Below are 115008 nucleotides of genomic sequence, written 5' to 3'. Positions count from 1 at the left end.
TGGACTACGTGCTCGACGGTGACCAGCACCTGCGCCGGGTACAGCGCGAGCTGGCCGCTGCCGAAGCGGGCCATGACGGCACCGCCATCGCCCGCCTGCACATCGAGCTGGACAGCGCCGATGGCTACACGGCGGACGCCCGCGCGCGAAAGCTGCTGGCCGGTCTCGGCTTCTCCCCGGAGCAGATGGACCGACGCGTCGGCGATTTCTCCGGTGGCTGGCGGATGCGCCTGAACCTCGCCCAGGCGCTGATGTGCCCCTCCGAGCTGCTGCTGCTCGACGAGCCCACCAACCACCTTGACCTCGATGCCATCCTCTGGCTCGAAGAGTGGCTCAAGGGCTACCCGGGCACCTTGCTGCTGATTTCCCACGACCGTGATTTCCTTGATGCGGTCGTCGACAACGTCGCGCATCTCGAACTGCAAAAGCTGACGCTTTACCGCGGCGGCTACTCGGCGTTCGAACGCACTCGCGCGGAACGCCTGGCGCAGCAGCAGCAGGCTTACGAGAAGCAGCAGGCGCAACGTGCGCACATGGAAAAGTACATCGCCCGCTTCAAGGCGCAGGCGACCAAGGCCCGCCAGGCACAGAGCCGGATCAAGGCGCTGGAGCGTCTGGAAGAACTGGCGCCGGCCCATGTGGACTCACCGTTCGACTTCAGCTTCCGCGAGGCCGACAAGATTTCCAGCCCGCTGCTGGACCTGTCCGAGGGTCGTCTCGGCTACGGCGACAAGGCGGTGCTCCAGCAGGTCAAGCTGCAGCTCGCACCGGGTGCGCGCATCGGTCTGCTGGGCCCCAATGGCGCGGGCAAGTCGACCCTGATCAAGACCCTGTCCGGCGATCTCGATCCCCTCGGCGGCCGCCTTGCCCGTGGCGAAAACCTCGCCATCGGCTACTTCGCCCAGCATCAGCTCGATGCGCTTGATGCCAAGGCCAGCCCACTGCTGCACCTGCAGCGCATCGCTCCTGCCGAACGTGAGCAGACCCTGCGCGACTTCCTCGGTGGTTTCGACTTCCGGGGCGACCGTTGCGACGAAGCGGTGGCCAACTTCTCCGGCGGTGAGAAGGCGCGTCTGGCCCTGGCGCTGATTGCCTGGCAGAAGCCCAACCTGCTGCTGCTGGACGAGCCGACCAACCACCTCGACCTGGAAATGCGCCTGGCCCTGACCATGGCCCTGCAGGATTTCGCCGGCGCCGTGCTGGTGGTGTCCCACGACCGTCACCTGCTCAAGAGCACCACCGACGAATTCCTGCTGGTAGCAGATGGCCGCGTGCAGAGCTTCGATGGCGACCTCGATGACTATGCCCGCTGGTTGGTGGATTTCCGTGCGCGCCAGGCGCCCGTGGCCAGCAGTCCGGTGAATCCGGACAAGACCGACAAGCGTGCCCAGCGCCAGGCCGCCGCAGCCCTGCGTCAGCAACTGGCTCCGCACAAGAAGGAAGCCGACAAGCTCGAAAAGGAGCTGGGCAAGGTGCAGGAGCAATTGGCCGGTGTCGAAGAACGCCTGGGCGACGCCGCGATCTACGACGCCGCGCGCAAGGACGAACTGCGTGACCTGCTGGCCGAGCAGGCGCGCCTGAAAGGTCGCGAGGCCGAACTGGAAGAAGCCTGGCTCCTCGCCCTGGAAACCCTGGAGGAGCTGCAGCGGCAACTGGAGGCCGCGGACTGATGGATGACCTGCAACTCCTGATGGCCTGGAGCGAGCCGCTGATCCGTACCGCCCAGGTGCTGCTGATCGTGCTGCTGGCCTGGCTGGTGCAGCGCATCGTCACCCGCGGCATCACCCGCCTCGGCGTGCGTTATCCACAGCTGCCTCCGGAGCTGATGCTGCCGCTACGCGGCCTCTTGCGCTGGATGATCCTCGGCAGCGCCTTCATGCTGGTGCTGGAGCGCTTCGGTGTGTCGGCCGAGGTGCTCTGGACTGCCCTGACCGGTTTCGCCGCCGTGGCCGCGGTGGCGTTCTTCGCCATCTGGAGCGTGCTCTCCAACATGTTCTGCGCGGTGCTGATCTTCTCCCTCGGCCCTTTCCGCATGGGCGACAAGGTCGAAGTGATCGAAAGCGCCGACAAGCCGGGCGTGAAGGGCAGGGTGATCGCCATCAACCTGTTCTACACCACCCTGGAAGACCTCAGCGAAGACAACGTCGGCGCCATGGTGCAGGTGCCCAACAGCCTGTTCTTCCAGAAGGCGGTGCGCCGCTGGCGCTGACGGTACTGTGCAGTGCCCGGGCGAAGGGGTAGGCTCTGCGGCCTGCCCCTTTTCGTTTCCGAGGTATCTGCCATGGCGCTCCAGACCTGGCTCGCTTTCCTGGTTGCCTGCTGGGTGATCAGCCTTTCACCGGGTGCCGGTGCCATCGCCTCCATGTCCTCCGGGCTGCAGTACGGTTTCCTGCGTGGCTACTGGAACGCGCTCGGTTTGCAGATCGGCCTTGCCCTGCAGATCGCCATCGTTGCCGCCGGCGTCGGCGCCATCCTCGCCACCTCCGCCCTGGCGTTCAGCCTGATCAAGTGGTTCGGTGTGGTCTACCTGGTCTACCTCGCGGTCAAGCAGTGGAAGGCGCTGCCCAGCGACATGGCCGACAATGCCGCCGAGCGTCCCATCGGCCGCCCGCTGACCCTGGTGTTGCGCGGTTTCCTGGTGAATTTCAGCAACCCCAAGGCGATCGTCTTCATGCTCGCCGTCCTGCCGCAGTTCATTGACCCCCATGCACCGCTGGTAGAGCAGTACCTGGTGATGGGTGTGACCATGATCACTGTCGACCTGATCGTGATGGCCGGCTACACCGGGCTCGCCGCCCGTGTCCTGCGCCTGCTGCGAACACCGCGCCAGCAACGGGTGATGAACCGCGGTTTTGCCGCCCTGTTCGTGGGTGCGGCAGCGCTGCTGGCCACCGTCCGCCGCGCACCGGTGTGACCCCGGAGCCGGCGCCGCCGGCTCTGTTCCGTCGGAAATCTTCTTCCTGCGGTCTGCTTCCAGCATTCAGCAGTTGAGCCGAAGGCCAGCACTCATGCGGCCTTCAGGGATCCCTTGCGACAAACCGCCGCAATCCGGGTGGGCATCCGGGGTTGAGCTGGATCGTTAGGACGGTAACAATTCGCTTCCCCATTCTCATTTGAGATTGACTCATGTTCCCCATTCCGAGATTGCTCAGCTGGCTCCTGATGCCGCTGATGCTGGTCTGCAGCTTCGGCCTGATGGCCGACCAGACCGAAGGCGCCGCCCAGGCCCTGCACTTGCTCAGCTACATCGGTGCCGACTACCCGGCCACCGTGGTCGATGGCAAGGTCATCGACGCCAGCGAATACCGCGAACAGATCGAATTCCTCGGCGCCCTGCAGGCGCTGATCGTTGCCCTGCCGGCCCGTGACGGCCAGAAGGAACTGGAGCAGGGCGTCGCCAGCCTGCACCAGGCCGTCGAAGGCAAGCAGGATGGCGCCAGCGTGGCCCGTCAGGCCCGCCAACTGGCCACCCGGCTGGCAGCGACCTACGAGGTCAGCCAGGCCCCGCTCATCACGCCCGACCCCGCCCGTGGCGCGCCGCTCTATGCCCAGCATTGCAGCGTCTGCCATGGCGACACCGGCGCCGGTGACGGCCCCGCGGGCATGGGCCTGGAGCCGCCGCCGGCCAATCTGCGCGACCAGGCGCGGATGGACCGGATGAGCCTCTACGACCTCTACAACACCCTCGGACTGGGCGTGGAAGGCACCGACATGCCGGCCTTCGCCGACCAGTTGGACGACCGTCAGCGCTGGGACCTGGCCAGCTACATCGCCGGCTTCAGCGCCGACCCGTCGGTGAAGGGCAAGGCCATCCCACTTGGAGAGCTGGCTGGCCGCACGCCGGAAGAAGTGGGCATCAGCCAGGGCGCCGCAGCCCAGGCGCTGTTCCGCGCCCAGCGCGCCCAGCCGCCGATCCAGCAGCGCGGGCCCAGCGAGTTGATCGCCCATACCCGTTCCACCCTGGAGCAGAGCCTCAAGGCCTATCGAGACGGCGACGCCGATCAGGCCTATGACCTCTCGGTGGCAGCCTACCTGGAAGGTTTCGAACTGGTGGAAAGCTCGCTCGACAACCTCGATGCCGTGCAGCGCAAGACCACCGAGCGCGCGTTGATGGCCTACCGGCAGGCCCTGCAGGATCGCCAGTCGGTCGGCCAGGTCGCGCAGTTGCTGGAACACGCCAAGGCGGAACTGGAAAAGTCCGCCGAACTCCTGGGCGGCGACGGCCTGAGCGGCTCGCTGAGCTTCATCTCCAGTCTGCTCATCCTGCTGCGTGAAGGCCTCGAAGCCATCCTCGTGTTGGCCGCGATTCTCGCCTTCCTGCGCAAGACCGGCCAGGAGAGTGCGGTGCGCAGCGTACACGTCGGCTGGGGCCTGGCCATCGTGGCCGGCTTCGCCACCTGGGCGGTGGCAGCGTTCCTGATCGACGTCGGCGGTGCCCAGCGCGAGCTGATGGAGGGTTTCACCGCGCTGTTCGCCTGCGTGATGGTGCTCTGGCTCGGTGTGTGGATGCACGACCGCCGCCACGCCGCCGCCTGGCAGAGCTACATCAAGGAACACCTGCTCGGCAGCAGTGGCCGTTTCGGCTTCGCGACCCTCGCGTTCTTCTCGGTGTACCGCGAGCTGTTCGAAGTGATCCTCTTCTACGAAACCCTGTGGCTGCAGGCCGGTCCGGCTGGCCATGGCATGGTCATCGCTGGCGCGGTGAGCGCACTGGTGCTGCTGGTGGGGCTGGCCTGGGTCATCCTGCGCGGTTCGGCGAAGCTGCCGCTGGGCACCTTCTTCACCGCCAACGCCATCCTGCTCTGCGCCTTGTCGGTGGTGTTCGCCGGCCATGGTGTGGCGGCACTGCAGGAAGCTGGCGTACTGGGCACTCGCCCCGTGCCGTTCTTCGAGTTCGACTGGCTGGGCATACATCCCGATGCCTACACCCTGTCGGCCCAGGGCCTCGCGCTGCTGGCCATCGCTGCGCTCTACGGCCGCAGCTGGTTGCGCGAGCGCGACGCGGTGCAAGCCTGAATGGAGGGCGAGGGGTGTAAACTCCTCGCCCTTTTTCCTATCTGCGGAAGCTATCCCATGCGCGTCTGGATCGATGCCGATGCCTGCCCCCGGGCGGCCAAGGACCTGGTGATCAAGTTCGCCTTGAAGCGCAAGTTCGAGGTGGTGCTGGTGGCCGGGCAGGGTCAGGTCAAGCCGGCCTTCGCCTGCGTGCGCCTGGTGGTGGTGCCCAGCGGCCCGGACGCGGCCGATGACTACCTGGTGGAGAACGCCGTGCCCGGCGAGCTGGTGATCTGCAGCGATGTACCGCTGGCCGATCGGCTGGTGAAGAAGGGCGTGGCGGCGCTCGACCCGCGCGGTCGCGAGTTCGACGAGCGCAACATGGGCGAGCGGCTGGCGGTGCGCAACCTGCTCACCGACCTGCGCGACCAGGGCCAGATGGGCGGTGGCCAGGCGGCCTATGGCGACCGGGAGCGGCAGGCCTTCTCCAATTCCCTGGACCGGCTGCTGACGAAGCTGAGCCGGGGCTAGCGCACAGGCTGCAGCTCGGCCGCTGGTGTCTGCTCGGGTCACCGCATGGGGCTGGGTGGTGGCGTTGATCTGGCCGGCGGTACCCAGCCGCAACGGGATGTCGGGCGGCCGTCTGTGCCCGGACGCTCAACCGCAGAGGTAAGTGCCGGTGCCCACCGCCACCAGGGTGCCGTCGTCGGCGTGCAGTTCCGAACGCACCACCGCGACCTTGTTGCCCGAACGCAGCAGCACGGCGGTGGCGGTGAAGTGCTGGCCCCGGCCGGGGCGCAGGTAGTCGATGCGCAGGTCGATGGTGCCGAGCTTGGACAGCCGTGCCATGCGTTCGGCTGTGGATAAGTGCTGGTGCCGTTCGAAGGCGCCGATCAGCGCCATGGCGCCGCCGACCACGTCGAGCAGGCTGGATATCACGCCGCCATGGAGGATGCCGTGGACGAAGTTGCCGATCAGTTCGTCCTTCATCGGCAGGTGCATCACCACCTTCTCGGTGGTCATCTCGCCGAGCTGGATGCCGAGCACGCGATTGAAGGGAATGCGTTCGAAGAACCCGGCAACGGCCTGTTGCAGTTCCGGGGTGAGGATGAAGTCGGTCTGGCTCATGGCGCCTCCTGCGAGCGTCGATGGCCCGACGCTGCCCCAGTTGCGGCAAAGGTGCCAAGGGGGAGGGCCGGAGAGGCGGGCGGATTGGCCGGATTGGCACGAAGCGGGCGGCCGGAGCCGCCCGCTCGGGGACATCAGTGGGCCAGTTCCAGCACCCGGTCCACCAGCTTGTAGATGCCGGCGGCGGCCTCGCTGATGGATTGCGCCAGCATGTAGGCCGGGGTGGTCACCAGCTTGCGCTTGTGGTCTTCGACGATTTCGGCGACCACGCAATCCACGTGCTGGGCGCCCATCTCGGCCAGGGCAGCGGCGGTGCCGGCATCGTTGCCGATGGTGCAGGTCACGCCTTCGCCGTAGATCTTCGCCGCCAGCGCCGGAGCGATGCAGATCAGCCCTACCGGCTTGCCGGCTTCGGCGAAGCCACGGGCCGCGGCCAGTACGTCGGGCTGCACGATGCAGTTGGCGCCGCTGATGGCGAAGTCGGAGAGGTTCTTCGCCGCGCCGAAGCCACCGGGAACGATCAGGGCGTCGAAGTCGGCGGCGGCCAGTTCACGAACATCCTTGATTTCGCCGCGGGCGATGCGCGCCGACTCCACCAGCACGTTGCGGCTTTCCGGCATCTCTTCGCCGGTGGTGTGGTTGATCACGTGGTGCTGCGCGATGTTCGGGGCGAAGCACTGGACCTTGGCGCCGCGCTGGTCCAGGCGCAGCAGGGTGATCACGCTCTCGTGGATCTCCGCGCCGTCGTAAACGCCACAGCCGGACAGGATCACGGCAACTTTCTTGGTCATGGACATCTCCAGGTCATTGGGCCGGTCCGAGGTTCTCGCGCAGGAACGCCAGGGCGCGTTGCTGGGCATCCTGGGCCGGTCCGGGTTGGTAGGTATTCAGGTCGCTGCGCTGGTCGAAGACGTGGTCGGCATTGCCGTACTGCACCAGTTCCAGGCGCTCGCCAGTGAGGTGGTCGAGGGCCGAAAGGCATTGCTGGTGGTCGGTGACGTGGTCCTTGCCGCCGAGGAACATCAGCACGGGAGCGTCGTGTCCGAGGCCGTCGCGCAGGTGGGCGGGGAAGCCGCAGTAAGGGTAATAGGTGATCACGCCGCGCACGCCGGCCAGCGCGCCCTTGCCGGTGGCCGGGAATCCGTGGCCGGCGCTGCCGTCGTAGGAGAGTGCGTCGAGGATGGTCCAGCCACCGTGGGAGTAACCGAGCAGCGCCAGCCTGCTGCTATCGATGGCCGGATTGTGCCGTGCCAGCGCCAGGGCGGCGTAGACGTCGATGGCGCGTTCATTGCCCCACAGGCGTTTGCCGTCGCACACCGGCCGCCAGTCCTCGATGCCGCGTGCGGCGTGGCTGTCGACGAAGATCACGGCGTAGCCGGCGGGCAGCAGCCAGCTTTTCACGTTGCGCATGAACAGCGCGCTCTGGCCGCTGCAGCCGTGGAATACCAGCACGGTGGGGAAGGGGCCGGTGCCGTCCGGGGTGAACAGACTGAGGTGAGGCGCCAGGCGCTGCTCTGCCGCTGGCAGGTCGGCGGTCTGCGGCAGCAGCGCAGCGCGATAGGGATAGAGTCCGAGCAAGGCCGCGCAGGCCAGGAGGAGCAGGGCGATCAGGGCGGGTTTCAGGAGTTTGCGCATGCTGTCGTCATATGCCGCTTGGGTTGGCACGCCATGCCGCGGGGGAAGGCCGGCTGCGAGAGTAGCATCCCGGGTACTGGACGAAGGCCACCAGCGCGGCGGCGTTCGGACAGACCCTGACGAGCAATCCTAGCAGGCCGGGGAATCGGGCCGCGAGCACCGCGCCACCTCCCTTCGGCGCCTGTGGGTCACCGGACAAGAACGACGACAAGGCTGCCCCATGAACTATGTCCTTTATGCCGTGCCTTTCTTCTTCCTGCTGATCGGCGTCGAACTGATCGCCGACCGCCTGCGCGGAACGAGCAGCTATCGCACCGCCGATACCCTGAACAGCCTGAGCGCCGGGGTGCTGTCGACCACCAGCGGCCTGCTGACCAAGGTGGTGGGGCTGCTGACTTACACCTTTGCCTGGCAGCACCTGGCGCTTTTCGGCATGTCCGCCAGCAGCCTTTGGGTGTGGCTGCTGGCCTTCGTGTTCTATGACTTCTGCTACTACTGGAACCACCGCCTGGGTCATGAGCGCAACGTGCTCTGGGCGGCCCATTCGGTGCATCACCAGAGTGAGGAGTACAACCTCTCCACCGCCCTGCGCCAGACCAGCACGGGCTTCCTGTTCGGCTGGATCTTCTACCTGCCGATGGCCATCGCCGGCGTGCCACCGCTGGTGTTCTTCACCGTCGGTGCGCTGAACCTGCTCTACCAGTTCTGGGTGCATACCCGTCATGTGCCCAAGCTCGGCTGGCTGGAGTGGATCTTCATCACCCCGTCCAACCATCGCGTCCATCATGCGCAGAACCCGGTGTACATGGATCGCAACTACGGTGGTGTGTTCATCCTCTGGGACCGCCTGTTCGGCACCTTTCAGGAGGAGCTGGACGAAGAACCGGTGATCTTCGGCGTGACCACGCCGCTGGCCAGCTGGAACCCGCTCTGGGCCAACCTGCAGTTCTACGTGCAGCTCTGGCGCGACGCGGTGCGCGCCGAAACCCGCTGGGACAAGCTGCGCATCTGGTTCATGCGCACCGGCTGGCGTCCGGCGGACGTGGCCGAGCGTTATCCACAGGCCAAGCCCGACCTGTCGCGCTTCATCAAGTTCGAGGTGCCCCTGGACCTTGCGCACAAGTGGTACGCCGGGCTGCAGTTCACCCTCTACGTGGTGGCCGGCACCTGGCTGCTGGGTACCGGCGACAAGGCGTCGCTCGCCGGGCTCTGGCTGGCCTGGGCGTGGATGGCCTTGGGCCTCTACGTGATCGGTACCTGGATGGAGAACCGCCCATGGACACGCTGGCTGGAGCTGGCGCGGCTGGCGCTGAACTGGCCGGCGCTCTGGGCGGGGGCGGCACTCGGGCTGCTGCCGATGGGGGCGATGGGGTGGGGACTGCTGGGGCTGTACAGCCTGGTCAGTCTGCTGGCGCTGTTCGGCCTGCCGCGCCGCGAGGCGGCGCTGGCCGTCTGATCAGGCTTTCCGACCGTTGTTGCGCAGGCGGCGCCTCAGCCAGAGGAGGCCGCCGATGGCCAGCAGGCCGCCGAGGACCATCAGCTCGTAGCGCTTGAGGTTGCCGAGCATGCCTTCGAGGACGGCGCCGAAGTGGAAGGCGGCGAAGCCCAGGGCCAGGGCCCAGATCAGGGCGCCGATGCCGTTGAGGATCAGGTAGCGCAGCGGCGGGTAGCCGGACAGGCCGATGGCCACCGGCATCACGGTGCGCAGGCCGTAGACGAAGCGGAAACTCAGGACCCAGATGTCCGGGTGGCGGCGGATGTGCGCCAGGGCGCGGTCGCCCATGGCCTGCCAGCGTGGTTTGCGGGACAGTATCTGCCGGCCCTTGTGGCGGCCCAGGTAGTACCAGAGCTGGTCGCCGGCATAGCTGCCGAAGAACGCCGTGGCCACCACGGCGTTGATGTCCATATAGCCCCGGAAGGCAAGAAAGCCGGCCAGGACCAGGATCGTCTCACCCTCGAAGAAGGTGCCGAGGAAGAGGGCGAAGTAGCCGAAATCCTGGAGAAATTGTTGCAGCATGGTTGGGGTGCGCAGCGAAATGAACGCGCAGCCTAACCGGGATGGCGCGCCGGGAAAAGCTCCGACCGGTGCCGAATGCCATCAGATTGACCGCGGACAATGTCCATCTCCCTCCCCAGCGGTCGACGCGACCTCGGGTCGCTGTCGCGGATTGTTGCCATTCGGTCATAATCGGCCCTTATATTTGTCACACTGCGTCCGTCCCGGGCCCTGGAGTCTGCTGTGAGCTTTACCCCTGCCAACCGCCTGTTCCCCGCAACCCGCCTGCGCCGCAACCGCCGTGACGACTTCTCCCGCCGGCTGGTGCGCGAAAACGTCCTGACCGTCGACGACCTGATCCTCCCGGTATTCGTACTGGACGGTGAGAACCGCCGCGAAACCGTGTCCTCGATGCCTGGCGTCGAGCGCCTGTCCATCGACCTGCTGCTCAAGGAAGCAGAGGCCTGGGTCGAGCTGGGCATTCCGGCGCTGGCGCTGTTCCCGGTGACCCCGCTGGAAAAGAAATCCCTCGACGGCGCCGAGGCGTGGAACCCCGACGGCATCGCCCAGCGTGCCATCCGCGCCCTGCGTGATCGTTTCCCGGAGCTGGGCGTGATCAGCGACGTGGCCCTGGACCCGTTCACCACCCACGGCCAGGATGGCATCCTCGACGAGAACGGCTACGTGCAGAACGACGTGACCGTCGATGCACTGGTCAAGCAGGCGCTGTCCCACGCCGAAGCCGGCGCCCAGGTGGTGGCCCCCTCGGACATGATGGACGGCCGCATCCAGGCCATTCGCGAAGCCCTGGAACTGGCGGATTTCCCCAACGTGCGCATCATGGCCTACTCGGCCAAGTACGCCAGCGCCTACTACGGTCCCTTCCGTGATGCGGTCGGCTCCGCCGCCAACCTCGGCAAGGGCAACAAGGCCAGCTACCAGATGGACCCTGCCAACACCGACGAGGCCCTGCACGAAGTCGCAGCCGACCTGGCCGAAGGCGCCGACATGGTGATGGTCAAGCCGGGCATGCCTTACCTCGACATCGTTCGTCGGGTGAAGGATGAATTCCGCGTGCCGACCTTTGTCTATCAGGTCAGTGGTGAGTACGCCATGCACATGGCGGCGATCCAGAACGGCTGGTTGAGCGACGCCGTCATCCTCGAATCCCTGGTGGCCTTCAAACGCGCCGGCGCCGATGGCATCCTCACCTATTTCGCCGTGCGCGCCGCAGAAATGCTCAAGACGGGAGCCTGATCTCCCCCCAGGAACTGCAGATGAACACTGAAGGACTCAATCCCAGCGCTTTGCTCGAACCCCTGAAGGAGGCCACCGAAATTCCGGTGGCTCCGCCGGCCCCCGAGGTCCCCGCCGTCGATGCGGTGCCTGCCGCCACGGCTCCTGTGCCGGCGCCGCTGATGGTGCCGAGCCTGGATGACAGCAGCCTGTACATCCACCGCGAACTGTCCCAGTTGCAGTTCAACATCCGCGTGCTGGAGCAGGCGCTGGATGAGTCCTATCCGCTGCTCGAACGTCTGAAGTTCCTGCTGATCTTTTCCAGCAACCTCGACGAGTTCTTCGAGATCCGTGTCGCAGGCCTGAAGAAGCAGATCACCTTCGCCCGTGAACAAGCCGGTGCCGACGGCCTGCTGCCGCATCAGGCCATGGCGCGCATCAGCGAAGTGGTGCACGAGCAGGTCCACCGCCAGTACAACATCCTCAACGACATCCTGTTGCCGGAACTGGCCAAGCACCAGGTCAACTTCATTCGCCGCCGCTACTGGACCGCCAAGCTGAAGGCCTGGGTGCGTCGTTACTTCCGTGACGAGATCGCGCCGATCATCACCCCCATCGGCCTGGATCCGACTCACCCCTTCCCGCTGCTGGTGAACAAGAGCCTGAACTTCATCGTCGAACTGGAAGGCGTCGACGCCTTCGGCCGCGATTCCGGCCTGGCGATCATCCCGGCACCGCGCCTGTTGCCGCGCGTCATCCGCGTGCCCGAGGACATCGGCGGTCCGGGGGACAACTTCGTCTTCCTGTCCTCGATGATCCATGCCCATGCCGACGACCTGTTCCCCGGCATGAAGGTGAAGGGTTGCTACCAGTTCCGCCTGACCCGCAACGCCGACCTCTCGGTGGACACCGAAGATGTCGACGACCTCGCCCGCGCGCTGCGCGGCGAACTGTTCTCGCGCCGCTACGGCGACGCGGTACGCCTGGAAGTGGCGGATACCTGCCCGAAGAACCTCTCTGACTACCTGCTCAAGCAGTTCAACCTGGGCGAGAGCGAGCTTTACCAGGTCAACGGCCCGGTGAACCTGACCCGCCTGTTCAGCATTACCGGCCTGGAAAGCCATCCGGAGCTGCAGCACCCGTCCTTCACCCCGGTGATCCCCAAGCTGCTGCAGAAGGCCGAGAACCTGTTCAGCGTGGTGGGCAAGCAGGACATCCTGCTGCTGCACCCCTTCGAATCCTTCACTCCTGTAGTGGACTTCCTGCGCCAGGCCGCCAAGGACCCGAACGTCCTGGCGATCAAGCAGACCCTCTACCGCGCCGGTGCCAACTCCGAGATCGTCGACTCCCTGGTGGAAGCAGCGCGTAACGGCAAGGAGGTCACCGCGGTGATCGAGCTGCGTGCGCGTTTCGACGAGGAATCCAACCTGCAGCTGGCGAGCCGCCTGCAGCAGGCAGGCGCCGTGGTGATCTACGGCGTGGTGGGCTTCAAGACCCACGCCAAGATGATGCTGATCCTGCGTCGCGAGAACGGCGAGCTGCGCCGCTATGCCCACCTGGGCACGGGTAACTACCACGCCGGCAACGCGCGCCTGTACACCGACTACAGCATGCTCACCGCCGACGATGCGCTCTGCGAGGACCTGCACAAGCTGTTCAACCAGCTGATCGGCATGGGCAAGACGCTGCGCATGAAGAAGCTGCTGCACGCGCCCTTCACCCTGAAGAAGACGCTGCTCGACATGATCGCCCGCGAGGCCCAGCACGCCAGCGAAGGAAAGCCGGCGCACATCATGGTCAAGGTCAACGCGCTGACCGATCCCAAGGTCATCCGTGCTTTGTACAAGGCCAGCCAGAGCGGCGTGCGCATCGACCTCGTGGTCCGTGGCATGTGCTGCCTGCGCCCGGGCATCCCCGGCGTGTCACACAACATCCAGGTGCGCTCGATCATCGGCCGCTTCCTCGAACACAGCCGGATCTACTACTTCCTCAATGGCGGCGACGAGAAGATGTACCTCTCCAGTGCCGACTGGATGGAGCGCAACCTCGACATGCGCGTCGAGACCTGCTTCCCGGTGGAAGGCAAGAAACTGCTGACCCGCGTGAAGAAAGAGCTCGAGGCCTACATCAGCGACAACACCCAGAGCTGGGTGCTGCAGCCGGACGGCCGCTACCTGCGCAACAGCCCGAGCGGCAACCAGAACTCGCGCAACGCCCAGGCTACCTTGCTGGACAAACTGACCAACCCGCCGATCAGCGCACGCTGAGCGCACCAACGAAAAACGGGGCCTGAGTGCCCCGTCTTCATTTGAACCTGAACTCTCTTGGGAGCGAATTCATTCGCGAAACGGTCCGAAGGACCGTCGTGGGACTGGAGCAACGGACAGCTGCGCTGTCCTTCGCGAATGAATTCGCTCCTACAGGTTTCAGCTCACCTTCAGCTCGAACTCGATGCGCTTAAGCCACCCGGCTTCCTGCTCGAAGTCGGCCTGGGTCAACGGGTTGGCTTCCAGCCAGCCTTCAGGGAACCGCACCTCGAGCGTATTGTTCGAGGCGCTCAACTTCACCCTGGGCATGGCGGACGTGCCACGGATGTGGTGGAAGAGGATGGCGAAGCGCAGCAGCACGCAAAGGCGCAGCAGCTTCACGCCTTCCTCGCCGAATTCGGCGAAGCGGTCCTTGGGGATGTTGCGGCGGTGGCCGCGCACCAGGAGGGCCAGCATCAGCTGGTCCTGACGGGAGAAACCGGCCAGGTCCGAGTGCTCGATCAGGTAGGCGCCGTGCTTGTGATAGTGGTAGTGGGCGATGTCCATGCCGATTTCATGCACGCGCGCCCCCCACAGCAGCAGGTCGCGGTGCCAGTCATCATCCAGCCCCCAACTGGTGGCGACCTGTTCCAGGGCGGCCAGTGCCTTGGCTTCGACCCGTGCGGCTTGCTCCAGGTCCACGTGGCAGCGCTCCATCAACGCACTCAGGGTGCGCTCGCGAACGTCCTCGTGGTGGTGGCGTCCCAGCAGGTCGTAGAGCACGCCTTCGCGCAGGGCGCCTTCGGAATGGGTCATTCGTGTGAGATCAAGGGCCTCGAAGATGGCTTCGGTAATCGCCAGGCCGGCCGGGAAAATCGGGCGGCGGTCCGGCTTGATGCCGTCCAGGTCGAGCTTTTCCACATCGCCGAGCTTGAACAGCTTGCGCTTGAGCCAGGCCAACCCCTCGGGGTTGATCTCGCCGTTGCCGAGCCCCGCGGCCTGGATTGCCAGGCCGACGGCGCGGATGGTGCCGGAGGCGCCGACGGCCTCCTGCCAGCCGAGGCGGCGCAGGCTGTACTCGATGCCCATCAGCTCCAGGCGCGCGGCAGTGTAGGCCTGCGCATAGCGCGCCGGGGTGACCTTGCCGTCGCGGAAGTAGCGCTGGGTGTAACTGACGCAGCCCATCTGCAGGCTTTCCCGCAGTTGCGATTCGAAACGCTGGCCGATGATGAATTCGGTACTGCCGCCACCGATGTCCGCCACCAGGCGACGGCCGGGTGTGTCCGGCAGGGTATGGGAGACGCCCAGATAGATCAGGCGCGCTTCCTCGCGGCCGGAGATGACTTCCACCGGATGCTCGAGGATTTCCTCGGCGCGGCGGATGAATTCGGCGCGGTTGTGCGCCTCGCGCAGGGCGTTGGTGCCGACGATGCGCACCGCGCCTTCCGGCAGGCCGGCGATCATCTGGGCAAAGCGGCGCAGGCATTCGAGGCCGCGCAGCATGGACTCTTCGCTGAGGTTGCGTTCTTCGTCCAGGCCGGCTGCCAACTGGACCTTGTCGCCGAGCCGTTCCAGGATGCGGATCTCACCATGGTCGACCTTGGCTACCACCATGTGGAAGCTGTTCGATCCTAGGTCGATGGCGGCGATCAGGGACGGGATTTCGGCAGGCTTTTGCGGCATGGTTTCGGGTCTCGAGGCTGAACCGCGCAATCCTGCCACGGTTGTCCGGTCGAGCCAATGCGAATAGAGGTACGTCCGTACCAATGTGGCGCGAGCCTGGAGCGGTGGGATGGATGCGCCTTTCTTTGGCGAATGACTGGCTGTCCACACTATAGGTGGGATATGACAGTCGCGCGTTGCCGGTTCCGAATGTCCGCCGGCCCGGCATCCTGATCGGTAGCCGGATTGACGCCGGCGGCTGCATCCATCAGTTTTGCCCGATGTCGCCATAGCAAAGCTCAATCACCACCGGCTTTCGGTCCCTGGAAAGCCGGGATATGATGGCTCCACTTTTTTGCTTCCGAACACGGAGAGATCCTTCCATGAGCGAATTCATCACCAACGTCTCTGATGCCAGCTTCGAGCAGGACGTGCTCAAGGCCGACGGCGCGGTGCTGGTCGACTACTGGGCCGAGTGGTGCGGTCCCTGCAAGATGATTGCTCCGGTCCTCGACGAAATCGCCAAGGACTACCAGGGCAAACTGAAAGTCTGCAAGCTGAACATCGACGAGAACCAGGACACTCCGCCGAAGTATGGCGTGCGTGGCATCCCGACCCTGATGCTGTTCAAGAACGGCAACGTCGAAGCCACCAAGGTAGGCGCCCTGTCCAAGTCCCAGCTGGCCGCCTTCCTCGACGCCAACATCTGATTCCGCGCGGCCTCCCGTGCCGCCGGAACAGCATCCGAAGCGTCCCGGAAAAGCCCCGCGAAATGCGGGGCTTTTTCATTGAACTGCACTAGACTCCCCGTTGCGCCGGTGTTACATTCGGACCGCTGCTCGTTCTTGCAGCCCTCCACGCCGTCGCCGACGCACTCCTAATTCGAATAAGCACAGCGATCCTGTCGCCTTCTTTGCGGCGCGGCCTAAAAAGCTCAACGCTTTCCCTTCTTCTTTTCTACCAACGTCATTCCTATGAATCTGACCGAACTCAAGCAAAAGCCGATTGGCGAACTTCTGGAAATGTCCGACGCCATGGGCCTGGAGAACATGGCCCGTTCGCGCAAGCAGGACATCATCTTCGCCCTGCTGAAGAAGCACGCGAAGAGCGGCGAGGAGATCTCCGGTGACGGCGTGCTGGAGATTCTCCAGGACGGCTTCGGCTTCCTGCGCTCCGCCGACTCTTCCTACCTGGCCGGCCCGGACGACATCTATGTCTCGCCCAGCCAGATCCGTCGCTTCAACCTGCGAACCGGCGACACCATAGTCGGCAAGATTCGTCCTCCGAAGGAAGGCGAGCGTTACTTCGCGTTGCTCAAGGTCGATTCCATCAACTTCGATCGTCCCGAGAACGCCAAGAACAAGATCCTGTTCGAAAACCTCACGCCCCTGTTCCCCAATGAGCGCCTGAAGATGGAAGCCGGCAACGGCTCCACTGAAGACCTCACCGGCCGCGTGATCGATCTCTGCGCGCCGATCGGCAAGGGACAGCGCGGCCTGATCGTCGCTCCGCCGAAAGCGGGCAAGACCATCATGCTGCAGAACATTGCGGCCAACATCACCCGCAACAACCCCGAGTGCCACTTGATCGTCCTCTTGATCGACGAGCGCCCGGAAGAAGTGACCGAGATGCAGCGCACCGTGCGCGGCGAAGTGGTCGCCTCCACCTTCGACGAACCGCCGACCCGCCACGTGCAGGTCGCCGAGATGGTGATCGAGAAGGCCAAGCGCCTGGTCGAGCACAAGAAGGACGTGGTCATCCTGCTGGACTCCATCACCCGTCTGGCCCGTGCCTACAACACCGTGATCCCGAGCTCCGGCAAGGTGCTCACCGGTGGTGTCGATGCCCATGCCCTGGAGAAGCCCAAGCGTTTCTTCGGCGCCGCTCGCAACATCGAGGAAGGCGGCTCGCTGACCATCCTCGCCACCGCGCTGGTCGAAACCGGCTCGAAGATGGACGAGGTGATCTACGAGGAGTTCAAGGGCACCGGCAACATGGAACTGCCGCTGGACCGCCGCATCGCCGAGAAGCGCGTGTTCCCCGCCATCAACATCAACAAGTCCGGCACCCGCCGCGAAGAGCTGCTGACTGCCGAAGACGAGCTGCAGCGCATGTGGATCCTGCGCAAGCTGCTGCACCCGATGGACGAGATCGCTGCCATCGAGTTCCTGCTCGACAAGTTGAAAGACACCAAGACCAACGATGAGTTCTTCATGTCGATGAAGCGCAAGTAAGTCTTGGATGTGCCGCAAAGGCCGGGGAAACCCGGCTTTTGCGTTTCTGCACTGGCCCTTTGTTCTTCTGAATAACCCAGTTCGGCGCTAAACTTTGCGCCCCGACCTGCACGCCCTGAGAGGCTCAAGCATGCAGTATCGCGATCTGCGCGAATTCATCAGTGGCCTGGAACAGCGTGGCGAGCTCAAGCGCATCGCCACTCCGGTTTCGCCTGTGCTGGAAATGACCGAAATCTGCGACCGCACCTTGCGCAAGCAGGGACCGGCGCTGCTTTTCGAAAAGCCCACCGGCTTCGATATCCCGGTGCTCGGCAACCTCTTCGGCACCCCCGGGCGCGTGGCCCTGGGAATGGGCGCCGAGGATGTCGGCGAGCTGCGCGAGATCGGCAAGCTGCTGGCCTTCCTCAAGGAGCCCGAGCCGCCCAAGGGCCTGAAGGACGCCTGGTCCAAGCTGCCCATCTTCAAGAAGGTCATCGCCATGGCGCCCAAGGTGCTCAAGGATGGCCCCTGCCAGGAAGTGGTGGAGGAGGGCGACGACGTCGACCTCACCAGGCTGCCGGTGCAGACCTGCTGGCCGGGCGATGTCGCCCCGCTGATCACCTGGGGCCTGACCGTCACCCGTGGCCCGAACAAGGAGCGGCAGAACCTCGGCATCTATCGCCAGCAGGTGATCGGCCGCAACAAGGTCATCATGCGTTGGCTGAGCCATCGGGGCGGCGCGCTGGACTACCGCGAGTGGTGCGCGAAGCACCCGGGCGAGCCTTTCCCCGTGGCGGTGGCCCTGGGGGCCGATCCGGCGACCATCCTCGGCGCCGTGACCCCGGTACCGGACACCCTGTCCGAGTACGCCTTCGCCGGCCTGCTGCGGGACAACCGCACCGAACTGGTGAAGTGCATCGGCAGCGACCTGCAGGTGCCAGCCAGTGCCGAAATCGTCCTCGAAGGGGTGATCCACCCTGGCGAAATGGCCGATGAAGGCCCTTACGGCGACCACACCGGCTACTACAACGAGGTGGACAGCTTCCCGGTGTTCACCGTGGAGCGCATCACCCGCCGGCAAAAGCCGATCTACCACAGCACCTATACCGGCCGGCCGCCGGATGAGCCGGCCATCCTCGGCGTGGCGCTGAACGAAGTCTTCGTGCCCATACTGCAGAAGCAGTTCCCCGAGATCGTCGACTTCTACCTGCCGCCGGAGGGCTGCTCCTACCGGATGGCGGTGGTGACCATGAAGAAGCAGTACCCGGGCCACGCCAAGCGCGTAATGCTGGGTGTCTGGTCGTTCCTGCGACAGTTCATGTACACCAAGTTCGTCATAGTCACCGACGACGACGTCAATGCGCGGGACTGGAACGATGTGATCTGGGCCATTACCACGCGCATGGACCCAAAGCGTGACACGGTGATGATCGACAACACGCCGATCGACTACCTGGACTTCGCTTCGCCCATCTCCGGCCTCGGTTCGAAGATGGGCCTGGACGCCACCCACAAGTGGCCGGGCGAGACCAACCGCGAATGGGGCCGGGTGATCGTCCAGGACGAAGCGGTCAAGCGCCGCGTCGATGAGCTCTGGTCTTCTCTGGGAATCGATTGATGCGTGTCACCCTGCAACCTTCCGGCGCGGTCATCCAGACGGCTCCCAACGAGCGCATCCTGGATGCGGCGCGCCGGCTCGGCTACGAGTGCCCGCAAAGCTGCCGCAACGGGAACTGCCATGTTTGCGCGGCCCTGCTGGTGGAGGGGCGGGTACGCCAGAACGGCGCCGAGCTGAGCCAGGGTGAGCTGTTCACCTGCCTGGCCGAGCCCCTGGAAGACTGCGTGCTGCACTGGGACGGCGTGCTGGCCCCGGGCGAGCTGCCGGTGCGCGACATGAGCTGCCAGGTCAGCGAATGCGTGGAAGTGGGCGGCGATGTCTGGCGCGTGCGCCTGCGCGCGCCAGCCGGCAAGCCGCCGCGCTATCACGCCGGGCAGTACCTGCTGATCGAGCGCGACGATGGCGAGTCTTCGGCCTTCTCCATTGCCTCGGCGCCGAGTGCCGGGCGCGAAATCGAACTGCACATCCTCGGCCGTGAAAACAGCGCCAGGGCACTGCTCGCGCAACTCCAGCGCACCGGCATCGCCAGGGTGAAGATGCCCTTCGGCGATACCCACCTGGCGGAGTTGCCGGACGGTCCGCTGGTGTTGATCGCCGCCGGTACCGGCATGGGACAGATGCACAGCCTGATCGAACACTGCCGCGCCACCGGCTTCAAACATCCGGTGCACTTGTATTGGGGCGTGCGCCAGCCGGACGACTTCTACGAGCTGCTCCATTGGAAAGACTGGCAGGGCCTGGAAAACCTGCTCCTGCACAAGGTCGTCAGCGACCCCTGTGATTGGCGGGGCCGTCGTGGCCTGCTGCATGAAGCGGTGTGTGAAGACTTCCCGGACCTCAAGCAGTTGCACGTCTACGCCAGCGGCTCACCGGCGATGGTGTACGCCACCCTGGATGCGCTGGTTGCGGCCGGGATGGATGCCCACCAGATGCGCGCCGACGTATTCGCCTACGCCCCGCGTGGCTGATTAAGCCGCCTGGGGGCGCTGGGGCACCTCGCCGCTTAGCCGGCTGAATGCGTTGGCGCTGCGAACTCCTCCTGCAGCGCCGCGCGGATCCAGCCTTCGAACCACTCCACATCGGCGCTCACCGGCCCCGGGGGCAGCAGCAGCTGGTAGCTCTCCAACTGGACCTCTTCCGCCAGCGGGCGCACCAGGGTGCCGGCGGCCAATTGGTGCTTCACCAGCACCGCATTGGCCAGGGCGATACCGTGGCCGGACTCGGCCATCGACAGCGCGTGGTCATTGCTGACGTAGAGCACGTCCGAACTCACCCGCAGCGAAAGGCCGACAGTGGACAGCCAGAGGTTCCACCATTCTCCATCGTCCACGTGGATCAGCTTGTGCCGTGCGAGCTCTTCCACACTGCTCAGCGTGCCGTGTTCGGCCAGGTAGGACGGCGAGCATACCGGGAACACCGTCGGACGGATCAGCGTGCTGTGGCACTGTGAGTAGATACCCGGCAGACCGTAGACGATGCCCAGGTCGGCGGTCTTGCCGTCCACTTCAGTGAAAGTCGGGTTGGGTTCCACCGCCACCTTCATCCCCGGTCGCTGCTGGCGCAGGGATTCCAGGCGCGGCATCAGCCAGCGCTTGGCGAAGGCGGGCACCACCATGATCTTCAGCCAGCGTGCAGTGCCGCCAGGAGCCAGCTCAAAGCCGGCGTCGGCGATTTGCTGCAAGGCCGTGGATATCTTCGCGTAGTAGCGCTGCCCGGCTGGCGTCAGGCTCACCCCGCGCGGCGTGCGCTCGAACAACTGCACGCCCAGCCAGTCCTCCAGCAGCTTCACGTGGCGGCCGATGGCTGGCTGGGTCACGTGCAGGGCCTTGGAGGCTGCGACATAACTGCCCAGCCGGGCGGCGGCCTCGAAAGCGCGGACGGCATTGAGCGGTGGAAGGCGCTGGATGGACATGGCCTGGGCCTCGGTGAGTGCTGTTAGTTTTTTTAATATCGAATGTAAGAAAATTGAGCTTTTCGCTCAATCACCTTTCTCCGAATATCCGCCTCAGCAGCACCACGACAATAGGAGCCGATAACACGGCCAGCGCTGCATCCGGCGTTTCTCTAGTCCTGCCAGAACAACTACAAGACCCCCCGCCCACCCGCGGGGAAGGAACCGGAGGTTTCACATGAGTGCCCTGCACAGCCTGCAGACGGCAGCGGTTTCGATCCGCTCCGTGCGCAAGGTTTACGGCGATCCGGCCAGTGGTCCCGTGGCGCTGAAATGCGTCGACCTGGACATCCGCGACAACGAATTCTTCACCCTGCTCGGCCCCTCCGGCTGTGGCAAGACCACCCTCCTGCGCATGATCGCCGGCTTCGAGTTCCCCACCAGCGGGGAAATCCGCCTGTACGGCGAGAACATCGCCGACCGACCGCCCTTCGAGCGCCCGGTTAATACGGTGTTCCAGCACTATGCGCTGTTCCCGCACATGAGCATTGCCGAAAACCTGGCCTTCGGCCTGGAATCCCACCCGATGGGCAAGCGCATGGGCAGGGCGGAGGTCGCTGAGCGCGTGCGTGAAATGCTCGCCCTGGTGCAGATGGAGCGCTTCGCCCAGCGCAAGCCGACGCAGCTCTCCGGCGGCCAGCAACAGCGCGTCGCCCTGGCCCGCGCCCTGGCGCCGCATCCCAAGGTGCTGCTGCTGGACGAGCCGCTCTCCGCGCTCGACCTCAAGCTGCGCCAGGCCATGCGTGAGGAGCTGAAGGCGATCCAGGCCAAGACCGGCATCACCTTCATCTTCGTCACCCACGACCAGGAAGAAGCGCTCACCATGTCCGACCGCATCGCCGTGCTCTCCGAGGGCGAGGTGCAGCAGGTCGGCCGTCCGGACGAAATCTACGAGCGTCCGCGTAACCGCTTCGTAGCCGACTTCATCGGTGAGACCAACTTCCTTCCCGCCCGCGTCGAGCACTTCATTGATGAGCGCGCGCACTACCGCATCGCCGGCGACCAGCTGATCGAGGCCGGCATCCGCGAGGGCCTGGAGGTCGGTGCTGAGGTCACCTTGTCGATCCGCCCCGAGCGCCTGCAACTGGTGGCCGAGGACACGCCGTCCGCCGTGCCATGCAGCATCGTCGCGCAGATCTACCTCGGCACCGACCTGCAATATCAGGTGGCGCTGCGTGACGGCGGCAAGCTGACTGTCCGTGCGCCCAACAGTGCCGGCCAGCGTCAGCGCCTGGTGGCCGGGCAGCGCGCCGGGCTGCTGTTCGAGAAGGGCAGCGCCAGCGTCCTGGTGGACTGAGCGGGGGTGAGCATGAACCAGTTATCCACAACCGCCGGCAATTCGCTGGAGCGGCGCAAGGCGCTGCACAGCTTCCTCGGCGTGTCGCCCGCGCTGCTCTCCATCGGGCTGTTCCTGATCGTGCCGATCTTCATCGTGGTCGGCTATTCGCTGATGCAGGCCAACCCCTACGGCGGCGTGAACCAGCACTTCAGCACCGAGGCCTACGTCTCACTGCTGTTCGAGCGCCAACTGGACGACAGCCTGGCTTTCGCCGACTCCTACCTGACGATCGCGTTGCGTTCCATCGGCATCGCCGCCGCGACCACGGCGATCACCCTGGCGGTGGGCTTCCCGGTGGCTGTGTGGCTGGCGATGCAGCCGGCGCATCGTCGCGGCCTGCTGATCTTCCTGATCACCGTGCCGTTCTGGGCCAACCTGCTGATCCGCACCTACGCCTGGATCCTGCTGCTGCGCGGCACCGGCGTCGTCAACGGCACGCTGATGAGCCTGGGCGTGATCCACCAGCCGTTGAACCTGCTGTACACAGACGGCGCCGTGCTGCTGGGCCTGGTCTACACCTACGCGCCCTTTGTGGTCCTGCCGATCTACGCAACCCTGGAGAAGATGGACATGCGCCTGCTCGAAGCCGCCCAGGACCTCTACGCCGGGCGCATCCGCACCCTGCGCAAGGTGGTGCTGCCCATCGCCCGGCCGGGGATTCTCGCCGGCGCCATCCTCACCTTCGTGCCTTGCCTCGGCGCGATGATCGCTCCCGAGCTGCTCGGCGGCGGCACCAAGATGATGCTCGGCAACCTGATCTTCCGGCAGTTCAGCGATGCGCGGAACTGGCCCTTCGGCGCGGCGCTGTCGCTGGTGCTGATGGCCGCGGTGATGCTGGTACTGATGTTCTACGCGATGCGCGCCGAGCGCCTGCGCATCGCCCGGGGAGGTGAATGATGCTGTCGCTGCTGAGCAAACGCCGTCTGGGCGTACAGGATTTCCGTGGTTTCGGCGCGCTGAGTTTCCTGTTCTACCTGTACCTCTACGCGCCCATCGTGGTGCTGGTGGTGCTCTCGTTCAACGCCAACCAGTCCGCCACCGTGTGGACCGGCTTCAGCCTCGACTGGTACCGCGCCGCGTTCGCCAACCAGGCGCTGCGCCAGGCCGCCGGCAACAGCCTGCTGATCGCCGTGTGCGCCAGCGTGGTCGCCACGGCGATCGCCACCCTGGCCGCGCTGGGCACCTCGCGCGGGGCCAGGTTCAAAGGCATGCGCCTGTCCATGGGGGCGATCATGCTGCCGCTGGTACTGCCCGAGATCGTGGTCGGCGTCGCCACCCTGGCGCTGTTCTCCACCCTCGGCCTGTCGCTGGGCTACGGCAACCTGATCATCGCCCATACGGTGTTCTGCATCCCGTTCGCCTACCTGCCGATCCGCGCACGGCTGAACGATATGGACCTGTCCCTGGAGCAGGCCGCCGCCGACCTCTACGCCGGCCCCTGGCGGACCTTCCGCAAGGTCACCCTGCCGCTGCTGACGCCGGGGATCGTCTCCGGGCTGATGCTGGCCTTCATCGTCTCGCTGGATAACTTCGTGATCTCGATGATGGTCTCCCAGGCCGGCACCACCACCTTGCCGATCTTCATCTTCGGCCTGCTGCGCATGGGTGTGACACCCGATGTGAACGCAGTCTCGACCCTGATCCTCGGCGTTTCCGTGCTGTTCGTAACCCTGTCGTACCTGCTTGGCAAGAAGAAAGCCTGAGAGCCCGTCCCATGCCTGTCCGAGCTTGCCCATACGTCGTTGGATGCCGTCTCGAAATGCTCATTTACAGTCGTAAACTGCGCTTTCTCAACTGCTTCCGCCTAGTCTGGGCTGCGCTCGATCAGACCTTGAACGGACTCTCCGCCCACATACCGGAGTAGAAGATGAGCAAACTGATCGCTGCTGTAGGGGCCACGCTGACGTTGGGCCTGGCCGTCACCAACGCGCACGCCGCCGAACAACTCAACGTGGTGAGCTGGAGCGGCTACTTCTCGCCGCCGATCCTGGAGAAGTTCGAGAAGGAAACCGGCATCAAGGTGACCGTGGATTCCTACGATTCCAACGAAACGCTGCTGGCCAAGCTCAAGCAGGGCGGCACTGGTTACGACGTGGCCATCCCCTCCCACCAGTTCGTGCCGATCCTGATCCAGGAGAAGCTGCTGGAGCGCTTCGATCCGGTCAACCAGCCGTACTACGCGAACATCGAAGACAACCTGAAGAAACCCACCTGGGACCCGGAAGGCGCCTATGCCGTGCCCTTCATCTGGGGCACCACCAGCGTCGTGCTCGACAGCGCCAGGTACAGCGGCCCGGCCGACAGCTACTCGGTGCTGTTCACTCCGCCCAAGGAGCTGCAGGGCAGGATCAACATGTTCGACTCCTCCAGCGAGGTGATCGACACCGCCAGCCTGTACCTTGGCATCCCGCTGTGCAGCGAGGATCCCAAGCAGATGCAACAGGTGCTGACCCTGCTGAAGAACCAGAAGGGCTTCGTGAAGACCTACAGCTCCAAGGCTGGTTCGATCCGCGAGAACCTGGCCTCGGGCGAAGTCGACATGTCGATGTTCTGGGGCGGCTCGTCGATGCGTGCGCGTGAGATGAAATCCAGCCTGAAGTACCTCTACCCGAAAGAGGGCGTGATGGCCTGGGTGGACAACCTGGTGATCCCCGCCGGTGCGAAGAACCCGGAGAACGCGAAGAAGTTCATCGCCTTCCTCAGCCAGCCGGAAAACGCGGCGATGACCCAGAACTTCCTCAAGCACCAGAGCCCGATCAGGGGCGTGGAACCCTTCCTCGATGCCAGCCTCAAGGATGCGCCGGAACTGCACATCCCCGAGGGCACCAAGGTGGTGTTCAGCAAGACCTGCGGCGAAGGCGCGATCCGCCTGGCCGACCGTATCTGGACCAACCTGATGCGCTGATTCCCTCGAGGGAACACGGCATGGCGATGCGCGCCTGCGCCGTCTCGGCGCAGCGGCATCGCTCGGCCTGAAGAACGCAACAAGCCCCGCCTGCGGGCGGGGTCGCTGAACCCGACTCAGGCTTGCCGCAAAGCGCAAGCCCCGATGAAAGAAGGCCGCGCTCCATGAGCCAGTACAAGCACAACAACGAACTCGTCCAGCTCCAGGCCCATGAACTGGCCGAACTCATCCGCCTGCGCCAGATCTCCTGCCGAGAAGTCATGCAGGCCCACCTGGCGCAGATCGAGCGCTACAACCCGAAGGTCAACGCCATCATCAGCCTGCAGCCTGAAGAGCAGCTGCTGGCCGAGGCCGACCAGCGAGACGCCGAACTGGCGCGCGGCGAGTATCGCGGCTGGATGCACGGCCTGCCGCACGCCATCAAGGACCTGTCTCTGACGAAGGGCATTCGCACCACCCTCGGCTCGCCGCTGTTCCGCGACTACGTGCCCGAGCGCGACGGCATCATGGTCGAGCGCATCAAGGCAGCCGGCGCCGTGCTGATCGGCAAGACCAACACCCCGGAATTCGGCCTGGGTTCGCACAGCTACAACCCGATCTTCGGCGCCACCGGCTGCGCCTACGCACCGGAGCGCACCGCCGGCGGTAGCAGTGGCGGCGCGGCTGCGGCGCTGGCGCTGCAGATGGTCCCGGTGGCCGACGGCAGCGACATGATGGGCTCGCTGCGCAACCCGGCGGCGTACAACAACATCGTCGGCTTCCGTCCGTCCCAGGGGCGCGTGCCCTTCGACGACAGCGCCGACCTGTTCATCGACCAGCTCGGCTACGAAGGCCCAATGGGCCGCAGCGTGCGCGACGTGGCGCTGTTGCTTTCAGTGCAGGCCGGTGGCGACGCCCGCGCGCCGCTGTCCATCGCCGAAAGCGGCGAACAGTTCGCCGGCAATCTTGCGCGCGACTTCAAGGGCGCGCGTCTGGGCTGGCTGGGCGACCTGGGCGGCCACCTGCCGATGGAGCGCGGCGTGCTGGAGCTGTGCCGCAAATCCTTCGCCGATTTCCAGGCCATTGGCTGCCGCGTCGAGGACACCGCGCTGGGCTTTTCCGCTGAGCGCCTGTGGGATACCTGGCGCACCCTGCGCCACTGGATGGTCGCCGGCTCCCTGGGCGCCGCCTACGCCGACCCGGCCAAGTGCGAGCTGCTCAAGCCCGAGGCCATCTGGGAAGTGGAGAACGGCCTGAAACTCTCGGCCATGGACGTGTTCCGCGCCTCCGCCGCGCGCAGCGACTGGTACCGCGCCATCAACACACTGTTCGAACGCTACGACTACCTGCTGCTGCCCAGCGCCCAGGTGTTCCCGTTCGACAAGACCTGGGATTGGCCGAAAGAGATCGCTGGAAAGTCGATGGACACCTACCACCGCTGGATGGAAGTGGTCATCCCGGCCACCCTGTCCGGTTGCCCGGTGGCCAACGTTCCGGTGGGCTTCAATGAACAGGGGCTGCCCATGGGCATCCAGATCATCGGCAAGCACCAGGCCGACATGGCCGTGCTGCAGCTGGCCCACGCCTATGAGCAGGCTTCGCACTGGTACCCGCGCTGCCCGCCGCCGCTGCTCGCTCGGGACTGAACATTCGCCAGAAGGGGTGACGCATGAACACCAGCTTCTTCCAGGGTCTTCTGCAAAGCATCACCGAGCGGGGCCGGCAATTGCTGGAGTCGCGCGAGCCGGCACCGGGCAATGCCCAGGCGCTGGCGCAGGCTTGCCACAAGCTGATTTCCAGCCATGGTGAAGCCTCGGGCGTAGCGTTGGCGCGGCAGGTGCTGTGTGCCTACCGCGACTGCCCGGAGGCTCAGCAGAAGGCCTTCTTCGACATCCTGCTCAAGGACTTCGCGCCGCCTCACGATGCGCTGGCCGAAGCCTGCCAGCGTTACCTCGACGACCCGTCGTCGGCCAATACCACGGCGCTGTTCCAGGCCAGCGAGCCGCCGCGCCAGGAGCTGTTCCGCCGCTTGAACCAGGCGCCCGGCGGCACCGCCGAGCTGATCGCCATGCGCCGTCTGTTGCTGCAGGAGCTGAAGGCCAGGCCTGAACTGACGGCGGTGGACCACGACCTGCAGCATTTGCTGGCGTCCTGGTTCAACCGCGGTTTCCTGGTGTTGCGGCGCATCGACTGGTCGACTCCGGCGTCGATCCTAGAAAAGATCATCAAGTATGAAGCCGTCCACGCCATCAAGGACTGGGACGACCTGCGCGGTCGCCTGCAGCCGGCGGATCGTCGCTGCTTCGCCTTTTTCCACCCGGCGCTGGCTGACGAGCCGCTGATCTTCGTCGAGGTGGCGCTTACCCGCGCCATGCCCGGCGCGATTGCAGACATTCTCGAGCCTGGCTCCGGGGCGCAACCTGCGGAAGAACCGGACACCGCGGTGTTCTACTCCATCAGCAACTGCCAGGACGGCCTGCGCGGCATTTCCTTCGGCAACTTCCTGATCAAGCAGGTGGTGGAAGAACTGGCGCGGGAAATTCCCGGCCTGCGCCATTACGTCACTCTGTCGCCGGTACCCGGCTTGCGTCGCTGGCTCGACGGCCTGGGTGATGACCCGCAACTGGGCGCGGCGGCGGCCGAGCTGCTCAAGGCCCTCAAGCCCGACGCACCGCCACCGCCGCGCACCGAGCAGCCGCTGCTGGCGCTGGCCGCCGAATACTTCCTGCACGCCAAGAACGGTGCCGGTTTGCCGCTGGACCCAGTGGCGCGCTTCCACCTGGGCAACGGCGCCCGCCTGGAACGCCTGAACTGGCGCGGCGACCTCTCCGTCAGCGGCCTGCGCCAGGCCGCCGGGCTGATGGTCAATTACCGCTACGAACTGCGCCAGATCGAAAAGAACCACGAAGCCTACGCCAACCAGGGCGCGGTTGCGGCCTCCCCGGAGGTGCGCAAGCTCGCGACCCTGTCAGCGAAAACAAAACGCTAGGACCTCCCCATGAACCAGAGCCTTTTCGCCGAAGTCGGCAAACACCTGCCCAGCGACCTTTCCAAACCCTTCATCCGCACGCCCGAGGGCGGCGGCTACAGCTATGCCGACATGCTGCGCAGCACCTCGCAGTTCGCCCACGCGCTGGTTGAGCTCGGCGTGCAGCCGGGCGACCGCGTTGCCGTGCAGGTCGACAAAAGCCCCGAGACGGTGATGCTCTACCTCGCCGTGCTGCGCGTCGGCGCGGTGTACCTGCCACTCAACAGCGGTTATACGGGCGAAGAGCTGCGCTACTTCCTCGACGATGCCGAGCCATCGCTGTTCGTCTGTGCGCCGGCCTTCGACGCGCAAGCCCGCGAGTTGGCCCAAGCCAGCGGCGTAGCCCGCGTGGCGACCCTGGGTGACGCCGGCGACGGGTCGCTGATGGATGCGGTGCATGGCAAGCCGGGCCGCTTCGTCGACGTGCCGCGTGCCTCGACCGACCTCGCCGCGATCCTCTACACCTCCGGTACCACCGGGCGCTCCAAGGGCGCGATGATCAGCCACGGCAACCTGGTCTCCAATGCCCTCGCGCTGGTGCAGTCCTGGCAGATCAGCCCCTCCGACTGGCTGCTCCACGCGCTGCCGATCTTCCACATCCACGGCCTGTTCGTGGCCATCAACAGCCTGCTGATGGCGGGCGGATCGATGCTGTTCCTCGCCAAGTTCGACGCCGCTGAAATCCTCCGCCTGCTGCCGCAGGTGAATCTGCTGATGGGCGTGCCGACCTTCTATACCCGCCTGCTCGACCAGAGCGGCCTGACCCGCGAGGCGGTGGCGCACATGCGCCTGTTCATCTCCGGCTCCGCGCCGCTTACCGCCGAGACCCACCGCGCCTTCTCCGAGCGCACCGGCATGGCGATCCTCGAGCGCTACGGCATGACCGAGACCGGCATGAACACCTCCAACCCGCTGGAGGGCGAGCGTATCGCCGGCACCGTCGGCTTCCCGTTGCCGGGCGTCGAGTTGCGCATCACCGATCCCGGCCAGTCTGAGCCCACTGTGCTGCCGCAGGGCGAGCCGGGGATGATCGAGGTACGCGGGCCGAACGTGTTCCAGGGTTACTGGCGCATGCCGGAGAAGACCGCCGAGGAGTTGCGCGCCGACGGCTATTTCATGACCGGCGACATCGGCTTCATCGACGACAAGGGCTACGTGCAGATCGTCGGCCGCAGCAAGGACATGATCATCAGCGGCGGCTACAACGTGTACCCGAAGGAGCTGGAGCAGATCCTCGATACCCTGCCGGGCGTGGCCGAATCGGCGGTGATCGGCGTGCCGCACCCGGACTTCGGCGAAGGCGTCACCGCCGTGCTGGTGGCCACCAGGGATCACGCGCCGAGCGAGGCGGAAATCCTCGCCGCCCTGGACGGCAAGCTGGCGCGCTTCAAGCAGCCCAAGCGGGTGATGGTGGTCGACGCGCTACCACGCAATGTAATGGGCAAGGTGCAGAAGAACGTGCTGCGCGAGCGGTTCAAGTCGCTGTACAACTGAGGCCTCGGGTTCGATTCCGCTCCCTCTCCCTGCCTGGAGAGGGAAACCGCGCAGCCGCTGCCCACAAAAAGCCCCGCCAGAGCGGGGCTTTTGAGTTTTGGCAGGAGCCAGCAATCAGCGGACTTCGACCACGACCTTGCCTACGGCCTGGCGCGTGGCCAGGGCATTGATGGCGTCGGCGGCGCGTTCCAGCGGGAAGGTCTGGGATACCAGCGGCTTGAGCTTGCCTTCGGCGTACCAGGCGAACAGCTGCTGGAAGTTGGCCAGGTTGTCCTGGGGCTGGCGCTGGGCGAAGGAGCCCCAGAATACGCCGACCACCGAAGCCCCCTTGAGCAGCGCGAGGTTCACCGGCAGCTCGGGGATGCGGCCGCTGGCGAAACCCACCACCAGCAGGCGGCCATTCCAGTTGATCGAGCGCATGGCGGCATCGAACAGGTCGCCGCCGACCGGGTCGTAGATCACGTCGGCGCCCTGGCCGCCGGTGAGTTCCTTGACGCGATCCTTGAGGTTCTCCTCGCTGTAGTTGATCAGCGCATCGGCGCCGGCGGCCTTCGCCACTTCAAGCTTCTCCGCGCTGCTGGCGGCGGCGATCACCCGGGCGCCCATGGCCTTGCCGATTTCCACTGCCGCGAGGCCCACGCCACCGGAAGCGCCGAGCACCAGCAGGGTTTCGCCGGGCTGCAGGTTGGCGCGCTGTTTCAGGGCGTGCATCGAGGTGCCGTAGGTCATGCCGAAGGCGGCGGCGGAGTTGAAGTCGATGCCCTTGGGAATCGGCATCACGTTATAGGACGGCACCGCCACCTGCTCGGCGAAGCTCCCCCAGCCAGTCAGCGCCATCACCCGGTCGCCGGGCTTGAGGTGGCTGACCTTCTCGCCCACTGCCGCCACGACGCCAGCCGCCTCGCCGCCCGGGGAGAAGGGGAAGGGGGGCTTGAACTGGTACTTGCCTTCGATGATCAGGGTGTCGGGGAAGTTGACCGCGGCGGCATGCACATCGATCAGGATTTCATTCTTCTTGGGTTCGGGGCTGGCGACTTCCTCCAGCACCAGGGTGTCGGCGGGACCGAAGGCTTTGCACAGGACGGCTTTCATCGCGGAGCTCCTTGGCTTGGGGCGCTGGCCCCGGGCATGTGGCCTTGCAGTGTAGGTGGGGGGCACCGGGGGTCAATCAGCATGGCCGGGCCTGATGGAGCTGCATAAACGGAGGTCTTGGGGGCGGCCGCGCCTGTGGCTATGCTAGGCGCCATTCGTGCTGAGGATGATCCCGGTGAAAAGACTGACTGCAATGCTGCTGGCCCTGACCCTCCCTCTGCTGGTGATGGCCGAAGAGGAGGCCAAGGAAGGCGAGGCGCCCAAGGTCGCCTATATCGACCTGGTGCCGTCCCTGGTAGGCAACTATGGACCGGGTCCGCGCCTGAAGTACTACAAGGCCGACATCTCCCTGCGGGTCACCGGGCCTGAGGCGGAGGAAAAGGTCACGCGCCATGAGCCGCTGATCCGCAACCAGCTGGTGATGCTCTTCTCCCAGCAGACTGACGAGACCCTGAACTCGTCCGATTCCAAGGAAAAGCTGCGCCAGGAAGCCCTCAAGCAGGTGCAGCAGGTCTTGCACGGCGAGGAAGGCGCCCCCCTGGTGGACGACCTGCTGTTCAACAACCTGATCATTCAGCCCTGAGCCTTCTCCCACAGGCAGGTTCGATTGCGTCCTTCGCGTTTCGCCCGGTAGAGCGCGGCGTCACTGCGTGATACCAGGCTGTCGGGCTGGTCCTCGCGGGCCGGGTCTGAGATTGCGATGCCGATGCTCAGGGTCAGCCGCCCCTCCGGGCTGGCGGGATGTTCGATGTCCAGCTCCGCCACCTGCGCCATCACCCGCTCCGCCACATGCCGCGCGCCGTCTTCGGCGGTATTGGCGAGGATGATGGCGAACTCCTCGCCGCCATAACGGCAGGCCACATCGCCTTCGCGTTGCAGGCTCTGCTGCAGGGCCTGGGCGACCCGTCTCAGGGCGTCGTCACCGGCCTGGTGGCCAAGCCGGTCGTTGAATGCCTTGAAGTGATCCACATCCAGCATCAGCAGCGCCAGTGGCGCGCCGAGGCGGCGCAGGCGGCGCCATTCGCCATTCAGCTGGCGGTCGAAGTAGCGGCGGTTGTACAGGCCGGTCAGGCCATCCTGTTGGGACAGCCGCTGCAGGCGCGCTTCCAGTTCCAGGCGTTCGCGATTGTCGCGGGAGACGCCGATCAGGTAGTCACGGCCGTTCAGGCTCACCAGCTGGGCGCTGATTTCCGCTGCCTGGAGGCTGTCGTCGGCGCGGCGCATCTCGCGCTGGAAGATGCCCGAGTCGCCATCCCGACGGGCCTGGCGTACCAGTTCCAGCCAGCTGTGGAAGCCGGGCAGCAGTTGCTCCGGGTCCTCCTTCAGCAAGTGGCGGAAGGCTTCGGCGCTGTAGCCGAGGCTGGCGTGGGTGGCCCGGTTCATGTGCAGGATCTCGCGGCTGGCGAGGTCGAAGATGAACAGGCCATCCTGGCTGAAGTCAGTCAGGTCGAGGACCAGTTGCAAGCGCTCGCGGCTTTCGTTCAGGTCCTGCTCGGCATGTTCGCGCTGGCTGACTTCATCATTCAGGCGCCGATAACCCTCCTGCAGGGCGCTGGCGCGGCGGGCATTCTCAAGAGCCAGGGCGAGGGCGGCGACCAGCAGCAGGCTGGTGAGCAGGCTGGCACCGAGCAGCACCTGGGGCAGGGGCGAGCTGAGCTGTTCCACCAGTTTGCGGGTGGGTGAGAGCTGCAGGGCGAAGTTGCTGTTGTTGAGCAGGTGCAGGGGTACGCGCTGGCTGAGCGGGGTCAGGCTTTCCGGCTGATCCTGCTGGTAGATGGATTGGCCGGATTCCAGTAGCTGCACGCTGAAGTCGCGGTTGTCGAGGCTGGCGAGGAGTGCGTCCATCAGCGGCTCGACGCGAAACACGCCCTGGAGGAAGCCGTCGAAGGTGTGGTCGCTCTGTTCATCCTTGATGTACAGGGGGGTGTAGAGCACGAAACCGCGGCCGCCCTGGACCAGGGGGAAGCTGTTGGACAGCTGCGCCTCGCCACTGGCCTTGGCCTGCATGGCGAGGTTGAAGTTGGGGTGGTTGCGGGTCAGGCGGAAGCCGATCGCCGCCTCGTTGCCCTTCTCGGGCAGTACCCAGCGCATGCGCAGGTCGGCGCCCATCCACTGGATGGACTGGTAGCCGGGAAAGTGCTCGAGGGCGAAGTTGGCTTCCAGGGTCCATTGGTCACGCGGAATCCGGTCCTGATGGTTCCACAGCAGGGCCATGCGGCGCAGGCCCTCGACTTCATCCACCAGGTTGTTTTCCAGTTCGGCGGCCAGAGCGCGAGCCTGGTAGCCGACGCGGTCGCGGATGCGCTCCTGCTGGGCATTTTCCATCTGTTTCCAGAGCAGCAGGCTGGTGCCGCACAGCGCCAGGAAGAGCAGGGCGAGTGTCGTTCGGACCAGCCAGGCGGGATGAGAATGCGACATGGGGACGCTCTGGGGAATTCCCCTTCGTCATAGCACAGGGCCATGTCCGACTCAACGCAGGGCGAGTACCCCGGCCCATTCTTCTTCGGTTACCGGCATTACCGACAGGCGGCTGCCTTTCTGCACCAGCGGCATGCCGGACAACACCGCCTGCTGGCGTAGCTCGCCAAGAGGGATGATCTGCGGAAATGCTTCGACGAACTCCACGTCCAGGGCGCTCCAGGGATTCTTCTCCGGACTGGCCTTGGGGTCGTGGTAGTGGCTCTGCGGATCCAGCGCGGTGGGGTCCGGATAGACCTCTCCGGCGATCCGCGCGATGCCGGCGATGCCCGGTTCCGGGCAGCTCGAGTGATAGAAGAAGAACAGTTCGCCCGGGCGCATGGCGCGCATGAAGTTGCGCGCCTGGTAGTTGCGCACGCCGTCCCAGCGCGCCTTGCCCAGGCGCTGCAGGTCGTGGATGGAAAGTTCGTCGGGTTCGGATTTCATCAGCCAGAAAGGCATGAACTTTGCTCCTGTACGTTCGTCCTTAATTGGGGCTTCCAAGCTTGGAGTCTGGCCGACAGCCGGTTGGCGTCATAAATTGCGTGTTAGCTCACGTTGCCGGAAAATGCCGCGCTTTAAGCTGCTGCCGCCGTACGGTCAAAACCAGAACAACAATTCGCCATCGGTCATCGCGCGAAGTTTGCCTGCAAGGGGGAGGCAATCGATGAAACGCAAGCCAGACATCCTCTGGGTATTGGTCATCATTTTTGGCCTGGGTGTGGTTACCACCGGTTACACGCAGAGCCTGTGGGAACGCCAGAGCAGCGCGCCCGTCAATCTGACCCAACAACCCTGATCCTATCCCGACCGGCACCGCAAGGATCGCGGTGCCGCTGTCAGCCTGCTCAATACCAGCCTCTGTCCGTCACGGTCGCCTGCAGGGCCACGTCCCAGCTGGCCAGTTCCAGCCTGTCCACTTTCTGGCATTCGTGCGCGAGGCCCAGCAGGGTCGGTTTACGCCATTGGCGGCGGCGTGCCAGGTAAGCCAGGCTGCGGTCGTAGAAACCGCCGCCCATCCCCAGTCGTCCGCCGAACTCATCGAAGCCCACCAGGGGCATCATGACCAGGTCCAGTGCCCAGACCTTGCGTTGCTGCGCCTGGTTGGCGCGCGGCTCGAGGATGCGGAAGCGGTTCTTCTGCAGCCGTTCCCCCGGCAGCAGGCGCTGGAACACCATCTTTTCCCGTGGCCAGGCGTTGAGCACCGGCAGGTAGGCACGCTTGCCCCGGCGCTGGGCTTCGCGCAGCAGCGGGCGCGGATCGATCTCGCCGTTGGTGGGCAGGTAGAGGGCGACATGCCGCGCGCGGCGGAATAGTGGATCCTGCGCGAGCTGGCGGTACAGGGCCTTGGCGGCCTGTTTCTGCTGGAGGGGGGTGAGTGCGCGACGGGCCTGGCGGAGCAGGCGGCGCAGGCTCTGGCGGGAGTGGGATCCGGCGCAGATCATGAAGAAATTAGACTCCCCGGTCGTGCCGCTGTCGGGTTAGCCCTTGAACCCGAAAGTTCAAGGTGGAGGCTGCAGGAGGCGTTAAGGCTTTCCGTCAGGCGGACATGCACACCGGCCTCAACTTGCAACCCCCGTGGTTGCATTTATCGGCTCAGGGACATCACCGACTGGCCAACACACCAGGGAGCTGGCGGCGAGTATACCCCAAGAACCGTTCAGGAAACTGCTGTGCGTCGGTCCGGCTGCGTCAAAAAACGCCAAGGAGTGTCACTCTGCCGCGGCCGGGCGATGCTCAGGCCTGCTGTGCGTCCGGATCGGCGGCCAGGGCGTGGTCGACGCGCTCGAGCAGGTCACGTACCCGCTCGCGGGTGGACGTGGCTTCCTGGTCCAGGCGCTGCTGCTTGTGCAGCAGGTCGTGGGTAATGTTCAGCGCAGCCATCACGGCGATGCGGTCGGCGCCGATGACTTTCCCGCTGGAACGGATCTCGCGCATCTTCCCGTCCAGGTAACGGGCGGCGCTTTCCAGGTTGGCGCGCTCGTCGGCGGGACAGGCGATGCAGTATTCCTTATCGAGGATTTGGACGGTGACGGTGTTGGACTGGGTCATGAATCCTGCTCCAGGGCTTTCAGGCGCGAAATCATCGCTTCGACCTTGAGCCGGGCCATTTCGTTCTTTTCGATCAGATGAGCGCGTTCTTCACGCCAGGCCTTCTCGCTGGCAAGCAGGAGCCGGTTCTGGGCCTTGAGCTGCTCGACGCGCTGGATCAGCAGTTCCAGCTTGGCTGTCAGTGCATGCAGTTCGGCGTCTTCCATGGGCTGTCTACTTGGTGAGGAGTGACCGGGACTATATAGGATCGACGCGAGGAAGGGTCAAACCCATAACTGCCGGTGCGAATTGTCGCAGGTACGCAGATAGGGCGTCGTGGCCGGGCGGCCAATGCTGCCTTCAGGGCGCCAGGCTGCTAGGATACGAGGCCGTCATTCTAGTGATTGCGCCTTCTGGCGCCTAGCCACCCTTATGTCCAGTTCGAATTCTCCCTACAACGCTTTCGCCGCGCTTCTGGCCACCTCCGGCCAGCCGGTTTCCCCCGCCGAACTGCATGGCATGCTGCTCGGCCGCAGCTGCGCCGGTGCCGGTTTCGAGCCAGAGCCCTGGCTGGTCGACGTCGAGGAACTGCTTGGCAGCGCCCCCCAGGACAGCCTGCGCCAGGCCCTGATCGGCCTGCAGGAAATGGTCAAGAGCGAGCTGACCGGCACCGAGATGGCCGTGGTCCTGCTGCTGCCCAGCGACGACGCGCCGCTGGCCGAGCGCGCCGCCGCCCTTGGCCAGTGGTGCCAGGGCTTCCTCGGTGGCTTCGGCCTGACCGCCCGTGAGGGCGCGCTGTCCGGCGAGGCCGTGGAAGTGCTCCAGGACCTCGCCTCGATCGCCCAGGTGCAGAGCGCCCTGGAAGACTCCGACGACGGCGAGAGCGACTATATGGAAGTGATGGAATACTTGCGCGTGGCGCCCCTGCTGCTCTTCGCCGAGTGCGCCAAGCCCGCCGCGCCAGCTGCCAAACCCTCGTTGCATTGACCCTTGTGGCGGGCACCTGCCCGCCCTGAAGGAGCGCGAATGACCCGTATCCCCAAGGCCGAATACGCCCGTCGCCGCAAGGCGCTGATGGCGCAGATGGAAGCCAACAGCATCGCCATCCTGCCCGCCGCGCCCGTGCATATCCGCAATCGCGACGTCGAGCACGTCTATCGCCAGGACAGCGACTTCCAGTACCTCAGCGGCTTCCCCGAGCCGGAAGCGGTGCTGGTGCTGATTCCCGGCCGCGAGCATGGCGAGTACGTGCTGTTCTGCCGCGAGCGCGATCCGGAGCGTGAACTCTGGGACGGCCTGCGCGCCGGCCAGGAAGGCGCCATCCGCGACTTCGGTGCCGACGACGCATTCCCCATCGGGGATATCGACGACATCCTCCCCGGCCTGATCGAAGGGCGCAGCCGCGTCTACTACTCCATCGGCACCAACACCGAGTTCGACCAGCACCTGATGGAGTGGGTCAACACCATCCGCTCCAAGGCCCGCCAGGGCGCCCAGCCGCCCAAGGAATTCGTCGCGCTCGATCACCTGCTGCACGACATGCGCCTGTACAAGTCGGCGGCGGAAGTGAAAGTCATGCGCGAGGCCGCCGAGGTGTCCGCACGTGCCCATGTGCGTGCCATGCAAGCCTCCCGCGCCGGGTTGTACGAATACCACCTGGAAGCCGAGCTGGAATATGAATTCCGCAAAGGCGGCGCGAAGATGCCGGCCTACGGCTCCATCGTCGCCGCCGGCAAGAACGCCTGCATCCTGCACTACCGCGAGAACGACGCGCCCCTGAAGGATGGCGACCTGGTGCTGATCGACGCCGCCTGCGAGCTCGACTGCTACGCCAGCGACATCACCCGTACCTTCCCGGTCAGCGGCCGCTTCAGCCCCGAGCAGAAGGCCATCTACGAGCTGGTGCTGAAATCCCAGGAAGCCGCCTTCCTCGAAATCGCCCCCGGCAAGCACTGGAACGAAGCCCATGAGGCCACCGTTCGAGTCATCACCGCCGGACTGGTGGAGCTTGGCCTGCTCAAGGGCGATGTCGATGAACTGATCGCTTCCGAAGCCTACAAGGCCTTCTATATGCACCGCGCCGGCCACTGGTTGGGGATGGACGTGCACGACGTCGGCGAATACAAGGTCGGCGGCGAGTGGCGCGTGCTGGAGCCCGGCATGGCGATGACCGTCGAGCCCGGCATCTATATCGGCGCCGACAACCAGGATGTGGCGAAGAAGTGGCGTGGTATCGGCGTGCGCATCGAGGACGATGTGGTGGTGACCAGGACCGGCTGCGAAATCCTCACCGGCGGCGTACCCAAGACCGTGGACGAAATCGAGGCGCTGATGGCCGCTGCGCGCAGCCAGGCCGCCTGACATGCATCACAGCCAAGTCGCAATCATCGGCGGCGGACTGGTCGGCGCCAGCCTCGCGCTGGCGCTGCAGGAAGGTGCCCGGGCGCGGGGTTGGAAGATCGTCCTGATCGAACCCTTCGCCCCCGGCAACAGCTTCCAGCCCAGCTACGATGCCCGTTCCTCCGCGCTGTCCTTCGGCAGCCGGCGGATCTACGAGCGCCACGGCCTCTGGCAGACCATCGCCCAGCGCGCCGAGCCCATCCTGCAGATCCACGTCTCCGATCGCGGACGCTTCGGCGCCGCCCGTCTCTCGGCCCTGGAAGAGGGTGTGCCTGCATTGGGCTACGTGGTGGAGAACGCCTGGCTCGGCCAGTGCCTCTGGCAGGCCCTGGACGAGGACGTGGTGACCTGGCACTGCCCGGCCGAAGTGGTCGGCATGCAGGCCCTGGAGGGTGGCTACCGCCTGACCCTGAACGACGAGACCCAGCTCGACTGCGACCTCGCCGTGCTCGCCGATGGCGGTCGCTCCGGCCTGCGCGAACAACTGGGCATCGGCGTGCGCCGCACTCCCTACCAGCAGACCGCGCTGATCGCCAACGTCAGCCCGCTGGAAGCCCATCGTGGCCAGGCCTTCGAACGCTTCACCGATGACGGCCCGATGGCCCTGCTGCCGCTGCCGGAGAATCGCTGTGCGCTGATCTGGAGCCGCCCTGGCGACGACGCCGAACGCCTGGCTCGACTGGACGAACGGCGATTCCTCGACGAACTCCAGGCAACCTTCGGTTATCGCCTGGGGGCTTTCCAGCAGGTCGGCGCGCGCCACCTCTATCCGCTGGAACTGGTGGAAGCCGAAGAACAGGTGCGCTCCAACCTTGTGGTGCTGGGCAACGCCGCCCACAGCCTGCACCCCATCGCCGGCCAGGGCTACAACCTGTCGCTGCGCGACGCCCAGGCCCTGGCCGAGGCGCTGCTGGCCAGCGACCGGTTGCCGGGCGACTTCGCCACCCTGCAGGGTTACCTGCAGCGCCAGCGCCTGGACCAGAACCTCACGGTGGGCTTCTCCGACCAGGTGACCCGCCTTTTCTCCAACGCCGAGCCTCTGCTGGCCGCCGGACGCAACCTGGGCCTGCTCGGCCTCGACCTGCTGCCGCCTGCCAAGCGCTGGTTCGCCCGCCAGGCCATGGGCCTGGGCACTCGTCCGGATTGACCGGGCGAGCCTCGAACGGACATACAGGGAGCCTCAAGGCCTGATATGGAATTGCGCGCGGATCTGATCATCGTGGGCGCCGGCATGGTCGGCAGTGCACTGGCCCTGGCGCTGAAGGACAGCGGCCTGGACATCCTGCTGATCGACGGCAGCCCGCTCAGCGTCAAGCCATTCGACCCGGCCGCGGCCTTCGAGCCGCGCGTCAGTGCCCTGTCCGCCGCCAGCCAGCGCATCCTCCTGCGCCTGGGCGCCTGGCCGGGTGTGCTCGCGCGGCGCAGCAGCCCCTATTCCGAAATGCGTGTCTGGGACGGCTCCGGTACCGGGCAGATCCATTTCTCCGCCTCCAGCGTGCATGCCGAGGTGCTCGGCCACATCGTCGAGAACCGTGTGGTCCAGGACGCGCTGATGGAGCCGCTGCACGACAGCGGTATCGGCCTGATGCCCGGTGCGCGCCTGGAACGCCTGCGCCGCTCCGGCGACGACTGGCTGCTGACCCTGGTGGACGGCCGCGAACTGCGCACGCCGCTGGTGGTCGCCGCCGACGGCGCCAACTCCGCGGTGCGCCGCCTGGCCGGTTGCGCCACCCGCGAGTGGGATTACCTGCACCACGCCATCGTCACCAGCGTGCGCTGTGCCGAACCGCACCAGAGCACCGCCTGGCAGCGTTTCACCGATGACGGCCCGCTGGCCTTCCTGCCCCTGGAGCGGGATGGCGAGCACTGGTGCTCCATTGTCTGGTCGGTGACCCCGGCCGAGGCCGAACGCCTGATGGCGCTGGACGATACCGCCTTCTGCAACGAACTCGGCCGGGCATTCGAATGGCGCCTGGGCGAGGTGCTCGGCGCCGATCCGCGCCTGTGCATCCCGCTGCGCCAGCGACACGCCAAGCGCTACGTGGAAGAAGGCCTGGCCCTGATCGGTGATGCCGCCCACACCATCCATCCGCTGGCGGGGCAGGGGGTCAATCTCGGCTTCCTCGATGCGGCGGTGCTGGCCGAAGTCCTGCTGCATGCCAATGCACGTGGCGAGCGTCTGGCCGACGAGCGCGTGCTGGGCCGCTTCGAGCGTCGGCGCATGCCCCACAACCTGGCGATGATGGCAGCGATGGAAGGTTTCGAGCGGCTGTTCCAGGCCGACCCACTGCCCCTGCGCTGGCTGCGCAACAGTGGCCTGAAATGGGTCGACGGCATGCCCGAGGCCAAGGCGCTTTTCGTGCGCCAGGCGCTGGGACTTTCCGGGGATCTACCGGACCTGGCGCGCGCCTGACGATTAGCTGCGCGTCGGAATAACTGCGTTGAAAAAGGCTTTGGAAGCCGCTTGCGGCTAACGCGCTTCAGCGCGGCCCGGAGGGCGAACAAAGTGAGTACTGCTCATTTACAATCGTAAACTCCGCGTCCTCGGCCATTTTCGCCTTGTTCTTCTCCAGCTCGCAGAATCGTGCACATAGTCCCCTAAATACATACCCCGACATATAAACCCTTAGAGTTCACAACTGAGGTTGACTATCATTCAGCCTTCGTCGACATCACAAGAGGCTCCTGCAATGCGGGTACGTAAGTCCCTTTTCGCGCTCCTGGCGCTGTCCGCCGCCGCTGTTTCGGCCCAGGCTGCCGATGAAGTGGTGGTCTACTCCTCGCGGATCGACGAGCTGATCAAGCCGGTCTTCGATGCCTACACCGCCAAGACCGGCGTGCAGATCAAGTTCATCACCGACAAGGAAGCTCCGCTGATGCAGCGGATCAAGGCCGAAGGGGAGAACGGCGTAGCCGACCTGCTGCTCACCGTCGACGCCGGCAACCTCTGGCAGGCCGAGCAGATGGGCATCCTGCAGCCCTTCACTTCGCCGTTGATCGACAGCAACATCCCGCCCCAGTACCGCGCCGGCAGCCACGCCTGGACCGGCCTGTCGCTGCGTGCGCGGACCATCGTCTACTCCACCGAGCGGGTGAAGCCGGAAGAGCTCTCCACCTACGAGGCGCTGGCCGACAAGAACTGGGAAGGCCGCCTCTGCCTGCGTACCGCGAAGAAGGTCTACAACCAGTCGCTGACCGCGACCCTGATCGAAACCCATGGCGCGGCCAAGACCGAGGAAATCCTCCAGGGCTGGGTGAACAACCTGGCCACCGACGTCTTCGCCGACGATAACGCCGTGATCCAGGCGGTGGATGCCGGCCAGTGCGACGTGGGCATCGTCAACACTTACTACTACGGCCGCCTGCACAAGGAAAACCCGGAGCTGCGGGTGAAGATCTTCTGGCCGAACCAGGCTGACCGCGGCGTGCACGTCAACCTGTCGGGCGTCGGCCTGACCAGGCACGCGCCGCATCCAGAGGCCGCCAAGGCCCTGGTGGAGTGGATGACCACCGACGAGGCGCAGAGCCTGTTCGCGGGCATCAACCAGGAATTCCCGGCCAACCCGAAGGTCAAGCCGTCGGATGAAGTCGCCGCCTGGGGCAGTTTCAAGGCCGACACCATCCCGGTGGAAGTGGCCGGCAAGCGCCAGGCCGAGGCCATCAAGATGATGGACCGCGTCGGCTGGAACTGATCCGCCGCTCTGCCGCTATACTCGACGCCCCGGCCAGTCCGGGGCGTCCTGTTTCGATCCCCGAGAGGTTTGCGTGGCCCATCCCGCCCAGCGCCGCTGGTATCCCATCAGCTTTGCCGTCGCCTTCCTGGTTCTGCTGCCCCTGAGCGTCCTGCTGCTGTCCTGGGGCGAAGTGGACGGGGAAATCTGGTCCCATCTCTGGGACACCCAGATGCCGCGCCTGCTGGGCAACACCCTGGTGCTGGTCACTGGCGTGTCGGTGGGCGTGACCGTGATCGGCGTCAGCCTGGCCTGGCTCACCAGCCTCTGCGAGTTCCCCGGCCGGCGCTGGCTGGACTGGGCGTTGATGTTGCCCTTTGCCGTACCGGCCTACGTGCTGGCCTTCGTCTTCATCGGCCTGTTCGATTTCTCCGGCCCGGTGCAGACCCTGCTCCGCGAGTGGTTCGGCAGCGGCTTGCGGTTGCCGCGGGTGCGCTCGACAGGCGGGGTGATCACGGTGCTGGTGCTGGTCTTCTATCCCTACGTCTACTTGCTGGCCCGCGCCGCGTTCCTGGCCCAGGGCAAGGGGCTGATGGAAGCCGCCCGGGTTCTCGGACAATCACCCTGGCAGGCGTTCTGGCGGGTCGCCCTGCCCATGGCGCGACCGGCCATCGGCGCCGGCCTGGCCCTGGCGGTCATGGAGACCCTGGCGGACTTCGGCGCCGTGGCGGTGTTCAACTTCGACACCTTCACCACCGCCATCTACAAGACCTGGTACGGCTTCTTCAGCCTCTCCAGCGCCGCCCAGCTGGCCAGCCTGCTGCTGCTCGGCGTCTGCCTGGTGCTCTATGGCGAGCGCCGCGCCCGTGGCGCCAGCCGCCCGGCCAGCGAGCGGCCCCGGGGCAAGGCGCTCTACCACCTGCACGGGATCAAGGCGCTGGCGGCGACCTTCTGGTGCTCCCTGGTATTCGCCTGTGCCTTCGTCATTCCGATCCTGCAACTGCTGGTGTGGTTCTGGCAGCGCGGCCGCTTCGACCTCGACGAGCGCTATGCCGGGTTGATCCTGCACACCCTCTACCTCGGCGGCATGGCTGCACTGCTCACCGTCTGTGTGGCGCTGCTGCTGGCCTTCTCCCGCCGCCTGGCGCCCGCCCGGCCGGTGCGCGCTGCAGTCGGCCTGGCCAACCTCGGCTATGCGCTGCCGGGCTCGGTGCTGGCGGTGTCCCTCATGCTCGCGTTCAGCTACCTCGACAAACACCTGGTAATCCCGCTGTCCAGCTGGCTCGGCGGTGCCGGCAAGCCGCTACTGCTGGGCAGCCTCGGCGCGCTGCTGCTGGCCTACCTGGTGCGCTTCATGGCGGTGGCCTACGGTCCGCTGGAGAACGGCCTGGCGCGCATCCGTCCGTCGCTGCCGGAGGCTTCCCGCAGCCTCGGCGTCGGTGGCCCGGCGCTGTTCTTCCGCGTCTACCTGCCGCTGCTGGTGCCCGGCACCTTGAGCGCCGCGCTGCTGGTGTTCGTCGATGTCCTCAAGGAAATGCCCGCCACCCTGCTGATGCGCCCCTTCGGCTGGGACACCCTGGCTGTGCGCATCTTCGAAATGACCAGTGAAGGGGAATGGGCCCGCGCCGCATTGCCGGCCCTGACGCTGGTGCTGGTCGGCCTGCTGCCGGTGATCGGCCTGATACGCCGTTCGGCACGACGGATCGGCCACTGAACGCGGTGGGAGAAGGGGCGGCGAGCCCGGAGTGGGCAGGGCGCGATGGCAATTTGCTAATGCGCGACCACACTTTTCGCTGACTGCCAGCCGGAGTGTCCAGTGCCCGACCTTGCGGCTACAATGCGCGCCATTCGTTGCGGCCTACCCTGCTGCGGCAGCGGATGATCCCGCGCCCAAGGCCCGCCGCATCCTCGCCAAGCCCGGAAGGAGAAACCCATGGGACAGCGCACTCCATTGCACGACCAGCACCTGGCGCTGGGAGCCAAGATGGTCGATTTCGGCGGCTGGGACATGCCGCTGCACTACGGCTCCCAGGTCGAGGAACACCATCAGGTGCGCCGCGACTGCGGCGTCTTCGATGTCTCCCACATGACCGTGGTGGACGTGTCCGGTGCCCAGGCCAAGGCCTGGCTCCAGTATCTGCTGGCCAACGATGTCGAGCGCCTGCAAACCCCGGGCAAGGCCCTGTACAGCGCCATGCTCAATGAGCAGGGCGGGGTGATCGACGACCTGATCGTCTACCTCACCGGCTCCGGCTATCGCCTGGTGGTCAATGCCGCCACCCGCGACAAGGACCTGGCCTGGATGCAGGCCCACAGCCAGGGCTTCGAGGTCCGGCTCGACGAACGTGCCGACCTGGCCGTGCTGGCCATCCAGGGCCCCAGCGCACGCAGCAAGGTGGCCGAGCTGGTGAGCACTGAGCGAGCGGCGCTGATCCACGAACTGAAACCCTTCCAGGGCCTGCCTGACGGCGACTGGTTCGTCGCCCGCACTGGCTACACCGGCGAAGACGGCCTGGAGATCATGCTCCCCGCCGATCAGGCCGCCGGCTTCTTCAACGAACTGGTGGGCGCCGGCATCGCCCCCATCGGCCTGGGCGCCCGCGACACCCTGCGCCTGGAGGCCGGCATGAACCTCTATGGCCAGGACATGAGCGAAGAGGCTTCTCCGTTGGTGTCCAACATGGCCTGGACCGTCGCCTGGGAACCCGAAACCCGTGACTTCATCGGCCGTCAGGCCCTCGAAGCAGAACGCGCCGCCGGCGTGGCCAGCAAACTGGTCGGCCTGGTGCTGGAAGAGCGCGGTGTGCTGCGCGCCCACCAGGTGGTGCGGGTGGAGGGCGTGGGCGAGGGCGAGATCACCAGTGGCAGTTTCTCCCCGACCCTGAACAAATCCATCGCCATGGCGCGGCTGCCGATGGCCGCCGGCGAGCGTGCCGAAGTGGAAATCCGCGGCAAGTGGTTCCCGGTACGCATCGTGCGGCCGAACTTCGTGCGCAATGGCAAAGCCTTGATCTAAATTTGCAGGCGGGCCATCCGCCACAGTCTCTGAGGAATTCGACATGAGCAACATCCCCGCTGAACTGCGTTACGCCCCCAGCCACGAGTGGGCCCGTCTGGAAGCCGATGGCACCGTTACCGTGGGCATCACCGACCATGCCCAGGAAGCCCTGGGCGACGTGGTCTTCGTCGAACTGCCGGAAGTCGGCAAGACCCTGGCCGCTGGTCAGGAAGCCGGCGTGGTGGAATCGGTGAAGGCCGCTTCCGACATCTACGCGCCGATCGGCGGTGAAGTGATTGCCGTGAACGAAGGCGTCAGCGATGCCCCCGAGAGCGTCAACAGCGATCCGTACGGTTCCTGGTTCTTCAAGCTCAAGCCGAGCGACGTTGCCGAGCTGGACAAACTGCTCGATGCCGCCGCCTACAAGGCAGCTGCCGACGCCGATAGCTGATTCACCCGCTATCCTTCAAAAAGCCTCGCTAGTCGAGGCTTTTTGTTTTTCGATGCGGCCAAACGAGGTTCTGCCCATGTCCCAGATGCCCTCGCTGTCCCAGCTCCAACAGCCCGATGCCTTCCTCCGCCGCCATCTGGGGCCGGACGAAGCGGAGCAGCGGGCCATGCTTGAGGCCATGGGCCTCGACAGCCTCGATGAGCTGATCGTGCAGACGGTACCGCCGGCGATCCGCCTCAATCGCCCTCTTGAGCTGCCGGCGGCGCTGGACGAACAGCAGGCCCTGGCCAAGCTGCGCGGCTACGCCGACCAGAACCAGCTGTGGACCAGCCTGATCGGCATGGGCTACTACGGCACCATCACGCCCACGGTGATCCTGCGCAACGTGCTGGAAAATCCCGGTTGGTACACCGCCTACACACCCTACCAGCCGGAGATCGCCCAGGGGCGGCTGGAAGCGCTGCTGAACTTCCAGCAACTGACCATCGACCTCACCGGTCTCGACCTCGCCAGTGCGTCCCTGCTCGATGAAGCCACCGCCGCCGCCGAAGCCATGGCGCTCGCCAAGCGCGTGGCGAAGTCCAAGAGCAACCTGTTCTTCGTCGACGAGGATTGCCACCCGCAGACCATTTCCGTGGTGCAGACCCGGGCCCAGGCCTTTGGCTTCGACCTGGTGTTGGACCATGTGGATAACCTGGCGCAGCACCAGGTATTCGGCGCGCTGCTGCAGTACCCGGATACCCACGGCGAGATCCGCGACCTGCGCCCGCTCATCCAGCACCTGCATGGCCAGCAGGCGCTCGCCTGCGTCGGCGCCGACCTGCTCAGCCTGCTGGTGCTCACCCCACCCGGCGAGCTGGGGGCGGACGTGGTGTTCGGCTCGGCCCAGCGCTTCGGCGTGCCCATGGGCTACGGCGGCCCTCACGCGGCCTTCTTCGCTACCCGTGACGACTTCAAGCGCGCCATGCCCGGGCGGATCATCGGCGTTTCCAAGGACGCCCGCGGCAACGTCGCCCTGCGCATGGCCTTGCAGACCCGCGAGCAGCATATCCGCCGCGAGAAGGCCAACTCCAACATCTGCACGGCCCAGGTGCTGCTGGCCAACATCGCCAGCTGCTACGCCGTCTACCACGGCCCCGAGGGGCTGAGACGCATCGCCCAGCGGGTCCACCGGCTCACCGCGATCCTTGCCGAAGGCCTGGCGCGCCGGGGCGTCCAGCGTGACAACCAGTACTACTTCGATACCCTGACCCTGGATGTCGGCGGCAGCCAGACGGCGATCATCGAGTCGGCCAAGGCGGCGCGCGTCAACCTGCGCATCCTCGGTCGCGGCAAGCTGGGGGTCAGCCTCGACGAAACCTGCACGGCGGAAACAGTGAATCAGCTGTTCAGCATCTTCCTCGGCGCCGACCACGGCCTGTCCGTCGCCGAACTGGACCAAGCCGTGCTGGTCCCCGGTATCCCGCCCGAGCTTTCCCGCAGCAGCGGTTATCTCGACCACCCGGTGTTCAACGCCCACCACAGCGAAACCGAGATGCTGCGTTACCTCAAGCAGCTGGAGAACAAGGACCTGGCACTGAACCAGGCGATGATCCCGCTGGGCTCCTGCACCATGAAGCTCAACGCCACCAGCGAGATGATCCCCATCACCTGGCCGGAGTTCGCCAACCTGCACCCCTTCGCGCCCCGCACGCAGGCCCTCGGCTACAAGCTGATGATCGACGAACTGGAGTCCTGGTTATGTGCCATCACCGGATTTGACGCCATCTGCATGCAGCCCAACTCCGGCGCCCAGGGCGAATACGCCGGGCTGCTCGCCATCCGCCGCTACCACGAGAGCCGCGGCGAGGGGCATCGCAACATCTGCCTGATTCCCGCCTCGGCCCACGGCACCAATCCGGCTTCGGCGCAGATGGCGAGCATGCGGGTGGTCATCGTCGAGTGCGACCAGGAAGGGAACGTCGACCTGGAAGACCTCAAGCGCAAGGCCGAGGACGCCGGTGGCCAACTGTCCTGCCTGATGGCCACCTACCCCTCGACCCATGGTGTGTACGAAGAGGGCATCCGCGAAATCTGCGAGGTCATCCACAGCCACGGCGGCCAGGTGTACATGGATGGCGCCAACCTAAACGCCCAGGTGGGCCTGGCGCGTCCGGCGGACATCGGCGCCGACGTCTCGCACATGAACCTGCACAAGACCTTCTGCATTCCCCACGGTGGTGGCGGGCCGGGCATGGGGCCGATCGGCGTGCGTGCGCACCTGGCCCCCTTCGTCGCCAACCACCCGGTGATCGAGCTGAAGGGACCGAACCCGGAGAACGGCGCGGTCAGCGCGGCGCCCTGGGGGAGCGCGAGCATCCTGCCGATCAGCTGGATGTATATCGCCATGATGGGGCCGGAGCTGGCCGATGCCACCGAAGTGGCGATCCTCAGCGCGAACTACCTGGCCCGGCAGCTTGGCGACGCCTACCCGGTGCTCTACAGCGGGCGCAACGGGCGGGTGGCCCATGAATGCATCCTCGACCTGCGGCCGCTCAAGGCGGAAACCGGGATTACCGAGGAGGACGTGGCCAAGCGCCTGATGGACTACGGCTTCCATGCGCCGACCATGAGCTTCCCGGTACCGGGCACGCTGATGGTCGAGCCCACGGAAAGCGAAAACAAACACGAGCTGGACCGCTTCATCGAGGCGATGCTGAGCATTCGCGCGGAGATCGCCAAGGTTCAGGCGGGCGACTGGCCGGCCGAAGACAACCCACTCAAGCGTGCGCCCCACACCCTGGCTGATGTCATCGGTCACTGGGAACGGCCTTACGGCATCGAGGAAGCCGTCACCCCGACCGCGCATACCCGCGCCCACAAGTACTGGCCGACGGTGAACCGGGTGGACAACGTCTACGGCGACCGCAACCTGTTCTGCGCTTGCGTGCCGATCGAGGACTATCGGGAGTAGGTCTGAAGTCAGGACCGTAGGAGCGAGCCCTGCTCGCGAAGGGTTAGGTGCACGTGGGCTGGGTCGAGGATCGCGCTACCGGCGCCGGATCGCGAATGAATTCGCTCCCACAAGGTTCGGCCCTGTGGGAGCGAAGGGCATTACTTCATTCTTCGGTTGCCAGGATCGCACCGGCCAGTTCGGCGTCGCTGGCCTTGAGGTCGGGGTGTTCGCTGCGAATGCGCTGCAATGCGGCTTCCAGGTAGGGGCCGCGGATTTCCCCGCCGCTGGCGACGAAGCTGCTGGCATCGTCGCGTGCCGCGACTATCAGCTTGTCGTCCTTGAAGGTGAGGTAGGTGGATGCGGTCGTGGCACCGGACGAAATGATGTCTCGCCAGAAATCGCTGTCTGCCATGGCCGAGCCGAAAGGTACGGCGATCAGGGCGAAAGCGGCTGTATAGAGGCGGGTGCGCATAGGCTGTTACTCCGTTCACGGGTGGGCCTAGAACATCAGATTCAGCCGCCATCGACGTAGTTCAACCTCGCCGCCCACCGGTCACGGGTACGGGTCGGGTACGCCGCGCGCACCAGCGTCTGGCGGCGCAAGGATCGTTCCCAGGGACGAGCTCCGACTACTCCCGCCTCAGCGCCGGGTCGTCCGGGTTCTGCTGCTCCAGTTCCGCCAGCAGCGCCTGGACCTTCTGCATCTGCCCGGCTTCGCGCCAGTAGCTGATCAGTGCCAGGCGTGCTTCGCGGTTGGCGGCGTCGCGCTCGAGCAATTCTTCCAGTCGATGGCAAGCCGTCTCCAGCTGGCCGCTATCGTGCAGGGCCACGGCGTAGACGTAGTCGTACTGGCTGTTCTGTGGCTCCAGGCGGACGGCTTCGGCAAAGGCCTCGAGCGCCGCCGGCAGATCGCCCTTGCGCACCAGCATCAGCCCGTTGGCGTGCTGTAGCAGGGCGGACTGGGGATGTTCCTTGAGGCCCCGGTCGAGCAGGGCACGGCCTTCCTCCCAGCGGAAGTTGCCATCCAGCCACTGCACCAGGGCGACCAGGGCCGGCAGGAATTCCGGATCGCGCTGCAGTGCGGTGCGCAGGCGCGACTCCACGGCGTCGCCGCGCCCGTTGGCTTGATAGAGCAGTGCCAGGTTGAGGTTGGCCTCGGCGCGTTCCTGCAGCTTGAGTTGCACGGCCTCGTATTCCGCGATGGCCTTGTCCCAGGTTTTCTCGTAATTGCCCAGCCCTGTGGCGCGCAGCCCCAGCAGCTCATGGGCGGCGGTGATGCGTACGCCGCGCACCGGGTCGGTGAGCAAGGGCGCCAGCAGATTGCGCCGCTGCTCAGGCGGCACCAGGGCCGCGACTGCACGAATCGCCGCCAGGCGCACCTGCGGTGCGGGGTGGGTCAGGTCCCGTGCGGCGGCCTTGAGCGCCCGTTCGCTGGGATAGGCCGGCAGTTCCGCCAGCAAGGTAGCGCGGCGAATGGCCGGCAGCTCGCGGATTTCCAGTTGCTGGTAGAGCGCCCGCGAGGCGCCCGGACGGCCATTGCGAATCAGCCACAGGCTTTCGTCGTAGCGGGGCGCGTCGGCCTTGGCCTCGCCGTACCAGAGGCGAAACTGCTCGGCGACCCTGTCGCCCGACTGGTCGCGGTGGCAGCCGAGGCAGGCATCCGAGGTGCCCAGGCGCAGGGCGCGGGCCGGGTTGGGCAGGGTGAAGCCGTGGTCGTGGCGATAGTCGTTGACCATGAAGGACTTGCCCGGCATGTGGCAATCCACGCATTGCGAGCCGGCCTGCCCCTGGGGGTGATGGTGATGCTCGGGGTTGTCGTAGTCCTTCGCTTTCAGTCCCTTGCCGTCGATCCCGGAGATGCCGGTCTTGCCCGACGGGTTGTGGCACTGCAGGCAGAGGCCGTTGCCCGGCACCTCGAGTGCCGTGCTGTGAGGGTTGTGGCAAGTGCTGCAACGCAGGCCCTTGGCGAACATCCGGCTCTGGGCGAAGGAGCCGTACTCGAACACCTCGTCCTTGATCTTGCCGTCCAGTTCGTAGAGCTCACGGGTCAGCGCGCTGGGCAGGTAGTCGTCCATCAGGCGGTTTTCCTGGTGGTGGCCGTCGTCCAGCGGTGCGCGCCGGGAGTGGCAGCGGGCGCAGGTTTCCACGGCCCTGATCCTGTTGGTGCCGCTGAGGTCGATGGCGAAGCCGGCGTTCGCTGCATCGAGCTTCTTCGCCGCCCAGTCGAGATGGCCGGAGGCCGGGCCGTGACAGGCCTGGCAGCCGACGCCGAGGCTGTTCCACTGGCTGGAGAAGCGATCGGCGGCGGGGTCGTAGTTACGCTTGAAGCCCGTGGTGTGGCATTCCACGCACATGAAGTTGGCGTTCTGCTGCGGGCGGCTCCAGTGCAGGGGATTTCGGAAGTCCACGCCCTGCCCGGGGTAGAGATGGAACCAGGCGCGCTTGTCCACGTCCCAGGCCACGCCCAGGGCCTGCAGGCGTCCGCCCGGAATCTCGATCAGGTACTGCTGCAGCGGCGCGACGCCGAAGGCGTAGGCAACGCGGAAATCGGCCGGCTTGCCGTTGGCGCCGGGGGTGTTGACCCAGAAGCCGCCCTCCTTGCGGAAGAAACGGGTGGTCTCGCCTTCACCCTGGAAGGTGACGTCGTTGAAATCGCCCAGCACGCTGGCGTCGGTGGCTTCCTGCATCGCCAGCTGGTGGTGGCTGCCCCGCCAGTCGTTCGCCTGCCGGGCATGGCAACCGGCGCACTGGCCTTCGTCCACCATGCTCGCGGTCTGGTTACCGGCCTGGGACGGGAGTTTGTCCGGCTGGGTACCGCTGCCGCCCTTGAGGTACAGCCAGACGCCCAGTCCGATCAACAGCAGCAGGGCTGCCAGGACCGGGTAGACAGGGCGCCGAACAGGCTTGGGCGGGGCGATCTTGTGGTGCTTCGACATGCAGACATCCGCTGTACAGGCAAGCGTGCTTCACGGGCGTGCAGGTTCGATGAATGCCCCGCAGGCCGTCAAGGCTGCATGTCGATCCCGCTCGGCGATAGCGGTTGATGATGCCTTTCAGCTTGCACCCTTCGATGGTCTCCACGTCCCGCGCCCGCCGCGAGCAGCGGACGCAGGCGCTGGGTGACCGATATTCCGATACTCCCTTCGCAATCACCAGGTCCGGCCCTGCAAGCCCGGCTGGCGATCCGCGGCGCGGGATGATCAGACGGGTTCGACCTTCAGTAGCACGCCATCCTGGCCGACGACGCGCACCTGGCTGCCGGCCGGCAGGTCCGGCCCGGACACCAGCCAGACGGAATCGCCGGCGCGGATCTTGCCGCGACCGCCGCTGATGGCTTCATGCAGGGCGAATTCGCGGCCCACGAACTCCTGGCCGCGCCGGTTCAGGCCGGGCTGGTCGGAGACTTTCGCGGCGCTGCGCTGGCGACGCCACCAGAGCACGGCGGTGAGGATGGAGAGGACGCCGAACAGCAGGAACTGGATGGCCCAGTGCAGTTCAGGGGCGATGAAGGTGATCACCCCGACGCAGGCCGCGGCCACGCCTATCCACAGCAGGTAGCCGCCGGCGCCGAAGACTTCGAGGATCAGCAGGAGGGTGCCGAGTGCCAGCCAGTCCCAGTAGGTCAGGTGCTGGAGGTAGTTCCACATCGTTTCAGCCCTTCTTGCCGTCGAAGGTGGCACGGACGATTTCGCCGATGCCGCCCACCGCGCCGATCACCTGGCTGGCTTCCAGGGGCATCAGCACCACCTTGCTGTTGTTGGCGCTGGCCAGCTTGCCCAGCGCGTCCACGTATTTCTGCGCGACGAAGTAGTTCACCGCCTGCACGTTGCCGTGCGCGATGGCCTCGGACACCACGCGGGTCGCCTCGGCTTCGGCCTGGGCGGCGCGCTCACGGGCCTCGGCTTCCAGGAAGGCGGCGGTACGCTCGCCTTCGGCCTTGAGGATCTGCGCCTGCTTCTCGCCCTCGGCCGTGAGGATTTCCGCCTGGCGCCGGCCTTCGGCTTCGAGGACCTGGGCGCGCTTCAGACGCTCGGCTTTCATCTGGCTCGCCATGGCTTCCACCAGGTCGACCGGCGGGGTGATGTCCTTGATCTCGATACGGGTGACCTTGATGCCCCAGGGCGCGGTGGCTTCATCCACGGTGCGCAGCAGGCGTTCGTTGATCGCGTCGCGCTGGCTGAGCATGGCGTCCAGCTCCATGGAACCGAGCACGGTGCGGATGTTGGTCATCACCAGGTTGCGGATGGCGTGTTCCAGGTCGTTGACCTCGTAGGCCGCCTGGGCGGTGTTGATCACCTGGAAGAAGCACACGGCGTCGATGGTGACGATGGCGTTGTCGGCGCTGATGGCTTCCTGCGGGGGAATGTCCAGCACGCTTTCCATGACGTTGATCTTGCGGCCGATGCGGTCCATCACCGGAACGATGATGTTCAGGCCCGGCTTGAGCGTGTTGGTGTAGCGGCCGAAGCGCTCTACCGTCCACTCGAAGCCTTGCGGCACGACCTTGAAGCCCATGAAGACGATGGCGATCGCCAGGGCGACGAAGAGGATGACGACACTGCCGATTTCCATGGGATGTGCTCCTTTTGCTGGCTGTATCTCGGTGACTGGAGCCCCTCCGCTCCAGCCGCCAAGCATTTCATTTCTGTTCGCTTTGTGGCGTGACCCGCAGCACTTCTTCGATGGTTGTCAGGCCCGAGGCGACCTTCTGCGCGCCGGACAGGCGCAGGCTGCGCATGCCTTCCTTGAAGGCTGCACGGCGCAGGGCGATGAGGTCGGTATCGGCGGTGATCAGCGGTTTGATGCCGTCGGACAGCAGCATGATCTCGTACACCCCTGCGCGGCCCCGGTAGCCGGTATCACGGCATTCCAGGCAGCCAACGGCGCGGTGGGCGCCGGTAGGCAGCGGCGCGCTCCAGGGTTTGGTCAGGCTGGCCCAGTCTTCCTCGCGCAGTTCCATCGGTGCCTTGCAGTGCGGACACAGGGTGCGCACTAGTCGCTGGGCCATGACCCCGAGCAGGGTGGCGCGCAGCAGGTAATAGGGCACGCCCAGTTCCAGCAGGCGGGTGATGGCGCTTGGGGCGTCGTTGGTGTGCAGGGTGGAGAGCACCAGGTGGCCGGTCAGCGCGGCCTGGATCGCCATCTCGGCGGTTTCCAGATCGCGAATCTCGCCGATCATGATGATGTCCGGGTCCTGGCGCATCAGCGCGCGCACGCCGCTGGCGAAGGTCAGGTCGATGTTGTGCTGCACCTGCATCTGGTTGAAGGCGCCCTCGATCATCTCGATGGGGTCTTCGATGGTGCAGACGTTCACCTCGCTCGTGGCCAGCTGCTTGAGCGTGGTGTAGAGCGTCGTGGTCTTGCCAGAGCCGGTGGGGCCGGTGACCAGGATGATGCCGTTGGGCTGGTTGGTCATGCTCTGCCAGCGGCGCAGGTCATCCTGGGAGAAACCGAGCTGGTCGAAGCTTTTCAGCAGCACTTCGGGGTCGAAGATCCGCATCACCATCTTTTCGCCGAAGGCGGTGGGCAACGTCGACAGGCGCAGTTCCACTTCGCCGCCGTCCGGGGTCTTGGTCTTGACCCGGCCGTCCTGGGGCTTGCGCTTTTCCGCCACGTTCATCCGCCCAAGGCTCTTCAGGCGGCTGACCACCGCCATGGTGACCTGCGGCGGGAATTGATAGACGGTGTGCAGTACGCCGTCGATGCGGAAACGCACGGTGCCCTGCTCGCGGCGCGGTTCGATGTGGATATCGCTGGCGCGCTGCTGGTAGGCGTACTGGAACAGCCAGTCGACGATGTTGACGATGTGCGCGTCGTTGGCGTCCGGCTCCTGCTCGCTGGAGCCGAGCTTGAGCAACTGCTCGAAGTTGCCGACGCCGCTGATCTTCTGGTCCACCGCGCTGGCGCCGCTGACCGACTTGGCCAGGCGGTAGAACTCCAGGGTGAACTTCTGGATGTCCACCGGGTTGGCGACCACGCGCTTGATCGGGCGCTTGAGCACGTGGGTGAGGTTGCTTTCCCAGCCCTGCACGAAGGGCTGGGCGCTGGCGATGGTCACCGCCTCGCTATTCACCTCCACGGCGAGGATCTTGTGGCGCTGGGCGAAGGCGTAGGACATCAACGGGGTGATGGCGGCGACGTCGATCTTCAGCGGGTCGATGCGCAGGTAGGGCTGGCCGGCATGTTCGGCCAGCCAGTGGCTGAGGGTTTCCAGGTCCAGCTTCTTGCCGGGACGCTTGAGATCGTCCACCTGCTGGCTGGCCAGGAACTCCAGGGGATGCTGTTGGTTGTTCACCGCGCTACGGCGAATGGCCAGGCAATGTTCGGCCTGGTCCTGGCTCAGGCGGCCCTGGGCCACCAGTTCGCGCATCAGGTCGTTGAGGTCCAGCCAACGATCCTGGGCGGGTGAGGCAAAGGCGGACATGCATGCTCCTCGGTCACGCTGTTCAGTCTCAAAGAGTAGTCAATCGCTCTTCTCGCGGGACGGCAAGCATGCCCGAATCGCAGGTTCTCGACTAAGTGCTGGATCAAGGAACGGCAGCCTGCTCCAGCTCCACCGAGAACACGCTGACCAGCGAGCGCATCTTCTGCGCGATGACTTCCGCACGGTGCGGCGTCAGCCCCGGCTGGCGCAATTGCACCAGCAGGTTGTCGCCGAGCCGGTTCACTTCCAGCCAGTGCGGTACCAGTTGCAGCTGGGAGAAGAAGGCGAGCAGGCGACCGAGGATGTCCGCTTCCGCCTCGGCGATGATGGCGAATTGCATCTCGCAGGCCTGGAGCTGGGTGGCGCGCGGGTGCCAGTGGTCTTCGCGGGTAGCGGGGGCGGTCTGCAGGCTGAGCATGGTGGATTCCTCGGTGGGGACGCCGATAGTTTTCCAGTCTGCAACGGGATTTTTCTGCCTGAATCACGTGGATAGGCAGATTCTTTGGATAGACTTTCCTGAAATTGATCAGAGTCGGGAATTTTTATGTCCGTCGCCCTGGATAGCTACGATAAGCGCATCCTTGAACTGCTGCAGGAGGACGCGAGCCTTTCCACCGCCGAAATCGCCGAGCGGGTGGGGCTGTCCCAGTCGCCCTGCTGGCGGCGTATCCAGCGCCTGAAGGAGGAAGGGGTGATCCGCCGCCAGGTCACCCTGCTGGACCGGCGCAAGGTGGGCCTTAATGCGCAGATCTTCGCCCAGGTGAAACTCAACGCCCACGGCCGTTCCAACCTCACCGAGTTCGCCGAGGCCATGCGCCGGTTTCCCGAGGTGCTGGAGTGCCATGTGCTGATGGGGGCGGTGGATTTCATGCTGCGCATCGTCACCCGGGACATCGAGGCCTATGAGCGCTTCTTCTTCGAGAAGCTGTCGCTGGTGCCGGGGATACAGGAAGTGAACTCCATCGTCGCGCTGTCGGAGATCAAGTCCACCACCAGTTTGCCGGTGGGGCAGGGGTAAGGCGGAGAGAGATGTGTGGGAGCGATTCAATTGCGAATGAATTCGCGCCCACAAAGTAGAGCGTCAGGAAGCCTTGCTGTCGTCGCCCAGGACGACCGGCTCCTTCGCCAACCTGCCCGCCTGGTGCGGCGGCGTGAGGCCCATGGACAGGTAGATGCTGGTCAGCCCTTCCACACCCATCTCCGCCGGTCGTACCCACTCCACCGGCACGTAGATCAGCCCGCCGCCCACCGGAATGGGCGCGGTGGGCACGAGGATGGCGCAGTAGGGGCGGCCGTCCAGTTCGAAGGTTTCCGGGTTCGGGCGCAGGGCCAGCACGGCCGCGCCGTTGCCGCCGAACAGGCACCAGACCGGGGTCATCGCGGCGATGTCGGCGTTCTGGCTGCGGTCCAGCAGGCCGACGAAGCGGTCCGCCAGGCCGTACAGGCTGCCGATCAGCGGTGCACGGCGCAGGGTCATGTCCAGTAGCCAGGCCAGCGGCCGGCGCAGGCCGAGCTGCACGGCCAGGCCCAGGGGGTACAGGCTGCCCAGCAACACCAGGGTGCCGACCAGATAGGCCAGCACCGGGTTGCTCGCAAAGGGCTGGCCGAGGGCGCCGAGGAGCTGGCCGATCACCGTGGAGGGTCCCACCAGCCGGTTCAGCAGGCTCACCAGCCAGGCCAGCAGGGCCAGGGTCAGCACCAGTGGCAAGAGGGCCAGCAGGCCGGTGAGCCAGGTGGTGACCACGGAGCGGAAGCTTTGCTTGAGCATGGTGGGTTCCCGGAACGTGCCTTATCTGGTCAGCGCCTTCCAGCTGCGCAGGCTGATCAGGGCCTGCGCCTGCTCGCTGCGGGCTGCCAGTACTTCCGCGTCAAGCGGCTGGGCGGCCAGTTCGGCGAACTTGGACAGTTCACCGTAGGCGCGGTCGACTTCCGGCACTTCCAGCACCTGGCGCGCCAGACGCAGCCAGACCAGCAGGCGCTCGATACGCGGAAGCTGCTCGGACAGGTCCTCGGGCTGGCGCTTGTAGCGATCCAGCTTGAGGGCTTGGCCTTCCTCGGCGATCAGGCGCGGCAGCCAGTTGCCCAGCACGGCCTGGCCCTGGCGATTGCCACGCTCATTGCGTTCGACGGTCCAGGCGCGGGTCAGCAGCCAGCGGGAAGCGTTGAGGGAGAACAGGCCCCAGCGGGTGCCGGCGAGTTCTTCGGCGAACTGCTGCGGCGCGGCGTGGCGCACGGCTTCATCCAGCTCGCCGGCCTGCACGCGCGGGCGCCAGTCGTTGAGCAGGGCGTCCAGGGCTTCGCGCAGGTCATGGCTGCTGGCGCGGGGAGCGGCCTGGCCGAGGCTGCCGATCAGGGCGCGCAGGTCGACCAGTTGCTGCAGCCAGTCCACCAGCAGCTTCCAGTGACCATTGAAGCGGTACTGCTCGGCCAGGCGCTGGCTGCTGCCCAGCAGGTGCCAGGCGAGGGCGGTGAAGGCGTCGTCCAGCGGCAATTCGGCCGACAGGGCCGGCGCCGGCAGGCTGAGGTGGTAGCTGTTGGCGTCATGGAGGCGATAGCCGCGTTCGGCCTTGCTGATGTCGCAGGGCATCAGCGGCAGATCGGCGGCGAGCTCGGCGGCCAGTTCCAGCAGCGCCTCGGGTTCGCCCTGGCGCAGCTCCAGTTCCAGTTCGCAGATGTCTTCTTCCAGCTTGCCGGCGATCACCTTGCCCTGGTCCAGGGCGGCCTCGATCACCACCTTGGCCTTGCCGCGGCCCCAGGCGATCTCGGCGCGGTCACGGTGGAAGTCGGTGGTGAAGATGGGCTTGAGCTGCTTCTTGTCCAGCTCGGCGAGGCTGGCGGGCCAGCAGTCGTCGGTGAGCTTCTTCGGGTCCAGCTTGGCCTTGTCCAGGTACCAGTCCCACTCATTGCGCTCGGACAGCCCGGCCACGCTCTGGCCACGGGTCTTGAGGGTCTGGATGAACTGCTCGCCGTCGCGGCGCAGGCGCAGGGCAACGCGGGCCTGGGCCAGGTCGCGGTCGGGCGTGTCGAAGTACTGGTTGAAGAGTTCGCGGCGTTCCCAGCCGGACTTGTTGCGCTTCTTCAGCAGCGGGTGGTCGCGCAGGGCTTCCAGGGTCTCGCGGCTGGCGCGAAGCTTGATTTCGGTCTCTTTGTTCATCGCCGGGGTCTTCGGACGCAGCCAGGGGGTGGCTGCCAAGGCGGTGAAGTTTACAGGACGGGCGGGCCACGTGCCGCAGCGGTTTCACCGCGCGCGGCCTTGGGCCTATGATTATCGCTCGTCCGTGGAGGTCCTCCGATGTCCGTTCCAGACCTGAAATCCCAGTTCGCCGCACTGATCGCCACCCCCTCGGTGAGCTGCACCCAACCCAGTTGGGACCAGTCGAACCAGGCGGTGATCGAATTGCTGGCCGGCTGGCTCGGTGACCTCGGTTTCCGCTGCGAGATCCAGCAGGTCTCGCCGGGCAAGGCCAACCTGCTGGCAACCTACGGCACGGGCCCCGGCGGCCTGGTGCTGGCCGGCCATAGCGACACCGTGCCCTTCGACGCCGCCCTGTGGAAAACCGACCCGCTGAAGCTCAGTGAAGCCGGCAATCGCTGGTATGGCCTGGGCAGCTGCGACATGAAGGGCTTCTTTCCCCTGGCCATCGAGGCCGTGCGCGGCCTGCTGGACCAGCGGTTCCAGCAGCCGCTGATCATCCTCGCCACCTGTGACGAGGAAAGCTCCATGGCCGGTGCCCGCGCGCTGGCGCAGGCCGGCAGGCCCCTGGGCCGCGCGGCGGTGATCGGCGAGCCGACGGGGCTCAAGCCCATCCGCCTGCACAAGGGGGTGATGATGGAGCGCATCGACATCCTCGGGCAGAGTGGCCATTCCTCCGACCCCAGCCTGGGCCACAGCGCCCTGGAAGCCATGCATGCGGTGATGAGCGACCTGATCGCCTTGCGTGGCGAGTGGCAGCAGGAGTTTCGCAATCCGCAGTTCAGCGTGCCCCAGCCCACGCTGAATCTCGGCTGCATCCACGGTGGCGACAACCCCAACCGTATCTGCGGCCAGTGCAGCCTGGAGTTCGACCTGCGCCCACTGCCGGGAATGAATCCGGACACCCTGCGCGCGGTGATTCGCCAGCGCCTGCGTCCGGTGGCCGAGCACTACCAGGTGATGATCGACTTCAAGCCGCTGTTCCCGGCAGTGCCGCCGTTTGAGCAGTCGCCGGAAAGTGATCTGGTGCGCCTGGCCGAACGTCTTACCGGCCATACCGCGCAGTCGGTGGCCTTCGGCACCGAAGCACCGTATCTTCAGCAGCTCGGTTGCGAGGCCCTGGTGCTCGGCCCCGGCGACATCGCCTGCGCCCACCAGCCGGACGAGCATCTCGAACTGTCACGGATCGAGCCTACCGTTGCGCTATTGCGCCAGCTCATCCAGCATTACTGCCTGCAATCCGCCACCAAGTCCTGACCAGGAGGGTTTCCGTTGATGCTCATGCGACGACGATAACGCGCCGCCTCACTTTCATTCCCGGACAAGCCGGGGATCGCACTCGTCAATTCGCTCTACGACAGGCTCACGGAACCATGCTCGACTACGTCAACTGGCTGCGCCACGCTACCCCTTACATCAACTCCCACCGGGACTGCACCTTCGTGGTGATGCTGCCCGGCGAGGGGGTCGCTCATCCGAACTTCGGCAATATCGTCCACGACCTGGTGCTGCTGCACAGCATGGGCGTGCGCCTGGTGCTGGTGCACGGCTCACGCCCGCAGATCGAGGCGCGCCTGGCTGCGCGCGGCCTGACCCCGCACTTCCACCGCGACCTGCGGATCACCGACGGCCCCACGCTGGAATGCGTGATCGATGCCGTGGGCCAGCTGCGCATTGCCATCGAGGCACGCCTGTCCATGGATATCGCCGCCTCGCCGATGCAGGGCTCGCGGCTGCGGGTGAGCACCGGCAACTTCGTCACCGCGCGCCCGATCGGCGTCGTTGACGGCGTCGACTACCACCACACCGGCGAAGTGCGCCGCGTGGACCGCAAGGGCATCGGCCGCCTGCTGGACGAGCGCGCCATCGTGCTGCTGTCGCCGCTCGGCTACTCGCCCACCGGGGAAATCTTCAACCTCGCCTGCGAGGACGTGGCCACCCGCGTCGCCATCGACCTGGGGGCGGACAAGCTGATCCTGTTCGGCGCCGAGCGCGGCCTGATCGACGAATCCGGCAAACTGGTGCGCGAGCTGCGTCCGCAGCAGGTGCCGCCGCATCTGGTTCGCCTGGGCAACAACTACCAGGCCGAGCTGCTCGACGCCGCGGCCCAGGCCTGCCGCGCCGGGGTCAAGCGCAGCCACATGGTCAGCTATGCCGAGGATGGCTCGCTGCTCACTGAGCTGTTCACCCGCGATGGCGGCGGCACCCTGGTGGACCAGGAGCAGTTCGAATCCCTGCGCGAAGCCACCATCGACGACGTCGGCGGCCTGATCGATCTGATCACCCCGCTGGAGGACCAGGGCATCCTGGTGCGCCGTTCGCGGGAAGTGCTGGAGCGGGAGATCGAGCAGTTCACCATCGTCGAGCGCGATGGCCTGATCATCGCCTGCGCGGCGCTCTATCCCATCGCCGACTCCGACGCCGGCGAGCTGGCCTGCCTGGCGGTGAATCCGGAATACCGCCACGGCGGCCGAGGCGACGAACTGCTGGAGCGTATCGAGGAGCGGGCCCGCGCCCTGGGCCTGAAGACCCTCTACGTCCTCACCACCCGCACCGCCCACTGGTTCCGCGAGCGCGGCTTCCAGCCCAGCGGCGTCGAGCGCCTGCCGGTGGCGCGGGCGTCGCTGTACAACTTCCAGCGCAATTCACAGGTGTTCGAGAAGGCACTGTAGGGGCTGTTTCTTTGTGGGAGCGAATTCATTCGCGAATGAATTCGCTCCCACAGAACAAGAAAGTGCCAGGCGATTCGCCGATCAGTTGCTGATCAAGCCGAGGATGCTCGCCTGGTAGGCGGCGACGAAGGTGTCGAAGTCGACTTCCGGCTCGGCTTCCAGGCGCGCCTGTTCGTCCAGGGACTGGCGGGCCATGGCCTCGAAGCGGTCATGGTCCTCGGTATCGAGCGGCCGGCTGCGGAAGTAGTCGGCATGCTGGCGGCTCTGGCGCAGGGCGAACTGGCTGAAGCTTTCGCCACGCTCGCGCATTTCGGCCAGTACCCGTGCCGACGGGGTCAGCTCCGGGTTGGCGACCTTGGCACGCTGGGCGGCCAGGGCCTCGGCGTGTTCCTGGCCACCCTGGGCGGCGTCCAGCACTTCGGCGGTGCGGGCGATGCGGTCGAGCAACTCATTGGCCCATTCGGTCAGGCTGGTGGTATGGCCGTGGCGCTGCAGTTGCAGGCCGGGACGGCGACCTTCCTTGACCACGCGCTGGAAGTTGTCGGTGGCGCTGCGGCATTCCTCGCCGGCCATCGGCGGGCTGTCCTGCAGGGCGCAGAACAACAGGAAGGCATCGAGGAAGCGCGCTTCGGTGAGGTCGATGCCCAGCGGCAGGAAGGGGTTGATGTCGAGGCAGCGCACTTCCACGTACTGCACGCCTCGGGCCATCAGTGCCTGGATCGGGCGTTCGCCGGTGTAGGTGACGCGTTTGGGGCGGATGCTCGAGTAGTACTCGTTCTCGATCTGGATGACGTTGGTGTTCAGTTGCACCCACTCGCCGTCCTGCTTGGTGCCGATCTCGGCATAGGGCGGGTAGGGCGTGGACACCGCCTGGCGCAGGCTCCCGAGATAGCTGTCGAGGCTGTTGTAGCAGGGGGTGAGGCCCGCCTGGGCGTTGTTCTGGTAGCCCAGGTCGCTCATCCGCAGGCTGGTGGCCCAGGGCAGGTAAAGGGTGTCGGCGTCCAGGCTGTCGAGGTCGTGCGGACGGCCGCGCAGGAAGCTCTTGTCCAGCGCCGGGGCGGCACCGAACAGGTACATCAGCAGCCAGCTGTAGCGGCGGAAGTTGCGGATCATCGCGATGTAGCGCGCCGACTGGTACTCGCGGTCGCTCTGCGGATCGCCTTCGGCCTGCTTGAGCAGCGGCCAGAGTGCCTCGGGCAGGGAATAGTTGTAGTGGATGCCGGCAATGCACTGCATGGTCTTGCCGTAACGCACGGCCAGGCCCTTGCGGTAGACGTACTTCAGACGGCCGATGGGCGAGGTGCCGTAGCGGGCGATGGGGATGTCTTCCTCCGCCGGCAGGCGGCAGGGCATGGACGGGCTCCAGAGCAGTTCGTCGCCGAGCTTGTCCAGGGTGAAGCGATGGATCTTCTCCAGGTCCGCCAGGGTCTGCGCCGGATCGGCCTCGGCCGGAGTGATGAACTCCAGCAGCGACTCGGAATAGTCCGTGGTGATCTGTGCATGGGTCAGGGCCGAGCCCAGGGCGGGGGAGTGTGGCGTCAGCGCCAGTTGGCCATTGCCGTCGACCCGCAGGCATTCACGCTCGATGCCGTGCAGGCACCGGGTGAGCAGGGGCAGGTTGGCGCGCTCGCCGAGCAAGGCCAGGCGGCGGGAAAGAAGATCGCTCAATTTGGAATCCTTCACGCGTCGGTCGCCCCAATATGGGGGTGGACCAAGCTGTCTACAAGAGGCGGACTTGGCCGCCGGCAGAAATACTTGTCCCGCCGGCGGTTCGCGTTGTCGCTTCGTCCAGAATAGAGCCTTGCCACCACCCCGCGATTACAGCTGAGCGAAGGTGCCTTGTCCCTTGGCGACCAGCTTGTCGCCCTGCAGTACGTCGGCTTCCACTACCAGCGTGCGTTTGCCGGCATGCAGCACCCGCGCCCTGCAGATCACCTCGCCCTCGGCCACCGGGCGGATGTAGTTGATCTTGCATTCCAGGGTGGCGCTGCGCCGGTCGAAGCCGTGGCTGCTGGAACAGGCCAGCCCCATGGCGATGTCCAGCAGGGAGAAGATCGCCCCGCCGTGCATCACCTGGCCACGGTTACGCAGGTGTTCGGCCATGGGCAGGCGTGCCTCGGCGACGCCCTCGCCCAGGCTCACAGCCTCGATGCCCAGCAACTGGCTGTAGTTGCTGCCTGTCTGCAGGTCGGCCAGGTCCATGGTCACTTCTTCTTGATCTGCTTGGCATTGGCGAACAGCGACGCCATGGCGCCGGTCGCCGGCGGAGCGCTGTTGCGCGGTGCGCTCTGCTGCTGACGGGACTGGCCGCCCTGGCGGGCACCGCCGCGCGGACCATCGACCTTCTCGCCGGGGGTGTCGCTCATGCGCATGGACAGACCCACGCGGTTACGCGGGATGTCGACTTCCATGACCTTCACGCGGACGATGTCGCCGGCCTTGACCACTTCGTACGGGTCCTTGACGAACTTCTCCGACAGCGCGGAGATGTGCACCAGGCCGTCCTGGTGGACGCCGATGTCGACGAAGGCGCCGAAGTTGGTGACGTTGGTCACCACGCCTTCCAGCGTCATGCCGGGCTTGAGGTCCTTGAGGCTTTCCACGCCTTCCTGGAACTCGGCGGTCTTGAACTCGGGACGCGGGTCGCGGCCGGGCTTGTCCAGCTCCTTGATGATGTCGGTGACAGTGGGCAGGCCGAAGGTCTCGTCGGTGAACTTGGCCGGGTCCAGGCGCTTGAGGAAGCCGGAATCGCCGATCAGCGAGCGGATGTCGCGGCCGGTGCCTTCCGCAATGCGCTGCACCAGCGGATAGGTTTCCGGGTGCACGGCGGAGGCGTCCAGCGGGTTGTCGCCGTTCATCACGCGAAGGAAGCCGGCGGCCTGCTCGAAGGTCTTCTCGCCCAGGCGGCTGACTTTCTTCAGTTCGTCGCGGGTCTTGAAGGCGCCATTGGCGTCGCGGTAGCTGACGATGTTCTGCGCCAGGGTGGCGTTGAGGCCGGAGATGCGCGCCAGCAGGGCTGCGGAGGCGGTGTTCACGTCCACGCCCACGGCGTTCACGCAGTCCTCGACCACGGCATCCAGGCTGCGCGCAAGCTGCACCTGGGACACGTCGTGCTGGTACTGGCCGACGCCGATGGATTTCGGGTCGATCTTCACCAGCTCGGCCAGCGGGTCCTGCAGGCGGCGGGCGATGGACACGGCGCCGCGCAGGGAGACGTCCAGGTCCGGGAATTCCCTGGCCGCCAGCTCGGAGGCGGAGTACACCGATGCGCCGGCCTCGCTGACCATGATCTTGGTCATTTTCAGGGCCGGGTATTTCTTGATCAGCTCGATGGCGAGCTTGTCGGTCTCACGGCTGGCGGTGCCGTTGCCGATGGCGATCAGGTCGACGCTGTGCCTGGCGCAGAGCTTGCCGAGGATGGCCAGGGTCTCGTCCCACTTGTTGTGCGGTACGTGGGGGTAGACGGTGGCGGTGTCCAGCAGTTTGCCAGTGGCATCGACCACGGCGACCTTGCAGCCGGTGCGCAGGCCCGGGTCCAGGCCCAGGGTGGCGCGCGGGCCGGCCGGCGCGGCCAGCAGCAGGTCGTGCAGGTTGCGGGCGAAGACGTTGATGGCTTCGCTTTCGGCGGCTTCGCGCAGCTCGCCCAGCAGGTCGGTTTCCAGATGGGTGTAGAGCTTGACCTTCCAGGTCCAGCGCACCACTTCGGACAGCCACTTGTCGCCGGCACGGCCCTGGTTGGCGATGCCGAAGCGCTCGCCGATCATCAGCTCGCAGGGATGCAGGGTGCCCGGCAGCTCTTCGCCGACCTTCAGGGCGATGCTCAGCACGCCTTCGTTGCGGCCACGGAAAATCGCCAGGGCGCGGTGCGAAGGCACGCCCTTGAGGTGTTCGTCGTGCTCGAAGTAGTCGCTGAACTTGGCGCCTTCCTGCTCCTTGCCGGCCACCAGGCGGGCACTGAGGGTGGCACTGTCCTTGAGGAAGCTGCGCAGGCTGGCGAGCAGGGTGGCATCTTCGGCGAAGCGCTCCATGAGGATGTACTTGGCGCCTTCGAGCACGGCCTTGACGTCGGCGAAGCCCTTTTCGGCGTCGATGAAACGCTCGGCTTCGGTTTCCGGGGCCAGGGACGGGTCGTTGAACAGCGCGTCGGCCAGTTCGCCGAGGCCGGCTTCCAGGGCGATCTGGCCCTTGGTGCGGCGCTTCTGCTTATAGGGCAGGTAAAGGTCTTCGAGGCGGGTCTTGGTGTCGGCGAGCTTGATCTCGCGTTCCAGCTCCGGAGTCAGTTTGCCTTGCTCGGTGATGCTGGCGAGGATCGCGCCGCGGCGATCTTCCATTTCGCGCAGGTAGCGCAGGCGTTCTTCCAGGGTACGCAGCTGGGTATCGTCGAGGCTGCCGGTGACTTCTTTCCGGTAACGGGCGATGAAGGGGACGGTAGAACCCTCGTCCAGCAGTTCCACGGCGGCGGCGACCTGTTGCGGGCGCACGCCCAGTTCTTCAGCGATGCGGTTGTTGATATCCATTGAAAACACCTGCATGGGCGGCAGCCCGGGTCGGGTCACGGCGGCTACCGCGGAAAAACAGACCGGCGAGCCAGGGCTCGCCGGTGATGAAAGGCGCCGCATTATAAACACCGAGTTTCCAAGGGTAGGGAACCGTTCGGGGAAAAATCTGCTAACAATGGGCAAGCCGCTGCGCGCTGCCGTCAGGCGATAATGCGCGGCTTGCACAACAGGAGAAAACATGAGCAGCAACCCGACCGCTGAAGGCGAAAAGATCCTCATAGTCGACGACGACGCCCGTCTGCGGCGCCTTCTTGAGCGCTTCCTCGACGAGCAGGGCTTCCGCGTGCGCGCCGTGGAGAACGTCGAGCAGATGGATCGCCTGCTGGCTCGCGAACTCTTCAACCTGGTGGTGCTGGACCTGATGCTCCCCGGCGAGGACGGCCTGTCGGCCTGCCGCCGCCTGCGCGCGTCCAACAACCAGGTGCCGATCATCATGCTCACCGCCAAGGGCGACGAGACGAGCCGCATTCAGGGCCTGGAACTGGGCGCCGACGACTACCTGGCCAAGCCGTTCAATCCCCGCGAACTGCTGGCGCGGATCAAGGCCGTGCTGCGTCGCCAGGCGCCGCAGGTGCCGGGCGCCCCGGCCAGCGAGGACGAAAGTGTCAGCTTCGGTGAGTACGAGTTGTCCCTGGCGACCCGCGAGCTGAAGAAAGGCGACGATGTGCAGATGCTCACCACCGGTGAGTTCGCCGTCCTCAAGGCGCTGGTCCAGCATGCCCGCGAGCCGCTGACCCGCGACAAACTGATGAACCTGGCCCGTGGCCGAGAGTGGGACGCCCTGGAGCGTTCCATCGACGTGCAGATTTCCCGTCTGCGCCGGCTGATCGAACCGGACCCTTCCAAGCCGCGCTATATCCAGACCGTCTGGGGCGTGGGCTACGTGTTCGTACCCGATGGCAACAAGTGAACGTGCGGCGGGTGTTCCCGCCGCCGGGCAACCCAGGGTGGTGATGCGCACCCCCTACTGGTTCCCGCAGAGCTTCTTCTCCCGCACCCTCTGGCTGGTGCTCATCGTCGTCCTGTTTTCCAAGGCGCTGACCCTGGTCTACCTGATGATGAACGAGGACGTGCTGGTGGACCGCCAGTACAGCCACGGTGCGGCGCTTACCCTGCGCGCCTACTGGGCGGCGAGCGAAGAAGAGCGTCACGACCTGGCCAAGGCAGCCGGGCTCAAGCGTGTCACCCGCGATGCCGTGCCTGCCAGCGAGCAGCACTGGCCCTACAGCGAAATCTTCCAGCGCCAGATGCAGGCCGAGCTCGGCCCTGGCACCGAGGTGCGTCTGCGCGCCCAGAGCCCGCCGGCGCTCTGGGTCCATGCCCCGGAGCTGGGCCCGGATTGGGTGCGCATCCCGCTTTATCCACATCCCCTGCGCGGCCAGCGTATCTGGAGCGTGCTCGGCTGGTTCCTCGGCATCGGCCTGCTCTCCACCGCCGCCGCCTGGATCTTCGTGCGCCAGCTCAACGCCCCGCTCAAGCGCCTCGTCTTCGCCGCCCGCCAGGTCGGCCAGGGCCGCAGCGTGCGCCTGCCGGTGAGCGACACACCGAGCGAGATGGCCGAGGTGTACCGTGCCTTCAACCAGATGGCCGAGGACGTCGAGCGCGGCGCCCGCGAGCGCGAGCTGATGCTGGCCGGCGTTTCCCATGACCTGCGCACACCGCTGACGCGCCTGCGCCTGTCCCTGGAGTTGATGTGCAACGACTCCGAGCTGACCGAAGACATGGTCCGCGACATCGAGGACATGGATGCCATCCTCGACCAGTTCCTCGCCTTCATCCGTGATGGCCGTGATGAGCGGGTGGAAGAACTGGACCTGGGCGAACTGGTGCACGAAGTGGTCGCTCCCTACAACCAGAAAGACGAACAGGTGCGCCTGTGCCTGGAACCGCTGCCGCCGTTCCCGTTGCGGCGGGTGTCGATCAAGCGCCTGCTGGCGAACCTGATCGAGAACGCGCTGCGATATGGCGGCAATGGCGTCGAGGTAGCGGCCTTCCTCGCGGGCGACAACGCCGCTCCCTACGTGGTGCTGAGCGTGCTGGACCGGGGCCAGGGCATCGACCCATCCGAGCTGCAGGACATCTTCAACCCCTTCATCCGTGGTGACCGCGCCCGTGGCGGCAAGGGCACCGGCCTGGGGCTTGCCATCGTGAAACGCATCGCCGCGCAGCACGGCGGCAGCGTCGAACTGCGCAACCGCTCCGGCGGCGGCCTGGAAGCCAGGGTCTGCCTGCCGTTGGGATTGTTGCTTCCCCGCGACGCTGTGTAGTGCTCGTGATAGCGCGCCGGACCATCGTCCGGCGCGCTTTCGTACAGAGCGGGATATCTCCGGCGCACCACTCGGGCGCCCTTTCCTGCGACTCCTTTGGTCACTGATTCGGACCTGCCATCGGTAGTGCTGTCAGGACGCCAGTCGTTCGGCGTACGCTAGCCCGGCGCTGGGCTATCCTCAGCTTGCGCACCGACATGAGGTCAGTATGCCAGCTGCTTCTTTCCGACTACCCCAATGGACCTGGTGGTTGCCTCTGCCGCTGCTGCATCTGGCCACCTGGATTTCCCTAGGTACCCAGGCTTCCAGTGGATTGGCCGTCTGGTACCTGCCCTTTGCCCTCGGCCTGGTGTTCTGCCTGTGGTGGGGCGCGCGGGTATTGCCCGCCATCTATTTCAACGCGCTGCTCAGCGTGCCCCTGTGGGACCTCAACTGGTACTGGGCGCCACTCTACGCCGTGCCGGAAACACTCAGCGTCGCCCTGGGCTGGTGGGCGCTCAGGCGTGCCGGCTGCCACGCTGACCTGCGCGACTTCCCCGAATTGCTGCGTTTCATGCTCTACGGCGTGCTGTTGCCGGTGAGTCTCTTGGTCTACGGCGAGCAGGCGGCGCTGACGCTGAGCCACAGCGCGGCGCGCGCGAGCTGGGGCAACTCCGCCCTGCTGGTCTGGCCCGGGGCGTGCCTGACCACCCTGGCCGTCAGCCTGCCACTGCTGACTTACCTCACGCCGCTGTTCAGCCGCCGTGGCTGGGTGCCGGAGCCGGTGGAGGCGCTGCCCGAGACCCTGCACCGACTGCCGCCCTGGCCATTGCTGCTGGTGCTGGCGCTGCTGATACCCTGGCTGCTGACCGTCGTGCCGCTGATCCTCACCTTGCCACCCATCGGCCTGATGATGCTCGGCCTGGGGCTGGTCTGGGGCTTTCCCGGTGCCCTCTGCGGTGCCGGCCTGACCGCCCTGACCGTGCTCGCCCTGCCGGCACTGCGCCAGTTCGATGGCGGCGCGCGCCTGGCCGAGCCGCAGTCGGGCGTCGAGCTCTATTTCAGCGTGCTGCTGCTGATGATGTCCGCCCTGCTGGTCGGACGCAGCCTGAGCGACCTGCGCCTGGCGCTGGCTCGCCGCGACGAGATGCAGAAGGAACTGGCCATGAGCAACCTGGCGCTGCAGGCCAGCCCCCTGGGGGTGACCATCATCGATGCGCGCCAGGCCGACCAGCCGTTGATCTACTGCAACCCGGCCTTCGAACAGATGAGCGGCTATTCGCGGGACGAGGCCCTGGGCAATCACTGGCGTTTCCTGCTCCATCACGACCGCAACCAGTCCGAGCTGCCGCGCCTGCAGGATGCATTGCAGCGTGGCGAACAGTGCCAGCTGGTGCTGCGTAACTATCGCAAGGACGGCAGCCTGTTCTGGAACGAGATCACCGTGGCGCCCATGCGTGACGCCCAGGGCATCAGCCATTTCGTCGCCCTGCAGCACGATGTCAGCGGCCGCGAGATGCTTTCCGAGGAACTGGACACCCGCCGCGACGAGTTGCTGCGCCAGACGCACCTGCTGAACCAGACAGAAGCCATCGCCGATATCGGCAGCTGGGTGCTGGAGATCGCCACACTGAAAATGGCCTGGAGCGAGGGCAGCTTCCGTATCTATGAACTGGACCCGGGCGCCGGCGCTCCCAGCCTCGGGCAGATGCTCAGCTACTTCGACCCGGCCAGCCGCTCGCTGCTGGAAGACACCCTGGAGCAGTGCCTGCGCAGCGCCGAGCCCTTCGACGTGGAGCTGCGCATCCAGGCCGCTCGCGGTACTCCGCGCTGGCTGCGGATCAAGGGCCTGGCCGAACACGATGGCGACCAGGTGATCCGCATCTACGGCGCCATGCTTGACCTGACCAGCCAGAAGCGCTCCGAGCGCCTGCAGCACGAGCGCGACAAGCACCTGCACCTGTTCTTCGAGGCGCCGTTGATCGGCATGGCCCTGTGCACCCCGGACCAACGCTGGGAAGAGGTCAACTACAAGCTCTGCAGCATCCTCGGCCGTTCCCGCGAACAGCTGCGCGGAGTCGACTGGATGAGCATGACGGTGGTCGAGGACCGCGCCGCCGAAGAGGCCCTGCTGGAGGAGGTGCGCAAGGGCGAACGTGATGGTTACGAGCTGGACAAGCGCTTCATGAAAGGCTCCGGCGGCACCGTGCACGCGCGGGTCAACGTGCGCGGCGTGCGTGACCTGGACGGCCAGCTCTACGCCTTGCTGGCGCTGGTGGAGGACATCAGTGCCCGGCACGAGGCCGAAGCGCGCTACCGGACCCTGGTGGAGCACGCGCCGGAAGCCATCCTGGTGTTCGATCCCCAGCACGGCATCGTCGAAGCCAACGAGAACGCCGCGCGCCTGTTCGGCATGTCCCGCGAGCTGCTGCACGGCCACATGCCCACCAGCTTCAGTCCGCCGCTGCAGGCCGATGGCCGCTCGTCGCGGGAACTGGGCAATGCCTATACCCGCGCCGCGCTCAAGGGCGACACGCCTACCTTCGACTGGCTGATGCGCGATGTGAACGGCCGTGTGCGTCCCTGCGAGGTGCGCCTGGTACGCTTGCCTGGCGAAGGCCGGCCTCTGATCCGCCTGAGCATCACCGACATTTCCGAGCGCCAGCGCTACCAGCGCGAGATCGAGCGCCTGGCCTACAGCGACGAACTTACCGGCCTGCCCAATCGCCGTCTGCTGCTCGACCGCCTGCAACACGCCATGGCCCGCGAGCAGCGCGAAGGTCGCTACGGCGCCTTGCTGTTCATCGACCTGGACCACTTCAAGACGGTCAACGACAGCCTCGGCCACCCGGTTGGCGATGCCTTGCTGCGGGAAGTCACCGCGCGCCTGGCCGGCTGCCTGCGCAACGAAGACACCCTGGCGCGGCTCGGCGGCGACGAGTTCGTGGTGCTGCTCGAAGCCTTGGCCGACAGCCCGGAGCAGGCCGGCAAGCTGGCCGCCGAGGTGGGCGACAAGCTGCTGCAGAGCCTGCACGGGAGTTACATCATCGGCGAGCACGAACTGGTGGTCAGCGCCAGCATCGGCATCGCCCTGCATCCCTTCATCGAGCAGGTCGCCGCTGACGTCCTCAAGCAGGCCGACACTGCCATGTACCGGGCCAAGCAGTCCGGGCGCAACGCCCTGCATTTCTTCGCGCCGGCAATGCAGGCGGCCATCGACCAGCGCCTGCAACTTCAGAGCGAACTGCGCCAGGCCATCGACCGCGGCCAGCTCAGCCTGGAGTTCCAGCCGCAACTGGCCCTGGCCGATGGCCGCGTGCTGGGCGCCGAGGCACTGATGCGCTGGCATCACCCCACGCGCGGCGACGTGCCGCCGGCGCAGTTCATTCCGCTCGCGGAAGAAACCGGCCTGATCCTCGAGCTCTCGGACTGGATGCTCGAACGTGCTTGCGCCTGCCTCGCCAACTGGCAGACCGACCTGCCGTGGCTGGTGCTGGCCATCAACGTCAGCCCGCGCGAGCTGCGCAAACCCGGTTTCGTCGAGCGCATCGAAAGCGCGCTCAAGCGCCATGGCGTTCCGCCCGGCCGGCTGGAGCTGGAAATTACCGAAGGCAGCCTGCTGGAAGAGGTGGAGCAGTGCATTTCCGCCATGCAGGCGCTCAAGTCGCTGGGCGTGCGTTTCGCCATCGACGATTTCGGCACGGGCTATTCATCCCTGGCCTATCTCAAGCGGCTGCCCCTGGACCGGCTGAAGATCGACCGCAGTTTCGTCGATGGCCTGGCCGTTGACGCAAGCGACCTGGCCCTGGTGGAAACCATCCTGGCCATCGGCCGCAACCTCGGCCTGGAATGCATTGCCGAAGGCATCGAGAGCGAAGAGCAACTGTCCATGCTGCGCCAGCGCGGCTGCGAACTGGGACAGGGCTATTTCTTCAGCCGGCCGCTGGACGAGGAAGGCTTCCGGGGATGGATACGCGACCGGGAAGGGCGGCAGGTGGTGGTGCAGAGCCTCTGAGCCGACGCATGTTCCTGTGGGGGCGATTTCAATCGCGAATGAATTCGCTCCCACCGGCCTCCCTGGCCGGGTGCCGGAACAACGCATGCTCCTGCATCGCAACGATCGGCTTGCAGCAGGAATCCCTGTCGTGGCTCCGCTGTTCAAGTTCAGCCCCGGCCCGGCCATCCTTGCCCGGTCGTTCGCCGGGGCACCGCATGCGTCGCCTTGTCGGGCTCACCCCTTGCCCTTGGTCCGGGTCGAATTGGGGCAGGCGTTCTTCTCCAGGTACTGGATGATGATGCCGGCCACGTCGTGCCCGGTGGTGGTCTCGATGCCTTCAAGACCAGGAGAGGAATTCACCTCCATCACCAGAGGACCGTGGTTGGAGCGCAGGATATCCACGCCCGCTACCGACAGTCCCATGACCTTGGCGGCGCGGATGGCGGTCATGCGTTCTTCCGGGGTGATCTTGATCAGGCTGGCGCTGCCGCCGCGATGCAGGTTTGAGCGGAATTCACCCGGCTTGGCCTGGCGCTTCATCGCCGCGATCACCTTGTCGCCCACCACGAAGCAGCGGATATCGGCGCCACCGGCCTCGCGGATGTACTCCTGCACCATGATGTTCTGCTTCAGGCCCATGAAGGCCTCGATCACCGATTCGGCCGCCTTCTCGGTCTCGCACAGCACCACGCCTATGCCCTGGGTGCCTTCCAGCACCTTGATCACCAGCGGCGCGCCGTTGACCATGCGGATCAGGTCGGGGATGTCATCGGGGGAGTGGGCGAAGCCGGTCACCGGCAGGCCGATGCCCTTGCGCGAGAGCAACTGCAGCGAGCGCAACTTGTCCCGCGAGCGGGTGATGGCCACCGATTCGTTGAGCGGGAATACCCCCATCATCTCGAACTGGCGCAACACGGCGCAGCCATAGAAAGTGACCGAGGCGCCGATCCGCGGGATCACCGCGTCGAAGCCCTCCAGTGGCTGGCCGCGGTAGTGGATCTGCGGCTTGTGACTGGCGATGTTCATATAGGCGCGCAGGGTGTCGATGACCACCATTTCATGGCCGCGCTGCTGGCCGGCCTCGACGAGGCGGCGAGTCGAATACAGGCGCGGATTGCGCGATAACACGGCGATTTTCATTGGGCACCCGGAAGGGAAAGAGTCGGTTTTTCCTGAACGTAGGTGAGCGCCGGGTTGACCACCAGTTGCGCCTGTACCAGGGCCTTGGAGCCCAGCAGTACGCGGTAGCGCATGGTCTTGCGGCAGGCCAGGGTGAACTCGATGGGCCAGACCCGGTCACCCAGCGCGAGCAGGGTGCGGATGACATAACGGGTCTGTGCCTGGCCGTTGGAGCTCTTTATGGTCTTCACCGAAACCACTTGCGCTTCGCAACGATGTCGCCGCTGCACCAGGGTGCCGAGGTGCGCGGTGAACCGGACCCACTTCTCGCCTTTCTTCTCGAAGGGGACGATGTCGCTGGCGTGCAGGGTGGAAGTGCTGGCCCCGGTATCGATCTTCGCGCGCAGGCCGACCATGCCGAGTTCTGGCAGGGCGATCCACTCGCGGAGTCCGATCACGGAGAGATGGTCGAAAGTCTTCAATGCAGGCTTTCCGGTAAAGTTGGCGCATTCTAGTGGGCCGATGTGACAACTGCATCTGGCCCTGGCTGAGCTTAGACCGGGCTGGCGAATGGGGCAGCCCGTGCAGGATGGAAACGAGTCATGCGTGCGAAAGAGAAAGACGACAAAGACGACGACAAGGTTCGCCTCGACAAGTGGCTGTGGGCCGCGCGCTTCTACAAGACCCGCGCCCTGGCCAAGGAAGCCATCGAGGGTGGCAAGGTCCACCATCACGGCGAGCGCTGCAAGCCGTCCAGGGAGCCCCGGGTCGGGGACGAATATGTGATCCGCACCGGTTTCGATGAACGCACTGTCGTCGTCCGCGCGCTTTCCGTGGTGCGTCGCGGTGCCCCCGAGGCGCAGACTCTCTACGAGGAAACTGCCGAGAGCCTGGCCAAGCGTGAAGAGGCGGCCGCCATGCGCAAGGCCGGCGCCCTGGGCATCCAGACCGATGGCCGGCCGACCAAGAAACAGCGGCGGCAGATTCATTTCCTGCGCGGCGGCCACGAATAGGGTCACAGCGAAGACCGGCCACTGCGGCCGGGTTTTCCATCGATAGAAAACACCCGCACCGGCGATAGACAACCGGCCCTTGGTCAGCCGGCGGATTTGCGCATAAAATCGCCAGCCTTTCGGCCAAATTGGCCCAAATGCAGCGAGTCCGGCATGTCCGATTTCACCCAACGTTTTCTGTTCGACGACACCGATGTGCGCGGCGAACTGGTCTCCCTCGGCGAAAGCTACGCCCACGTCCTGGCCAAGCATCCCTATCCGGAGCCGGTTGCCCAACTGCTCGGTGAAATGCTCGCCGCCGCGTCCCTGCTGGTCGGCACCCTGAAGTTCGACGGCCTGCTGGTGTTGCAGGCGCGCTCCTCCGGCGCGGTTCCATTGCTGATGGTGGAATGTTCCAGCGACCGCGAAGTGCGTGGCATCGCCCGTTACCACGCCAGCCAGGTCACCCCCGCCGCCGGCCTGCGCGAACTGATGCCCGAAGGTTCGCTGACCCTGACCGTGGACCCGAAGCAGGGCCAGCGCTACCAGGGCATCGTCGCCCTCGAGGGCGCCACCCTGGCCGAGTGCCTGTCCAGCTACTTCGACAATTCCCAGCAGTTGCCCACCCGCTTCTGGCTCAACGCTGATGGCCGCAATGCCCGTGGCATGCTGCTCCAGGCCCTGCCGGCGGACCGCCTGAAGGACCCTGAGTCCCGCGAGGCCAACTGGCAGCACCTGACCACCCTGGCCGACACCCTGACCGCCGAGGAACTGCTCGGCCTGGACAACGAAACCGTGCTGCACCGCCTCTATCATGAAGAAGCGGTACGCCTGTTCGATCCGCAGATCATCCATTTCCGCTGCAGCTGCTCGCGTCAGCGCTCGGCCAACGCGCTGGTCAGCCTGGGCAAGGACGATGCCCAAGCCCTGCTGCTGGAAAGCGGTGGCACCGTGGTGATTGATTGCCAGTTCTGCAATCAGCGCTATTCGTTCGACGCGGCGGACATCGCCCAGTTGTTCGCCGGTGGCGGGAGCGCCGCGCCGTCGGAGACGCGCCACTGAATATGTAGTGTGCCCATCGGGTCGCTGCGTGACCGGGGTGCGATTATCGGTCAGGAATATGCCCGGCTGACAGGAGGTTTCTACCCAAAGCGGGCTTTTCTGGCATAATCGCGCGCACTTTTTTCGCTGTAGGGGGTCGCAGTACCCACTACAAATCGTTTGGAGGACTCGGCTTTTCGCCGACGGGGAACCACATGACGCAAGCCAATAACGCCGTGTACACCGATATCAGCGCCGCGCAACTGGTCGAAGAGGCCATCCGCCGTGGCGAGGGTGAACTGGCCGCCAACGGTTCGTTGGTAGTGAAAACCGGTCACCGCACCGGCCGTTCTCCGGCAGATCGTTTCATCGTTCAAGAACCGAGCACCGACGCCAAGATCGCCTGGGGCAACATCAACCGTCCCTTCCCGGCGGACAAATTCGATGCACTTTGGGCGCGCGTTGAAGCTTATGTGACCGAACGTGAGCGTTTCGTCTCCCACGTGCACGTTGGCGCCGATCCCGAGCACTACCTGGCCGTCAAGATGACCACCGAGACCGCCTGGCACAACCTGTTCGGCCGTTGCCTGTTCATCAATCCGGAACAGTACAACCCGCAGTCCCGCCAGGAGTGGCAGATCCTCAACGCACCGAACTTCGTCTGCGAGCCGGAGCGTGACGGCACCAACTCCGATGGTTGCGTGATCCTCAACTTCGCCGCCAAGAAAGTCCTGATCGCCGGCATGCGCTACGCCGGTGAAATGAAGAAGGCCATGTTCTCCGTGCAGAACTTCCTGCTGCCGGAAAAAGACGTGCTGCCGATGCACTGCGCCGCCAACGTTGGCGAAGAAGGCGACACCACCCTGTTCTTCGGCCTGTCCGGCACCGGCAAGACCACCCTGTCCGCCGACCCGAGCCGTTACCTGATCGGTGACGACGAGCACGGCTGGGGCGTGGGCACCGTGTTCAACGTCGAAGGCGGCTGCTACGCCAAGTGCATCGACCTGTCCGAGAAGAACGAGCCGGTGATCTGGAAAGCCATCCAGTTCGGTGCCGTGCTGGAAAACGTGGTGCTGAACCCGGAAACCCGCGTACCCGACTACAGCGATGACAGCCTGACCCAGAACACCCGTGCCGCCTACCCGCTGCACCTGGTGGAGAAGCGCGTCGAGGCCAACCGTGCCGGCGAGCCGAACGCAGTGATCTTCCTGACCTGCGACCTGACCGGCGTGCTGCCGCCCGTTTCCATCCTGAACAACGAGCAGGCTGCCTACCACTTCCTGTCCGGCTACACCGCGCTGGTCGGTTCCACCGAAATGGGTTCCGGCGGCGGCATCAAGTCCACTTTCTCCACCTGCTTCGGCGCGCCGTTCTTCCCGCGTCCGGCTGGCGAGTACGCTGAGCTGCTGATCAAGCGTATCCAGGGCTTCGGCTCCAAGGTCTACCTGGTCAACACCGGCTGGACCGGCGGTGGCTACGGCGTTGGCAAGCGCTTCAACATCCCGACTACCCGCGGTGTGATCGCTGCCATCCAGAGCGGTGCCCTGATCGGTGCCGAGACCGAGCACCTGGACACCATCAACCTGGACGTGCCGAAGGCCGTTCCGGGCGTCGACACCAACCTGCTCAACCCGCGCAACACCTGGGCTGACAAGGCTGCCTACGACGAAGCTGCCAAGGCCCTGGCCGCGCAGTTCATCGAGAACTTCAAGAAGTTCGACGTTTCCGACGCCATCAAGAACGCCGGCCCGCAGCTCTAAGCCGCACCGCGTCCTTGCGAAGAAGCCGCCTCCGGGCGGCTTTTTTATTGGCCGACGCGTCGAAGCACTTGGGGTGGATGTCGCTGTTTACATCCACCGTCGGCGCCCGGCCTGGCCTCGATGGCGGGTCGATGAAGCGTGACCCCCCCTACGACCGCACCGAGCCGTACCATTCGCACCGGAGTTCCGGATTCGTCCCGCCCATTTGGCGCACCGAGGCGGTGTGCTTCGGGTCCATGATCAATGCCCCATCAAAGGAGTGATCCCCATGCCCGCAACCAGCCTCGCCAGGGTGTTCGGTTACGACCATTTCCGTCCCGGCCAGGAAGCCGCCATTTCCGCCGTGCTGGCGGGCCGCTCGACCGCCGCCATCTTTCCCACCGGTTCCGGCAAGTCGTTGTGCTACCAGTTGCCGGCCCTGCACCTGCCGCACCTGACCCTGGTGGTGTCGCCGCTGCTGGCGCTGATGCAGGACCAACTGGCCTTCCTCGCCCGTCACGGCATCGCCGCGGCCAGCATCGACTCGGCGCAGAGCCGCGAAGAGGCTGCCGAAGTCATGGCGCGGGCGCGCGCTGGTGAGCTGAAGATCCTGATGATTTCCGTCGAGCGCCTGAAGAACGAGCGCTTTCGCGGATTCATCCAGCAGGTGCCGATCTCGCTGCTGGTGGTGGACGAGGCCCACTGCATTTCCGAGTGGGGGCACAACTTCCGCCCCGACTATCTCAAGCTTCCCGAGTACCAGCGCCAGTTTGGCATCCCTCAGGTGCTGCTGCTGACCGCCACGGCGACGCCGACGGTGATCGCCGACATGCAGCGCAAGTTCGCCATCGCCGATGCCGATGTCATCACCACCGGCTTCTACCGCCCCAACCTCAACCTGCTGGTGGAGCCGGTGGCCGGTGCGGGCAAGCTGGACCGGTTGGCGAGCTGGCTGGGCGATCGCGCCGGGCAGCCGGCCATCGTCTACGTCACCCTGCAGAAAACCGCCGAAGACGTGGCCGCCTGGCTGACCGAGCGCGGCGTCGCCGCCAGCGCCTATCACGCCGGGATGGCCCATGAGGAGCGTGAGGCGCTGCAGCGCCGGTTCATGGCCGGCGAGGTGAATGTGATGGTCGCCACCATTGCCTTCGGCATGGGCATCGACAAGAGCGACATCCGCCAGGTGGTGCATTACGACCTGCCCAAGTCGGTGGAAAACTACAGCCAGGAAATCGGCCGCGCGGGGCGCGACGGCCAGCCCTCGGACTGCCTGGTGCTGGCCAACCGCGACAGCCTCAACGTGCTGGAAAACTTCGTCTATGGCGATACGCCGGAGCTGTCCGGCATCCGCCTGGTGCTGGCGGAGCTGAAGGCGGCAGGGCAGGGTGGGGACCGCTGGGAGCTGATGCTCGGCGCGCTCTCCGACCAGAGCAACATCCGCCAGCTGCCCCTCAAGACCTTGCTGGTGCAGCTGGAGCTGCGCGGCATCATCGCACCGCTCTACGCCTACTTCGCCGAGTACCGTTTCAAGCACCTGCTGGCGCCTGAAGCCCTGGTGGAGCAGTTCGACGGTGAGCGTCGCCAGTTCGTCGACGCCATGCTGCGCACCTCCACCCGCGCTCGCACCTGGTGCACCGTGGATTTCGACCGTCTCTATCGCGAGTACAACGCCGAGCGCGGCCGCGTGGTGAAGGCCCTGGATTACTTCCAGGAACGGGGCTGGATCGAGTTGGAAAGCAAGCAGATGACCGAGGTCTACGCCTTGCAGAAACCCGACTTCGAGCCGGAAGCCCTTGCCGTCGAACTGCATCGTTACTTCCGCCAGCAGGAAGACAGCGAAATCGCACGCATCCAGGCGATGCTGCAGCTGTTCTCCAGCGATAGCTGCCTCAGTGCGCGGCTTGCCCGCTATTTCGGCGACCACGAGGTGCCCGAACGCTGCGGCCACTGCTCGGTATGCCAGGGCCGCGTGGCGCGCCTGCCGGCGCCGCCAGCATTGGCGCCCCTGGCGCAGCGGAGCTTCGGCACCCTGTGTGGCGGCTTCAGCCAGCGCTACCTGGAATCGCGCGGCGAGCCGCCCAGCGCCGAATGCCTGACCCGCCTGCTCTGTGGCATCAGCGCACCACTCTTCACCCGGCTCAGGGCGCGCAGCCTGCCTGGTTTCGCTGCATTGGAGGCCTATCCCTACGCCGAGGTGCGTGCATGGGTAAGCCAACAGCTGGGCTTGTAGGGGCGAATGAATTGGCTCTGTCTGTAACGTCATGAGTCAGGCTGCTTGCCGAGTTCTGCGGACGTTTCTGGTTCCGCCTTCCCAGGCGAGTCCCTTTTTCAAACGTCGGAATGCCGCCCACAAAAAGGAACCCAAAGGCTTGCCCCTGCATCCAGGTTTGGCTTCGCCAAACGCCCCTCGCTCCATCGTTGCGCCGGGTGCTCGCCTCTCGCGATATCCATGCCGCTCGTTCCCCTGACTCGCTGCGCTCGCCCTTCGGCTGTTACTTCGCTCCGCTGCGTTTTACAACGATTCCGCCCGGCCTCCCGAAGGGGCGCAGTCGCTGCTCCAACGCTTCTGCCCGGTATCAGGCCCGTATGGGTTTCAGGATTGCTATAGCCGCACCGGCGCGAGTCACTCCTCGTCCTCTGGGAGAGGGGCCGGGGGTGAGGGTTGTGTTAGGCCGGCGCGGAAGCCTGAAAGGCCTGCCCCTGGATGCCGAAGGACCGCTTCGCGGTCCTTGGCGAATGAGTTCGCCCCTACAGGAAAAACCAGCCCCTCGGAAGGTCGGGCCAAACGGATTTTTTGATCGATTGAATCGTTAATCAGTGTTGGAAGCCGACCTCCCGGCTGCTTAGGATGGCGCTACTTTCAATCTCGCCTCTCCCAAGGATTCCTGCATGCACATTGACGACGCCATCCGCAGCCGCCGGGCCATCAAGAACTACGACACCCGCTACAGCATGAGCCGCGAGGACAAGGACGCCCTGCTGGAGCTGGCCCTGCTCGCACCCACCGCCTTCAACCTGCAGCACGTGCGCCTGGTGGAAGTCAGCGACCCGGCCCTGCGCCAGCGCATTCGCGATGTGGCCTGGGACCAGGCGCAGGTGACCGAGGCCGCGATGCTGGTGATCATCTGCGCCCGCCTCGATGCCTGGGAGCAGGATTCCGCCCGTGTCTGGGCCGAAGCCCCGCAGCCGGTGCAGGAGTTCATGGCAGGCGCCATCGACACCTACTACCGCGGCAAGCCGCAGGTGCAGCGTGATGAAGTGATGCGCAGCTGTGGCCTGGTGGCCCAGACCCTGATGCTCGCTGCGCGTGGCAAGGGCCTGGACAGCTGCCCCATGGATGGCTTCGATTTCGACGCTGTGGCCGACCTGATCCGCCTGCCGGAGAACCACGCCATCGGCCTGATGGTCGCCGTCGGCAAGCAGACCGCGCCGGCCCGGCCGCGCATCGGCAAGCTGGCCTTCGACGAGGCGGTGATCCGCGACCAGTTCTGACTTTTCCCGCTGCCTGTGGGAGCGATTTCAATCGCGAACGAATTCGCGCCCACAGGTTCCTCCGCAGGATGGGTGGAGCGGAGCGATACCATCATCCCGGTGGGCTGAAGCCCACCCTACTCACCTCGCTCATATCCGGCCTATGGCCATCAAATGCTCGATCAGCCATTGCAGGGCTTCATCCTCTTCGCGCTGGGCCACGCTCACCAGATCGAGGTGGAAGGGGCCGACGGCGAAGGGCAGGGGATGCACCTGCAAGGGCAGCAGGCTGGCGAAGTGATGGGCCAGGCGGGTCGGCAGTACCACGCTGAGGTCGGTGCTGGCGACGATATGGGCCGCCTGCAGGTAGTTGGGCGTGGTGTAGACGATGTCCCGCGCCAGCCCTTGCTCCCCCAGCCATTGATCGACCATGCCTTTGGTCTGGCCTCCGTGTACCCAGAGGTGACGTAGCCTGAGAAAACCGGACAGGTCCGGTGCCTCCTGCAACTGCGGATGGTCGCGGCGGGCCACCAGGCGCAGCGTTTCGCTCATCCAGCGGCGGCTGGCGAAGCGCGAGGGAATGCTTTCGAAGCGGCCCAGCACCAGGTCCAGTTCGCCGTGATCCAGCGCGGCGGCGGGCAGGCTCGGAGAGAGGTGGCGGATGGCGATCTTCACCCCCGGCGCCTCTTCGGCCAACTGCTGCAGCAGCCGTGGCATGCAGATCAGTTCCACGTAGTCCGTCACGGCGATGGTGAAGCGCTGGCGGCTGCGTGTCGGGTCGAAGCCTTCACCGATCACCAGGCTCTGCTCGATCTGCTTGAGCGCCGCGCGGATCGGTGTTTCCAGGGCCAGCGCCCGGGGTGTCGGTTGCATCGCCCGCCCCACGCGCACCAGCAATGGGTCACCGAGCAGCTCGCGCAGGCGGTTGAGTGCGTTGCTCACCGCCGGCTGGCTGAGTGCCAGGCGCTCCGCTGCGCGGGAGACGTTGCGCTCGCGCAGCAGGGCGTCCAGTACCCGCAGGAGGTTGAGGTCGAAATTGGAGGTATTCACCGTAGGAATGCCATTTATCACAAGACTAAATTTCAAAAATAGTACCGGTTTCCTTAAGGTGATTGGCGATCTCGTGATCACGCGGCGCTGATTGGCCGAGGTTCGTAGGAGCGAGCTTGCTCGCGAACGCGGCAGCACATTCGCCAGCAAGCTGGCTCCTGCGAAGGGCCGCGTCGGTTATCGCCTACTGGAACAAGAGGACATCTCAGTGAGCCCTAGCGCATTCAACATCCAGCGTGCCGCCGTGATCGGTGCGGGCACCATGGGCCGCGGCATCGTCATGAGCCTGGCCAGTGCCGGCCTTGAGGTCCGCTGGCTGGACAACAACCCGCAGATGCTCGAGCAGGCGCAGGGCGTGGTCGCCGAGACCTATGCCCACAACGTGCGCCAGGGCCGGATCAGCGAGGCCCAGGCCGCCGAGCGCGTTGCCCGTATTCAGCCGGTGGGTGGCTACGATGAGCTGGCCGATGTCGACCTGGCGATCGAGGCGGTCTTCGAGAACCTCGAACTCAAGCAATCGATCTTCCGCGAGTTGGATGCCCGTCTGAAGCCGACGGCCATCCTCGCCAGCAACACCTCCGCGCTGGATATCGACGCGATCGCCGCCGTGACCGGGCGCCCGGAGCAGGTCCTCGGCCTGCATTTCTTCAGCCCGGCGCACATCATGAAGCTGCTGGAGATCGTCCGTGGCGCACTCACGGCGCAAGTGGTGCTGGATGCCACCCTGGAGCTGGGACGGCGCATGGGCAAGGTCTGCGTGGTGGCCGGCAACTGCAAGGGCTTCATCGGCAATCGCATGCTCCATACCTACGTGCGTGAGGCGCGCATGCTGCTGCTGGAGGGCGCGTTCCCTCATCAGGTGGACAGTGCGCTGCAGGGCTTCGGCTTCGCCATGGGCCCCTTCCGCATGTACGACGTGGTGGGTATCGACCTGGAATGGCGCGCCCGTGAGCTGGCGGGCAAGGGCCAGGACGACCCGGCGGTGCAGGTGGACAACCGCCTCTGCGGGCTTGGCCGCTTCGGCCAGAAATCGCGCCTGGGCTACTACCGCTACGCCGAAGGCAGTCGCCAGGCCGAGCACGACCCGGAAGTGGATGCCCTGGTGCTGCAGGTGTCCGAACAGCTTGGCTTCGCGCGTCGCGACATCGGCCCTGAAGAAATCCTCGAGCGTTGCCTGCTGGCCCTGGTCAACGAAGGGGCGAAGATCCTCGAAGAGGGCATCGCGGCCTCCAGCGCCGATATCGACACCGTTTACCTCAATGGCTACGGCTTCCCGGCCGACACGGGTGGGCCGATGGCCTGGGCCGACAGCCAGGGGCTGCCGGCCATCCGCGCGCGCCTGGAAGCCCTGGCCGAGCGCTTCGGCAGCCACTGGCAGCCGGCCGCACTGATCCGTCGCCTGGCCGAGTCCGGCCGCCCCTTCGCCGATTTCCAACAGGAGGCCTGACATGGCTTACAAGGCACCCCTGCGCGACATGCGCTTCGTGCTCCACGAACTCTTCGACGTTTCCGCCCACTGCGAGGTGCTGGCCAACGGCCTGGACCGCGAACTGATCGACGGTGTGCTGGAAGAGGGCGCGCGCTATGCCGCCGAAGTGGTCTCGCCGCTGAACCGCAACAGCGACGAAGAAGGCGTGACCCTGGAGCAGGGCGCGGTGACCACGCCCAAGGGCTTTCGCGAGGCCTATCGGCAGTACTGTGACAACGGCTGGGCCAGCATGACCGGTCCGCAGGAATTTGGCGGCCAGGGCTTCCCGCAGATGGTCGCGTGCAATTTCCACGAGATGCTGATGGGCGCCAGCCTGTCCTTCCGCGTCTACTCGGGCCTGACCGAGGGTGCGGTGCTGGCGCTCCACAAGCACGGCAGCGATGCCCTCAGGCAGGCCTATCTGGAGAAGCTGGTCAGCGGCCACTGGGCCGGCACCATGTGCCTCACCGAACCCCAGGCGGGTACCGACCTGGCCCTGCTGCGCACCCGTGCCGAGCCCCAGGCCGACGGCAGCTTCAAGGTCAGTGGCAGCAAGATCTTCATCAGTGGCGGCGAGCAGGACCTTTCCGAGAACATCGTCCACCTGGTGCTGGCGCGACTGCCGGATGCCCCGGCCGGGGTGAAGGGCATCAGCCTGCTGCTGGTGCCCAAGTTCATCGCCAACCCCGATGGAAGCCCGGGAACGAAGAACGCCGTGTCGTGCGGTGCCATCGAACACAAGATGGGCATCAAGGGCGCCGCCACCTGCGTGATGAACTTCGACGGCGCCACCGGCTGGCTGATCGGTGAAGCCAACCAGGGCCTCGCCTGCATGTTCACCATGATGAACGACGCGCGCTTCCAGGTCGGCCTGCAAGGGCTCGGCATCGGCGAACAGGCTTTCCAGGGCGCCCTGGCCTATGCCCGCGAACGCCTGCAGTCCCGCGCCCTCGGAGGGCCGGCGGCGCCGGAAAAGCCGGCGGACCCGATCATCCATCATCCCGATGTGCGGCGGATGCTGCTGACCCAGAAGACCCTGGTGGAAGGCAGCCGCATGCTGGCCGCCTATTGCGCGTGCCAGCTGGACCTGGAGCACGGCCATCCGGATGCGGCCCAGCGCAAGGCCGCCAGCCGTCGCGCGGCGCTGCTGATCCCCATCGTCAAGGCCTTCCTCACCGACATGGGCCAGGAAGTGGCCAGCCTCGGTGTGCAGGTCTACGGCGGCCACGGGTTCATCCGCGAGTGGGGCATGGAGCAGCTGATGCGCGACAGCCGCATCACTCAGATTTACGAAGGCACCAACGGCATCCAGGCGCTGGACCTTATCCGCCGCAAGCTGATGGGCGACGGCGGTGCCGAACTGGCCGCCCTGCAGGACGAGTTCTCCGCCCTGGCCGATGCCCAGGCTGCGCGCACCGAACTGGCCGAGCTGGCCGGTGCTGTGCTGGCGCGCCTGCAGGAGTGGCGTGGCCTCACCGCGACCCTGCTGGACCGGGTGCGGGAAAACCCGGAGGAAATCGGTGCCGCCTCGGTGGACTTCCTGCAGTACTCGGCCTATGTCCTATTGGCGGGCTTCTGGTTGCAGGCGGCGGCGCGCGCCCAGGACGCCCTGGAAGCGGGCAGCCCGGAGGTGGACTTCTATCAGGCCAAGCTGCACAGCGCGCGCTTCTACCTGCGTCGCGTGCTGCCGCGAGCCAGCAGTCACCGCGAGGCCCTGCTGGGCGGCGCCGATTGCCTGATGGCGCTGCCCGAGGCGCACTTCGCCTTCTGACCAGGCGAACCGGCGCACCGCGTGATGCGGTGCGCCTCCACAACGACAACGGAGGACGCCCCGATGCAGCCCTTCAGCTTTGCCACTACCGCGCAGATCCTCTGCGAATCCGGCTCGGCCGCGCGCCTGGCCGAACTCTGCCGTGAGCGCGGCGCCCACCGCGTGCTGGTGGTCACCGACCCGGGCATCACCCGGCTCGGGCTGCTGGATGACATCCTCCTCGGGTTTGCCCTCGAGGGCATCAGCGTTGCGGTCTACGACCAGGTCCAGGCCGATCCGCCCGAGGCGGTGGTGCTGGAGGCCGTGGAGCTGGGCAAGGTCCTTGGCGCCCAGATGGTGGTGGGCTTCGGCGGCGGCAGCTCGATGGACGTGGCCAAGCTGGTGGCGCTGCTGGCGCACCCGGACTGCCAGCAGGGGCTGGCTGACATCTACGGTGTGGGCAACGCGCGCGGCCAGCGACTTCCGCTGCTGCAGGTGCCGACCACCGCCGGTACCGGCTCCGAGGTGACGCCCATCGCCATCGTTACCACTGGCGAAACCACCAAGATGGGCGTGGTTTCGCCGCTGCTGCTGCCGGACCTCGCCTTGCTCGACGCCGACCTGACCCTTGGGCTGCCGGCGGCGGTCACTGCGGCCACCGGGATCGACGCCATGGTCCACGCCATCGAGTCCTACACCAGCAAACTGAAGAAGAATCCGCTGTCCGACCTGCTGGCCCGCGAGGCCCTGCGCCTGCTGGCCGGCAACCTCGACGCCGTGGTCCGGGACGGCCGCAACCGCGAAGCGCGCCAGGCCATGCTGCTGGGCGCATGCCTCGCCGGGCAGGCGTTCGCCAATGCCCCGGTAGCGGCCGTGCATGCACTGGCTTATCCGCTGGGTGGGCACTTCCATATTCCCCATGGCCTGTCCAACGCCCTGGTGCTGCCCCACGTGCTCCGCTTCAACGCCGAAGTGGCAGCACCTCTCTACGCGGAGCTGGCGCCGCTGGTGCTTGGCAGCAGGCTCAAGCCGGGCAGCGCGGCGGAGCTCACCGACCAGTTGATCCTCGAACTTGCCGCGTTCAGCGAACGCAGTGGGTTGCCCACCCGCTTGCGTGATGCCGGTGTGCCCGAGGGGATGCTGCCGCGCCTGGCCAGCGATGCCATGTTGCAACAGCGCCTGCTGGTGAATAATCCGCGCGAGGTCAGCGAAGCGCAGGCCCTGGCCATCTACCAGGCTGCCTTCTGATCCGCCGACGCCCGAACCGAATACAAGGACTTCCATGAGCCAACCCCGGCACCTGCGCGGTGACTACCGCCACTTCCAGCCCATCACCACGCGCTGGCACGACAACGACATCTACGGCCATGTGAACAACGTGGTCTATTACGGCTACTTCGACAGCGCGGTTAACACCTACCTGATCGAGCGGGGTGGGCTGGACATCCACGAAGGTGGCGTCGTGGGCTTCGTGGTGAGTTCGTCCTGCGACTACTTCGCCTCCATCGCCTTCCCCGACCGCATCGAGGTCGGCCTGCGCGTCGGCAAGCTGGGCAACAGCTCGGTGCAGTACGAGCTGGCGATCTTCAAGCAGGGCGAGGATGAAGCCTGCGCCGCCGGACGCTTCGTCCACGTCTTCGTCGACCGCGACAGCAACCGGCCGGTGCCGATTCCGGAAAGCCTGCGCGCGGCGTTGGCGGAGCTGGTGGTTGAGAGCTGACGCACATCCCGTCCTACAGGCTGTTCATCGATGCGGACAACTTTCATCCATTGGGCCCGAAACAACTGAAATAGCGACATCCGAAGCCCCGTGCGTCCACCCGCTCTATCCATTGTCGGCGTGAATCCGCACAATGCGCGCCAAACCCGAATGACCCACCCGGCTGCGAGGTACTGAACCGCGCGGCCCGGCTTTTACTTTTCCGCCTGATCTGGAACAGCCAGGACGGGGCGTCATCGGGGTTCAATGTCCACCCCGGGCCGGCTCGTCGTGCGGCCCGACGTTCAGCGGTACCTGCCATGACTCATGCAAACGGCTCCATCCTGCAACGCTTGAAAGGCACCAGCCTGGTGACCCGGATCATCATCGGCCTGATCGCCGGCATCGCCCTCGCCCTGATCGCCCCTTCGTACGCCAGCGCCGTCGGCCTGCTCGGCAAACTCTTCGTCATGGCCCTGAAGGCCGTGGCGCCTGTGCTGGTGTTCGTCCTGGTGATCGCCGCCATCGCCAACCACAAGCCGGGTGAGCGCACCCATATCAAGCCGATCCTGTTCCTCTACCTGATCGGCACATTCGCCGCAGCGGTAGTGGCGGTGCTGGCTTCCAGCGTTTTCCCGTCGACCATTGCCCTGACTACCAGCGCCAATGACCTCGCTCCGCCCGGCAACATCTCCGAGGTCCTGCTGGGCCTGCTGAGCAGCGCGGTAGCCAACCCGGTGACCGCGCTGATGGAAGCCAATTTCATCGGCATCCTGGTCTGGGCGGTTGGCCTGGGTATCGCCATCCGCCAGGGCAGCGAGACCACCCGTGCCGTGTTCAGCGACCTGTCCCATGGCGTGTCGCTGATCGTCCGTGTGGTGATCAGCTTCGCCCCGCTGGGCATCTTCGGCCTGGTGGCCTCGACCCTCGCGGAGAACGGCGTCGGCGTGCTGGTCGACTACGCGCACCTGCTGGCGGTGCTGCTGGGCTGCATGCTCTTCGTGGCCCTCGTGGTGAACCCGCTGATCGTGTTCTGGAAGATTCGCCGCAATCCCTATCCGCTGGTGCTGACCTGCCTGCGTGAAAGCGGCATCACCGCCTTCTTCACCCGCAGCTCCGCCGCCAACATCCCGGTGAACCTGCAGCTGTCGGAAAAGCTCGGCCTGCACGAGGACACCTACTCGATCTCCATTCCCCTGGGTGCCACCATCAACATGGCTGGCGCGGCTATCACTATCACCGTGCTGACCCTGGCGGCGGTGAAGACCCTGGGCATCGCCGTGGACATTCCCACCGCCATCCTGCTCAGCGTGGTGGCGTCCATCTGTGCCTGTGGCGCTTCCGGCGTGGCCGGTGGTTCCCTGCTGCTGATCCCTCTGGCCTGCAGCCTGTTCGGCATTCCCAGCGAAGTGGCGATGCAGGTGGTCGCCGTCGGTTTCATCATCGGTATCCTTCAGGACGCCGCCGAAACCGCGCTCAACTCGTCCACTGACGTTCTCTTTACCGCGGCCGCCTGCATGGCCAGCGGCGATGTGGATGAGGCGCGCGCCGAACAGCAGATCGGCTGATTCCCGCGCGCAACGAAAAAGCCCGGCATATGCCGGGCTTTTTCATGGGTGCAGCGATCAGTGGCGATGCTTGCGGTGCTTGCCATGGCCGTCGTGATCGTCCTTGGTCAGCTCGGTGGCGATGGCGCCACCCGCTGCGCCACCCAGGCCCGCGCCGATGGCGGAACCGGTGGAGCCGCCCAGTGCGCGACCGGCTACCGAACCGCCGGCGGCACCCAGACCACCGCCGATGGCGGCTTCGGTCTTCTTGCCGCTCCTGGCGGTCATGGCGCTACCCGCTGCACCACCCAGGCCGGCGCCAATGGCTGCGCCGGTGCTGCCGCCGACGGCGTTGCCGACGACGTTGCCCAGGGCGCCGCCGAGGCCGCCGCCGATGGCATTGTTGGTGGTTTCGCCAGCCACTACGGCCTGAGTGGCCAGCAGGCTGAGGGCGAGGGCGGTTACTGCTTTACGCATCGTGCTTTGTCTCCATTGCAAAGGGGGATGTCCATGGTCCCTCGGCTTGTCCAGGGGGGGCCATGACGCAGGTCAGATTATGGGGGCGGGAAAGGGCCGGCTGTCGTTCGACCAGGCCTCATGTCTGGAAAAAGCCCGCTTGAAGCGGGCTTTTTCGTGGGTGCGTTGATCAATCGTCCCAGTGGCGGTGCTTGTGCTTGCGATGGCCCCAGGCGTGTCCACGGCCAGGGTGGTCGCGGTAGGCACGACGATAGTGGCGATGGTCATCATCGTAGTCGTCATCGTCGTAGCGGTTGCGGTCACCGAACTCGTTGCCGAGGGCGCCGCCGGCGCCACCGCCGAGCGCTGCACCGATCAGGCCGCCAGTGGTGCCGCCCATTTGCCGGCCGACAACTTGGCCACCCGCCGCGCCCAGGCCACCGCCGATGGCGGCTTCGGTACGGTTACGTTTCGGGGCTGCTACTGCACCGCCCGCGGCACCACCTACGCCGGCGCCAATTGCTGCGCCAGTGCTGCCGCCAACAGCGTTGCCGACAACAGAACCCAGGACCCCACCCAGCGCGCCGCCAATACCGGCATCGGTATTGCCGCCTGCAAAGGCGCTGCCGCTGGCCAGGCCAAGAGACAGAAGAAGGATCGAGGTGTACTTCATGGTGAGGATCGCCTCAGTGGTTTTGGTGAGGCGATATTTACTGTAGGAATTTTCTTAAGCAAGTATCTGGCGACGAAAAGTAGCAACTTTTCCTATTTTTTTAATTATCTGTTTATTTGGCAGAACTTTTTTGGCTCAGGGCTGTCAGACACCTGTTCCTACCCGCTTTTTTCAAGCCTTTCAGCCTCTTCCGATGCTGGCGAATTGCCAAGAAACTATAAAGTTCCGTCGTGACTTTATATAGGCATCGAATCCGTATTTCAAATTGTTTCTGGCGAATACAAGTTCGCGAAACAAACTTCTCTTGGCTCAATTAAAGAATGATTTCAGTCGTGCCATTGTGTGCAGGCTTTGTCGCGCCCCGGGCTGGCCGACGCCGGCCCGGGGGGCGGCCACGTCAGAGGATGCGGCCGTTATCGCGGGAGGCTTCGAGGCGGATGGCCACGAACTTGGACGTGGGGGTGTAGCTGCCATCGCCGTAGCTTTCCAGCGGAACCAGCGGGTTGGTTTCCGGGTAGTAGGCGGCGGCCTGGCCCGCGGGGACGTCGAAGGCCAGCAGGCTGAAGCCGGAGACCCGTCGCTCCACGCCATCGTCCCAGAGCGTGACCATGTCCACCTTCTGCCCCGGTTCGAAGCCCAGGCGGCGGATGTCGGCCTCATTGGCGAAGACCACTTCGCGCTGCCCGCGTACGCCGCGATAGCGATCATCCAGGCCGTAGATGGTGGTGTTGTACTGGTCGTGGGAGCGCAGCGTCTGGAGGATCAGGTGCGGCGTCTCGCCAGTGCTGCGGACCTTCTCGTGGAGCAGGTCGGCCGGTAGCGGATTGGCCGCGAAGTTGGCGCGGCCGCTTTGCGTGCTCCACCGCCGGACGTTGGCGGCGTTGCCCAGGTAGAACCCCCCCGGATGCCGCACGCGACGGTTGAAGTCCTCGAAGCCGGGAATGGTGTCGGCGATCAGGTCGCGGATACGGTCGTAGTTGGCGATCAGCGCGTCCCAGTCCACTGGGTGGTTGCCCAGGGTGGCCTTGGCAATACCGGCGACGATGGCCGGCTCCGAGCGCATTTCGCTGGAAGAGGGCTCCAGCTGACCATAGGACGCGTGGATCATGCTGAAGGAGTCTTCCACCGTCACCGCCTGGGGCCCTTCGAGCTGGCGATCGATGTCGGTACGGCCCAGGCACGGCAGGATCAGCGCCTCCTGGCCAACCGTGAGGTGGCTGCGATTGAGCTTGGTGCTGATCTGCACCGTCAGCTCGCAGTTCCGCAACGCGGCGTGGGTGCGATGGCTATCCGGGGTGGCCTGGGCGAAGTTGCCGCCAAGGCCGATGAAGACCTTGGCCTCGCCACCCCGCATGGCGTTGATCGCTTCCACCGTGTTGTGGCCATTCTCCCGCGGCACCTTGAAACCGAAGCGCCTTTCCAGCGCATCCAGCAGCGCCGCCGGTGGGCGGTCGTTGATGCCCATGGTGCGGTCGCCCTGGACGTTGCTGTGACCGCGCACCGGGCAGAGGCCAGCGCCGGGGCGGCCGACGTTGCCGCGCAACAGTTGCAGGTTGACGATTTCCTGGATGGTCGGCACCGAATGGCGGTGCTGGGTGATGCCCATCGCCCAGCAGATGATCACATTCCCGGCATCGCGGTAGATGCGTGCGGAGGTCTCGATTTCCTCCAGGGCCAGGCCCGACTGCTGCTCGATCTGCGTCCAGGGCGTGGCGTCTACCTCAGCCAGGTAGGCGTCCACGCCAGTGGTGTGCTCGGCGATGAACGCGTGGTCGAACACCGGCGCCTCGCCGTTCGCCTGGGCCTCACGCTCCCACTGCAGCAGGAACTTGGCGATGCCGCGGATGGCGGCCATGTCGCCACCCAGGGCCGGGCGGAAGAAGGCCGTGTTCAGCGGGCGCGAGCCGTTGCTGAGCATTTCCAGGGCGTGCTGCGGGTGCTGGAAACGCTCCAGGCCGCGCTCCTTGAGCGGGTTGTAGCAGACCACCTGGGCGCCGCGCTTCACCGCTTCGCGCAGCGGTTCGAGCATGCGCGGGTGGTTGGTGCCGGGGTTCTGCCCGAATACGAAGATGGCGTCGGCATGCTCGAAATCGTGGAAGGTCACGCTGCCCTTGCCCACGCCGACGCTCTGGATGAGGGCCACGCCGCTGGCCTCGTGGCACATGTTCGAGCAGTCGGGGAAATTGTTGGTGCCGAAGGCGCGGACGAACAGTTGGTACAGGTACGCCGCCTCATTGCTGGCGCGGCCGGAGGTGTAGAACTCGGCCTGGTGCGGGCTTTCCAGGTTGCGCAGGTGGCGGGCCACCAGGGCGAAGGCGTGCTCCCAGCTGACCGGCACGTAGTGGTCGGTCTGGCGGTCGTAACGCATGGGCTGGGTCAGGCGGCCCTGGTATTCGAGCCAGTAGTCGCTCTGCTCGCGCAGCTGGCTGACGCTGTAGCGGGCGAAGAAGGCGGCATCCACCCGGCGCTTGGTGGCTTCCCAGTTGACCGCCTTGGCGCCGTTCTCGCAGAACTTGACGCGACCATCCTCGGGGGAGTCGCCCCAGGCGCATCCGGGGCAGTCGAAGCCGCCGTTCTGGTTGGTCTTGAGCAGGGCGCGGAGGTTCTTGAACGGCTGTTTGCTGTCCAGCCAGAAGCGGGTAACGCTTTTCAGCGCACCCCAACCGGCCGCCGCGCCCTTGTAGGGTTTGTAGCGGGGGTTTACGGGTTGCAGGCTCATTCGATGTCGGCTTTCGCTTGCGGCGCCGGGCTGTAGACCCGGGGGGCGCTGTGATGGGGCAAATGGATGAGGTTGAGGTGGTGCCGGCGGGCCCATTCCACGGTCAGGGTGGTGGGCGCGGACAGGCTGACCAGGGTGGACAGGCCCGCGCGTACCGCCTTGTGGATGAGTTCCAGGCTGCAGCGGCTGGTGACCACGGCGAAACCGGCGCGTGGGTCCAGACCTTGTCGCAGCAGGGCGCCGATCAGCTTGTCCAGGGCATTGTGACGGCCGATGTCTTCGCGGCACAGGCGCAGCGTGCCATCGGCATCGACGAACAGCGCGGCGTGCAAGGCGCCGCTGCGCCGGGCCAGTTCCTGGGCCTCGTTGATGCGCTGGCGCAGGTCCACGAAGTGCTTGGCGGGCGGCAGGGGCGCTGGGTCCAGGGAGCGCAGTTCGGGCAACGCCTGTTCCAGTGCTTCCACGCCACAGAGGCCGCAGCCGGTGGTGCCGGCCAGGTTGCGGCGCTGCTCCTTGAGCGACCAGAAGGCGCGATTGCCGATATCCACTTCGGCGTGCAGGGCGATGCCTTCGCCTTCGATCTGGATGTCATAGATGTCGTCGATGGATTGCACCACCGCGCTGGTCAGGCTGAAGCCGGCAACGAAGTCTTCCAGGGCGCTGGGGGAAACCATCATGACGGCATAGCTGATGCCGTTGTAGGAAATGGCCAGGGCGCACTCTTCAGCCAGGGCGGCATCTTCCACACGCGCTTCGCCGTCCAGCTCGGCGTACTGATAGCCGGTCGGTTCGGTCGGGTTATCCACAGCAGTGAGATGGCGCTTGGCGTCTGGGCTCGGCATGGTTCTGCCTCTGCGACGGTTTGACTCAGCCATCCTAGGCCCCTCTGGCAAGGGCGTCTAATCGCTATTCCCGATTCACTGATCGAGCGCGTTTATCAAGAGCAGCGGCCAGGTTCCAGCAAGGCCCGGGCTTCGGAGAAGCAGGCATCGGCGAGCGCCGAGCGGGGCGCGCCACGGCGCAGGATCAGGCCCAGCGGCGCCAGGGTGCGGGCGTCCTCTATGGGCGTCAGCGCCAGGTGCTCGGTGAAGTCGTCGAGGCCGCTGTCCAGCGGCATGATGGCGCAGCACAGGCCGGCACTGACGGCCTGCAGCAGCTGGTGCACGGCATCGGTTTCCAGGCGGGGCTGGGGCGACAGGCCGCGGCTGCGGAAGCCATGGTCGATGGACTGACGGAAGTGCATGCCGCCGGAGAGCAGCCCCAGGGGCAGGTCCACCAGGCGTTCCCAGGGCAGGGCTGGCACATCGAAGCTGAAGTGGCGGCGGTCGTGCAGCAGGCCCATTCGCGTCTGCGCCAGCTCCAGGCTTTCGAAATGCTCGCGATCCAGGCGGTCGAGATAGGACAGGCCCAGGTCCAGCTGGTTGCGCGCCAGGCCTTCGAGGATCTGTTCGGAGCTCATCGAGAACAACTGGAAGCGCAGGCTCGGGTGCGGGCCGGAAAAGGCCTCTACCAGGCGCATGGGGTCGAAGCCGGCGAGTGGCACCACGCCCAGGCGCAGGGTGCCGACCAGTTGGCCGCGGCAAGCAGCCGCCTCGGCGTAGAGACCGTCGTGCGCCGCCAGCAGGCTGCGCGCCCAGGCCAGCACGCGCAGGCCGGCGTCGGTGAAACCTTCGAAGCGCTGGCCGCGAACCACCAGTTCCAGGCCCAGCTCTTCTTCCAGGCTGCGCAGGCGCATGGAAAGCGTCGGCTGGGTGACATGGCAGCGCGCGGCGGCTTGCCCGAAGTGGCGGGTTTCCTCCAGTGCGATGAGGAACTTGAGTTGCTTGATGTCCATGCCGGTTCCTCTGCGGAAAGGTCAGAGCCCCTCGATCAGGGTGCGATAGCTCTCCACCGCGGTGAATTCCTCGGTGTCCTTCGGGCCCTTGCGGCTGTCCGGCTCGCGTACGGCCAGCAGCTGTGCAATGCCATAGCGTTGTGCGCTGCGCAGGATCGGCAGGCTGTCATCGATGAACAGGCTGCGCGCCGCGTCGAAGCCGAAGTCCTCCTGCAGGGCTTCCCAGAACTGCTGGTCTTCCTTGGGATAGCCATAATCGTGGGAGCTGATCAGGCGGTCGAACCAGGGCGCCAGGTGCACCCGTTCCATCTTCAGTGACAACGAGTCGCGGTGGGCGTTGGTGATCAGCGCCACGCGCTTGCCCGCGCGGCGCAGGGCGGCGAGAAACAGGTCGGCATCCGGCCGCAGGGCGATCAGGTGCGCCACCTCGCGCTTGAGGTCGCGGATCGACAGGCGCAGTTCGCGGCTCCAGAAGTCCGTGCAGTACCAGTTCAACTGGCCGGCATTGTCGCGGAACAGCGGCAGCAGTTCGGCCTCGGCCAGTTCGCGGCTGATGCCGTGGTGTTCGGCATAGCGCTGCGGCAGGTACTCCAGCCAGAAGTGGTTGTCGAAGTGCAGGTCGAGCAAGGTGCCGTCCATGTCGAGCAGGACGGTGTCGATCTCGTTCCAGGGCAGTTGCTGCATGGTCGGCATCGGTGGTTGCGGTGGGCTGTCGTCATTGCGTCGCTGACCGTCGCTGGCGTGCAATCTCCAGCACGGACAAAGCGCAAAGGCGGGGTATGATAACCCGCCGGTCATGCCAAGGAGTCCGTTATGCGTCAGAAGCCCACGGTGCTCGCTCGCGAAATCGTCGCGAGCAGCCGTCTGTTCCGTGTCGAAGAGCTGCAGTTGCGCTTCGCCAATGGCGTCGAGCGCACTTACGAACGCCTGGTGGGCAAGGGTTCCGGCTACGGCGCCGTGATGGTGGTGGCCATGGCCGATGCCGAGCACGTGCTCCTGGTGGAGGAGTACTGCGCCGGTACCGACGACTACCAGCTGTCCCTGCCCAAGGGCCTGATCGAACCGGGCGAGGACGTGCTCGCCGCCGCCAACCGCGAGCTCAAGGAAGAAGCCGGGTTTGGTGCGCGCCAACTGGAGCACCTCACCGAGCTGTCCCTGTCTCCGGGGTACATGAGCCAGAAGATCCAAGTGGTCCTGGCCCGCGACCTCTATGAAGAAAGCCTTCCCGGCGATGAGCCGGAACCGCTGCGGGTCGACCGCATCAGCCTGCGCGAGCTGTCCAGCCTCGCCCAGCACCAGCAATTCAGCGAAGGGCGTGCCCTGGCTGCGCTCTATCTGACCCGGGACCTGCTGACCCAACGTGGGGAGTACCAATCGTGACCCATCCTCTGCTTCCTGCCGTCATCGACCTGGTGCGCCAGGCCGGCGAGGCCATCCTGCCGTTCTGGGGTGGCGACCTGGCCGTGACCGAGAAGGATGACGCTTCTCCTGTCACCGCCGCAGACCTGGCCGCCCACAAAGTGCTGGATGCCGGCCTGGCCGCGCTGGACGGTGGCATTCCGGTCCTGTCCGAAGAGGCGGCGAACATTCCCCTGGCCGAACGCGCCGCCTGGCAGCGCTGGTGGCTGGTGGACCCGCTGGATGGCACCAAGGAATTCATCTCCGGCAGCGACGAGTTCACCGTCAACGTGGCGCTGGTGGAAGGTGGCCGGGTGGTGTTCGGCGTGGTCGGCATGCCGGTGACCGGGCGTTGCTACTACGGCGGCGCCGGTATGGGCGCCTGGTGCCAGGATGTCGATGAGGAACCCTTTGAAGTCAGCGTGCGTGTCGCGCCGGACGAGGCTTTCACCGTGGTCGCCAGCAAGCGCCATTCGAGCCCGGCCCAGGAGCGTCTGCTGGCCTGGCTGGCCGAGCGTTTTGGTGATCTGCAGCTGGCCAGTATCGGCAGCTCGCTGAAGTTCTGCCTGTTGGCCGAGGGTTCCGCCGATTGCTATCCGCGCCTGGCGCCGACGTCCCAGTGGGACACGGCTGCTGCCCAGGGCGTGCTTGAAGGCGCTGGCGGCGAAGTCCTCGACCTTGCCGGCAAGCCGCTGGCCTATGAGGCACGCGAGGGCTTCCTCAATCCTTCCTTCCTGGCGCTGCCGGTGGCTGCAGAATGGCGCGCGGAACTGATCCAGCTGGCGCGCGCGCTGGACTGAGAACGCCGGAAACGACAAAGGGCCCCAAAGGGGCCCTTTTTCATGGGTGGTTTTCCTGTGGGAGCGAATTCATTCGCGATTGAAATCGCTCCCACAGGGGAAAACACCTCAATCCAGCATATCGGCGAAGCGCTCGTCCTTCTTGTAGCGCAGCGTCTGGGCGAAGCCGGGCACCTGGATGCCTTCGGGGCTCAGCTCGATCTGCTGCTCGTCGATCAGGTCGTTGCCGAAGTTGTAGATGATGTCGAGCTCACCCTGGCGGGCGCGGCGATCGTACTCCTCGGCATTGGCGCGGGTCTTTTCGCGCTTGGCGCAGTAGGCGGCGAAGGCGGCCTCGCCGTAGCGCTTCTTCAGCATCTTCTCGGCCTGGCGCGGGGAGATGACCACACCTGTGGCGTTGTTGCCGCCGAAGCCCTTGGAGTTGATGAAGCAGACGTCCAGCTGGCGATCGCCCAGGACCCGGTCGCGGGTTTCGATGGACAGGTGCTCGCGGTGGACGTCGTCGGCCACTCGGTCGATGGTCTTGATACCCGGCAGGATGCCGTACTTGAAAGTGCCCAGGGCCGCGATCACCTGGTCGCCGCTGGCGGTTGCCAGGGAGTGACCGACATAGGCCTTGACCGCTGCGACGGGCCATTGCTCGATGCCGAAAGCAGCGGCAACGCGGTCCAGCAGTTCGGATTCGGTAACGCGGTTGGCCGGGGTGCTGGAGCCGTGGGCATGGACGAAGCTGCGCTCGCGCACGCCGTCCGCGCCGATCAATTGGGCAGCGGAGGCCACGGCCTTGGCCAGGGTCAGGTAGTTGCCCGGGCCGGGGGCGGAGATGGATTTCTTGAAGCCGTCGGCGTTGATGAACACATCGGTCACCGCACCATGGATATCGGCACCCAGTTCCAGGGCCAGCGCGTCGTCCATCAGCACCACGTACTGGCTGGACTCGGCCAGGGTGAAGCCACAGTTTTCGCCGAAGGGGCGGCTGGCGCGACGGAAGTCGACGTCTTCGCGGCCGCCGAGCTGGCGCAGGCCTTCCTCGGTAGCCAGGGCGCCCATGGCGCCGTAGCCGTCGATGCATTCCTGGTTGATCGGCGCTTCCGCGTTGCCGATCAGGGCCACGCGGGCGCGGCCGGAGGTGATGAGCTCGATGCCCTTCTGCAGGTTGTAGAGGAAGGTGGCGCAGGCGCCGGTGACGCTGCCGGTGGTGCCGACACTGCCTAGCACGTAGGCGTTGATGAAGTCGGCGGGCATGGTGTTCAGGCCCAGCGGGCACTGCTTGGCGGTGACGCGGCCGCCCTTCAGGCGCGACTGCATCATGCCGCCGAAACCGTTCTCGTCCAGCTGGCTCATGATGCTGCCGGAGAACACGGCAATTTCGTCGGGCTGCACGCGGTCGACGATGTCTTTCCACGGCAGGCCGATGGAACGGATGGCGTCGGTAGCCGCGACCACCGACATCTGCAGGCCGCGCGGGTGGAAGCGGGAGTTGTACAGCTCGCCCGGCTCGAAACCGGTGGGCAACTGGCCGGCGGACTTCACCGGCAGCTCGCGGTAGCTGTCCACCTTGAAGTCGCAGGCGCCCTTCAGGGTCACGCGCACTTCACCGTTGTCCAGGGTTTCCACTTCCCAGTTGGCCGGCAGCGGTTCGGGGAGTTGCTTGCGCGAAGTGATGAAGCTGAGCGCCTCGCCGTCTGCGGCCGAAACGCTGAGGTTCTTCTGCCAGTGGGCGGCGTCCACATCCAGATGCTGCTTGCCGATGCGACGCACCAGGGTGGCATCGAGGATTTCAGCGGAGTAGCGCATCTCGATCTCGGCCAAGGTCAGGACCTTGCCGTCGGCATCCAGGTACTGGCCATCGGTCACCGATACCAGTTTCGTCATCACAGCGAGGCCGGCCAGGGTTTCCTGGCGGGCCTGGGCGTCCAGGGTCTCGATCACGATGCGGCGGAAGCCGTGGTGGAACGAGCTTCGCCCAGCCGCGTTGTAGCCGCCAAAACCCACAATCACTGGAAGTCGGGACATCTCTGGGAAACTCCTCAAAAAGACCATCTCATGCCGGCGGGATGGCTTGCCCACGGGGCGCCGCGTGTCGGGGCGGCAATTTGCGGGGTCAAGCGTCACGGGCCAGGTGGCATGAGCCAGGTGGCAGCTCGAATGAACGGGATGTCTACCTGACGCGGGGTATGACTATCAAGTCACTCCTTTGGTCATTCGGCGGGAGATTTGGGGAGGCGGACGAAAGGGAGGAGATCGATTGTAGGAGCGAATTCATTCGCGAATGAATTCGCTCCTACAGGGGAGGCGACACTTGTGGATCAACGGTACTCGATACCGGCCTTCCTGGTGCTGACGCGGGTACCGGACTTGCCTTCGGTGATTGCGACGATGTTTTCCAGGGAACCGATGACGGCATCCTTGCCGGTGTTGCGGGCGAACTCCATGGCGGCCTGGACTTTCGGACCCATGGAGCCGGCGGCGAAGCCGAGGCGTTCCAGTTCGTCCGGGTGGGCCTGGGCGATGGCCTTCTGGGTCGGTTTGCCCCAGTCGACGTAGGCCGCGTCCACGTCAGTGGCGATGATCAGCACGTCGGCACCGAGCTCCTGGGCCAGCAGCGAGGAGCAGAGGTCCTTGTCGATCACCGCTTCGACACCGGAGAGCTTCTTGCCCGATTCGTCATACATGGTCGGGATGCCGCCACCGCCGGCGCAGATGACAACGGTGCCTTTCTCCAGCAGCCACTTTACCGGACGGATCTCGAAGATGCGCTTCGGACGGGGGCTGGCGACCACGCGGCGGAATTTGTCCCCGTCGGGGGCGATGCTCCAGCCTTTTTCCTTGGCCAGGGCTTCGGCGTCTTCCTTGGAGTAGACCGGGCCGATGGGCTTGGTCGGGTTCTGGAAGGCCGGGTCCTTGGCGTCGACCTCGACCTGGGTGAGGATGGTGGCGAACGGCACTTCGAACGGCAGCAGGTTGCCCATTTCCTGTTCGATCATGTAGCCGATCATGCCTTCGGTCTCGGCACCCAGAACGTCCAGCGGGTAAGGGGTGACCTTGTCATAGGCGGCGCCCTGCAGGGCCAGAAGGCCAACTTGCGGGCCGTTGCCGTGGGCGATCACCAGTTCGTTGCCCGGCGCGACCTTGGCGATCTGCTCAGCGGCGATCTTCACGTTGGCGCGCTGGTTGTCGGCAGTCATGGGCTCGCCACGACGCAGCAGGGCGTTGCCACCCAATGCGACGACGATACGCATATTGATTTCCTCCAGAGGGTGAAAATGCGTCCCGGACCGGCGACGTTGTCGCGGTCCGGGGCGTATCGGGACTTACATGTCGGCGAGGGTCGAAACGAGGATCGCCTTGATGGTGTGCATGCGGTTTTCCGCCTGCTCGAAGGCGATGTTGTACGGGGACTCGAAGACGTCTTCGGTGACTTCGATGCCGTTCTTCAGGTTCGGGTACTGCTCGGCGATCTGCTTGCCGACCTTGGTTTCGCTGTTATGGAAGGCCGGCAGGCAATGCATGAACTTCACGCGCGGGTTGCCGGACGCTTTCATCATGTCCATGTTGACCTGGTAGGGCAGCAGTTCCTTGATGCGCTCGCCCCAGGCTTCCACCGGCTCGCCCATGGATACCCAGACGTCGGTGTGGATGAAGTCGACGCCCTTGACCGCCGCTTTCGGGTCTTCGGTGATGGTGAGGCGGGCCCCGCTTTCTTCAGCGAATTTCCTGCAGGCAGCGACGTGCTCCTCGGTGGGCCAGAGCTCTTTCGGTGCGGCAATGCGCACGTCCATGCCGAGCTTGGCGCCGATCAGCAGCAGGGAGTTGCCCATGTTGTTGCGGGCGTCGCCCAGGTAGGCGTAGCTGATTTCGTGCAGGGGCTTGTCGCTGTGCTCACGCATGGTCAGCACGTCGGCGAGCATCTGGGTCGGGTGGTACTCATCGGTCAGGCCGTTGAACACCGGCACGCCGGCGTACTTGGCGAGTTCTTCGACAATTTCCTGCTTGAAGCCACGGTACTCGATGGCGTCGTACATGCGGCCGAGCACGCGAGCGGTGTCTTTCATGGACTCCTTGTGGCCGATCTGCGAGGAGTTCGGGTCGATGTAGGTGACGTTGGCGCCCTGGTCATAGGCGGCGACTTCGAAGGCGCAGCGGGTACGGGTCGAGGTTTTCTCGAAGATCAGCGCAATGTTGTTGCCCTTGAGGTGCTGTTGCTCGGTACCGGTGTACTTGGCGCGCTTCAGGTCGCGGGACAGGTCGAGCAGGTAACGCAGCTCGCGGGTGCTGTGGTGCATCAGGCTGAGCAGGTTACGGTTGTGCATGTTGAAGGCCATGATTCTTTCTCCTTGTGGGTAACTTGAAACCAGGCTCCGTCAGAACAGCTTTTGGCTGGCGGGGCAGACGGCTCCGGGTTTGGAGCCGCCGGGGATATCAACTCAGTAATCGATCGGGTCGCGCAGGATCGGGCAGGTCATGCAGTGACCGCCGCCACGGCCGCGGCCCAGTTCGCTGGCGCTGATGGTGACCACCTCGACGCCAGCCTTGCGCAGCAGGGTGTTGGTGTAGGTGTTGCGGTCGTAGCCGACCACCACGCCAGGCTCCAGGCAGACCACGTTGTTGCCGTCGTCCCACTGCTCGCGCTCGGCCTCGAAGGCGTCACCGCCGGTCTGCACGACGCGCAATTGCTTGAGGTTGAGGGATTCGGCGACCACCGAGATGAAGTCTTTCTCTTCGCGGCGGATGTCGATGCCGTAAGGGCGGCTCTCATCCGGGCGCAGGACGAAGGGCACGATTTCCTTGACCACTTCCGGGAAGACGGTGACCAGGTCGCGGTCGCAGAAGGTGAACACGGTGTCCAGGTGCATGGCGGCACGGGACTTGGGCAGGCCGGCGACGACGATTTTCTGCGCCGCGCCCTTGCTGAACAGCGACTGGGCCAGTTGGCCGATGGCCTGGCGGGACGTCCGCTCGCCCATGCCGATCAGTACCACGCCGTTGCCGATGGGCATCACGTCGCCCCCTTCGAGGGTGGACATGCCGTGGTCCTTGTCAGGATCGCCGTACCAGACTTCGAATTCGGCTTCGGTGAAGATCGGGTGGAACTTGTAGATGGCGCTGGTCAGCAGGGTTTCCTGGCGTCGGGCCGGCCAGTACATCGGGTTGAGGGTCACGCCGCCGTAGATCCAGCAGGTGGTGTCACGGGTGAACTGGGTGTTGGGCAGCGGCGGCAGGATGAAGCTGGAGTGGCCCAGGTAGTCGCGATACATCTTGATCGCGCTGACGCCTTCGCTCTCGGGCAGATCGGAGCCGGCGACACCGCCGATGAGGAATTCGGCGATCTTGCGCGGTTCCAGGCCTTCGATCCAGGAGCGCACCTCATTCACCAGGCCAACGCCGACCTGGTCGTTGGTGAGCTTGCGATCAAGGATCCACTTCAGGGCTTCCTTGTTCTGCACGATGTCGGTGAGCAGGTTGTGCATCTCCAGTACATCGATACCGCGCTCACGCATCTTGGTGACGAAATCGAAGTGGTCGCGCTTGGCCTGGTTCACCCAGATCACGTCATCGAACAGCAGCTCGTCGCAGTTGTTGGGGGTCAGGCGCATGTGTGCGAGCCCCGGCGAGCAGACCATTACCTTATGCAGTTTGCCGGCTTCCGAATGAACGCCGAGTTTGACTTTGGACATGGCAGGTCTCCTTACGATTTACAGGGTCAGGAAGCCGTCGTAGAGCCCATAGGCGGCTACGAGCGCGCCGATTACCACGGCGGCGAAAATCAGCTTCTCGACATTGGTGAATACCGGTTGGCCAACTTCCCGTTTGGCCTTGGCGAAGAGGATCACGCCCGGGGCGTAGAGCAGGGCGGAGAGCAGCAGGTACTTCACGCCACCGGCGTACAGCAGCCAGACGGCGTAGATCAGCGCGATGACGGCGATGACCAGGTCCTTGCTGCGGTCCTTGGCATCCTGCTCGTAGGTTTCGCCGCGCAGGGGTAGCAGCACTGCATAGGCAGCGGACCAGAGGTAGGGCACCAGGATCATGGAAGTCGCCAGGTAGATCAGCGACAGGTAGGTGCTCGCGCTGAACAGCGTGATGATCAGGAACAGCTGCACCATGGCGTTGGTCAGCCACAGGGCGTTGGCCGGTACCTGGTTGGCGTTCTCCTTGCGGATGAAGGCCGGCATGGTGTGGTCCTTGGCTGCGGCGAAGAGAATCTCGGCGCAGAGCAGTACCCAGGAGAGCAGGGCACCGACCAGGGAGATGACCAGGCCGACGCTGATCAGGACCGCGCCCCAGTGGCCGACCACGTGCTCGAGCACCGCCGCCATGGACGGGTTCTGCAGCTTGGCCAGTTCCGGCTGGGTCATGATGCCGAGGGACAGTACGTTCACCAGCACCAGGAGCAGCAGCACGATGATGAAGCCCAGCACGGTGGCCTTGCCGACGTCGCTGCGCTTCTCGGCGCGTGCGGAGAAGATGCTCGCGCCCTCGATGCCGATGAACACCCAGACGGTGACCAGCATCATGTTGCGCACCTGGTTCATCACGCTGCCGAGCTCGATGTTCTTCGAGCCCCAGATGTCAGCGGTGAAGATGTCCAGCTTGAAGGCGAACAGGCAGATGAGGATGAACAGGAACAGCGGGACAACCTTGGCAACGGTGGTCACCAGGTTGATGAAGGCCGCTTCCTTGATCCCGCGCAGCACCAGGAAGTGCACGGCCCAGAGCACGATGGAGGCGCCGATGATGGCGGCCAGCGTGTTGCCCTCGCCGAAGATCGGGAAGAAGTAACCCAGGGTGCTGAACAACAGCACGAAGTAGCCGACGTTGCCCAGCCAGGCACTGATCCAGTAGCCCCAGGCCGAGGAGAAACCCATGTAGTCGCCGAACCCGGCCTTGGCGTAGGCATACACCCCGCCGTCGAGGTTCGGCTTGCGGTTGGCCAGGGTCTGGAAGACGAACGCCAGGGTGAGCATGCCCACCGCGGTGATACCCCAGCCGATGAGAATGGCGCCGACATCGGCACTGGCCGCCATGTTTTGTGGCAGCGAGAAAATGCCCCCGCCCACCATCGAGCCGACTACAAGTGCAACTAACGCACCAAGTCGAAGTTTGTCGGAAGATTCTGACATTGTGCACCTCCATCCGGAGTAGGAACTGTGCTTATTGAGCGCGTGGTCTTGTGACTGCGTTCTGATCCAGATCAATAGCTAGCTAATGAGTCATTCGGACAATTTCCTTACTGTCGAAGAGGGAGGGATTACTGCAGATCACCGCCCGAAGCGAGCAGGATAGAAGGGTTAGGCAGGCCATCCCGGCTGCGCCTAATTCAAACTAGTCGTTTTTTTCGGGCCTTCAAGTTGCAGCTTCGTCGCTTCATTTCCTATGGCTTATCACCATATTCCCTGTAGGAAATTACAGATGGATGTCGCTCCCTTTGGTGATAAGCGAGGGCTTTTTAAGTAGGAAAAGTCTTAAGAAAAGGGTTGGAAATATCATGTTCAAACCAGGGCGAATTGCCATCAAACAATCCCCCTCCCGGCGAATTCCGGGATATGAACTGGCACTGGACTATGAAATTGAAAAGTGTCCACAGGGCCAGTTCGTGAACTTCGAAATGCACGGCCAGATCGCCGGCAATCCGGTGCACGAGCGCTTTTCTCTTCACCGGGACGTGGCCTACAACTTTCTTCACAGCGCCGGCCTGCGTCTGCGCAAATACGGTGTCATGCAGGGGTTGGAGCGCACGCCGGAGCTGCGCGTCGATTTCGAGAAGGCCTATGCCGACCTGCGGCGGCGGCTGGGCGTTGAACCCGGCCATCCGGTCGATCTGGATCGCTTCCTGCTGGACCGCCCCTAGGCGTGTGCCGACGCTGGCGACCGACGCCGCAAGTTCGCCAACAGCGGGCGGAAGGAGACAAGAAAAAGCCCGGCGCTTGGCCGGGCTTCGGTCACCTGGCGGGTAGCCGGGTGGTGCCTCCGGGGCTGGGCCCGTGGGCGATTATGGGAAGACCCCTTGGCCGGCTTGTGGCCCGCCAGGGGAGAGGCGTGGCACTCACGAGCCTTGCCTCCTGACCCTGCAAGAAGCAGGGATTGACGCTTACAGGGCAAACCTTGTGCCACTGCGGTGAAACCGCTCTGGCCCGGACGCTCCCGTACTTTTCCTCTGCCTTGCTGAGCGGATTGCTGCCGATCAGTCCTGCTCGTCTGCGGGATTTCCGCCACTGAAACTGAGGTTGTGCTTGCGCAGCTTGTCCGAGAGGGTCTTGCGCGGCAGGCCCAGCGCTTCGGCCACGCTGCGCAGTGAGCCGTGGGGGCGGGTCAGCTCGGCGGCGATCAGCGCGCGCTCGAAGGCTTCCACCTGCTCGCTGAGGCCGCCTTCCACCTTCGGCAGGCCCATCGGTGCGTTGTCCAGGGCCAGATCCAGGCCCAGGGCGAAGCGTTCGGCAGCGTTCTGCAGTTCGCGGACGTTGCCTGGCCAACCATGGGTCAGCAGCAGCGCGCGCTGGCTGCTGTCGAGGCTGCGCGGGGCCATACCGTGCCGGCTGCAGGCCGCATCGGTGAAGTGCTGGAACAGCGTCAGCGCGTCTTCACCCCGCTCGCGCAGCGGCGGAATGCGCAGGCTGGCGACGTTCAGACGGTAATAGAGGTCGGCGCGGAAGCGGCCCTGGTCGGCGGCGTGGCGCAGGTCTTCCTTGGTGGCTGCGATCACGCGGATATCCAGGGGGATCAGCTGGTTGGCGCCGAGGCGCTCCACCACGCGCTCCTGCAGCAGGCGCAGCAATTTGACCTGGACGTCCAGGCTCATGCTTTCAATCTCGTCGAGGAACACGGTGCCGCCATTGGCGAACTCGAACTTGCCGATGCGGCGCTTCTGCGCGCCGGTGAACGCGCCTTGTTCGTGGCCGAACAGCTCGCTCTCCACCACCGATTCGGCCAGGGCGCCGGCATTGATGGCGACGAATGGGCCATCACGGCGCGCCGACAAGTCGTGCAGGGCGCGTGCCACCACCTCCTTGCCGGCACCGGTTTCACCGAGGATGAGCACGTCGGCATTGGTGGCGGCCAGGGCGCCGATCTGTCCGCGCAGACGCTGCATGGCAGGCGACTGGCCTACCAGGCGCCCGCTGAGCTGCTGGCGATCGGACAGGGCGAGGCGCAGGCTGCGGTTCTCCAGCACCAGGCGGCGCAGGTCGAGGGCGCGACGCACGCTGTCCAGCAACTGGTCGCTGGGGAAGGGCTTTTCCAGGAAGTCGTAGGCGCCGGCGCGCATGGCCTGCACCGCCAGCGGCACGTCGCCGTGGCCGGTGATCAGCAGCACCGGCAGGTCAGGGTCGCGCTCGCGCAGCTGGCGCAGCAGCTCCAGGCCGTCGATGCCGGGCATGCGGATATCGCTGACCACCACGCCCGGCCAGTCTTTCTCGATCTTCTCGGACACGCCCTGGGCGTCACCCAGGGCCAGCACCTTGAGGCCGGCCAGGTCGAGGGTCTGGCTGAGGGCCTGGCGCAGGTGCGGATCGTCGTCGATCAGCAACACCTGGGTACGGGCATCAAGGGCGTTGGTCATGCAGAGAGGTCCTCGGGAGGCTGTGGGATGACGCCAGGGGCGGCATTGCGCAGGCGCAGGGTGAGCAGGGCGCCACCCTCGGGGTGGTTGGCGAGCAGCAACTCGCCGCCGAGGGCGCGCATCAGGCTATCGCAGATGGCCAGGCCCAGGCCCAGCCCCTGGGCGCTGGTCTTGGTGGTGAAGAACGGCTCGCGGGCATGGCGCAGGGCATCCTCGGAGAAGCCGGGGCCATTGTCGCGCAGGTGCAGTTCAACGCCGTCCGCCGTGGTTTCGGCGCTCAGCCAGATGCGGCGTGGCTGGGGCTTTTCCTTCAGGGCATCGAGGGCGTTGGTGAGCAGATTGCCGAGCACCTGGCGCAGGCGGGTTTCGCCGGCCTGGACCCAGAGCGGCGCGTCCGGCAGGTCGCGGATCAGTTCGACGTCCATGGCCCGCCGGCGCTGGGCTACCAGAGCCAGAGCATCATCCAGGGCAGGCTGCAGGGCGACGCTTTCCGGCGCATGGCGGTCGCGGCGGGCGAAGGCGCGCAGGTGGGCGATGATCGATGCCATGCGGCCCGTCAGCTCGCTGATCTGGCGCAGGTTGCCGCGGGCGTCGTCGAAGCGCTCGTGGTCGAGCAGCACGCCGGCATTGTCGGCATAGCTGCGGATCGCCGCCAGGGGCTGGTTCAGCTCATGGCTGATGCTCGCTGACATGGTGCCCAGGGCTGAGAGCTTGCTGGCCTGCACCAGTTCGTCCTGGGCACGGACCAGCTCCTGCTGGGCCTGCTCGCGTTCCAGTACTTCGTCCTTGAGCCGGCTGTTCAGGGCCTCGAGGTCCTGGGTGCGTTCCAGCACGCGCATCTCCAGCTCGCGGCGGGCGCGGGCGTCGAGGGCGATGCGGTCGAGATAGTGACGGCGGCGCTGCATCATCAGGCCGAGCAGCAGCAAGAGAGTCAACAGGGCGGCGCCGCCGATGGCGACGGCGGTGGTCACCTGGCGGTCCACCAACTGGCGGGGCGCGAGGATGCTGGCGGTCAGGCCGGTTTCACGGAGCTCGCGGCTCTGGATCATCCAGGCGTTCTGGTCGAGGGTGAGCGGCGACGGCGACTGAGTCGGGTACGGTTGGTTGGCGGCAATGGCGGCGCGTTCGGCATTGTCCAGCGGTCGGGTCGCGCGGAAGCGCCAGTCACTGCGCGAGGAGATGATCACCACGCCATTGGCGTCGGTCACCATCAGCTGCTCCGGGGTCTTGCCCCAGAGCGTCTCGGCGTCGTCCAGGTCCACCTTCACCACCAGGATGCCGACGATTCGATCCGCGTCCCTGACAGGGCTTGCGAAGAAGTATCCGCGCTTGCGCGAGGTGGTGCCCAGGCCGAAGAAGCGGCCTTGTTTGCCGGACAGGGCCTCGCGGAAGTACGGGCGGAAGGTGAAGCTGCGGCCGACGAAGCTGTCGGGCTGGTCCCAGTTCGACGATGTCAGGGTGAGGCCGGCGGGGCTCATCAGGTAGATCACGTCGGCCCCGGTGTCCTTGCGGACTTCCGCCAGTACGCGATTGGCCTCGGCCTGCAGCTCCGTGCTGTCGGGTGAAGCGAGCAGCTCCCGCAGCGGCGGCAGGTCGGCGAGGATGGGGGGCAGCACCTCGTAGCGGTGCAGGGTACCCAACAGGTTGGCGACGTAGAGGTCGAGGGTCTGGCGGTTCTGCTCGGCCAGCGACTCGCTGTAGTAGCGCTCGCTGAAGTGGTGCAGTGGCCAGAGTAGCGGTGCCAGCAACAGCGCCAGCAGCACCAGGCTGCGCCAGCGTGGGCGGTGGGGAGTGGGGATGGCTGTCATGCGGTCACTGTGCGCCGGTCGATGAAGCGCATTATGGCATCGACGCCCGAGATCGGTGGCAGGAATGGCAGCGGGGCAGGAGGAGAGGCGTGATGCCTGCTCCTCCCCGGGGGCTCAGCGTGGCTGCCGCAGGCACTCCGCCAGGGCGCTGCGCCAGTCCGGCAGGCTGACGTGCCAGTCCTGCGCCAGTTTGCGGCCGTCCAGGCGGGAATTCAGCGGACGCTTGGCCGGCGTTGGATATTCGCTGGACGGAATGGGCACCAGGCGCCCACACGGCTTGCCGGCGGCTTTCAACTGCTCGCCGATGGCGCTGGCGAAACCGAACCAGGAGGTTTCGCCCTGATTGGTCAGGTGATAGACCCCCCAACGGCGATTGCCCGCCTGCCACTGCTCGATGAGTTCGAGCGTGGCCTGGGCGATGCTGCCGGCCCAGGTCGGCGCGCCGATCTGGTCATCCACCACGCGCAGCTCCTCGCGCTCCTGCAGCAGGCGCTGCATGGTGAGCAGGAAATTGCGTCCGTGCATCGAATAAACCCAGCTGGTCCGGAGGATCAGGTGCTGCCCGCCGACGGCCTGGATCGCCTGCTCGCCGGCGAGCTTGCTGCTGCCGTAGACGCCCAGCGGATGGGGCGGGTCGGCCTCGTTGTAGACGCCGTCTTTGGAGCCGTCGTAGACGTAGTCGGTGGAATAGTGGATCAGCGGAATGCCGAGGGCTGCCGCTTCCTCGGCGAGCACGCGAGGCGCCGTCGCGTTGATAGCGAAGGCGGTGTCCTGGTCGTTCTCGGCCTGGTCCACCGCCGTGTAGGCGGCGGCGTTGATCAGCAGGTCGGGAGACAGGGCGCGTACTTGTTGGCGAATCCGCTCAGGGTTGGCCAGATCGAGCTGATCGCGACCCAGGGCGATCACATCCGCCTTGTCGGCAAGGGCGAGCTGGAGCTCCCGCGCTACCTGGCCGCTGTTGCCGGTGATGAGGATATTCATGCGAACAGGTCCGCGTCCTTGAAGTTGACGCCGGCCTTGTCCTTGGCGGACAGCTGCGGCGCCTCGACCAGCGGCCAGTCGATGGCGAGATCCGGATCATCCCAACGAATGCAACGCTCGTGCTCAGGGGCGTAGTAGTCGGTGGTCTTGTAGAGGAACTCGGCGTATTCGCTCAGCACCAGGAAACCGTGGGCGAAGCCTTCCGGTACCCAGAGTTGGCGCTTGTTTTCGGCGGAGAGATGGACGCCGACCCAGCGGCCGAAGGTCGGGGAACTGCGGCGGATGTCTACCGCGACATCGAACACTTCACCCTGAACGACTCGCACCAACTTTCCCTGGGCCTGTTGCAATTGGTAGTGGAGGCCGCGCAGGACACCGCGCTGGGAGCGCGAGTGGTTGTCCTGCACGAAATCGCGCTGTATGCCGGTCACTTCGGCGAAGGTGCGGGCGTTGAAGCTTTCGTAAAAGAACCCGCGTTCGTCACCGAACACTCTGGGTTCCAGGATCAGTACGCCACGGAGTGCTGTGTCTACCACTTTCATTCGATTTCACCTGCCAGCTTGTACAGATACTGGCCGTAGCCCGTTTTTCCAAAAGCCTTGGCCTGGCTTATCAACTGAGTCTTGTCGATCCAGGTGTTCTGGAAGGCGATCTCTTCAAGACAGGCGACCTTCAGGCCTTGGCGATGCTCGATGGTCTGCACGTACTGGGCTGCTTCCAGCAAGCTGTCGTGGGTGCCGGTATCGAGCCAAGCGAAGCCGCGACCCAGACGCTCGACGTGCAGATCGCCGCGGTTAAGGTAGGCATTGTTGACATCCGTGATCTCAAGCTCGCCACGTGCCGAAGGTTTCACGGCCTTGGCGATTTCAATCACGTCATTGTCGTAGAAGTACAGGCCGGTGACGGCGTAGCTGGAGCGAGGCTTCACCGGCTTCTCCTCGATGGAGATCACGCGATTGGAGTCGTCGAACTCGACAACACCAAAGCGCTCGGGATCGTTGACCCAGTAGCCGAATACCGTCGCACCGGAAGCATTGCTTGCGGCGCGCTTGAGCTGATCCGAAAAGTGCTGACCGTGGAAGATGTTGTCGCCCAGGATCAGGCAAACCGAGTCGTTGCCAATGAATTCTTCGCCAATGAGGAAGGCCTGCGCCAGGCCATCGGGGGAGGGTTGGATCGCATAGCTGATGGCAACGCCAAACTGGCTCCCGTCTCCCAGCAGATTGCGATACTGCGGCAAATCGTGGGGTGTGGATATCAGCAGAATCTCGCGAATGCCGGCGAGCATGAGTACCGACAACGGATAGTAGACCATCGGTTTGTCGTAGATCGGCAGCAACTGCTTGGACACCCCCAGGGTGATCGGATGCAGTCGAGTACCGGAACCACCGGCGAGAATTATCCCTTTCATGCTGTTGCCCCCAGTCTTTCTCGTTGATAACTGCCGTCCTGAACGCGTCGGCACCATTGCAGATTATTCAGATACCACTCGACGGTCTTGCGCAGGCCGGTCTCGAAGGTCTCGGCCGGCACCCACCCGAGCTCGCGCTCGATCTTGCTGGCATCGATGGCATAGCGCAGGTCGTGGCCCGGACGGTCCTTGACGAAGGTGATAAGGTCTTCGAAGCGGGCGATGCCGGACGGCTTTTGCGGCGCGAGCTCCTCGAGCAGGCCGCAGATGGTGCGCACTACGTCGAGGTTCTTCTGCTCGTTGTGGCCACCAATGTTGTAGGTCTCTCCCACCTTGCCGCGAGTGACCACTTCCACTAACGCGCGGGCGTGGTCTTCAACGAACAACCAGTCACGGACCTGCTGGCCGTTGCCATAGACAGGCAGCGGTTTGCCTTCGAGGGCGTTGAGGATGATCAGCGGGATCAGTTTCTCAGGGAAATGGTAAGGGCCATAGTTGTTGGAGCAGTTCGTCAGCAACACAGGTAGACCGTATGTGCGATTCCAGGCGCGGACCAGATGGTCGGATGCGGCCTTGCTGGCGGAGTAGGGCGAACTGGGGGCATAAGGCGTCGTTTCCGTGAACAGATCGTCAACGCCATGGAGGTCGCCGTAGACCTCGTCAGTGGAAATGTGATGAAACCTGAATGCCGCCTTGCGCTGGTTGTCCAGTCCAAGCCAGTAGGCCCGGACGCTCTCAAGCAGGCTGTAGGTGCCGACAATGTTGGTCTGGATGAACTCAGCGGGACCATCGATGGAGCGATCCACGTGGGATTCGGCGGCGAGGTGCATCACCGCATCAGGCTGGAAGCTCGCCAGCGCAGCACCGACGGCAGCACTATCTGCGATGTCGGCCTGCAGGAAGCCATAGCGGGGATTACTGGCAACCGACTCAATGGATTCCAGGTTGCCCGCGTAGGTCAGCTTATCGATGTTAAGCACTTCGTGCTCAGTGCCAGCGATCAGATGGCGGATTAGCGCGGAGCCGATGAATCCGGCTCCGCCAGTAATAATGATTCTCATCTTAATTTTGCTCGTGCTGATACGGAGACTGGAAAACCGGTGAGGGCAGCCAGTTTCGTTTTGCTGTTGGGCAGGCGTAGACGCACCGGCAAGGGCGAAGTCGCACTAACCTTGGGGCAGGTCCGGCGGGCGATCATGGTAGCATAGCGGCCGCTCCTGAAGACGTTCTGTCGGGACAGGTTGACAGCAAACGGCTGTAACAGGCTTTCTGATGGTTATTACGTGGTAGGAATCGTGCAGCTCAGACAGGGCTTTGCGTCGAAGCAGTGAGAGCGTTTGTTCAAGAAATAATTGGTATATCTAAAAAGTACTGATATGTGTTTACCGCCTGCGCATTTAATTTAACGACGCTCCGCGTAAATCAGGAGAGTGCATGGCTGATGTTTCTAGGGAAGAACCTTTTCGCGCAGTGCAAAATTGATCTTGAAGTGCATTCAGAGCGCTGTTCATAAGTTATCGGTGTGACTGATAATTTTTCGTTGTCTAGATGAATTACGAGTTTTATTCCAGGAGAAATGCGGAGCGCCAAGGGAATGTGCGGCGTGTTCTTGTTCGACGCCATGGCAGTCGTCCTGTGTCGCGAAACAAGATTTTTCCTGAGCGCTGTCAGGCGGTGCCGCTGGCGCTGATTTAGAGCCTCCGAGGCAGATTTAAGTTTGGCTACTATCACGCTTTTTGTCTGGGAGACTGTGACAGCCCACGCGCGACGGATCGTCCCGGAGTTTCTTGATGCATCCGGCATGGATCGTGCTGGGGTTCACGGTTGTGCGCTGATAAGAAGGATCTGCGGATGAGTTTTCAACTGAAACAGTTGGCGTGGAATATGGGTGTCGATCAAAAAAATGCTTCCGTACCCTGTCCGGTTATGGAGAGCAGGGTAGCGATCCTGCTTTGCACATACCAAGGCCAGCGGTATCTGTCGGAACAGTTGAGTTCGATTGAGCAGCAGAATCACAAGAACTGGATTGTGTGGGCTTCGGATGATGGCTCGCATGATAATACCCAGGCAATACTTGAGGACTTCCAGAAGCGGTGGGGCAAAAGTCGGGTGTCGATTCAGTCGGGGCCGGCGGGTGGGTTTGCTGCGAACTTTCTGTCGTTAGTCTCAAATGTTGACGTGCGTGCGGACTATTATTCGTTTGCTGATCAAGATGATATATGGGAACCGGTCAAGGTGCAGCGAGCGGTCGGCTGGTTGCGCAGCATCCCAAGCCATATCCCAGCGCTGTATTGCGCGAGAACAACCCTGGTGGATGAGGCGAATCGTGAAATTGGATTCTCTCCCTTCTTTGGCAAGCCTCCTTGTTTTGCTAACGCCTTGGTCCAGAACATAGGTGCGGGTAACACCATGGTGTTCAATGAGGCGGCTCGTAATATTCTGCGTCGTGCCGGTGATATCGATGTGGTTTCTCACGATTGGTGGGCATATTTGGTCGTCAGTGGGTGTGGCGGTAAGGTTTATTACGATCCAAGTCCTTCGCTCCGCTACAGGCAGCACGGTCGGAATCTGATCGGAAGCAACATGAGTATCTGTGCCCGAGCTGCGAGAATTCAGATGATGTTCGCTGGCGTCTTTCGCGAGTGGAATGACAGGAATGTGCGTGCTCTGGAGAAAGTTCGCGATGAATTGACGCCGGAAAGCAAGAGAGCACTTGATTTGTTTCTTGAGGCAAGGGCAGGGAAATTCCTACCGAGAATCAAAGGGTTTCTCAAGTCCGGAGTACATCGCCAGACCTTTTTGGGGAACATGGGTTTAATACTTGCAGCTGTGTTTGGGAAAATATGAGTCAGCGCATGAGGCGAACGGCGGCATCGTTTCTTCGGGTGTTGTTGTATTTTTTAATAAAGCTGGTTTCACGGATTATCTCTTTGGCGTTACTTCATATTCAAGCACTTGGCGTGGGTATGGAGTGTCGAAAGATTTCTAGTGAAAACAAACGCGCGTGTGGGTGGGGTCGTTAAATTGAAAGTGGCGGCTGGTTATTTTTCGTACCTTGTGTCTCATTCAAGATCAATAGTTGAGATGGTCTGGAGTGAGTTCAATAATAAGTATCTTGCGTCCTACCTTGGGTTGTTCTGGGCATTCGCGCAGCCCGTCTCCCTCATTGTCGTTATATGGTTGGTTTTCGAGCTGGGACTTCGCCAGTCGAATGATAATGGGACTCCCTTTCCACTGTGGCTCGCTACTGGCTTGCTGCCTTGGCTTTTCTTGGTTGAGTCGGTAAATGGATGTTGTAACTCCATAGTGGGAAAAAGGTTTCTCGTGCGTCGTGTGGCTTTTCGCATCAGCTTATTGCCGATAATAAGTGTCTTCGTGGCGCTTATTGTCCACCTAGTGCTGATTGTTTTGCTTCTTGGTGTTCTCGCGCTGATGGGGTTTGGGCCAAGTATCTATTGGATTCAGATACCTTACTTCATGCTGTGTGCACTCGTGCTCGTTCTTGGGAGTGGGTGGCTTATTTCCTCGCTTATGGTTTTCATTAGCGACATTAAATACCTTGTGTCTATATGTATCCAGTTTGGCTTCTGGTGCACTCCTATTGTCTGGGGGCTGGGGCGGCTTCCTGAAAGGTTTCAAGTTATTGCCTTTGTAAATCCCGCAGCTTACATAGTTGACGGCTACAGGAAGTCCCTGCTCGGACAGGAATGGTTTTTCTCTTCCGGCTGGGTTCATACCCTCGCTTTCTGGATGTGGGCAGTTATTGTCGCGGTTATTGGTGTCACCGTTTTCCGCCGGCTTCGACCACACTTTGCAGATGTAATATGACAAGCAGTGATGATGTTGTTATATCGATTAGCGGTCTGCGCAAGTCGTATAAGGTTTATAGCAAGAATATTGATCGTCTTAAGGAGGCCCTTGATCCGAGGCGTCGAATCTATCACAAAGAGTTTGATGCGCTGAAAGGGGTTGGGCTTTCCATACAGCGGGGGGAGATTGTCGGGATACTTGGAAGCAATGGGAGTGGGAAAAGCACCCTGCTCAAGATCGTAGCCGGAGTACTTCGTCAGTCAGCAGGGAAGGTCAAGGTGAATGGATCGGTTTCTGCACTGCTGGAGTTGGGCGCAGGTTTCAATCCGGAGCAGAGCGGACTGGAGAACATTTATCTCGCGGGCGTCTTGCGTGGGGTACCTCGCAAGGCAATGAGCAAGAAGCTTGATGAGATTGTAGAGTTTGCTGACATCGGTGAGTTCATTCACCAGAAAACAAAGTTCTACTCAAGCGGAATGTTCGCCAGGCTTGCATTTTCTGTATCCATCCATGTGGATCCGGACATCCTTATTATCGATGAAGCACTAAGTGTGGGCGATGCCGCTTTCAAGAGGAAGTGCTTTTCCAAGCTGGAAGAATTTCGAAAGTCAGGAAAAACCATTTTGCTAGTGTCGCACTCTGAGGCGGCGATTACCGAGATGTGCAACAGAGCTGTTCTGATTGATCGAGGAGAAGTACTGGCGGATGGTCCGGTAAAGGAGACGATCGCCTGTTATCTCAAGCTAATAAACGCGAAAGGTGAAAAACGAAAGGAAATTCGGGATGGGATTGTTGCTGGTCAAGCGATTTCGCCAGCCGCAAGTCCGCCCAAGAACAGCACCCCCGCCGCAGCTCAACCGCAGCGAGCAGTTGACGCTGAGGAGCTTTTTCTGGAGGGGCTACGCCCGAAGAGTACGGTTGAGTACCCTTCGGAAGGCGCTCGATTGCTCAACGTCAGGATTGAAACTCTGGATGGACGGAGGGTCAATCGACTGGTGCATGGCAAGCGATACCGATACGTGTACGAGATTGAATTCCACTGCTTATCCCAGAATGTTTCCTTTGGGATGATGATCAAAACCACTCAGGGTACCGCTTTGTGTGGGGGGAGTTATCCGCAGAAAGGTGCCTGGATTCGTGAGGTTGGAGCCGGAGAAGTCAGAGCGGTGACTTGGGAGTTCGACTGTCTGCTAGAGGAGGGGACTTACTTTACGAATTGTGGGGTAATGGCCGATCGGGAAGGGGGGCGGAGCTACCTCCATCGGATCTTGGACGCATACATGTTTCAAGTTGCACCCCGCGCAGATCGGATCACAACAGCTTGGGTTAATCTCGGTCTGACCGCAAGATATGATGAGAAGGTAGTGACATGAGGAAGTGCTTGCTTGTCCTGGGGATGCATCGAAGCGGAACCTCCGCCATGGGCGGGGCACTGAACTGCGCAGGCGTCTCCATGGGGCGAGAGTTGCTGGGTGCCGCTGCCGATAACAAAAAGGGATACTTTGAAAGTAAAGCGATTCAGGTATTCCATGACCGGCGTCTTCTGCCCCGAATTGGCCGTGATTGGAAGTCTGTGTCACCACTCCCCGCAGCGGGATGGGAGTCTAGCGAAGCTGTGGCCGATCTGGTGGCCGAAGCCAAGGAAATCGTTCTAGACGAATTCGGCGACTCAGCTCTTTTCGGCATAAAGGATCCTCGGATTTCTCTGCTCGCTCCCTTCTGGATGAAAGTTCTGAATGAACTTGGGATCAGTGTTTGTGTAATCATCCAGTATCGTCACCCTATCGAAGTTGCGGGGTCCCTGTTGAGCAGGAACAAAATGACTATCGAGCAGGGAGTGGCTCTCTGGCTGGAACATGTCATAAATGCAGAGAGATTTACCCGCAATGTTCCAAGGGTATTCACTCACTATCAGGATCTGCTAGATGATCCTGCTGCCATGCTGCAACGGATCGCCAAGGGTCTCAAAATTGAATGGCCGAGTCCGGCCGACGAAACAGCAGCGAAGCTAGACAAGTTCGTCGAAAAAAACCTGCGTCACCAGTTGAGCGTGGGCGAGCAGAGCATCAGAGAGTTGCCGGAGATAGTTTCCAGGATCTATTCCGCGCACATGCTTGCAATTTCTCAAAGTTGCAACGAAGACATTGTTCTAGACGCCTTCGACGAGTTGAACCTCGCCTATGAAAGAGCCCAGAAGTTCTTCAGTGACGCTGCCTTGTTGGCCGGCCTGCGTGAGGCAGAGCTCTTCTACGATGAAGGAGAAGGGTTCAGCCAGTCGAGGCGAGATAGCCGGTACTTTTCTGTGGATTCAAGTGACAGGGTGTCGCTCGAGTTTGACCTTCCCAGCAGCGGAGTCGTCGACGTCAGGCTTGATCCCTGCTCGGAAAGTGTAATTGCCGAGTTGTGTGATGTTGAGCTGGTCTATGACGAGCGCCCTGCGGAAAGTATCAAGAAGTATATAAGAACGAACGCAGCGTATCGTTGGGGCGATGTGTATTTCTTTGCTGGAGGCGACCCGCAGATAAGGTTCAAGGGTCTGGCACAGGAGCACTTTGATGGTGCTCGCAAGGTTCGCGTGAGTTTTGATGTTCTTCAGAACGGCGACCGTTCCGAGAGAATAATCTCTCCGGTTCATTACCTGTTCTCGGAAGTAAGAAAGCACCAGAAGGAACTCGAAGAGGTTCGGGTTGGGCAGGAACGGTTGAAGTCTGAGAGGGACGTCGCAGTCAGCGAAAGAGCTTCCGCAGACGGAGAACTCTCCAGACTTTCCAAGGAGCAAATCGCGCTGGAAGGGCGCGTTGAGCTGTACAAGACGAAGTTCGAGCAGGCGCAAGAGCAGAACTTGAGCGAGCGCGCGGCCAGTCAACTGCTGCGTGAGCTCATTCAGGAGAAAGATCGTTCGCTACAACTGGCGGTGAATCTGACGAAGGAGCTCGACCTGGCCGCTACCCAAGCGCGAGCTACTGCTGCGGCGAAGGAAGCGGAGGTCGAGCAGCAGAAAATAGAGAATCTCCAACTGGGCACTGAGCTTGAGGCTGCTCAGCAGATGCATCAGCACGTCATCGAAACCAACCAGAATTTGATCGATGCCAACGCGGTTCAACGTGAAGAGCTGACCGCCTTGAATGAAGC

The 115008-nt window shown here is 64.7% G+C and carries 96 protein-coding genes and 1 other RNA gene (2 of these 97 running past the window's edge); 53 read left to right on the top strand and 44 right to left on the bottom strand.

All coding sequences use genetic code 11. The features are described 5' to 3' along the window. The 5 genes from FXN65_RS26885 to FXN65_RS26865 form a co-directional block, all read left to right on the top strand. Positions 1-1670 carry the 3' portion of an ATP-binding cassette domain-containing protein gene (locus FXN65_RS26885; protein ID WP_151138283.1) on the top strand. It extends 241 nt beyond the left edge of the window, so 1670 of the gene's 1911 nt are visible here — the last part of the coding sequence; the start codon falls outside the window, past its left edge; it ends in the stop codon at positions 1668-1670. Continuing rightward, positions 1670-2209 carry a mechanosensitive ion channel family protein gene (locus FXN65_RS26880; RefSeq protein ID WP_151138281.1) on the top strand — a complete coding sequence of 180 codons (540 nt, stop codon included), beginning with the start codon at positions 1670-1672 and terminating at the stop codon, positions 2207-2209. The genes FXN65_RS26885 and FXN65_RS26880 overlap by 1 nt, the downstream gene beginning before the upstream one ends. Before the next feature lie 72 nt (positions 2210-2281). Beyond that, positions 2282-2914, top strand: a complete 633-nt coding sequence (gene rhtB / locus FXN65_RS26875) for a homoserine/homoserine lactone efflux protein (RefSeq protein WP_151138279.1) — start codon at positions 2282-2284, stop codon at positions 2912-2914. Positions 2915-3126: 212 nt separating this feature from the next. After that, positions 3127-5016, top strand: coding sequence for an FTR1 family protein (locus FXN65_RS26870; protein WP_151138276.1), 1890 nt, complete (start codon positions 3127-3129; stop codon positions 5014-5016). Between the two features lie 57 nt (positions 5017-5073). Next, positions 5074-5526 carry a YaiI/YqxD family protein gene (locus tag FXN65_RS26865; RefSeq protein ID WP_151138274.1) on the top strand — a complete coding sequence of 151 codons (453 nt, stop codon included), beginning with the start codon at positions 5074-5076 and terminating at the stop codon, positions 5524-5526. A 126-nt stretch (positions 5527-5652) separates the two neighbouring features. Here FXN65_RS26865 and FXN65_RS26860 read toward each other — a convergent pair whose 3' ends face one another. From FXN65_RS26860 to FXN65_RS26850, 3 genes are all read right to left on the bottom strand, one after another. Beyond that, positions 5653-6123, bottom strand: coding sequence for a thioesterase family protein (locus FXN65_RS26860; protein ID WP_151138272.1), 471 nt, complete (start codon positions 6121-6123; stop codon positions 5653-5655). A gap of 134 nt (positions 6124-6257) precedes the next feature. Next, entirely contained in the window at positions 6258-6914 is a 657-nt protein-coding gene (gene elbB, locus FXN65_RS26855) for an isoprenoid biosynthesis glyoxalase ElbB (RefSeq protein ID WP_151138269.1), read from the bottom strand. Positions 6915-6927: 13 nt separating this feature from the next. Next, on the bottom strand, positions 6928-7758 hold the full coding sequence (locus tag FXN65_RS26850) for a dienelactone hydrolase family protein (RefSeq protein ID WP_151138267.1): 831 nt from the start codon (positions 7756-7758) through the stop codon (positions 6928-6930). A gap of 220 nt (positions 7759-7978) precedes the next feature. On the opposite strand from FXN65_RS26850, the gene FXN65_RS26845 reads away from it, so the two are divergent. Continuing rightward, complete coding sequence (locus FXN65_RS26845; protein WP_151138265.1) at positions 7979-9214, top strand: sterol desaturase family protein; 1236 nt, start codon at positions 7979-7981, stop codon at positions 9212-9214. On the opposite strand, the gene FXN65_RS26840 is transcribed toward FXN65_RS26845, so the two are convergent. Further along, positions 9215-9775, bottom strand: a complete 561-nt coding sequence (locus FXN65_RS26840; RefSeq protein WP_151138263.1) for a DedA family protein — start codon at positions 9773-9775, stop codon at positions 9215-9217. Between the two features lie 222 nt (positions 9776-9997). On the opposite strand from FXN65_RS26840, the gene hemB reads away from it, so the two are divergent. Next, positions 9998-11011, top strand: coding sequence for a porphobilinogen synthase (gene hemB, locus FXN65_RS26835; RefSeq protein ID WP_151138261.1), 1014 nt, complete (start codon positions 9998-10000; stop codon positions 11009-11011). A gap of 20 nt (positions 11012-11031) precedes the next feature. Then, the gene (gene ppk1, locus FXN65_RS26830; RefSeq protein WP_151138258.1) at positions 11032-13257 is read left to right on the top strand and encodes a polyphosphate kinase 1; all 2226 of its coding nucleotides are present in this window, start codon (positions 11032-11034) and stop codon (positions 13255-13257) included. A 159-nt stretch (positions 13258-13416) separates the two neighbouring features. On the opposite strand, the gene ppx is transcribed toward ppk1, so the two are convergent. Continuing rightward, positions 13417-14919 carry an exopolyphosphatase gene (gene ppx / locus FXN65_RS26825; RefSeq protein WP_151138256.1) on the bottom strand — a complete coding sequence of 501 codons (1503 nt, stop codon included), beginning with the start codon at positions 14917-14919 and terminating at the stop codon, positions 13417-13419. A gap of 362 nt (positions 14920-15281) precedes the next feature. On the opposite strand from ppx, the gene trxA reads away from it, so the two are divergent. The 4 genes from trxA (at position 15282) to FXN65_RS26805 (ending at position 19697) form a co-directional block, all read left to right on the top strand. Beyond that, a complete protein-coding gene (gene trxA, locus FXN65_RS26820) occupies positions 15282-15608 on the top strand; it encodes a thioredoxin TrxA (RefSeq protein ID WP_044873156.1) in 327 nt (108 codons plus the stop codon). Positions 15609-15872: 264 nt separating this feature from the next. Further along, the gene (gene rho, locus FXN65_RS26815) at positions 15873-17132 is read left to right on the top strand and encodes a transcription termination factor Rho (protein ID WP_151138253.1); all 1260 of its coding nucleotides are present in this window, start codon (positions 15873-15875) and stop codon (positions 17130-17132) included. A 130-nt stretch (positions 17133-17262) separates the two neighbouring features. Further along, a complete protein-coding gene (gene ubiD / locus FXN65_RS26810) occupies positions 17263-18729 on the top strand; it encodes a 4-hydroxy-3-polyprenylbenzoate decarboxylase (protein ID WP_151138251.1) in 1467 nt (488 codons plus the stop codon). Further along, a complete protein-coding gene (locus FXN65_RS26805; protein WP_151138248.1) occupies positions 18729-19697 on the top strand; it encodes a CDP-6-deoxy-delta-3,4-glucoseen reductase in 969 nt (322 codons plus the stop codon). Before ubiD ends, FXN65_RS26805 begins: the two co-directional genes overlap by 1 nt. Before the next feature lie 35 nt (positions 19698-19732). Here the strand turns inward: FXN65_RS26805 and FXN65_RS26800 are convergent, their stop codons facing one another. Then, the gene (locus tag FXN65_RS26800; protein ID WP_151138246.1) at positions 19733-20641 is read right to left on the bottom strand and encodes a LysR substrate-binding domain-containing protein; all 909 of its coding nucleotides are present in this window, start codon (positions 20639-20641) and stop codon (positions 19733-19735) included. A 217-nt stretch (positions 20642-20858) separates the two neighbouring features. Here FXN65_RS26800 and FXN65_RS26795 point away from each other — a divergent pair, with 217 nt between their 5' ends. The 7 genes from FXN65_RS26795 to FXN65_RS26765 all read left to right on the top strand — a co-directional run bounded on the left by FXN65_RS26795 (position 20859) and on the right by FXN65_RS26765 (position 29425). After that, on the top strand, positions 20859-21977 hold the full coding sequence (locus tag FXN65_RS26795; RefSeq protein ID WP_151138243.1) for an ABC transporter ATP-binding protein: 1119 nt from the start codon (positions 20859-20861) through the stop codon (positions 21975-21977). A 12-nt stretch (positions 21978-21989) separates the two neighbouring features. Then, complete coding sequence (locus tag FXN65_RS26790) at positions 21990-22916, top strand: ABC transporter permease (protein ID WP_151138241.1); 927 nt, start codon at positions 21990-21992, stop codon at positions 22914-22916. Further along, the gene (locus FXN65_RS26785) at positions 22916-23722 is read left to right on the top strand and encodes an ABC transporter permease (protein ID WP_178119406.1); all 807 of its coding nucleotides are present in this window, start codon (positions 22916-22918) and stop codon (positions 23720-23722) included. The genes FXN65_RS26790 and FXN65_RS26785 overlap by 1 nt, the downstream gene beginning before the upstream one ends. A gap of 164 nt (positions 23723-23886) precedes the next feature. Beyond that, complete coding sequence (locus tag FXN65_RS26780) at positions 23887-24924, top strand: ABC transporter substrate-binding protein (protein ID WP_151138236.1); 1038 nt, start codon at positions 23887-23889, stop codon at positions 24922-24924. A gap of 164 nt (positions 24925-25088) precedes the next feature. Continuing rightward, positions 25089-26549, top strand: a complete 1461-nt coding sequence (locus tag FXN65_RS26775) for an amidase (RefSeq protein WP_151138234.1) — start codon at positions 25089-25091, stop codon at positions 26547-26549. A 23-nt stretch (positions 26550-26572) separates the two neighbouring features. Continuing rightward, positions 26573-27892, top strand: a complete 1320-nt coding sequence (locus FXN65_RS26770; RefSeq protein ID WP_151138232.1) for a malonyl-CoA decarboxylase — start codon at positions 26573-26575, stop codon at positions 27890-27892. A gap of 9 nt (positions 27893-27901) precedes the next feature. Next, a complete protein-coding gene (locus tag FXN65_RS26765; protein WP_151138229.1) occupies positions 27902-29425 on the top strand; it encodes a malonate--CoA ligase in 1524 nt (507 codons plus the stop codon). Between the two features lie 114 nt (positions 29426-29539). Here the strand turns inward: FXN65_RS26765 and FXN65_RS26760 are convergent, their stop codons facing one another. Continuing rightward, positions 29540-30517 carry an NADPH:quinone oxidoreductase family protein gene (locus FXN65_RS26760; protein WP_151138227.1) on the bottom strand — a complete coding sequence of 326 codons (978 nt, stop codon included), beginning with the start codon at positions 30515-30517 and terminating at the stop codon, positions 29540-29542. Between the two features lie 175 nt (positions 30518-30692). Between FXN65_RS26760 and FXN65_RS26755 the strand changes: the two genes are divergently transcribed. Continuing rightward, positions 30693-31100 (top strand): flagellar basal body-associated protein FliL, encoded by a 408-nt coding sequence (locus FXN65_RS26755; RefSeq protein ID WP_394351264.1) that lies wholly within the window; start codon positions 30693-30695, stop codon positions 31098-31100. Here the strand turns inward: FXN65_RS26755 and FXN65_RS26750 are convergent. Both FXN65_RS26750 and FXN65_RS26745 read right to left on the bottom strand, forming a co-directional pair. Continuing rightward, a complete protein-coding gene (locus FXN65_RS26750; protein WP_151138224.1) occupies positions 31091-32935 on the bottom strand; it encodes a sensor domain-containing diguanylate cyclase in 1845 nt (614 codons plus the stop codon). The two genes, FXN65_RS26755 and FXN65_RS26750, sit on opposite strands and share 10 nt — an antisense overlap. A 51-nt stretch (positions 32936-32986) precedes the next feature. Further along, positions 32987-33436 (bottom strand): EVE domain-containing protein, encoded by a 450-nt coding sequence (locus FXN65_RS26745; RefSeq protein ID WP_151138222.1) that lies wholly within the window; start codon positions 33434-33436, stop codon positions 32987-32989. A 205-nt stretch (positions 33437-33641) separates the two neighbouring features. On the opposite strand from FXN65_RS26745, the gene FXN65_RS28465 reads away from it, so the two are divergent. Next, positions 33642-33773 (top strand): hypothetical protein, encoded by a 132-nt coding sequence (locus tag FXN65_RS28465; RefSeq protein WP_264158924.1) that lies wholly within the window; start codon positions 33642-33644, stop codon positions 33771-33773. A gap of 49 nt (positions 33774-33822) precedes the next feature. Here FXN65_RS28465 and FXN65_RS26740 read toward each other — a convergent pair whose 3' ends face one another. From FXN65_RS26740 to FXN65_RS26725, 4 genes are all read right to left on the bottom strand, one after another. Further along, entirely contained in the window at positions 33823-34419 is a 597-nt protein-coding gene (locus tag FXN65_RS26740; protein WP_151138221.1) for a 5-formyltetrahydrofolate cyclo-ligase, read from the bottom strand. A 9-nt stretch (positions 34420-34428) separates the two neighbouring features. Then, a non-coding RNA gene (gene ssrS, locus FXN65_RS26735) (6S RNA) lies at positions 34429-34608 on the bottom strand. 103 nt (positions 34609-34711) lie between these two features. Continuing rightward, positions 34712-35026 (bottom strand): cell division protein ZapA, encoded by a 315-nt coding sequence (locus FXN65_RS26730; RefSeq protein ID WP_077525606.1) that lies wholly within the window; start codon positions 35024-35026, stop codon positions 34712-34714. Next, positions 35023-35232 (bottom strand): TIGR02449 family protein, encoded by a 210-nt coding sequence (locus FXN65_RS26725; protein ID WP_028626819.1) that lies wholly within the window; start codon positions 35230-35232, stop codon positions 35023-35025. The genes FXN65_RS26730 and FXN65_RS26725 overlap by 4 nt, the downstream gene beginning before the upstream one ends. Positions 35233-35437: 205 nt before the next feature. Between FXN65_RS26725 and FXN65_RS26720 the strand changes: the two genes are divergently transcribed. From FXN65_RS26720 to gcvP, 9 genes are all read left to right on the top strand, one after another. Further along, the gene (locus FXN65_RS26720) at positions 35438-35992 is read left to right on the top strand and encodes a YecA/YgfB family protein (protein WP_151138218.1); all 555 of its coding nucleotides are present in this window, start codon (positions 35438-35440) and stop codon (positions 35990-35992) included. A gap of 39 nt (positions 35993-36031) precedes the next feature. Next, on the top strand, positions 36032-37366 hold the full coding sequence (gene pepP, locus FXN65_RS26715; RefSeq protein WP_151138216.1) for a Xaa-Pro aminopeptidase: 1335 nt from the start codon (positions 36032-36034) through the stop codon (positions 37364-37366). 1 nt (position 37367) lies between these two features. Next, positions 37368-38552: a 2-octaprenyl-6-methoxyphenyl hydroxylase gene (gene ubiH / locus FXN65_RS26710; protein WP_151138214.1), complete on the top strand. Its 1185-nt coding sequence runs from the start codon at positions 37368-37370 to the stop codon at positions 38550-38552. 45 nt (positions 38553-38597) lie between these two features. Further along, positions 38598-39818, top strand: coding sequence for a 2-octaprenyl-3-methyl-6-methoxy-1,4-benzoquinol hydroxylase (locus FXN65_RS26705; RefSeq protein ID WP_151138211.1), 1221 nt, complete (start codon positions 38598-38600; stop codon positions 39816-39818). 277 nt (positions 39819-40095) lie between these two features. Beyond that, on the top strand, positions 40096-41097 hold the full coding sequence (locus FXN65_RS26700) for an extracellular solute-binding protein (protein WP_151138209.1): 1002 nt from the start codon (positions 40096-40098) through the stop codon (positions 41095-41097). A gap of 73 nt (positions 41098-41170) precedes the next feature. Further along, the gene (locus FXN65_RS26695) at positions 41171-42790 is read left to right on the top strand and encodes an ABC transporter permease (RefSeq protein WP_151138206.1); all 1620 of its coding nucleotides are present in this window, start codon (positions 41171-41173) and stop codon (positions 42788-42790) included. 219 nt (positions 42791-43009) lie between these two features. Further along, a complete protein-coding gene (gcvT, locus tag FXN65_RS26690) occupies positions 43010-44092 on the top strand; it encodes a glycine cleavage system aminomethyltransferase GcvT (RefSeq protein ID WP_151138203.1) in 1083 nt (360 codons plus the stop codon). Between the two features lie 43 nt (positions 44093-44135). Continuing rightward, entirely contained in the window at positions 44136-44525 is a 390-nt protein-coding gene (gcvH, locus tag FXN65_RS26685; protein WP_151138201.1) for a glycine cleavage system protein GcvH, read from the top strand. Positions 44526-44601: 76 nt separating this feature from the next. After that, positions 44602-47478 (top strand): aminomethyl-transferring glycine dehydrogenase, encoded by a 2877-nt coding sequence (gene gcvP / locus FXN65_RS26680; protein ID WP_151138199.1) that lies wholly within the window; start codon positions 44602-44604, stop codon positions 47476-47478. A 145-nt stretch (positions 47479-47623) separates the two neighbouring features. Here gcvP and FXN65_RS26675 read toward each other — a convergent pair whose 3' ends face one another. The 6 genes from FXN65_RS26675 to FXN65_RS26650 form a co-directional block, all read right to left on the bottom strand. Next, entirely contained in the window at positions 47624-47932 is a 309-nt protein-coding gene (locus tag FXN65_RS26675; RefSeq protein WP_151138196.1) for a DUF2388 domain-containing protein, read from the bottom strand. Between the two features lie 157 nt (positions 47933-48089). Further along, positions 48090-50396, bottom strand: coding sequence for a cytochrome c3 family protein (locus tag FXN65_RS26670; protein WP_151138194.1), 2307 nt, complete (start codon positions 50394-50396; stop codon positions 48090-48092). Between the two features lie 264 nt (positions 50397-50660). Then, positions 50661-51107 carry an NfeD family protein gene (locus FXN65_RS26665; RefSeq protein WP_151138191.1) on the bottom strand — a complete coding sequence of 149 codons (447 nt, stop codon included), beginning with the start codon at positions 51105-51107 and terminating at the stop codon, positions 50661-50663. 4 nt (positions 51108-51111) lie between these two features. Beyond that, positions 51112-52032, bottom strand: a complete 921-nt coding sequence (locus tag FXN65_RS26660; RefSeq protein WP_151138189.1) for an SPFH domain-containing protein — start codon at positions 52030-52032, stop codon at positions 51112-51114. 67 nt (positions 52033-52099) lie between these two features. After that, a complete protein-coding gene (locus tag FXN65_RS26655; RefSeq protein ID WP_151138186.1) occupies positions 52100-53884 on the bottom strand; it encodes a GspE/PulE family protein in 1785 nt (594 codons plus the stop codon). 103 nt (positions 53885-53987) lie between these two features. After that, entirely contained in the window at positions 53988-54302 is a 315-nt protein-coding gene (locus tag FXN65_RS26650) for a hypothetical protein (protein ID WP_151138184.1), read from the bottom strand. A 126-nt stretch (positions 54303-54428) separates the two neighbouring features. Here FXN65_RS26650 and FXN65_RS26645 point away from each other — a divergent pair, with 126 nt between their 5' ends. Next, a complete protein-coding gene (locus FXN65_RS26645) occupies positions 54429-54902 on the top strand; it encodes an Lrp/AsnC family transcriptional regulator (RefSeq protein ID WP_151138181.1) in 474 nt (157 codons plus the stop codon). Between the two features lie 63 nt (positions 54903-54965). On the opposite strand, the gene FXN65_RS26640 is transcribed toward FXN65_RS26645, so the two are convergent. Continuing rightward, positions 54966-55652 carry a DUF502 domain-containing protein gene (locus tag FXN65_RS26640; RefSeq protein ID WP_151138179.1) on the bottom strand — a complete coding sequence of 229 codons (687 nt, stop codon included), beginning with the start codon at positions 55650-55652 and terminating at the stop codon, positions 54966-54968. Positions 55653-55673: 21 nt separating this feature from the next. Continuing rightward, complete coding sequence (locus tag FXN65_RS26635; RefSeq protein WP_151138176.1) at positions 55674-57038, bottom strand: CYTH domain-containing protein; 1365 nt, start codon at positions 57036-57038, stop codon at positions 55674-55676. A 138-nt stretch (positions 57039-57176) separates the two neighbouring features. On the opposite strand from FXN65_RS26635, the gene argE reads away from it, so the two are divergent. Next, positions 57177-58334, top strand: coding sequence for an acetylornithine deacetylase (gene argE / locus FXN65_RS26630; RefSeq protein ID WP_151138173.1), 1158 nt, complete (start codon positions 57177-57179; stop codon positions 58332-58334). A gap of 116 nt (positions 58335-58450) precedes the next feature. After that, positions 58451-59749: an amino-acid N-acetyltransferase gene (gene argA, locus FXN65_RS26625; RefSeq protein WP_151138170.1), complete on the top strand. Its 1299-nt coding sequence runs from the start codon at positions 58451-58453 to the stop codon at positions 59747-59749. Between the two features lie 81 nt (positions 59750-59830). Here argA and gshA read toward each other — a convergent pair whose 3' ends face one another. From gshA to FXN65_RS26610, 3 genes are all read right to left on the bottom strand, one after another. Next, the gene (gshA, locus tag FXN65_RS26620) at positions 59831-61417 is read right to left on the bottom strand and encodes a glutamate--cysteine ligase (RefSeq protein ID WP_151138168.1); all 1587 of its coding nucleotides are present in this window, start codon (positions 61415-61417) and stop codon (positions 59831-59833) included. A 150-nt stretch (positions 61418-61567) separates the two neighbouring features. Continuing rightward, positions 61568-61951 (bottom strand): PaaI family thioesterase, encoded by a 384-nt coding sequence (locus tag FXN65_RS26615; protein WP_151138165.1) that lies wholly within the window; start codon positions 61949-61951, stop codon positions 61568-61570. Between the two features lie 2 nt (positions 61952-61953). Further along, positions 61954-64266 (bottom strand): Tex family protein, encoded by a 2313-nt coding sequence (locus FXN65_RS26610; protein WP_151138163.1) that lies wholly within the window; start codon positions 64264-64266, stop codon positions 61954-61956. A 220-nt stretch (positions 64267-64486) separates the two neighbouring features. On the opposite strand from FXN65_RS26610, the gene ompR reads away from it, so the two are divergent. The 3 genes from ompR (at position 64487) to FXN65_RS26595 (ending at position 70569) form a co-directional block, all read left to right on the top strand. Then, positions 64487-65218, top strand: a complete 732-nt coding sequence (gene ompR, locus FXN65_RS26605; protein WP_120654036.1) for an osmolarity response regulator transcription factor OmpR — start codon at positions 64487-64489, stop codon at positions 65216-65218. Between the two features lie 43 nt (positions 65219-65261). Further along, entirely contained in the window at positions 65262-66575 is a 1314-nt protein-coding gene (locus FXN65_RS26600) for an ATP-binding protein (RefSeq protein ID WP_151138983.1), read from the top strand. A 208-nt stretch (positions 66576-66783) separates the two neighbouring features. Beyond that, positions 66784-70569 carry a bifunctional diguanylate cyclase/phosphodiesterase gene (locus FXN65_RS26595; RefSeq protein WP_151138161.1) on the top strand — a complete coding sequence of 1262 codons (3786 nt, stop codon included), beginning with the start codon at positions 66784-66786 and terminating at the stop codon, positions 70567-70569. 216 nt (positions 70570-70785) lie between these two features. Here the strand turns inward: FXN65_RS26595 and rimK are convergent, their stop codons facing one another. Together rimK and rimB are read right to left on the bottom strand one after the other, a co-directional pair. After that, complete coding sequence (gene rimK / locus FXN65_RS26590; protein WP_151138159.1) at positions 70786-71691, bottom strand: 30S ribosomal protein S6--L-glutamate ligase; 906 nt, start codon at positions 71689-71691, stop codon at positions 70786-70788. Continuing rightward, a complete protein-coding gene (gene rimB, locus FXN65_RS26585; protein WP_151138156.1) occupies positions 71688-72152 on the bottom strand; it encodes a retropepsin-like aspartic endopeptidase RimB in 465 nt (154 codons plus the stop codon). Before rimB ends, rimK begins: the two co-directional genes overlap by 4 nt. 120 nt (positions 72153-72272) lie before the next feature. Between rimB and FXN65_RS26580 the strand changes: the two genes are divergently transcribed. The 5 genes from FXN65_RS26580 to FXN65_RS26560 all read left to right on the top strand — a co-directional run bounded on the left by FXN65_RS26580 (position 72273) and on the right by FXN65_RS26560 (position 78934). Further along, a complete protein-coding gene (locus FXN65_RS26580) occupies positions 72273-72683 on the top strand; it encodes an RNA-binding S4 domain-containing protein (RefSeq protein WP_151138153.1) in 411 nt (136 codons plus the stop codon). 153 nt (positions 72684-72836) lie between these two features. Further along, complete coding sequence (gene hslO, locus FXN65_RS26575; RefSeq protein ID WP_151138150.1) at positions 72837-73724, top strand: Hsp33 family molecular chaperone HslO; 888 nt, start codon at positions 72837-72839, stop codon at positions 73722-73724. A gap of 194 nt (positions 73725-73918) precedes the next feature. Continuing rightward, positions 73919-75463 carry a phosphoenolpyruvate carboxykinase gene (locus FXN65_RS26570; protein ID WP_151138148.1) on the top strand — a complete coding sequence of 515 codons (1545 nt, stop codon included), beginning with the start codon at positions 73919-73921 and terminating at the stop codon, positions 75461-75463. A 268-nt stretch (positions 75464-75731) separates the two neighbouring features. After that, positions 75732-77672, top strand: coding sequence for a RecQ family ATP-dependent DNA helicase (locus FXN65_RS26565; RefSeq protein ID WP_151138146.1), 1941 nt, complete (start codon positions 75732-75734; stop codon positions 77670-77672). A gap of 659 nt (positions 77673-78331) precedes the next feature. Continuing rightward, positions 78332-78934, top strand: coding sequence for a nitroreductase family protein (locus tag FXN65_RS26560; RefSeq protein ID WP_151138143.1), 603 nt, complete (start codon positions 78332-78334; stop codon positions 78932-78934). A 129-nt stretch (positions 78935-79063) separates the two neighbouring features. On the opposite strand, the gene FXN65_RS26555 is transcribed toward FXN65_RS26560, so the two are convergent. Further along, positions 79064-79963 (bottom strand): LysR family transcriptional regulator, encoded by a 900-nt coding sequence (locus FXN65_RS26555; protein ID WP_151138140.1) that lies wholly within the window; start codon positions 79961-79963, stop codon positions 79064-79066. Positions 79964-80225: 262 nt separating this feature from the next. Between FXN65_RS26555 and FXN65_RS26550 the strand changes: the two genes are divergently transcribed. From FXN65_RS26550 to sstT, 5 genes are all read left to right on the top strand, one after another. Continuing rightward, positions 80226-81410 (top strand): 3-hydroxyacyl-CoA dehydrogenase, encoded by a 1185-nt coding sequence (locus tag FXN65_RS26550; RefSeq protein WP_244620781.1) that lies wholly within the window; start codon positions 80226-80228, stop codon positions 81408-81410. 1 nt (position 81411) lies between these two features. Continuing rightward, positions 81412-83202 (top strand): acyl-CoA dehydrogenase C-terminal domain-containing protein, encoded by a 1791-nt coding sequence (locus tag FXN65_RS26545; protein WP_151138135.1) that lies wholly within the window; start codon positions 81412-81414, stop codon positions 83200-83202. Positions 83203-83265: 63 nt separating this feature from the next. Continuing rightward, on the top strand, positions 83266-84429 hold the full coding sequence (locus FXN65_RS26540; RefSeq protein ID WP_151138132.1) for an iron-containing alcohol dehydrogenase: 1164 nt from the start codon (positions 83266-83268) through the stop codon (positions 84427-84429). A gap of 34 nt (positions 84430-84463) precedes the next feature. Beyond that, complete coding sequence (locus tag FXN65_RS26535) at positions 84464-84901, top strand: acyl-CoA thioesterase (protein ID WP_151138129.1); 438 nt, start codon at positions 84464-84466, stop codon at positions 84899-84901. Between the two features lie 299 nt (positions 84902-85200). Then, a complete protein-coding gene (gene sstT, locus FXN65_RS26530; RefSeq protein WP_151138126.1) occupies positions 85201-86448 on the top strand; it encodes a serine/threonine transporter SstT in 1248 nt (415 codons plus the stop codon). Positions 86449-86505: 57 nt separating this feature from the next. On the opposite strand, the gene FXN65_RS26525 is transcribed toward sstT, so the two are convergent. The 6 genes from FXN65_RS26525 to yrfG form a co-directional block, all read right to left on the bottom strand. Next, positions 86506-86904, bottom strand: coding sequence for a glycine zipper domain-containing protein (locus FXN65_RS26525; protein WP_151138123.1), 399 nt, complete (start codon positions 86902-86904; stop codon positions 86506-86508). 169 nt (positions 86905-87073) lie between these two features. Next, complete coding sequence (locus FXN65_RS28375) at positions 87074-87556, bottom strand: hypothetical protein (protein ID WP_151138120.1); 483 nt, start codon at positions 87554-87556, stop codon at positions 87074-87076. Positions 87557-87953: 397 nt separating this feature from the next. Then, positions 87954-90275, bottom strand: a complete 2322-nt coding sequence (locus FXN65_RS26515; RefSeq protein ID WP_151138117.1) for an FdhF/YdeP family oxidoreductase — start codon at positions 90273-90275, stop codon at positions 87954-87956. After that, complete coding sequence (gene fdhD, locus FXN65_RS26510; RefSeq protein WP_151138114.1) at positions 90272-91117, bottom strand: formate dehydrogenase accessory sulfurtransferase FdhD; 846 nt, start codon at positions 91115-91117, stop codon at positions 90272-90274. The genes FXN65_RS26515 and fdhD overlap by 4 nt, the downstream gene beginning before the upstream one ends. Positions 91118-91212: 95 nt before the next feature. Then, positions 91213-92109 (bottom strand): LysR family transcriptional regulator, encoded by an 897-nt coding sequence (locus tag FXN65_RS26505; RefSeq protein ID WP_151138112.1) that lies wholly within the window; start codon positions 92107-92109, stop codon positions 91213-91215. A gap of 21 nt (positions 92110-92130) precedes the next feature. After that, on the bottom strand, positions 92131-92793 hold the full coding sequence (gene yrfG, locus FXN65_RS26500; RefSeq protein ID WP_151138109.1) for a GMP/IMP nucleotidase: 663 nt from the start codon (positions 92791-92793) through the stop codon (positions 92131-92133). Between the two features lie 129 nt (positions 92794-92922). Between yrfG and nudE the strand changes: the two genes are divergently transcribed. Both nudE and cysQ read left to right on the top strand, forming a co-directional pair. Further along, positions 92923-93489, top strand: a complete 567-nt coding sequence (nudE, locus tag FXN65_RS26495; protein WP_151138106.1) for an ADP compounds hydrolase NudE — start codon at positions 92923-92925, stop codon at positions 93487-93489. Continuing rightward, the gene (gene cysQ, locus FXN65_RS26490; RefSeq protein ID WP_151138104.1) at positions 93486-94307 is read left to right on the top strand and encodes a 3'(2'),5'-bisphosphate nucleotidase CysQ; all 822 of its coding nucleotides are present in this window, start codon (positions 93486-93488) and stop codon (positions 94305-94307) included. The genes nudE and cysQ overlap by 4 nt, the downstream gene beginning before the upstream one ends. Positions 94308-94415: 108 nt before the next feature. On the opposite strand, the gene FXN65_RS26485 is transcribed toward cysQ, so the two are convergent. From FXN65_RS26485 to arcD, 5 genes are all read right to left on the bottom strand, one after another. After that, complete coding sequence (locus FXN65_RS26485) at positions 94416-96323, bottom strand: beta-ketoacyl synthase (protein ID WP_151138101.1); 1908 nt, start codon at positions 96321-96323, stop codon at positions 94416-94418. A 293-nt stretch (positions 96324-96616) separates the two neighbouring features. Further along, complete coding sequence (gene arcC / locus FXN65_RS26480; RefSeq protein ID WP_151138099.1) at positions 96617-97549, bottom strand: carbamate kinase; 933 nt, start codon at positions 97547-97549, stop codon at positions 96617-96619. Positions 97550-97621: 72 nt separating this feature from the next. Then, positions 97622-98632, bottom strand: a complete 1011-nt coding sequence (locus FXN65_RS26475) for an ornithine carbamoyltransferase (RefSeq protein WP_151138096.1) — start codon at positions 98630-98632, stop codon at positions 97622-97624. 102 nt (positions 98633-98734) lie between these two features. Then, entirely contained in the window at positions 98735-99985 is a 1251-nt protein-coding gene (gene arcA, locus FXN65_RS26470; protein WP_151138094.1) for an arginine deiminase, read from the bottom strand. Positions 99986-100003: 18 nt separating this feature from the next. Further along, the gene (gene arcD / locus FXN65_RS26465) at positions 100004-101431 is read right to left on the bottom strand and encodes an arginine-ornithine antiporter (protein WP_151138091.1); all 1428 of its coding nucleotides are present in this window, start codon (positions 101429-101431) and stop codon (positions 100004-100006) included. 365 nt (positions 101432-101796) lie between these two features. Here arcD and FXN65_RS26460 point away from each other — a divergent pair, with 365 nt between their 5' ends. After that, a complete protein-coding gene (locus FXN65_RS26460) occupies positions 101797-102159 on the top strand; it encodes a DUF5064 family protein (protein ID WP_178119403.1) in 363 nt (120 codons plus the stop codon). Between the two features lie 333 nt (positions 102160-102492). Here the strand turns inward: FXN65_RS26460 and FXN65_RS26455 are convergent, their stop codons facing one another. From FXN65_RS26455 to rfbB, 6 genes are all read right to left on the bottom strand, one after another. After that, a complete protein-coding gene (locus FXN65_RS26455; protein ID WP_151138086.1) occupies positions 102493-103866 on the bottom strand; it encodes a sigma-54-dependent transcriptional regulator in 1374 nt (457 codons plus the stop codon). Continuing rightward, the gene (locus tag FXN65_RS26450; RefSeq protein ID WP_151138083.1) at positions 103863-105674 is read right to left on the bottom strand and encodes a sensor histidine kinase; all 1812 of its coding nucleotides are present in this window, start codon (positions 105672-105674) and stop codon (positions 103863-103865) included. Before FXN65_RS26450 ends, FXN65_RS26455 begins: the two co-directional genes overlap by 4 nt. A gap of 114 nt (positions 105675-105788) precedes the next feature. Further along, positions 105789-106655, bottom strand: coding sequence for a dTDP-4-dehydrorhamnose reductase (gene rfbD / locus FXN65_RS26445; RefSeq protein WP_151138081.1), 867 nt, complete (start codon positions 106653-106655; stop codon positions 105789-105791). Then, positions 106652-107197, bottom strand: coding sequence for a dTDP-4-dehydrorhamnose 3,5-epimerase (rfbC, locus tag FXN65_RS26440; RefSeq protein ID WP_151138079.1), 546 nt, complete (start codon positions 107195-107197; stop codon positions 106652-106654). The genes rfbD and rfbC overlap by 4 nt, the downstream gene beginning before the upstream one ends. Further along, positions 107194-108066, bottom strand: coding sequence for a glucose-1-phosphate thymidylyltransferase RfbA (rfbA, locus tag FXN65_RS26435; RefSeq protein ID WP_151138076.1), 873 nt, complete (start codon positions 108064-108066; stop codon positions 107194-107196). Before rfbA ends, rfbC begins: the two co-directional genes overlap by 4 nt. After that, positions 108063-109127: a dTDP-glucose 4,6-dehydratase gene (gene rfbB, locus FXN65_RS26430; RefSeq protein ID WP_151138073.1), complete on the bottom strand. Its 1065-nt coding sequence runs from the start codon at positions 109125-109127 to the stop codon at positions 108063-108065. The genes rfbA and rfbB overlap by 4 nt, the downstream gene beginning before the upstream one ends. A gap of 790 nt (positions 109128-109917) precedes the next feature. Here rfbB and FXN65_RS26425 point away from each other — a divergent pair. The 4 genes from FXN65_RS26425 to FXN65_RS26410 all read left to right on the top strand — a co-directional run. Continuing rightward, complete coding sequence (locus tag FXN65_RS26425) at positions 109918-110913, top strand: glycosyltransferase family 2 protein (protein ID WP_244620701.1); 996 nt, start codon at positions 109918-109920, stop codon at positions 110911-110913. 141 nt (positions 110914-111054) lie between these two features. Then, complete coding sequence (locus tag FXN65_RS26420; protein ID WP_151138070.1) at positions 111055-111894, top strand: ABC transporter permease; 840 nt, start codon at positions 111055-111057, stop codon at positions 111892-111894. Next, positions 111891-113249, top strand: a complete 1359-nt coding sequence (locus FXN65_RS26415; RefSeq protein WP_178119402.1) for an ABC transporter ATP-binding protein — start codon at positions 111891-111893, stop codon at positions 113247-113249. The genes FXN65_RS26420 and FXN65_RS26415 overlap by 4 nt, the downstream gene beginning before the upstream one ends. A 47-nt stretch (positions 113250-113296) precedes the next feature. Then, positions 113297-115008, top strand: partial view of a hypothetical protein gene (locus FXN65_RS26410; RefSeq protein WP_151138065.1) — the 5' portion only. It continues 391 nt past the right edge of the window; the window shows 1712 of its 2103 coding nt (coding positions 1-1712); the start codon lies at positions 113297-113299; its stop codon lies beyond the right edge, outside the window.

Source organism: Pseudomonas lalkuanensis (assembly GCF_008807375.1).
GTDB lineage: Bacteria > Pseudomonadota > Gammaproteobacteria > Pseudomonadales > Pseudomonadaceae > Metapseudomonas > Metapseudomonas lalkuanensis.
Note: the sequence above shows the minus strand (reverse complement) of the source record. Positions and strands in the feature narration are given on the sequence as shown.

Bases quoted from the DNA above. Each gene is read 5' to 3' on its own strand.
- FXN65_RS26880 (WP_151138281.1), top strand. From the start codon at position 1,670: ATGGATGACCTGCAACTCCTGATGGCCTGGAGCGAGCCGCTGATCCGT.
- rhtB (WP_151138279.1), top strand. From the start codon at position 2,282: ATGGCGCTCCAGACCTGGCTCGCTTTCCTGGTTGCCTGCTGGGTGATC.
- FXN65_RS26870 (WP_151138276.1), top strand. From the start codon at position 3,127: ATGTTCCCCATTCCGAGATTGCTCAGCTGGCTCCTGATGCCGCTGATG.
- FXN65_RS26865 (WP_151138274.1), top strand. From the start codon at position 5,074: ATGCGCGTCTGGATCGATGCCGATGCCTGCCCCCGGGCGGCCAAGGAC.
- FXN65_RS26860 (WP_151138272.1), bottom strand. From the start codon at position 6,123: ATGAGCCAGACCGACTTCATCCTCACCCCGGAACTGCAACAGGCCGTT.
- elbB (WP_151138269.1), bottom strand. From the start codon at position 6,914: ATGACCAAGAAAGTTGCCGTGATCCTGTCCGGCTGTGGCGTTTACGAC.
- FXN65_RS26850 (WP_151138267.1), bottom strand. From the start codon at position 7,758: ATGCGCAAACTCCTGAAACCCGCCCTGATCGCCCTGCTCCTCCTGGCC.
- FXN65_RS26845 (WP_151138265.1), top strand. From the start codon at position 7,979: ATGAACTATGTCCTTTATGCCGTGCCTTTCTTCTTCCTGCTGATCGGC.
- FXN65_RS26840 (WP_151138263.1), bottom strand. From the start codon at position 9,775: ATGCTGCAACAATTTCTCCAGGATTTCGGCTACTTCGCCCTCTTCCTC.
- ppk1 (WP_151138258.1), top strand. From the start codon at position 11,032: ATGAACACTGAAGGACTCAATCCCAGCGCTTTGCTCGAACCCCTGAAG.
- ppx (WP_151138256.1), bottom strand. From the start codon at position 14,919: ATGCCGCAAAAGCCTGCCGAAATCCCGTCCCTGATCGCCGCCATCGAC.
- trxA (WP_044873156.1), top strand. From the start codon at position 15,282: ATGAGCGAATTCATCACCAACGTCTCTGATGCCAGCTTCGAGCAGGAC.
- rho (WP_151138253.1), top strand. From the start codon at position 15,873: ATGAATCTGACCGAACTCAAGCAAAAGCCGATTGGCGAACTTCTGGAA.
- ubiD (WP_151138251.1), top strand. From the start codon at position 17,263: ATGCAGTATCGCGATCTGCGCGAATTCATCAGTGGCCTGGAACAGCGT.
- FXN65_RS26805 (WP_151138248.1), top strand. From the start codon at position 18,729: ATGCGTGTCACCCTGCAACCTTCCGGCGCGGTCATCCAGACGGCTCCC.
- FXN65_RS26800 (WP_151138246.1), bottom strand. From the start codon at position 20,641: ATGTCCATCCAGCGCCTTCCACCGCTCAATGCCGTCCGCGCTTTCGAG.
- FXN65_RS26795 (WP_151138243.1), top strand. From the start codon at position 20,859: ATGAGTGCCCTGCACAGCCTGCAGACGGCAGCGGTTTCGATCCGCTCC.
- FXN65_RS26790 (WP_151138241.1), top strand. From the start codon at position 21,990: ATGAACCAGTTATCCACAACCGCCGGCAATTCGCTGGAGCGGCGCAAG.
- FXN65_RS26785 (WP_178119406.1), top strand. From the start codon at position 22,916: ATGCTGTCGCTGCTGAGCAAACGCCGTCTGGGCGTACAGGATTTCCGT.
- FXN65_RS26780 (WP_151138236.1), top strand. From the start codon at position 23,887: ATGAGCAAACTGATCGCTGCTGTAGGGGCCACGCTGACGTTGGGCCTG.
- FXN65_RS26775 (WP_151138234.1), top strand. From the start codon at position 25,089: ATGAGCCAGTACAAGCACAACAACGAACTCGTCCAGCTCCAGGCCCAT.
- FXN65_RS26770 (WP_151138232.1), top strand. From the start codon at position 26,573: ATGAACACCAGCTTCTTCCAGGGTCTTCTGCAAAGCATCACCGAGCGG.
- FXN65_RS26765 (WP_151138229.1), top strand. From the start codon at position 27,902: ATGAACCAGAGCCTTTTCGCCGAAGTCGGCAAACACCTGCCCAGCGAC.
- FXN65_RS26760 (WP_151138227.1), bottom strand. From the start codon at position 30,517: ATGAAAGCCGTCCTGTGCAAAGCCTTCGGTCCCGCCGACACCCTGGTG.
- FXN65_RS26750 (WP_151138224.1), bottom strand. From the start codon at position 32,935: ATGTCGCATTCTCATCCCGCCTGGCTGGTCCGAACGACACTCGCCCTG.
- FXN65_RS26745 (WP_151138222.1), bottom strand. From the start codon at position 33,436: ATGCCTTTCTGGCTGATGAAATCCGAACCCGACGAACTTTCCATCCAC.
- FXN65_RS28465 (WP_264158924.1), top strand. From the start codon at position 33,642: ATGAAACGCAAGCCAGACATCCTCTGGGTATTGGTCATCATTTTTGGC.
- FXN65_RS26740 (WP_151138221.1), bottom strand. From the start codon at position 34,419: ATGATCTGCGCCGGATCCCACTCCCGCCAGAGCCTGCGCCGCCTGCTC.
- FXN65_RS26730 (WP_077525606.1), bottom strand. From the start codon at position 35,026: ATGACCCAGTCCAACACCGTCACCGTCCAAATCCTCGATAAGGAATAC.
- FXN65_RS26725 (WP_028626819.1), bottom strand. From the start codon at position 35,232: ATGGAAGACGCCGAACTGCATGCACTGACAGCCAAGCTGGAACTGCTG.
- FXN65_RS26720 (WP_151138218.1), top strand. From the start codon at position 35,438: ATGTCCAGTTCGAATTCTCCCTACAACGCTTTCGCCGCGCTTCTGGCC.
- pepP (WP_151138216.1), top strand. From the start codon at position 36,032: ATGACCCGTATCCCCAAGGCCGAATACGCCCGTCGCCGCAAGGCGCTG.
- ubiH (WP_151138214.1), top strand. From the start codon at position 37,368: ATGCATCACAGCCAAGTCGCAATCATCGGCGGCGGACTGGTCGGCGCC.
- FXN65_RS26705 (WP_151138211.1), top strand. From the start codon at position 38,598: ATGGAATTGCGCGCGGATCTGATCATCGTGGGCGCCGGCATGGTCGGC.
- FXN65_RS26700 (WP_151138209.1), top strand. From the start codon at position 40,096: ATGCGGGTACGTAAGTCCCTTTTCGCGCTCCTGGCGCTGTCCGCCGCC.
- gcvT (WP_151138203.1), top strand. From the start codon at position 43,010: ATGGGACAGCGCACTCCATTGCACGACCAGCACCTGGCGCTGGGAGCC.
- gcvH (WP_151138201.1), top strand. From the start codon at position 44,136: ATGAGCAACATCCCCGCTGAACTGCGTTACGCCCCCAGCCACGAGTGG.
- gcvP (WP_151138199.1), top strand. From the start codon at position 44,602: ATGTCCCAGATGCCCTCGCTGTCCCAGCTCCAACAGCCCGATGCCTTC.
- FXN65_RS26675 (WP_151138196.1), bottom strand. From the start codon at position 47,932: ATGCGCACCCGCCTCTATACAGCCGCTTTCGCCCTGATCGCCGTACCT.
- FXN65_RS26670 (WP_151138194.1), bottom strand. From the start codon at position 50,396: ATGTCGAAGCACCACAAGATCGCCCCGCCCAAGCCTGTTCGGCGCCCT.
- FXN65_RS26665 (WP_151138191.1), bottom strand. From the start codon at position 51,107: ATGTGGAACTACCTCCAGCACCTGACCTACTGGGACTGGCTGGCACTC.
- FXN65_RS26660 (WP_151138189.1), bottom strand. From the start codon at position 52,032: ATGGAAATCGGCAGTGTCGTCATCCTCTTCGTCGCCCTGGCGATCGCC.
- FXN65_RS26655 (WP_151138186.1), bottom strand. From the start codon at position 53,884: ATGTCCGCCTTTGCCTCACCCGCCCAGGATCGTTGGCTGGACCTCAAC.
- FXN65_RS26650 (WP_151138184.1), bottom strand. From the start codon at position 54,302: ATGCTCAGCCTGCAGACCGCCCCCGCTACCCGCGAAGACCACTGGCAC.
- FXN65_RS26645 (WP_151138181.1), top strand. From the start codon at position 54,429: ATGTCCGTCGCCCTGGATAGCTACGATAAGCGCATCCTTGAACTGCTG.
- FXN65_RS26640 (WP_151138179.1), bottom strand. From the start codon at position 55,652: ATGCTCAAGCAAAGCTTCCGCTCCGTGGTCACCACCTGGCTCACCGGC.
- FXN65_RS26635 (WP_151138176.1), bottom strand. From the start codon at position 57,038: ATGAACAAAGAGACCGAAATCAAGCTTCGCGCCAGCCGCGAGACCCTG.
- argE (WP_151138173.1), top strand. From the start codon at position 57,177: ATGTCCGTTCCAGACCTGAAATCCCAGTTCGCCGCACTGATCGCCACC.
- argA (WP_151138170.1), top strand. From the start codon at position 58,451: ATGCTCGACTACGTCAACTGGCTGCGCCACGCTACCCCTTACATCAAC.
- FXN65_RS26615 (WP_151138165.1), bottom strand. From the start codon at position 61,951: ATGGACCTGGCCGACCTGCAGACAGGCAGCAACTACAGCCAGTTGCTG.
- FXN65_RS26610 (WP_151138163.1), bottom strand. From the start codon at position 64,266: ATGGATATCAACAACCGCATCGCTGAAGAACTGGGCGTGCGCCCGCAA.
- ompR (WP_120654036.1), top strand. From the start codon at position 64,487: ATGAGCAGCAACCCGACCGCTGAAGGCGAAAAGATCCTCATAGTCGAC.
- FXN65_RS26600 (WP_151138983.1), top strand. From the start codon at position 65,262: ATGCGCACCCCCTACTGGTTCCCGCAGAGCTTCTTCTCCCGCACCCTC.
- FXN65_RS26595 (WP_151138161.1), top strand. From the start codon at position 66,784: ATGCCAGCTGCTTCTTTCCGACTACCCCAATGGACCTGGTGGTTGCCT.
- rimK (WP_151138159.1), bottom strand. From the start codon at position 71,691: ATGAAAATCGCCGTGTTATCGCGCAATCCGCGCCTGTATTCGACTCGC.
- FXN65_RS26580 (WP_151138153.1), top strand. From the start codon at position 72,273: ATGCGTGCGAAAGAGAAAGACGACAAAGACGACGACAAGGTTCGCCTC.
- hslO (WP_151138150.1), top strand. From the start codon at position 72,837: ATGTCCGATTTCACCCAACGTTTTCTGTTCGACGACACCGATGTGCGC.
- FXN65_RS26570 (WP_151138148.1), top strand. From the start codon at position 73,919: ATGACGCAAGCCAATAACGCCGTGTACACCGATATCAGCGCCGCGCAA.
- FXN65_RS26565 (WP_151138146.1), top strand. From the start codon at position 75,732: ATGCCCGCAACCAGCCTCGCCAGGGTGTTCGGTTACGACCATTTCCGT.
- FXN65_RS26560 (WP_151138143.1), top strand. From the start codon at position 78,332: ATGCACATTGACGACGCCATCCGCAGCCGCCGGGCCATCAAGAACTAC.
- FXN65_RS26550 (WP_244620781.1), top strand. From the start codon at position 80,226: ATGGGCCGCGGCATCGTCATGAGCCTGGCCAGTGCCGGCCTTGAGGTC.
- FXN65_RS26545 (WP_151138135.1), top strand. From the start codon at position 81,412: ATGGCTTACAAGGCACCCCTGCGCGACATGCGCTTCGTGCTCCACGAA.
- FXN65_RS26540 (WP_151138132.1), top strand. From the start codon at position 83,266: ATGCAGCCCTTCAGCTTTGCCACTACCGCGCAGATCCTCTGCGAATCC.
- FXN65_RS26535 (WP_151138129.1), top strand. From the start codon at position 84,464: ATGAGCCAACCCCGGCACCTGCGCGGTGACTACCGCCACTTCCAGCCC.
- sstT (WP_151138126.1), top strand. From the start codon at position 85,201: ATGACTCATGCAAACGGCTCCATCCTGCAACGCTTGAAAGGCACCAGC.
- FXN65_RS26525 (WP_151138123.1), bottom strand. From the start codon at position 86,904: ATGCGTAAAGCAGTAACCGCCCTCGCCCTCAGCCTGCTGGCCACTCAG.
- FXN65_RS28375 (WP_151138120.1), bottom strand. From the start codon at position 87,556: ATGAAGTACACCTCGATCCTTCTTCTGTCTCTTGGCCTGGCCAGCGGC.
- FXN65_RS26515 (WP_151138117.1), bottom strand. From the start codon at position 90,275: ATGAGCCTGCAACCCGTAAACCCCCGCTACAAACCCTACAAGGGCGCG.
- fdhD (WP_151138114.1), bottom strand. From the start codon at position 91,117: ATGCCGAGCCCAGACGCCAAGCGCCATCTCACTGCTGTGGATAACCCG.
- FXN65_RS26505 (WP_151138112.1), bottom strand. From the start codon at position 92,109: ATGGACATCAAGCAACTCAAGTTCCTCATCGCACTGGAGGAAACCCGC.
- yrfG (WP_151138109.1), bottom strand. From the start codon at position 92,793: ATGCAGCAACTGCCCTGGAACGAGATCGACACCGTCCTGCTCGACATG.
- nudE (WP_151138106.1), top strand. From the start codon at position 92,923: ATGCGTCAGAAGCCCACGGTGCTCGCTCGCGAAATCGTCGCGAGCAGC.
- FXN65_RS26485 (WP_151138101.1), bottom strand. From the start codon at position 96,323: ATGTCCCGACTTCCAGTGATTGTGGGTTTTGGCGGCTACAACGCGGCT.
- arcC (WP_151138099.1), bottom strand. From the start codon at position 97,549: ATGCGTATCGTCGTCGCATTGGGTGGCAACGCCCTGCTGCGTCGTGGC.
- FXN65_RS26475 (WP_151138096.1), bottom strand. From the start codon at position 98,632: ATGGCCTTCAACATGCACAACCGTAACCTGCTCAGCCTGATGCACCAC.
- arcA (WP_151138094.1), bottom strand. From the start codon at position 99,985: ATGTCCAAAGTCAAACTCGGCGTTCATTCGGAAGCCGGCAAACTGCAT.
- arcD (WP_151138091.1), bottom strand. From the start codon at position 101,431: ATGTCAGAATCTTCCGACAAACTTCGACTTGGTGCGTTAGTTGCACTT.
- FXN65_RS26460 (WP_178119403.1), top strand. From the start codon at position 101,797: ATGTTCAAACCAGGGCGAATTGCCATCAAACAATCCCCCTCCCGGCGA.
- FXN65_RS26455 (WP_151138086.1), bottom strand. From the start codon at position 103,866: ATGACCAACGCCCTTGATGCCCGTACCCAGGTGTTGCTGATCGACGAC.
- FXN65_RS26450 (WP_151138083.1), bottom strand. From the start codon at position 105,674: ATGACAGCCATCCCCACTCCCCACCGCCCACGCTGGCGCAGCCTGGTG.
- rfbD (WP_151138081.1), bottom strand. From the start codon at position 106,655: ATGAATATCCTCATCACCGGCAACAGCGGCCAGGTAGCGCGGGAGCTC.
- rfbC (WP_151138079.1), bottom strand. From the start codon at position 107,197: ATGAAAGTGGTAGACACAGCACTCCGTGGCGTACTGATCCTGGAACCC.
- rfbA (WP_151138076.1), bottom strand. From the start codon at position 108,066: ATGAAAGGGATAATTCTCGCCGGTGGTTCCGGTACTCGACTGCATCCG.
- rfbB (WP_151138073.1), bottom strand. From the start codon at position 109,127: ATGAGAATCATTATTACTGGCGGAGCCGGATTCATCGGCTCCGCGCTA.
- FXN65_RS26425 (WP_244620701.1), top strand. From the start codon at position 109,918: ATGAGTTTTCAACTGAAACAGTTGGCGTGGAATATGGGTGTCGATCAA.
- FXN65_RS26415 (WP_178119402.1), top strand. From the start codon at position 111,891: ATGACAAGCAGTGATGATGTTGTTATATCGATTAGCGGTCTGCGCAAG.